Here is a 101,477-nt window from a genome sequence, read left to right on the forward strand (position 1 = left end):
CGCGAGTTCGGCGACGACGTCGTACTCTGCGTCAACAACCTGTCCAGGTTCCCCCAGCCGGTCGAGCTCGACCTGCGCCGGTGGGAGGGTGCCGAGCCGATCGAGCTGCTGGGAGGGGTGCGGTTTCCGAAGATCGGGGAGCTGCCGTACCTCCTCACTCTCGGCGGCCACGGGTTCTACTGGTTCCTGCTCCCGCCGCATTCGGGTGGGGAGGAGACCACGGGGTGAACCCGTCCGGCAAGGCCGGTCCGTCAGTGCGGTCAGCGCGGCACGGGCTCGCGGGGGTGTGCGTTCCCCGCGAGCCCTGCCACCTAGTGAACGAAAGGCGATGATGGTGAAAGCCACTCAGACCACCGGACTGCACGACTTCCTGGAACGGCAGCGGTGGTTCGCGGGCAAGGGCAGGGAGTTCTCGGTCGAGTCCGTCCACCCGCTGAGTTGGCTGTCCGAGCGCGGCGCCTGGCCCGCGGTTCGGGTGGTGCTGGTGTCCGTGCGGTACGCCGACGCCGACAACGCCGCACCCGACGTCTACCAGGTCCCGCTCAGCTACTACCCCGAGCCCGCCGACCACCTCGGCCACGCCGCCGTGTCGGAGTGGACCGAGGAGGAGCTCTCCTCCGACCCCGTCTGGGTGTACGACGCGCCGCACGACAAGGCGGCCACGTCGCTGCTCCTGGCCGGGCTGCTGGGCGAGGTGGCGCGCACCGACCTCGCGTTCCACCGCATCGGCGAGCTCGAGGTGTCCGCCGACGTCTCCTCGCTGGTGCTGACCGGTGAGCAGAGCAACACCTCGCTGGTCTACGGCGAGGACGTCCTGCTCAAGCTCTTCCGCCGCGTGCACCACGGCCGCAACGCCGACATCGAGGTGCACGAGGCGTTCGCCCGCAACGACTGCGACAACGTGGCCCGGCTGTTCGGCTGGATGGACGCGGAGTGGCCCGACGCCGACGGCAAGACCGGCCGCGGCGACCTCGGCATGTTCAGCGCGTTCTTCCGTACCGCCACCGACGGCTGGGAGCTCGCCATCGCCAGCGTGCGCGACCTCTACGCCGAGGCCGACCTGCACGCCGACGAGGTGGGCGGCGACTTCGCCGGTGAGTCGCACCGGCTGGGCGCCACCGTGGCACAGGTCCACTCCGACCTGGCCCGCTACCTCCCCACCGGCGAGTGGGGCCGGGAGGAGCTCGCGGCGCTGGCGGCGGCGATGCGGTCCCGGCTGGACGACGCGGTGGAGATCGCGCCGGCCCTGGCCGAGTACGCCGACCGGCTGCGCGGCGCCTACGACGACCTGGCCCGCACCAAGGCGCCGGTACCCGTCCAGCAGGTCCACGGCGACCTGCATCTCGGCCAGGTGATGCGTACGGTCGCCGGCTGGCGGGTCATCGACTTCGAGGGCGAGCCCAACCGTCCGTGGGAGGAACGCAACCTGCTGGACTCCCCCGTCCGCGACGTCGCCGGCATGCTGCGTTCGTTCGACTACGCCGCGCAGCACCTGCTCGCCGACCACGGCCAGTCCGCCGAGCACCAGTTGAGCTACCGCGCGGCGGAGTGGGCCGAGCGCAACCGGACCGCGTTCTGCGAGGGGTACGGAGAGGTCGCCGGCACCGACCCGCGCGACCACGCCGTGCTGTTGCGCGCGTACGAAACCGACAAGGCGGTGTACGAGGTCGTCTACGAGACGCGGAGCCGCCCGGACTGGGTGGGTATTCCGCTGTCGGCGATCCAGCGTCTCGCCGGCTGACCCCAGCCGGTTCGAGACTCGGGTCCCGGGTACGACCTGCACACGATCGGAACTCCCACCACGAAGCCAGACGAAGAAGGTGTCCCCCGGATGTCCGACCACCGCACCACTCCCGAACCGTCGAACGGTTCCGCGCCGAAGCGGTCGAAGGGCGTGAGCACCCGCAGCCGGTCCGGAGACGCGAAGCAGACCGGCGCGACCCAGCAGACCGGCGCGACCCAGCAGCCGAGCACCGGTCGGCCCGGCACCGGCCGGCCCGGCACCGGCGGCACACCCGAGCAGGGTGCGCCGAAGGGCGGCGGCCGGCCGAAGGTCGACCCGGCCGAGATCGACCGCCTGGTCGACGGCGACCACCACGCGCCGCACTCGATCCTCGGGCCGCACGTGCACGAGGGAGAGGTGACCCTGCGGGTGCTGCGCCCGATGGCCGAGCAGGTGTTCGCCCACGTCGGTGACCAGCGGGTGGAGCTGGAGCACGAGCACAACGGCGTGTGGGTGGGCACCCTGCCCGGCTCGGACGTGACCGACTACCGGCTCGAGGTCTTCTACCCGCACGGCGTGCGGGTCCCCGCCGACGACCCGTACCGCTTCCTGCCCACGCTGGGCGAGGTCGACCTGCACCTCATCGGCGAGGGCCGGCACGAGAACCTCTGGCAGGTCCTCGGCGCGCACGTGCACAACTACGAGACCCCGAGCGGGACGGTCACCGGCACCTCGTTCGCCGTGTGGGCGCCCAACGCCCGCGGCGTGCGGGTCGTGGGCGACTTCAACGGCTGGGACGGCCGTCCGCACCCGATGCGCTCACTGGGCAGCAGCGGCGTGTGGGAGCTGTTCATCCCCGACGTCGGCGACGGCACCGTCTACCGCTACGAGATCCTCGGCCGCGACGGTGTGCGCCGGCAGAAGTCCGACCCGATGGCCTTCCACACCGAGGTGCCGCCGGCGAACGCCTCGGTGGTGCACACCTCGCGGTACGCCTGGGGTGACGAGGAGTGGCTGGCCCGGCGCGCCGCGACCAAGCAGTACGCCGCGCCGATGAGCACCTACGAGGTGCACCTGGGGTCGTGGCGGCGTGGCCGCACCTACCGCGAGCTGGCCGACGAGCTGGTCGCCTACGTCGTGGAGATGGGCTTCACCCACGTCGAGCTGCTGCCGGTGATGGAGCACCCGTTCGGCGGGTCCTGGGGCTACCAGGTGTCGTCGTACTTCGCGCCGACCGCCCGGCTCGGCGACCCCGACGGCTTCCGCGCCCTGGTCGACGCGCTGCACCAGGCCGGCATCGGCGTGATCCTGGACTGGGTGCCGGCGCACTTCCCGAAGGACGACTGGGCGCTGGCCCGCTTCGACGGCACACCGCTCTACGAGCACGCCGACCCCCGCCGGGGCGAGCACCCCGACTGGGGCACGCTGATCTTCGACTTCGGCCGGCGGGAGGTGCGCAACTTCCTCGTGGCGAACGCGTTGTACTGGCTGGAGGAGTTCCACATCGACGGTCTGCGCGTAGACGCGGTCGCCTCGATGCTCTACCTCGACTACTCCCGCGAGGAGGGCCAGTGGACGCCGAACCAGTACGGCGGCCGGGAGAACCTCGAGGCGGTGAGCTTCCTGCAGGAGGTCAACTCCACCTGCTACCGCCGCGTCCCGGGCATCACCACGATCGCGGAGGAGTCCACCTCGTGGCCCGGGGTCACCCGGCCGGTGCACCTCGGCGGCCTGGGCTTCGGCTTCAAGTGGAACATGGGCTGGATGCACGACTCGCTGGACTACCTCTCCCGGGAGCCGATCTACCGCTCCTTCCACCACCACCAGATGACGTTCTCCCTGGTCTACTCCCACTCGGAGAACTTCGTCCTGCCGCTGTCGCACGACGAGGTGGTGCACGGCAAGGGCTCCCTGCTCAACAAGATGCCGGGTGACCGCTGGCAGCAGCTGGCGAACCTTCGGGCCTACCTCGCGTTCATGTGGGCACACCCGGGCAAGCAGTTGCTGTTCATGGGATGTGAGTTCGCCCAGCCGCAGGAGTGGGCGGAGTCGCGCGAGCTGGAGTGGGGCCTGCTGGACTCCCCCGAGCACCAGGGGATGCGGTCGCTGGTCCGCGACCTGAACGCGGTGTACGCGGACGCGCCGGAGCTGTACGCCACCGACCACCTGGCTGAGGCGTTCTCCTGGATCGACGCCAACGACGCGGGGAACAACGTGTTCAGCTTCCTGCGGTACGGCCCCGGGGGCAGCGTGCTGGCCTGCGTCGCCAACTTCTCCGGCGTACCCCACCACAACTACCGTCTCGGCCTGCCGGCCGCGGGCAGGTGGCGGGAGATCGTCAACACCGACGCACAGGTCTACACCGGCTCCGGTGTCGGCAACCTCGGCTCCGTCGAGGCGCTACCCGTCACCTGGCACGGGCAGCCCGCGTCGGCAACGCTGACGCTGCCCCCGCTCGGCACCCTGTGGCTGCGGTTCGACCCCGAGGACGGGCCGTCGCCGAAACGTCCGGCGAACAACTGGTGAACACCTGACCCCGGGCAATCCGGCCCGGACGGCAAACGAACCGGCCCCCGGCGGTGACTACCGCCGGGGGCCGGTGCTCGTTGTGCCGCGGGATCCACGCGACGTAGGTCTTGGGAGGACTACAGGACGCTCAGGTCAGCGGTGCGACGGCTTCTGCGCTGTCGCCGACGCCGAGCCGGAGGGGCGCTTGCCGGTCAGCAGATCTCGGCGCCGGGACGCGGCGCGTCGAGCCGGTCGGCAAGCCGACCGAGCCGAACGCCGGTGCCGCGAAGCGACCGGACTACCCAGCGGTGCTTCGGCGCGGCGACCGAGACCGAAGCCCGGGTCCGCTGAGCGAGCCGCTCGTTGTAGTCATCGGCGTAATTACCAATGGCAGGCCACATCTTGTTCTTGTCTCCAAAGCAGTTGCTTGCGGTTGGCCGAGATGAGGTGTCCCCCACGACCAGTCGTGTCGGGCTCGCAGGCGTCCTCGTTGACTCCCCCGATGGCGACCACCGACGTTGCTCAGCGCACGGTTGCCTGGTCACCACCTTGATGGTGACAGGGCAATGTGGCGCAGAGGTTTCCCCGATGCTTCGACTGGATGCACTCTCTTGCTGAATGCACCTCTCGACTCACATGTGCTCCAACGCCGGGGTCCGGCGGGGCATTCCCGAGCGGCTTCGATGTGGTCGTCGCCACACCTGCGGCCCGGTCTTGCGACCCAAGCTTAGTAGGTGGGCTCCGGCCGGTCCTTGGCCGCCCTCGGTGTTGCCCGACAAGGCTTCCACACCATCCGGACCGCGTCGAAGGATTTTCTCCCCGTCGCTGTCAACCTGGGCTTGCGCCCAGCCGTCGTGCCGCAACGGGGACGCACGTGCGGGCCACCCCGCCGACGATCCTTGGAAACGTGCACGCACCCCGGCGACCGGCCCGCCCGTACGCCGACGCGGCGCGGGGATGCCGACCATGCGTTCGGCATCCTCGGCCCGGCCCGGGCCTGGCGCGACGACGGCTCCGAGGTCGCCCACAGGCGGCCCGGTCCGCCGGGCCCTGCTGACCCTCCTGCTCGCCCGGGCCGGCGAGGTGGTCCCCGTCCCGGCTGACCGGCTGTCGACGACCTCTACGGCGAGGACCCTCCCGTACGTGCCGTGGAAGGGCCGGATCGCGGCCTCCGTCCGCCGGACGGCGAACGCGATCGTGCTGGCCGACTACGGTAATGCGCTGGCGGCAGTCGTCGGTCCGGGCGCGCGGTAGCCTGCCCAGCGTGACCTCCTCAGCACCACCGCCCGACGCCGACGAGCCCGCCGGGTCGCTCACCGACGGTCTGGTGACCCTGCGCCCCATCTCGGCCGCCGATCCGTACCACTTCACCGTCCTCAGTCAGGACCGGCAGGTCGGCCACGTCGAGCTCCGCGACCTCGGTGGCGGGGTGGGCGAGCTCACCTGGGCCATCGAGGAGTCACACCGACGGCAGGGGTACGCCACCCGCGCGGCCCGGCTGGTCACCATGCACGCCCTGCGAACCCTCGGCCTGCACCGGGTGCAGGCCGAGGTCCCGGCCCACGACCGGGCGTCGCTGCGGATCGCCGCCCGGGCCGGCCTGCGCCGGGAGGGTCTGCTGCGCGCGCACCGCACGGCGGAGGGCGAACGCCACGACGTCGTGGTGCTGGCCCGGCTGACCGGCGACCCCGAACCCGAGACCCAGGAAGGGTTCATCGGCCTCGTCAACTCCAGCTTGCCGCGGACCCGGCTGATCGCGCACGTGGTGGTCCGCGACCCCCAGCAGCGGGTCCTGCTCGCCCAGGTGACGTACAAGCCGGACTGGGAGCTGCCCGGCGGCGTGGTGGAGCCGTTCGAGTCACCGCGCGAGGGTGCTGCCCGGGAGACGTGGGAGGAGGTCGGCATCGAGCTTGCGATCGGAAAGCTGCTCAGCGTCGACTGGCTGCCGCCGTGGCGGGGTTGGGACGACGCGGTGGAGCTGCTCTTCGACGGCGGGGTGCACGAGCCGGACGCGCTGCTCTCGACGTTCACGCTGGCGCCGCACGAGATCAAGCAGGTGGAGTTCTGCACCCTCGACCAGGTGCGCGAGCGGTGCCTGCCCGGGACGTACCGCCGGCTGGCGGCCGTGCTGGGTGCGCCCGAGGGCGCGGTGCTCTATCTCGAACGCGGCGTCACTCCCGGCTCCCCCGACCCCCTGGTCTGAGGGAGCCGGCTGCTCTACCTCGTCTGCACCGACGCCAGCCCGCGGTCGACGCCGAGCAGGTGGACCTTTCCGTCACTCTTGCCCTTGGCGGGAACGTGGGCCACGACCTGCCACACCCAGGTCGTGCGTACAAGGGTCCGTCCGATCCGGTACCCCGTGTAGGCGGCCACCGGGTTCGCCCTGTCGAACTTCAGGGGGGCCGAACCCCGGGCCTGGTAGTTCTCGATCTCGTTCATGGTGAACAGCTCCAGCGCGCCGCCGTCGGCGGTGGCCAGTGCGCGGACGGACGTCACCTCGTACCGGTGGCGGTAGACGAACGCCGGGGACCGGCCCTTCTGAACGGCCGCCTGCTGCGCCCGCTGGGTCTGCGGATGGGGAGCGAACGCCCAGGCCTGCGGCGCCTTCGGGCCGTTGGTCAGCAACAGGGCGTAGGCACTCGCCGTCTTGTCCGCCGGCCGGACCAGGGTGCCGGCGTCGGCGGCGGGCAGCACGACCGGCGCACCGCCGCGTTCGGCAAGGGCGGGCAGGCGCGCGCCCTCGTCCAGCACCACCGACTGCGCGGCCTTCCACGCCGACCCGGCGGTCGGCCGGGTCATCATGTCGACCACCTTGCGGTCACCCTGGTCCGCTGCCTGGCCCGTTCCCTTGCCCGTTCCCTGGTCGGTCCCCTTGCCTGCACCCTTGCCGGTCGGCTGCCCGGCCGCCTGCCGGGTGGTGGAGACGGCGAGGAACCAGACGGGATACCCCGAGAACTTCGGAAGGTGAACCACAGTCCCGGACCTGCTCGGCGAGGTGAGCACGGACCTGCCCTCGGGATCGAACCCGTGGGCCACCCGCATGCCGCCCTGGCCGGACCGCAGCAGCGGCCCGGACTCCACCGACCTGAGCAGGTCGGCGTCGCGGGTGCGACGTGCCTTCGCCTCGAGCCGGTCGTACTTGCGTACGACCGACAGGGTGTCCTCGGCGCTGATCGGGGCCCAGGCGGGCGCGGCCCCGGTCTTCTCCTTCGGCATCGTGACGCAGCCGGACGCCGTGCCGGCGACCACGGTCACCAGCGCGGCCAGCGTGAGCACCGTCCGGCGTCGCCGGTTCGGCCGGCCCCTATCGGCGCGGGTCATCGACATCTCCGGTCTCGTGGCGGTCCCTGGCGTCCCTGCTGTCCCGGGTGTCATCGCTGTCCCGGGTGTCCGGCCGGCCGGGCCGGCCGTCGTGCAGGCGGTCCGGGCGGCTCGAGGCACCGGTGCCCGGTGAGGTCGGCGGCTGCGCGGGCCGGCGCGTGCCGGCGGGCCGCCAGGGAAGTGCCGGCGGGACCGGGCCGGAGGTGCTGCCGTTTCCGGTGGACTCCCACCCGGGCCGGGTACGCCGCGGGGCGGCTGCCGGACTCGACGGCGGACCGGTGGGTGCGCGACGACCCGGGTCGTCGCTCCCGCGTTCCCTGGCCAGCAATGTCTCGCCGGGTGGCGGCGGCTCGGCGCCGGCGCGCGGCTGCCCGTCGGGCGCCTGCGCGTCGGGCGGCTGCGCCGCGGGCGAGTCGAGCCAGCTCGGCCGCTCCTCGTCGGCGCGTTCGGCCGACGGCCCGGCGGCCCAGTACTCGTTCTCCTCCCAGGCCTCCCGGCCTTCCCACAGCAGTTCGTCGTCGTCCTCACGCTTCCGCCGGTGCAGGCGGACCCGCTCACGATCGCGGCCCTGGGCGCGCGGCCGACGGCCCCACACCAGCACGACCACGGCTACGAGCAGCAGCACCAGCCCGACGACGAACACCACGACCGCGGACCGGAACGCGCCGGGGAACTCCACGCCGGCGGTGACACGTACGTCCACGCCCGGCCGGCCGTCGGCGTTCATCACCACGACGTCGTACGGCCCGTCGGCCAGGCGCCACGACAAGGTGCGGGTACCGGACCCGGACTCCTCGGCGACCCACCAGCCGAGGCGGCCAGGGGGCACGCGGCGTCCGGCCGAACCGGCGACCCGGCTGGTGCGCAGGGTCGAGGGGAAGCCGAACTCGACCACCCGCGCGCTCGCCGATCCGGCAAGGTAACTGCCGACGTCGACATGGTTACCGACCCCGACGAACACCTGCTGCCCGCGACGCACCGGCTCGGCGGTGACCACCAGCCGGGCGTCGTAGTGGCGGATGAGGTCCGGCGCCGTGACGATCGCCACGCCCCGGGTGGTGAGGTGATGGGTGCCGGTTGTCAGCACGTCGCCGGGGCCGATCAGGGCGAACGCCGCGACCCCGCCCGCGACTGTGCCGAGAAGTCCCAGGAGTCCGGCAAGGACACCCGTCACCACCCGAGACACGCGCATGCTCACCCACCGACCCCCGCGAACTGTCGACACGCCCCTTGGAGGCAGGTCCCGAAGTGGCCGCCCCGCCGGCCGCGCGGACGAGCCGCTGACCGGACCGGCAGACCGCTTCGATGCACCCCCAGGCCCGATAGCCTAACCAAGCGCCGGCGCGTGCCGGCCGCACCGGCCGTTCGGCTGTGGACGAATCGCCCGCGGGGATCCCGAACCGCTCCTAGAAGAGAGCAGCGCTGAGCTGCCGGCGAGCCGTTCGTACGAGCTCGTCGTCGCCGCCGACCACCTCGAACAGCTCCAGCAGGTGCACCCGCAGAGTGTCGCGGTCGGCCCCCGCGGACCGGCGGACGGCGTCGATGAGCCGGTCGAACGCGGCTCGCGGGTCGCCGTCGGCCACGTCGACGTCGGCGGCAAGACACTGGGCCTGAACGTCGTCGGGGCGGGCGACGGCGTCGGAGCGCACGGCGGTCGGATCGAGGGTGCGCACCCGGCGGACGAGCTGGACCTGGGCGAGCCCGCTCTTCGCCTCCTCGTCGGCCGGCGCCTGGGCGAGGATCTTCTCGTACGCCGCGACCGCGCCGTCGAGGTCGTCCCGCGCCAGGGCCTCGTCGACCTCGGCGAACCTCGGGTCGGCGGCGTCCTCCTCGGGGGTCTCCTCGGGCACCTCGGTGCCGCCGACGGGCTGCGCGGTGCCGGTGACGCCCTGCCCGGCGGCGAGCCGGAGCAGCTCGTCGAGGAACTGGCGTACCTGCGACTCCGGCACCGCGCCCTGGAACAACGGCACCAGCTGACCGCCGACCACGGCCACCACCAGCGGGATGCTCTGGATGCCGGCCGCCTGGGAGAGGCGGGGGTTGGCGTCGACGTCGATCTTGGCGAGGACGAACTTCCCGGCGTACTCCGCCGCCAGCTTCTCCAGCACCGGGCTGAGCTGCTTGCACGGCTGGCACCACGTGGCCCAGAAGTCGATCACGACCGGCACGGTCGCGGACCGGTTGACGACCTCGGCCTGGAAGGTCGCCTCGGTGACGTCGATGACGAATCCGCCGCCCGTGCCGCCGGCGCCTCCCGGGGCACCCGCGGCACCGGTCGTGGAGCCGGGAGCGCCCGGCGCACCGGCCGGACCGGGGCGGCCGCCCGGTGCGCCGGTCGGCTGGTTGGCCCGGTTCGCGAGTCCGGACAGGTCGACAGCGCCGTAGCGGGAGAAGTTTCCGGTCATGGCTCCGATTGTCCCCGACCAGGGCCGCGCTGCCACACAGGCCCTCGGGGTGTCCGGCCAGTTCTGGTCGGACACCGGCGGCTCAAGCCTGCGCCCCGGCGGCGCGGGCCTCGGCGAGCAGGTCGTAGCTGCGCCGGAGCGCGGGGTACAGCTCGCGGTAGACGGCGTAGTAGCGCTGGTACGCCTCGTGCCGGCCGGGGTCGGGACGGTAACGCGTCACGCCGCTGCCATCGCCGGGTCCGCCGGGTCCGCCCGGTCCGCCGCCGCTTCCGTCCTCCGGGTCCGACCGTGCGGCGACCGCCCGGGCCAGGTCGGCGACCAGACCCACCCCGGCGGCGGCCACCAGCGCCACCCCGACCGGCGCGCCCCTGGTGTTCGGGGGCACCTCGACCGGGAGCCCGGTGACGTCGGCCTTGATCTGGGTCCAGGTGCGTCCTCGGGCGCCACCGCCGACGCTGCGCAGCACCTCCGGGCGCAGGCCGAGCCGGGCCAGCTCGTCCAGGTTGTGCGCCAGGCCGTACGCCGTACCTTCGAAGATCGCCCGGACCACCTCGGCCCGCCGGGTGGACATCGTCAACCCCACCAGCGCGCCGCGGGCGTCGGCGTTCCACACCGGGGACCGTTCACCGAGGAAGTACGGCAACAGCACCAGCCCGCCGCTGCCCACCGGCGCGGTGCCGGCCAACGTGTCCAGGGCCGCGAACACCGAGTCCGGGGAGTCCGTCGCCCCGACGAGCCCTGCGGACCCGGCCGCCGCGCGCACCTCGCGATCACCGAACTCGTCCCGGAACCAGCGCAGGATCCCGCCGGTGGCCACCATCGACCCGTAGACGAGGTGGTGGCCCGGCAGCGGGTACGGCAGCAGGCTCATCGTCCCCAGCGCGTCCCGGCGCAGCCGGCCCGCCTCGACCGCGGCGTTCACCACGGTCGACTGGCCGGTCATCTCGCACACGTCGCCGTGCCGGGCCAGGCCCGCCTCCAGCGCGGCGGCGGCGCCGTCGACCGCGCCGGCCACCACCGGCGTACCGGCGAGCAGCCCGGTCACCCGGCTCGCCTCCGCACCGACCCGGCCGACCACCGTGGTGGGGTGCACGGCCTCGGGCAGCCAGCCGCGCGGGACCCCCCACAGGTCGACCAGCGCGTCGGACCACCGGCCGGTGTCCAGGTCGGCGAGCAGGGTGAGGCCCTGGTGGCCGGTGTCGCAGGTGGGTACGCCGGTGAGCCGGTGGACGACGTACCCGTTGGCCATCACCACCGCCGCGCCGGCGCGGCGTACCTCCGGATGCTCGGCGAGCAGCCAGGCGAGCTTGGGCGCCGCGAAGTAGGCGTCCATCCGGTTGCCGGTGGCGGCCACGACGTCGCCGGCGGCAGCCGACCGGGCCCGGCACTCGGCACGGCCGCGCCGGTCCAGCCACAGCAACGCCGGGCCGACGGGCGCACCGGAACGGTCCAGTACGACGACGCTGGGCGCCTGGCTGCTCACCCCGACGCATTCCACGTCCGCGGCACCCAGACCGGTCGCCGCAGCGGAGGACCGAAGCGCCCGCGCGACACACCGTGCGGTCGCCGACCACCAGTCGTCGGGGTCCTGCTCGGCGCCGTGCGGCGGGACGTACCGGGTGGCGTACTCCTCCCCGGCCTCGGCCAGCACGCGGCCGCCGGCGTCGGCGACCACCGCCTTGACGCCGGTGGTGCCCACGTCCACACCGACGACGACACCGCTGCCACCGGCCATCGGCTGCCTCCTCGGTCCCCGGCTCCCCCGACGTTCCCCGCTCAGCATGCCGAGGGAGGTGGGCGTACGGGAGAGCGTGCCCGGCACCGGCCGCCGAGACAGGACGCGCGGGTGGCGTTCAGGCGCCCGGAGCACTCCGGCCGGTGAGGCCGGCCTCGTGTGCGAGCAGCCCCACCTGGGTGCGGTTCTCGCAGCCCAGCTTGTCCAGCATCCGCGAGACGTACCCCTTCACCGTCGCCTCCGACAGGTGCAGCCGGCGCCCGATGCCCGCATTGGACATGCCTTCGCCCAGGCAGGTCAGCACCTCGACCTCGCGCTCGGTCAGCCGGGCTACCAGGTCCTTGGCCCGGTCCCGGGCGGCGTGGGCGCCCGCGGACGCACCGACCAGGCGGCGGGCCGCGTCCGGGGACAGGACGGTGTGGCCGTCCGCGGCAACCCGGACCAGGCCCACCAGGTCCTCCGGCGGCGTGGACTTCACCAGGAAGCCCGAGGCGCCCGCGCGCAGCGCCCGCATCACGTAATGGTCGGCGTCGAAGGTGGTCAGCGCGACCACCGCGGGCCGCTCGGCGAGGGTGTTGATGCGTTCGATCGCGGCCAGCCCGTCGACGCCGGGCATCCTCAGGTCCATGAGTACGACGTCGGGCCGGTGGCGGATCACCGCCTCCACCGCGGCCGCGCCGTCGTGCGCCTCGTCCACCACCTCGATGTCGTCGGCCGCGCCCAGGATCGTCCGCAGGTGCGCGCACACCATGGGCTCGTCGTCGACCAGCAGGACCGAGATCATCGCACCGCCTCCGTGGTCTTCGGTGTAGTCGCCGGTGCGGTCGCAGTCTCCGGAGTGCGCTCCGGCTCGACGGCCGGTTCCGCCGTGGGTACGTACGCCGGCAACTCGGCGACCACCTCGAACCCGCCGTCGGGACCCGGCCGCGCGGACAGTGTTCCCCGGACCAGTTCGATGCGCTGCCGCAACCCGGCCAGGCCGCTGCCCGAACCGGACCGGGCCAGCGCGTGGTCGGGCGGGCCGGCCGCCGCGGTGTTGGCGACGCGTACGCGCACCCGGTCGGTGTCGTAGCGCACCTCCACCCGCACCGAGGCGCCGGGAGCGTGCTTGCGGACGTTCGTGAGCGCCTCCTGGACGACGCGGTACGCCGTACGCCCGACCACCGGCGAGGCCCGCCCTGGGTCGCCGACCTGGGTGAGCTCGGTCCGGATGCCCACCGACTCCGACTCGGCCACCAGGGTGGTGAGGTCGCCGACGGCCGGGCGCTCGGACTCCTCGGCCGTCCGCAGGATCCCCACCAGGTCGCGGAGCTCGTCCAGGGCCTGGCAGCCGGCCGCCCGCAGCTCCTCCGCCGACCGGCGGGTCTCCTCGTCCCGGGCGCGCACCCGCAGCGCACCGGCGGAAAGCACCATCAGCGACAGCCGGTGGGTCACCACGTCGTGCATCTCCGCGGCGATCCGGGCCCGCTCGTCGGCGCGGGCCTGCGCGGCCAGCAGGTACTTCTCGCGTTCGGCGCGCTCGGCGCGTTCGCGGAGCACGGACACCAGCCGGTGCCGGGCGCCGAAGTACAACGCGAGCAGCGGGCCGAGCGTGGTGCGCAGCACGGCGATGGTGATGACCGCCGCCGACGGGTCCCAGAAGCGGGCGGAGACGAGGGTGAGCAGGCCGACCAGCGCCCAGCCGGGCCGGCGCACCGCCGGGTAGGCCACCGGCAGGTAGGCGACCAGCACCGCCGCCATCGGCGCCCACACCGTCCACGGGCCGGGGCGCCCGCCGGTGGCGCCGGCGTACACGAGCACGGTCACCAGGACGGTGTACGCGGTCACCGCGCCGAGCACGGCCAGCGGCGCCCTGCGGCGCAGGACCAGGCCGGCGTCCACGAGCACCTGCAGCCCGAGCAGGCACCACGCCACCGTGCCCGGCTGCTGCGGCCACCACGTGCCGTGCGACAGCGTGAGCAGGGTGTCGCCCACCACGAACGCGAGCGCGAGCAGGATGTCCCGGCGCACCGGCGGCAACCACCGGGTCGCCACGGGCGCCAGCCACGCCGGCAGGGGCGAACGGCCACAGCCCGGGCCGGCGATCTCGCGTTCACTCACCCGGCAAACGGTAGGCGACCGCCGTCGCCGCGGGCCAGGTCCGCGAGGCAGGATCCGACGATGGTGGGTACGCCTGGCACGCGGGCACGACTTTCGTCGTAGTCGGGGCTCTCCGGGTTGGAATCCGCGCCGGGCGGGGAGGACGGCCACGTCGACCGGACGCGCCTGCGCGCCCGCCCGCGCCGATCCGGTCCGCCCGGGACCTACGGGACCGCGGCGCCGGCGACGGTCTGCCAGGCCTCCACCGCCTGCGCGTCCGTCGGCATGGTCGCGGCGTGCCGCTCGGCCTCCACGGCCATGGTGTACGCCGCGACCTCGGCGGCGCGTCGGTCCTCGTCCCAGCCGAGGACCGACGCCATCACCCTGGCCGCCTCCGGAGCGGCCGCCACGCCGCGGTCCGGGGTCTCCATGAAGACGCGGGTCCGGCGGGCGAGCGCGTCCATCAGGTGCAGCGCGCCCTCGCTGCGGGCGGCGTAGGCGATCTCGGCGGCGAGGTACTGCGACGCGCCGGGCAGCGGCCGGGCGAGCTCGGGCCGGTCGGTGAGCAGGTCGAGCACCTCCGGCGTGAGCGCGCCGTAGCGGCCGAGCAGATGCTCGACCTGTTCGGGTTCCAGCCCGGCCTCCCGGGCGAGCCGGTCCCGCTGGTGGCGTACCGCGACGTAGCCGGTGGCGCCGAGCAACGGAAGCCGGTCGGTGCTGGACGCCGGGATCGTCCGCCCCAGCGAACGACCTGCCGCGTCCACAGCGTCGCGGGCCATCAGCCGGTACGTCGTGTACTTCCCGCCGACCACGGTCACCAGGCCGGCCGGCTGCTCGACCACGGTGTGGTCGCGGCGCAGCGCCGCTGTCGTCGCACGGTCGGCCGACCCGTCCGAGCCGCCGCGGGTGCGCACCGGCACCCCCGCCAGCAGCGGCCGCAGCCCGGCGTAGACACCGACCACGTCGGCGTCGCCGAGGGGATGCTTCAGCCAGCGGTTGGCCTGGCCGAGGAGGTAGTCGACGTCCTCGCGGGAGGCCACCGGGTGTCCCCGGTCGTGGCCCCACGGGGTGTCGGTGGTGCCCATCAGCCAGTGGTCGAACCATTTGCGGATGATGAACACACTGTCGCTGGTCCGCGCGATCAGCCCGGTCCGCGACTCGATCCGGTCCGCCGGGACGACGAGGTGCACACCCTTCGCCGGGCGGACCGCGATGCTCGGCGACCCGCCCAGGGACTGCACCTCGTCCGCCCACACGCCGGCCGCGTTGACCACCACGCCGGCGAGTACGTCGACGTGGCCGCCGTCCTCGAGGTCGTGCAGGCGTACGCCGGTCACCCGCTGGCCGTCGCGCAGCATGCCGACGACCCGGGTCCGGGTGAGGACGGTGGCGCCGAGTCCCGCGGCGGTCCGCGCCAGCGTCATCGTGTGCCGGGCGTCGTCCACGCGTACGTCGTGGTACTGCACGGCCCCGGTGATGCCGTCAGGGCGCAGGCCCGGCATCTCGGCCAGGGCCGCCCGCCGGGTCAGGTGCCGGTGGCCGGGGACGCTGCGCGGGCCGGTGAGCCGGAACAGGTCGTACATCGCCACGCCGGCGCCGATGTAGGGCCGCTGCCGGCGTTTGGTGAACGGGAAGAGGAACGGCTCGGACTCGACCAGGTGCGGGCACAGCCGCTCGACCATCAGGTCGCGTTCCAGCAGCGCCTCGCGGACCAGCGCGAAGTTGAGCTGCTCGAGGTAGCGCAGGCCGCCGTGGAAGACCTTGCCCGACCGGGAGGACGTACCGCTGGCGAGGTCGTCGGCCTCGACCAGCAGTACCGACAGGCCCCGGGCGGTCGCGTCCAGCGCGACACCGGCGCCGGTCACCCCGCCACCGACCACCACCACGTCGAAGTCGCGGCCGGCGGCACCGGCCAGGTCACCGCGCCGGCGGTCGGCCGACAGCGCGGTGCGGTCGTTGACGTGCACGCTCACCGTCCGGCCCCGCCCTCGCCTCCGCTGCTGCTTCCGCCACCGGCGCCCGGCGGCGGCACCTGGCCGTAGCTGCCGAACTTCTCGATCACCCGGTCCAGCTCGTCCGCCGGCAGCTCGCGCGGGGAGGTGCCGAGCGCGGCGCCTGCCGTGGCCGCGCGCAGCCACACCTCGCACAGCCACTCGAGGTACTGGTTGAGCTGGTACGCCTTCGCCAGCGAGTCGCCGACGGTGACCGTGCCGTGGTTGGACATCAGGCAGCCCGTACGCCCCTTCAGAGCGCCGGTGACCGACGCGGCCAGCTCGGACGTGCCGTACGTCGCGTACGGCGCGACCCGGACCGGCCCGCCGAACAGCGCCGTCAGGTAGTGCACGACCGGAAGTTCGTCCACCAGCGTGGAGGCCACGGCGGCCGCGGTGGCGTGGGTGTGCACGACGGCGGTGTGGTCGGTGGTGTTGTAGACCGACAGGTGCAGCGGCATCTCGCTGGTCGGGTCCAGCTCGCCCTCGAGTTGCTCGCCCCGGAGGTCGGTGACGCAGATGAGCTCGGGGGTGAGGACGTCGTAGTCCAGGCCGCTCGGCGTGGCGGCCACCAGGTCACCGACGCGCACGCTCAGGTTTCCCGACGTACCCACTACGAGCCCTTCCGGGCGGAGCCGCTGGGCGAAGCGGACCAGCTCGGCGCGTTCGTTCGCCAACCTCATACCTGACGCTCCTTCCATTCGGTGCGCGCGCGGTCCACCGCCGCGCGGTAACGCTCGTACTCTTCCGCGTACCGCTTGGCGGGTCCCTCACCGGGGTTGACCACCGTGGTGTCGGCGGCCCGGTCGCGTGCCCACGCGTCAGTGTCCACCGGCAGGCCGGTGGCGGCGATCCCGGCCAGCACCGCGCCGTACGCGCCGACCTCCGGGCAGGCCGACACCCGGACCGGCCGGCCGAGCGCGTCGGCGAACAGCCGCAGCCACTCCCGGCTGCGGATCCCGCCGCCACACACCGCGACCTCGCCCGAAAGCCCGGCCGCCTCGAAGCAGTGCCGGGCCGCGAACGCGATGCCCTCGCAGACCGCGCGCACCACGTCCGCGGTGCTGGTCTGCACCGTCAGCCCGTCCAGCCGGGCGCGCGCACCGGACTCCACGAACGGCGCGCGCTCGCCCGCCGGGGAGAAGTACGGCAGGCAGCGCACACCGTGGGCACCCGGCTCGCCGGTGGCCAGCAGCGGGTCGACGTCGCCGTGCGTACGGCCGACCAGCTTCAGCGTCCAGTCCAGCGCGGCGGTGCCCACCATGGCCGGCATCGAACGCAGCCAGCGGTCCGGTCCGAGCGGGATGGTCAGCCCGGCCGGCTCCCCGCCGGGTCGCAGCTCGGCGACCGCGACCTGGCAGGCGAGGGTCGTACCGACGATCAGGTGGCCGTCCCCCGGTGTTGCGGCCAGGCCCGACCCGAGCGCGCACGCCGGCAGGTCGAACGGGCCGGCCGAGACCGGCGTCCCTTCCGGAAGCCCGGTGAGCGCGGCGCCCTCGCCGGTCAGCGTGCCGGTCGGCAGCGGCTCGGCGACCGGGGCGAGCAGGCCGGCCCTGTGGGTGAGGCCGCACCGGTCCAGCACGTCGGGTGCGTAGTCGCGGGTCACCGGGTCCAGGAACGGCAGCGAGGAGTCGGAGGTGTCGGTGGCGCGTACGCCGGTGAGCCGCTGCATCACCATGTCCTTGCAGTACGCCGCGGTGACCGACCGGTCGAGCACGTCCGGCTCGTGCCGGTCGAACCATGCCAGGACCGGTGCCGGGCAGCCGGGGAACATCGCCCCGCCGGTACGCCGGAACACCGCCTCGATGGTCCCGTCCGCGCGCCACCCGTCGGCGATCCCGGCGGCCCGGGCGTCCAGCCACGACACCGCGGGGCGGACCGCACGGCCCTCGCCGTCGAGCAGCCACACGCCGTCACCCTGGCCGGTCAGCGCGAGCAGGGCGGGGGGTTCGCCGGGCGCACTCTCGCCGTCCACCAGGGCGCGTACGACCTGACCGACCGCGGCAAGGACCTCATCCGTGTCCTGTTCGAACCAGCCCTCGCGGGGGTTCACCACCCGGGCGGGCGCGGACCGCAGCGCCCGCTGCTCGCCGGACGCGTCGAACAGCGCGGCCTTGATGACCGACGTACCGACGTCCACCCCGACGTACGTGGGCCCGCCCGCGGTGCCACCGTTCATGGCCGTCCTCCTCAGCGCCGGGCCGACCGGGCCGACGGGGCCGACCTACCCCCGCCACCCGGCCCGCCGCCCGATCCGCCGGGGCCGGACAGTACCTCCGGGTTGGCGCAGTGCGCGGGTGGTTCGCCGTCCAGCCAGCGGCGTACCTCCCCGGCGCAGATCGCCGCCGCGCGTTCGGCCACCTCCCGGCTGCACCCGGCGATGTGCGGGGCCATCACCAGCCGCGGCGTGCTGAACAACCGCGAGTCGGCCGGCAGCGGCTCGGCCGGGAACACGTCGATCCCGGCGGCCGCGAGGTGCCCGCGGTCGAGGGCGTCGCACAAGGCGTCGTAGTCGACCAGGCCCCCTCGTGCAGTGTTGATCAGGACCGAGCCGGCCGGCATCCGGGCCAGCTCCGCCTTCCCGATCAGGTGGTGGTTGTCCTCGGTCAGCCGGGCGTGCAGGCTCACCACCTGCGAGGCGGGGAGCAGGTCACCGAGGTCCTCGACGCGTTCGGCCTCCGCGCCGAACGCCTCCGCCGGTGCCATCGGGTCGTACGCCAGAACCCGCGCGCCGAACGCGGCCGCCAGCTTCGCCACCAGCTGGCCGATCGCGCCGTAGCCGACCAGGCCGACGGTGGCGTCGCGAAGCTCGAAACCGGCCGACTCGTAGCGGAAGTAGTGACCGGGCCAGGTGCGGGAGGCGAGCTCGGCGTGCCCGGCGGCGATGTTGCGGCAGGTGGACAGCATCAGGCCGAGGGTGAACTCCGCGGCCGCGTTGGCATTGCGGCCCGGTGCGTAACAGACGACGACGCCGGCGCGGGTGGCCGCTGCCAGGTTGACGTTGACAGGGCCGCCGCGGGAGACCACGACCAGCCGCAGGTCGGGTGCGTGCTCGAAGACCCGGCGGGTGAACGGCGCGAGATGGGTGACCGCGGCGTCCACACCGTCCAGCGCGGCGATCATCGTGTCCTCGTTGCCGGCGGCCTCGACGACCTCACCGACCTTGCCCCAGGGCCTGGTCGGCCAGCCGAGGTCGAGAGTACGCACGGACACCCGGTGGCGTGACCTCGCGGACCGCTCGAGCTCGGCGTCCAGCGCGCGCGTCAGCAGGTCGGTGCGTACGAACTCGTCACCCGCGGCGAGGATCCGCGCTCTGCTCATCTGACCCGGCCTCCTGTCGTCGTGTCGAACGTGTACGTCCGGTCGCGCTGGAACGCCAGGCCCACGGCCTGGCCGGGCACCTGCGCCGGACCCGGTCCAGTCTGGACGACGAGCCGCTGCCGCGTCGCGGCGAGTTCGACCGTCAGCAGGCCGTACTCGCAGAAATCCTCCACGACCACCACCTCACCGACGACATCGCCCTCGACGTGGACCACGGCGTCGCCCTCGGCGTTGTCCTCGATGGCGACGACCGCGACGTCCTGGGGGCGCACCCCGACGATCCGGTCGGGGCCGGCGAGCCCGGTGAGGAGGTTCATCGCCGGCTCCCCCACGAACTCCGCGACGAAGAGGTCCGCCGGGTCGTCGTACACCTCGTCCGGCGTACCGACCTGGCGGACCCGGCCACCCTCCATCACCACCACCCGGTCGGCGAGGCTGAGCGCCTCCTCCTGGTCGTGCGTCACCAGGACGGTCGTGTAGCCGAGTTCGCGCTGCAGGCGGCGCAGTTCGCGGCGGGTCAGGTCGCGTTGCGCGGCGTCGAGGTGGGACAGGGGTTCGTCCAGCAGCAGGACGTCCGGCTCGCGGGCGATGGCACGGGCCAGTGCGACCCGCTGCTTCTGGCCCGAGGACAGATTCACCGGCCGGGCGTCGAGGATGTCGCGCAGCCCGATGCGCTCGGCCAGGTCGTGCACGCGTTCCCGGCACGCCCGGGCGGACAGGCCACCTCGTGCGCGCAGGCCGAAGGCGATGTTGTCGGCCACGGACATCGGCGGGTAGAGCGCGTAGTTCTCGAACGCCACCCCGATGTTCCGTCGCTGCGGGCGCAGGCCGAGCACCGACCGGCCGCCCACCCGGATGTCGCCGCCGGTGACGTCCTCCAGGCCGGCGACCATCCGCAGCGTGGTCGACTTCCCGCACCCGGACGGGCCGAGCAGGCCGACGAGTTCGCCGCTGCGCACCTCCAGGTCGAAGTGGGCCACCGCCTCCACCGGCGGGCGGCCACGAGTGGCGAACACCTTGCGTACGCCGTCCAGCACCAGGTCGCTCATCCGGCCGCCTCGCTGACCTGTGCCGTCTCCACCCGCCGGCCGCTGTCGTCGGCGAGGAAGACGTGCACCCGTCGCGGGTCCACCGTCACCACCACCCTGTCGTCGGTGCCGAGCCCGGCGACCTGCGTACGCGGAACGACCAGCGCCAGCAGGTTCGCGCCCACGCGGACGGTGAGTTCGGCCTGCCGGCCGAGGTGTTCCAGGACGTACACCGTGCCCTCCAGCCGGGCGGTCCCCGACGATGCCGCGGGCTCGTCGCCGGCGCCGCGGTGCAGGGCCAGGTCGCGCGGACGGATCCCGATCCGCACGTGGGTGCCGGGTCGTACCCGCGGCCCCGGCAGCGGCAGGTCCAGCGCGCCGTCGTCGGCGAGGAACCGCGGCCCGGAGACGTCGGCGACCACCCCGGCCACGACATTGATGGCCGGGCGGCCGAACGACCTCGCCACCACGATGTCGGCCGGCCGTTCCCAGACCTCACGAGGCGTGCCCACCTGCCGGATCCGGCCGGCGTCGAGCACGCCCACCCGGTCCGCCAGCGACAGCGCCTCCACGTAGTCGTGGGTGACGTACAGCGTGGTCGTGCCGCGGTCGCGGCTGATCGCCTTCAGCTCCGCCCGCATGGTGGCACGCAGTTTGGCGTCCAGATGCGACAGAGGTTCGTCCAGCAGGTACGCCGCGGCCGGCCGGACCAGCACCCGGCCGAGGGCGACCCGCTGGCGCTGGCCGTTCGACAGTTGGGTGACCGAACGCTCCAGCAGCGGGCCGATTCCGAGCAGGTCGGCCACCTCTTCGACCCGTTGCCGGGCAGCGGTCTCGGGCAGTCGGTGGCGCGGCGAGCGCAACGGCGAGACCAGGTTGGTGAAGACGTCCTGCTGCGGATACAGCGCGTAACTCTCGAAGCACATGGCGAGGTTGCGGTGCGTCGGCTCCACGTCGGTCACGTCGGTGCCGCCGATGGCGACCGTGCCCGCGGTAGGCTCCTCCAGGCCGGCCACGACCTTCAGCGTGGTGGTCTTTCCGGCGCCGGACGGGCCGAGCAGACAGCAGAACTCCCCGTCGGCGACGTCCAGCGACATCTCGTCCAGCGCCCGCAGCCGGCCGTAGTCCTTGCGGATGCCCGCCAGCGCCAGCCCCGCCATCAGCCCTGCCCGCCCATCAGCTCTGCCATCAGCTCTTCACCGCGCCGACCGCCCATCAGCTCTTCACCGCGCCGAACGACAACCCACGCACGAGGTAGCGCTGGATGAACAACGCGAGCACCAGGGGCGGAAGCACCGCCATCACCGCGCCGGCGGCGACCAGGTTGAAGCGCACCTGGTTGCCACCCAGGAAGGCCAGCGAGCTCACCGTCACGGTCTGGGCGTGGCTGGAGGTCAACGTGAACGGGAAGATGAAGTTGTTCCAGGCGAAGATGAACGCCAGCAGGCAGACCGCCGCGACGCCGGGGCGTACCAGCGGCAGCACGATCCGTACGAACGCCTGCCGCCGGGAGTAGCCGTCCAGCAGCGCGGCCTGTTCCAGCTCCGGTGGCAGGTCGGTGAAGAACGACCGCAGGATCCACACCACGAGCGGCATCGTGACCAGCTGCAGCACCCAGATCATCCCGACGTAGCTGTCGTACAGGCCGAGCTGCTGGTAGAGCACACCCAGAGGAATGATCACGACCAGCTCCGGGGCGAACCGGAAGGACAGCAGGGTGAACAGCAGGCTCTCGCTGCCCCGGAAGCGGTAGCGCGCCGCCGCGTACGCCGCCGGGATCCCGATCACCAGTGAGACCAGGACGGCGCCGACCGAGCACACCAGGCTGGCGACGAAGAACCGCAGGTACGGCGAGTCGCCGGCACCGAGGCCGAGCACCGTGCGGTAGTTGGCGAGCGTGGGCGCGAACCGCAGGTACGTGGAGGTCTGGTCGGCGTTGGACTTCAGGCTCAGGGCGACGATGAAGACGACCGGCGCGAGGGAGAACGCGAAGTAGAGCAGCAGTGCGGCGTCGGCGAGGATCCCACCGGCCTTTCCGGGCCTGTCCATCGTCATCCCGCCCCGGAGCCTGCGACGGCACCCGCCGGTGCTCCCGCCGGCGCACCCGGCGCTGCGTCGGGCGTGCCCGCCGTCGGCCCGGCCGAGATCCCGGCCGCGCGGTTCTGCACCCGGCCGAGATATCGCACGAGTACGAACGAGATCGCGTACACGACCACCCACAGGATCAGCATGAACGTCATGCCGCGGCTGTAGCGGGCGTAGGTGATCGCCTCCAGGTACGCGTTGATCTGCAGCGTGGTGGTGGCGTCGCCCGGACCACCGGCGGTGAGCCCGTAGATGATGTCGAAGACCTTCAGGCAGTCCATGAAGCGGAAGATGACCGCGACCAGGACGTACGGCCACAGCATCGGCAACGTCAGCCGGCGAAATGTCAACCACCAGTTGGCACCGTCCACCGCCGCGGCCTCGAACGGCGAGTTCGGCAGCGATCGCAGGCCGGCCAGCGCGAGGATCGCCACGAACGGCGTGTACAGCCAGGCGTCCACGACCACCGACCAGAAGAACGCCGCGCCCGCGCCGTCGGTGCCGCGGTAGCCGTGCACCCCGACCGCGGCCAGGATCGGCCGGACCCAGCCCACCTCCGGGAGCAGGATCAGCTTCCACATGATGGCGGCGATGATCGGCGCCACCATCAACGGCACGATGAGCAGGCGTTCCAGCAACCGTCCCAGCAGAGTGGATCGCTGCAGCAGCAGCGCAACGCCCACGCCGAGCACCGTCTCCACCGTCGTGGCCGCGACCGCGAACGCGACCGTCACCCTGGCCGAGTGCCACAACGTGTCGCTGCCGAGGATGTCGGTGAAGTTGGCGAGTCCCACGAAGCTGGGTTCACGGTTGGCGTCGGAGAAGTTGTACACCGTGTACGCCACGCCGACGAAGAACGGATACAGGATCCCGACACACAACAGCACCGCCGGCGTGGCGAGCAGGTAGGGCCGCAGCCGGCGCCGCCACCTCGGGGTCACCGTCCCGCTGGGAACGGCGGCTGCACCGGTCGTGGCCATCAGCCGTTGACCCGGGGCTCGAGATCCTTGGCCAGCTTGTCCAGGGTCGCCTTCGCGTCGGCCCCGCCGTAGATCTCCTGCAGGGCGGCCGCCCAGGAGGTGGTGGCGTCGAAGAAGTTCCGCTGCGGGGTGAACTGGATCTTCGTCTGGTCGATGACGGCCTGGAACGTGTCCAGGAAGCCCGGCACCGCCTTCAACCGGTCCTTGTACGCGGAGTCGTCGGCGACCGACTTACGTACCGCGTCAATGTGCTGTTGCTTCGTGGCCGCCCACAGCAGGTGTTCCTTGGAGGTGGCCCACTGCAGGAACCACCAGGCGGCCGGCTTCTTCTTCGACGAGGAATTCATCGCCAGCGACCAGATCCACATGTTGGTGGCCAGCGAGCCGCCCTTGCCCTTCGGACCGGGATGCCAGGCCAGCTTGCCCGCCGCCGGGGTGTCGGTGTTCTGGAAGTACGACGCGGTGTCGGCGTCGAACAGCATCGCGGCCTTGCCCGCGCCGAGGTCGCTGGAGGCTTGGTACCACGTGTACGACGTCCATCCCGACGGCCCGGCGTCCCGCACCATCTTCGCCCACCGGCCGGTGAAGTCCACCGCATCGGGAGAGTTCATGGTGGGGACGAGCTTCTTGCCCTCGACCTTGAAGTCCTTCAGGCCTTCGCGGGAGTACATCGTCATGAAGCCGGGGTGGATCGTCGCCCACTCCCGCGACCCGCGTACGGCGATGCCGTACATCCCGTCGAATCCCGCACCGGGCGCCTTCGCCTTCAGCGTACGAGCGAGTTCGGTGAGGTCGTCGAAACTCTCCGCCGGCTTGAGTCCGAGCTTGGCGAAGACGTCGCTGCGATAGCAGACGGTGTTGGTCTCGAAACCCCACGGCAGCATCCACTGCTGCTTGCCGCCCAGCGGTGCGCCGTTGACGAAGTTCCACTGCCCGGCCTTGATCAGGTTGGGGAAGAAGTCGTCGGGTGCGAACTCCGCGTGGGTGGCGGAGGAGTTGTGGATCCAGGGGCCGAGGTCCTCGAGGTAGCCGGGCGGGCCGTACTGCCAGACCATGTAGGCGCCCAGCATGAAAGCGTCGTAGTTTCCCTGCCTGGACTTCAGTTCCAGGGTCACCTTGTCGAAGTAGTTGGACTCGGGGAACTCGTCGATGGCAAGTTTGATGCCGGTCTTGTCCTGGAACTCACCGCGGTGCGCCTTCAGCGCGTCGGTGTACGGATGCTTGTTCATCAGCAGCCGCAGGGTGGTTCCCTTGTGTTTCTTCCAGTCGAAGCCGCCGGAGACCTTCTTCGCCGCGGAGTCCTTGGCGCCGTTGTTCGCGGGCGAGCCGAAGCCACATCCGGCCAGGCCGGCCGAGCCGAGTGCACCCGCACCGACTCCCACTCCCGCGAGCCGGAGGATGTCACGGCGGGTCGGGCCGGCCGGTTCGGACGCACCTGAGCCGGATGGCGCGGACGGTGTGGACGGCTCAGACGGCGCAGCCGGCTCGGTCATGGCAGCCCCCAGTGCAGGTTCGGCACACGCCGAGATCACCTCGCGGCGTGATCGGGTCGCCTCACCTTGTGACCTCGGTGTCAGGCGGGTCAAGCCACACCGACCGCCTTCGGCCAGTTACCGGGTGCGACCGTCTCCGGCCAGTCGTGCCGGAAACGGGATTTGATCCGGCCCCGCCGGTGGTCACCAGGTGTCTGTACCGGCTGCCAGGGGTGGGTTCCAGGCGACCAGGCCCCAGCGCCCTGCCTGGTCGCGGCGGAGAACGGCGCCGCTGGCGTTGCGGATGACCGGCAGCGCGGTGCGGTAGGAACCCGGGTGGATGCCCAGCAGGTCACAGACCACGATGCGCAGCAAGGTCCCGTGGGCGACGACCAGCACCCGGTCACCGTGGGAGCCGTCCGCGAGATCGTTCAATGCGGCCCGGCCACGGGCGAGTGCTGCCGCCGGGGGTTCCCCGCCCGGCAGCGGATTGGCGTACGGATCGGCCTCGAACGCCTTCCGCTCCTGCGGAAATTGCTCCCTCATCTCGGCGGCGGACAACCCTTCGGCTGCACCGAAGTCGAGTTCGACCAACCGCTCGTCCAGCAGCTGTGTCAACCCAGCCTTGCGGGCGGCCGGCTCGGCGGTCTCTCTTGCCCGGCGAAGGGTCGAGGACGCCACCGCTGTGAGCCGCGCCGCCGCGGCCCACTCCCCCAGGTCGTCTGCCTGCGCCTGGCCACGCTCGGTCAGCGGCGCGTCCGTGCGGCCGACGTAGCGGTTCTCCGCGTGCATCGGCGTCTCACCGTGGCGTACGAAGAACACGGTGACCGGGCCAGGGTCGGAACTCGCGGGGCGATCTTGGGTCACGGACTCGACGATAGACGAGGGTGCGTCGGTCGAGGAGACGGGATGCGGGCGGCATGCGGGTCCGGGGCGTGTTGCTGGGCTGTTCCTGGACCTGTTCCTGGGCCTGTTGATGGACCCGGGTTCCTGGTGCCGGTCCTGACTGCCCGATCGGGGCGGCACCCTCTTCGCAACCCCCGTAGTCGGTTAGGCGACAGCCTGCCTTGTGCCAGGTTTTTGTCCACAGGTGGCGGATCGGCGTGTTTCAGGTTCCCATTGTGGACAACGGGTTATCTGTCGGTGGCAGCCGGTAGAGTTCGAACATGTATTCGACGACGCAGGGGCTTCCCGGCGCAGGCGGCAGTGGCGCCGCTGCCCGGTTGAGGGCTGCGGTCGCCATGTTCCGCGCCGGGCTCGACGAGGCCCTGTCCACCCCGACCGGCTGCCTGGAGGCCCGCGAGCTCGGTGAGCTGATCGGCGAACTGACCGTCGAGGAATCCCGGGCGGCGGCGCTGAAACTGTCCTTGGTTCGCCAGGCCGAGGCCTGCGACATCGCCAAGACCACCGGTGCGGCGACCACAGCGGCCTGGCTGCGCAACTCCCAGCGGATGGGGAAGAAGGACTCCTACGCCACCGTCGCGCTCGCTCGGGACCTGGACCGGACGGTGACCCTGACCGCGCGGGCTTTCGCTCGGGGTGAGTTGTCGTTCCGGCACGCGCAGGTGATCGCGGGGGCGATCAAGGACCTGCCGAAGTGGGTCAGCCTCGAACAGTGCGTGGAGGCCGAGGAGTTCCTGCTCGAGGAGTCGAAGCGGCGTAACCCCGACGACGTGCGCCTGCTGGGCCGGGCGTTGCTGCACTACCTGGCGCCGGAGGAATGCGAACGCCGGCTGGGCAAGGAACTCGACGATGCCGAACGCGCCGCAGAACGCTCCCGTTCCCTGAAGTACGTGCCGAACGGTGTTCCGGGGTCGGAGACGGTGGTGATCAAGCTGCCGGTGCTGGAGATGGAAGTCCTCCGCAAGCTGGTCGAAGCGCTGGTCGCCCGCGAGAACAACGGCTCTGGCCCCGACGACCGTCCGCTGGACCAGAAACGCGGCGACGCGTTCGTCGAACTCCTCACCCAGTGGGCGCAGCACCAGGCCTCACCCAACCGCGGCCGGGGACGCGACTGCGTCACCGTCCTGATCGATCTGCACAACCTGATGAACGGCGTCGGGTACGGCACCATCGACGACCTCAACCCCGTCCGCCCCATGCCGTGCGGCTGCCAGACCCCCGACGCCCAACGCCAAGCCCAACGAAAGACCAACCGCCAGGCCAAGGGCCAGCCCCAGGACGAGAACACCAAACGCACCAAGAGTTCTGAGCCGGGACAGCCCCGGTCGGGAGAGCCCGGGGCGGGCACGAGCCGCAGCGACACCGTAGAGGCCGAGCCCGCCAGCTCCACGCCCAGCACGCAGACCGACGACACCAATGGCTCCGGGGAGGCCGAGCCGAGCGACAACGCCGAGCCGAGCGACAGCGCCGGTGTGAGCACCAATGACACCGCGGAAGCCGCGTCGCAACCCGATGTTGACGCAGAGATCGTTGACCCGGATCCGACGGACGGCCCTGGCGAGACAGCCCCGCCGGCCGACCCCGGCAACCCGTACCCGGCGGCTGATCGGGGCGAGACGACAGACCTGCGCGAGACCAGCGGGGCAACCACCGCCGAAACCGACCCGGAAGCCGAAAGGGAAGCTGGAACGGGACCCGGGTCTGATCCGGAAACCGATACCGGACCCGAGGACTGGAGTCCCGGGACGCAGGACGACGCCGAGCCCGAATTCGAGCAGGGTGCGGCGGGGCCGGAGGCTGCCATCGACCCGCACGACGGCTGCAGCAAATGCGGCGGTGGCGGATCAGCTCGGATCTCCGGTCTCCGCGGGCAGCCGCTGTCCGTTGCCACGATTCGGCGGATGGCGTGCGACGCGAACATCATCCCCGTCGTCCTCGGCGGCAACGGCGAAGTCCTCGACGTCGGCATGGCCGACCGCTTCTTCACCGAAGCACAACGCCGCGCCCTCGCCGTCCGCGACGGCAGCCACTGCCACTTCCCCGAATGCCAAGTCCCCGAACGCCGCTGCATCGCCCACCACATGAACCCCTGGGACGACTTCGGGCCAACCGACCTCGACAACGGAGTCCTCCTGTGCAAAACCCACCACACCTTCGTCCACCACAAGGGCTGGATCGTGCGCATGGGCGCACACGGCCACCCCGAGTACATCCCGCCGGAATGGGTGGACCCGCAGCAGAGGGTGCAACGACCATGACAGCCGCACCGGGCATGCCGGACCGCCGCCCCGAAACTTCCGAGATCAGGACGCCGATCGTCCGGGACGGTCCGTACCATCCAGGCCATGGCTATCGCACGCTTTCCCAGCATCGTCATCGACTGCCCAGACCCGGACGCCCTCGCCACCTTCTACGGCAAGCTGCTGGACTGGAAGGTCGACATCTCCGCCGACTGGGCCGATGTTCGCGCCGACTACGGCCAATGCATCTCGTTCCAGCAGGTGGATCCCTACACTCCGCCGGTGTGGCCGGCCCAGGAGGTGCCCCAGCAGATGCATCTCGACGTGATCGTGGACGACCTCGACTCCGCCGAGACGGCCGTCCTCGCTCTCGGCGCCACCAAGCACGATCACCAGCCCGGCACGACCTTCCGGGTGTTCCTCGACCCGGCCGGACATCCGTTCTGCCTCTGCGTGAACTGAACCACCCTCACGCGTCACCCGGGGCGCTGCCCCTGTGCCAACATGCCTCCATGAGCGGTGACACCGACATCGAGGTGAGTGCGCTGGCGATCAACGTCACGGTCCCCGGAGCACTGCGCTGGACGGACACCCGGCGCGGTGAGGAGTTCACGCTGACCACCCTCAACGTTCGTCTCCTCCCCAGCGGGCACCTCGCCGCGAAGGCCTACGGCCGCCCCACCGCCGGCGGCCGGGGCAACTACGTGTCGTTCTCCGTCCCCGACCGGCCGGAGCTGGCGAAGCTGATCGCCGAGGCTGCCGACCGTGCCGGTTCGATGTGGGCCGCACACCAGGGCCTTCGCTGACCGGCCCTTCGAACTGCGACGAGTCAGGCGACGGGCCGTATCACTGGGCTGGTCGTCCCCCGGCACGCTCCCACTGCGCGTCGTCCCACTCGACGTACTCGAGCTGGACGTCGCCGGGCAGTCTGGCCGTCAGGTTTCTGCCGGTGGGGACCTGCTCCGGGCCGCACACGATCTGTGCTCCGGCTTCGTCAAGAAAGGCTTGACATCTGCCGCCCGACGACTGCGGCACGGGCCGGTCAGACCCAGCCTCGGGCGCTGAGTTCGTCCAGCCAGCGGCCGTACGCCTCACCGAACCGTTCGACCGCCGCGCGCCGGGGCGCATGACGCACGCGTTCGCTGACCATTGCGGCGGCCGCGCCGGCCAGCGAGCCGTGGGCCGGTGAGGCTGCCACGACCGCCATCCCGAACGCGCCGTCGGTCACTTCCGGCACCACGATCTCGCGGTCCAGGACGTCCGCGTGCAGCCTCGGCCAGTACGAGCTTCGCGCGCCGCCGCCGGTCAGGGTGACCACGGGGCCGACCGACGCACCCAGATGCTGTACGTGCTCCAGGCAGAGCCGCTCCACGAACGTCACGCCCTGCAGGTAGGCCGCGTAGCGCTCCGCCGGACCCGATGCGGCGCCGGTCAGGAATCCGGTCGCGTCAGGTCGGCTGATCGGGAAGCGTTCTCCCTTGCCCACGAGGGGATACGCCAGCGAGGCCGCCGGCTCGAACGCCTCCGCCGCCGCGTCCAGCGCCTCGAGGTCGGCGTCGGGGAACTCCCGCGCCAGCACGCCCGCGCCCGCACTGGACGCACCGCCAGGCCACCAGCCGCCGTCCGGACCGCGGTGGGAGTAGACCGCGCCGCTCGGGTCGTGCACCGGCTCGGTGGTCGTGCCCTTGAGGACCAGCGTGGTGCCCAGCACGAAGTTCCACGCACCCGGGGCCAGCGCGCCGGACGCGACCTGGGCCGCACACCCGTCGGTGAGGCCGGCGAGGATCGGCGTTCCCGCGGGGATGCCGGTGACGTCGGCCGCCCGGGCGCCCACCACGCCGATCGGTGTGCCGGGCGCGACCACCGGTGGGAGCCGTTTGGCGGACAACCCGTGCCGATCGAGCACGCCGTACGGCCAGTCGGTGCGCACCAGGTCCACGCCGCTCTTCAGGGCATGGCTCCAGTCGGTGGCAACCGCCGATCCGGCGAGACGTGCGGTCACCACGTCGACCTGGTGGGCCAGCCGCGCGGACTCCGGCACGTCGTACTCCGCCTGCAACCACAGCGCCTTCGCCAACCCCCACGACGCCTGCGGCCGCGCGCCCGCCGCCGCCCATCCCGGCGCCGGGTCCTCGGCCAGCCGGGCGGCCTGGTCCCCGGCCCGCCCGTCGTCGTACATCAGCGCGGGCGTCACCGGGCGGGCCGGGTCGCCCGGCACCTCCTCGACGAACAACACCGTCCCGGACGTACTGCACACCGCCAGGCCCTCCACCGGCCGACCGGTGACCTGCCCGGCCACTTCGCCCGCGGCGCGTACGAACGCCGACCACCACTCCTGCGGGTCCTGTTCGTGACGGCCGCCGTCGCGGACGCTGTGCAGCGGCGCGGTGGCCTTCGCCACCACCGAGCCGGTCGCCGTCGAGGCGATCACACGAACGCCCTGGGTGCCGAGGTCGACGCCGAACCACACCGGCTCGCGCGCAGTGCCACCACCGTGATCGGTCATGGCTCCATCACACCGACGCAGGCGTGGCCCGTCAAACCCGTCCGGTCCGTTCGCGGCCGGCCTTCCAGAAGCAGTCCGCCACCATTCTCGTCAGAACCTCGCCGGCTCGCGGTAGTCGCCCCACTCCTCCTTGAGTACGCCGCAGATCTCGCCCAGCGTCGCCTCTGCCCGGGCCGCGGCCAGGATCACCGGCACCATGTTCTGCTCGGTGCGGGCGACCTCGGCCAGCTTCCGCAGCGCGGCGTCAACCTCGGCTTGCGAACGGGACCGCCGCCGCTCACCCAGCGCGCGATTCTGCTCGGCCTCGACCTCGTGGCTCACCCGGAGAATCTTCACCGGACCGCTGACGGTACTCGTGTGCGCGTTGACCCCGACGATCTTCTTCTCACCGCGTTCCAGCGCCTGCTGGTACTCGAACGCCGCCTCGGCGATCTCCCCGGTGAAGTACCCGTCGTCGATGCCGCGCAGCAGCCCCGCGGTGATGGTGCCGTCGTCGCTCAGCTCCCTGATGCGGGCGAACACCTCCTCCGCCTCCGACTCCATCCGGTCGGTCAGCGCCTCGACGTACCACGAACCACCCAGCGGGTCGGCGACGTTGGCGACGCCGGTCTCCTCCAGCAGCACCTGCTGGGTACGCAGCGCCACCTCGGCGGACTGCTCCGACGGCAGGGCCAGCGTCTCGTCGAACGCGTTCGTGTGCAGGGAGTTCGTCCCGCCGAGCACGGCCGCGAGCGCCTCCACCGCGGTCCGGACGACGTTGTTGTACGGCTGCTGCGCGGTGAGCGAGACGCCGGCGGTCTGGGTGTGGAACCGCAGCCAGGCCGCCCGGTCGGTCTTCGCGCCGTACACCTCGCGCATCCACCGCGCCCAGATCCGCCGGGCGGCACGGAACTTCGCGATCTCCTCGAAGAAGTCCAGGTGGCTGTCGAAGAAGAACGACAGACCGGGTGCGAACACGTCGACGTCCAGCCCCCGCGACAGGCCCAGCTCCACGTAGGCGAACCCGTCCGCCAGCGTGTAGGCCAGCTCCTGCGCGGCGGTCGAGCCTGCCTCGCGGATGTGGTAGCCGGACACCGACAGCGGCTTGTACGCCGGGATCTCCTTGGAGCAGAACTCCATCAGGTCACCGATCAGCCGCAGGTGTGGTTGCGGCGCGAACAGCCACTCCTTCTGCGCGATGTACTCCTTGAAGATGTCGGTCTGCAGCGTGCCGTTGAGAGTGGAGATGTCCACGCCCTGGCGTTCGGCCGCGACGAGGTACATGCAGAAGATCGGGATGGCCGGGCCGGAGATCGTCATCGACGTGCTGACCTCGCCCAGCGGAATGCCCTGGAACAGCACGTCCATGTCGGCGGCGGAGTCGATCGCCACGCCGCAGTGGCCCACCTCGCCGAGCGACCGCGGGTCGTCGGAGTCGCGGCCCATCAGCGTCGGCATGTCGAACGCCACAGACAGCCCGCCACCCCCGGCCGCGAGGATCATGCGGTAGCGCTCGTTTGTCTGCTCGGCGTTGCCGAAGCCGGCGAACTGCCGGATCGTCCAGGTGCGACCGCGGTAGCCGGTGGGATACAGGCCGCGGGTGAAGGGGTACTCACCGGGCCAGCCGATCCGCTCGAACCGGGGGTCGTCCACGTCCGGCGGCGGCCCGTAGACCGGGTCCACCTCCGTTCCGGAGAGTGTCGTACGCCGTGCCCGGTCGTGCCGGTCGCGCGTTTCGCCGCTCTCGCCCGGCTTGGCCTCATCCGACCTGCCCCGCCCGGTCGCCGCGTCGTAACGCTGCTGCCAGCGGCGCCTGCCCGCCTCGATGTCTTCGGCCCGCATAGGTCCTCCCGACTGACGTGGCCGCCCTCGTGAGGCGCCACTGCCACGATAGTAGGATGTCCAACTATCCGCAGCCGGTAAGGGGTTCGGGCGGTTTCGCCCCTGCCGCTCAGACGGGGCCAGCGGCCCTGACGGAGCGGGGTGAACGGAGCAGGAGGCCGCCTCGGAGACGGCCTCAGAGGCTCAGGTAAGGAAGTCGCCGGCCTCGCGGCGTACCTGGGTGAGCAGTTCGTGCACCGTGGCCAAACTGTCGTCGTCGAGCGCGTCGAACCCGAACCTCATCCCCACCAGGTCCTTGGTGGTCTGCTTGACCACCTCGCGCCCCTCGTCGGTCACCTCGGCCAGTACCCCGCGCCCGTCCTCCGGGTGGGGAGTACGCCGGACCAACCCGTCACGCTCGAGCCGCCGGACGATCGAGGTCACCGAGGTGGGATGCACCTGGAGGCGTTCGCCCATCTTTCCCAGCGGCAGGGCGCCGGTACGGGTGAACGTCAACAGCACCAGCGCCTCGTACCTCGCGAAGGTCAGGTCGTAGCGCCGCAGGATCTCGTCCAGTCGTGAGAGCACGATCTGCTGGACCCGCATCAGCGAGGTGACCGCCCGCATCGGCTCGACAGCCGCGTCCGCGCCGAAGTGGTGTGCCCACTGACGTGCCGCCTCCTGGACGGGGTCGAACGGTAGGGGCCGCCTCTTCGCCATGCAAAGGAACGTAACAGGCGGCCCGCGCGGCCTCTGGAACCGGTCCGGACCTGAGCGGCCCGGCGGAGTCCTTCGGCGACGTCTGCCACCGGCGAGCCCGAACCCGTACGGCAGGGTCGGCCCAGAGGTCCGCCCACGAGTATGGCCAGGAGATCACGAGTATGGCCAGGAGATACGGCCCCGAGATCCTGCCCTGCGGTCTGGCGACGACGCTAGTCGGGGCGGGACGTGCTGGAGGTCCCGGCCTCGGCGGGATCGGTGCGCTCGTCGGAACGCACGCTCCCCCGGCGTTCGGGCCGGACATCCGGCCGGGCGTCGGCTCGCGGGCCGACATCGCGTCGGACCCCGTTGGGCACGTCGCGGCCCGCCTCAGGTCGCACATCAGGCCGGGCATCCGGCCCGGCGTCGGACAGGCGCGGATCGGTGCTGCCGGCGTGCACCCGTCGCGCCACCGCCTTCGCGGGAGGGACGACTCGCGGCCGGATCAACGCGACCGTCCACTCGACCGCCACCCAGGTCGGGCCGGCCAGCCGGCGCAGCCATCGGCGCACTTCGTTCCAGTGCAGGTCGGCCAGCAACGACACCTGCAGCACCGCGCCGCCGACCATCGTCCCGGCGATCAGGTCGCTGAACCAGTGCGTGTGCCGGTAGACCGAGATCACCGTCATCAGTACCTCGGCCGCCGCGACCAGTCCGATCAGCAGCCACCGCCGGAGCCTGCTGACGTTGCCGTACCGCACCAGCAGCGCCACGATCAGCCCGTAGACGAAGATCACGTTGGCGGTGTGGCCCGAGGGGAAGAGCACGTTGTCGCCGCTGAACAACGCCGGCCCGCCGGTACGCGGACTCTCCCGGCCGCTGGCGAGCTTGACGACGCCGATGGTGAAGTTCAACCCGAGGGTGGCGCCCACCGCGATGACCAGCGGGCGGATGCTGCGGATGCGTCGACTGAGGTAGTACGCCACGCCGAACAGCAACGGCAGACAGATGAGCCGCTGCCCGATCCGGTCGACCTTGTCGGCGTAGGAGTACTCGTACGGGCCCTTGAACTTCCAGATGTGGGCGACGACCTCGTCCAGCCGGAGCAGAGGCCCCCCGCGCGCAAGGTCGAGCAGGATGGCCACGACGCCGACGAGCAGCACGGCCGCCAGCACCGGAAAGCGCGGAACCGGGCGGACGACCTCGTCGCGGGACGGGGGTGTGGTGAGCTCGGCGTCCGGGGACTCCTCGCGACTCGGCTCGTCGCGGCGGGACTCACGGTGCGGCTCGGAGACTCGGCCATGCATCGACCAGCCGGCTCCTCTCGGTGCGGGTGGATATCGGCGGGAACCGGGGGTGGTGATGTGCCGATACCCAAGTGCCAGGTGGCACCCAGTCAGTCAACCTGACGATAGACGAGTGGTGACGGATGGTGGTTCCGCCGTGAGTGTTGACCACTGAGCGTTATCTCATCATTCATCCACCCGTCGCGATGACCTCGCGAGCATACCCATCTCGCCTGGGAGTTACCGGATCGGCGAGCGGGGCGCGATGCGCGAACACGGCGGGCGCACGAGCGGCCACGCCGGCGGAAGTTCAGCAGGTGCTGCGAGCCGGTGCGCCTGAAGACCGGATCCCGGAAGGGAGGCTCGGAAAGGCGGTCCGGAGAGGCAGGTCCCGAGGATGGGGACCGAAGGGAGCCGGCGCGGCGTTCGGTCGGCGGAACGCCGGCGCGGCCCTCAGCGCGGGAACCGGCGCGCGGTGGGCGGACCGGGGCGGCGCGGATGGTTGGCGCGGGGCCGGGCGCCAGCCGGTGCCTTGATGTTCGTCGAGCTCGAGCCGTCGCCCTCGTCCTCCTTGGCGGTCGCCCGCAGACCGGAACGCTGCAGCAGCCGTTGGATCGTGAGGTCGCGCTGGTCGGGTTTGCCGACGAACTTGATGTCGCGCAGTCCCTGCTCCTGCGCGGCGGACTCGAAGATGAAGTGCCCGTATCCGAGGATCCGGCCGACGAACGGCTTGTCCACGGTGATGTCGAGGATCCGCATGATGGGGGTGGTGGCGATCTTCTTGGTCAGCACCCCGCTCACCCGGAACACCCGCATGTTGGTGATGACGAATCTGTCCATGTGTTCGATCAGCGCACGTGAGCCCGCGTGAGCGAACAGCACGAGCGCGGCGATGAACGGCACCCATGCCGCGTTGACCGGGAGGTTGAGCATGGCCCCCAGCAACAGCAACGCACCGATGCACTCCAGCGCCGGAATGATGTAGACCACCCAGTGGTGGCGTACTTCATCGACGACCACCTCGCCCTCGTCGGCGAGAAGGTGCCGCACGATCTTTGGGTCAGCGAAGTTGAGCCTGACCCATCGAACGGGTCCGGTCACGCGAACACGGAACTGAAGAACTGGATGAGGGCCTGGAAGCCCTGTCCAATCAAGGCGCCCGCCCCGCGGACGGCGCCGGCAGCGTTCTCCGGCCTGGTCACCAGATAGAACGCGACAAAGGCGATCACAAGCCAGGTGACCACTTTCTTAGTACCGGCTGTCACGACCGTACTCCTCCCTCGTTGGGCTCCCCTGCGGCCCTCGCGTGTTGTAGCCCAGCATGAACTCTAAGTGGTTTCGACCGGAAGGCAAATGGGGCACGACACACTTGTCCACACCGCGGGCTCAGACGGCCAAAAGGTCTGACCAAACGGGCATCGCGGACGATGTTAGCGAGATCTCGCCGCTCTGGCACCCCTGTTGGCGTCATCCATCTGTGACGGCTGGTCACCGAGCATCTGGCCGACCAGTTCGTCGGCCGCGCGGTACGGGTCGAGTTCGCCGGCCGCCACCCGCGCGGCCACGGCGTCCAGGCGGTGGTCGCGGGGCAGCCGGTCCAGGCGCTGGCGCAGGTCGACCAGCGCCAGCGCCTCCACCTCCGCCCGGGCGCGGCGCATCCGGCGCCGGGCGAGTTCGCCGGTGTCCACGCTGTCCGCGTGGTGCCGGTCCACCGCCTCCACCACCGCGTCCACGCCCTTGCCCGTCGTCGCCACGCTCAGCACGATCGGCGGCCTCCAGGCACCGTCGGGCCACGAACCCAGCGCGAGCATGTTGCGCAGGTCGCGGCGAACGCGTTCGGCGCCCTCCCGGTCGGCCTTGTTGACCACGTAGACGTCGCCGACCTCCAGCAGTCCCGCCTTGGCCACCTGCACCGCGTCACCCATGCCGGGCGCGAGGAGGACGAGCGTGGTGTCGGCGAGCCCGGCCACCTCGACCTCGGACTGGCCCACCCCGACGGTCTCGACCAGGATCACCGCACAGCCGGCCGCGTCCAGAACGCGGACCGCCTGCGGTGTGGCCCAGGCCAGGCCGCCGAGGTGCCCTCGGGTGGCCATCGAACGGATGAACACCTCGGGGTCGGTGGCATGGTCCTGCATCCGCACCCGGTCCCCGAGCAGTGCTCCCCCGGAGAACGGCGACGTGGGATCGACGGCCAGTACGCCCACCCGCAGGCCCTGCCGACGGTAGGCGGCCACCAGGGCGGAGGTGCAGGTGGACTTGCCGACTCCGGGCGCGCCGGTGATGCCGACGATCCTGGCCTGGCCGGCGTACGGCGCGAGTGTGGCCGCCACCTCGCGCAGTGCGGGCGAGGCGTCTTCCACCAGGGAGATCAGCCGGCCGACCGCCCGCGGATCACCTGCCCGTGCAGCCTCGACGAGATCGGCGACCGAACGCCGGCGCCGGCCGGCCGCACGAGGCCCGGCCGTCCCGCCGGGCTCGGCGGCCGGAGCGGGCTCCGCCGCCGGAGCGGATTCGGTCACCGGGATCCGCCGCCGGCCCGGACGACAAGTGCGTCGCCCTGACCGCCGCCGCCACACAGGGCGGCCGCGCCGACACCGCCGCCACGGCGGTCCAGCTCCAGCGCGAGGTGCAGGACGAGCCGGGCACCCGACATGCCGAGCGGGTGGCCGAGCGCGATCGCCCCGCCGTGCACGTTGACGCGTTCCTCGTCGACGCCGAGCGCGCGCACCGAGTGCACGGCGACCGCGGCGAACGCCTCGTTGATCTCGATCAGGTCCAGGTCGGCGGGGGTGATCCCCTCCTTGGCGCAGGCCGAGCGGATCGCCGCGGCCGGCTGGGAGTGCAGCGAGGAGTCCGGCCCGGCGACGGTGCCGTGCGCACCGATCTCGGCGATCCAGCTCAGCCCGAGGCGCTCGGCCACCGCCTTGCTGGCGACGACGACCGCGCACGCGCCGTCGGAGATCGGGGAGGAGGAACCGGCCGTGATCGATCCGTCGGGGGTGAACGCCGGGGAGAGCCCGGCCAGCCGGTCGGCCGTGGTGTCCGACCGGATGCCCTCGTCGGCGGTGACCACCAGTGGCTCGCCCCGGCGCTGGGGCACCTCGATCGGGGCGATCTCCGCCTCGAAGATGCCGTCCTTCGCCGCGGCCGCGGCCCGCTGGTGGGAGCGCGCGGCGAAGACGTCCTGCTCCTCCCGCGTCAGTCCCAGCTCGGCGTTGCGCCGGTCGGTCAGGACGCCCATGGGCGCCTCCGTGTAGGCGTCCCACAGCCCGTCGTGCTCCATCGAGTCCAGGAGCTGGGCGTTGCCGTACTTCACTCCGGTGCGTGAGCGCGGGAGCACGTGGGGGGCGTTGGTCATCGACTCCATGCCGCCGGCCACCACGATGTCGAACTCGCCGAGCCGGATGAGCTGGTCGGCGAGCGCGATCGCGTCCAGCCCGGACAGGCACACCTTGTTGACCGTGATCGCGGGGACCGTCATCGGGATGCCGGCCTTCACCGCGGCCTGGCGGGCAGTCAACTGGCCCGCGCCGGCCTGCAGCACGTGCCCCATCACGACGTACTGCACCTGGTCCGGTGACACACCGGAGCGATCCAGTGCTGCCTTGATCGCGATCCCGCCGAGATCGACGGCGGAGAAGTCCCTGAGCGAGCCGAGCAGGCGCCCCATGGGGGTGCGCGCGCCGCTGACGATGACGGTTTCCACGCCCCCACCCTACGTGGGCGAAGTCGGCTCGTCCCGGATCGTCGGCGGGCCTGGGACCGCCCGGAGCGGCCATGGCGGAGGATGGGGCGCATGCCCGACGAGACCTCCGCTTCGCGGCCGGCTCCCCCGCCGGTCCCTCCCCTGTTCGGCTCGATCGACCACGTTGGTGTCGCCGTCCGTGACCTGGACGCAGCGATCTCGTGGTACGAGCAGACGTTCGGAATGCGGCTCGTACACATCGAGACCAACGAGGAACAAGGTGTACGCGAGGCGATGCTCGAGGTGGGCACGTCCGGCCCGCAGCTCCAGCTGATCGCTCCCCTGCGCGACGACTCGCCGGTGGGCCGTTTCCTCGCCTCTCGTGGCGAGGGCCTGCACCAGGTGGCCTACGCCGTGGACGACGTGGCGGAGGCCGCGGCGACGCTGCGGTCGCGCGGAGTGGAACTTCTGTACGACGAAGCGCGGAGGGGCACCGCGGGGACGCGGGTCAACTTCATCCACCCGAAGGCGGCCGGCGGCTTCCTCGTGGAACTCGTCCAGGCCCCACCGGACGGGACCGCCGGCGCACCGCAACCGGCCGCGGAACCGCCGCCCGGACGGGACCGGCGGGAGCAGGGCCGGCAGCAGGACCGGCAGCAGGACCAGGAGCCGGACCAGGAGCCGGAGCGGTAGACGACCCGGCGACCGGGCAGGAGTCCGTACCGGAGGGACCGGACTCCGTTACCGCGGCCGGACCGAATCCTTAACAGTTCCGCAGAAATCTGAGAATCCTGGCTACAGGCATCCACGGGGACACGGTCGCGTGCCAAGGTTGTGGAGGTGCCCTGCGCACGGCTGGACCGGGGTGCGGGCGAGGGTTCACCGGACGGGGCTGGAGCGGGCTGGACCGGGGCCTGACTCGAGTTGGACTTGAGCTGGACTTGAGTTGGACTTGAGTTGGACTTGAGCTGGACTTGAGTTGGACTTGAGCTGGACTGGGGCTTGGACGGGCCGAACGGAGGTCGTGGCGTGGATCGTGTCGTGCGTTTCGGCGGCCTGTCCCCGGTGGGTGACACCCTGGGTCACCAGCTAGGGTTCGTCGCCGCACCGACCGGCACCAGTCGGTGGTCCCGTCATGGCGGGGGTCTGCCGGGCCGGGCACCATAGGGGGAGTTCCACCGACGCTGTGAGGAGCGCAGATGTCTGAGCCGGACGAAGGCCTTTCCCTACTGGAGAATGGTCGCAAGGTCGGCACGTTCACCACCGTCCTCCTCGGTTACGACCGGCAGGAAGTCGACGAGGTGGTCGGACAGCTCGACTCCGCCCTCGACGAACGCGACCGGACCGTCGGTGAGCTCCAACGAGATCTCGCGCTGACCAGACGTGCCCTCGAGGACGCCGGTGAGCCCACCTGGGCCAAGCTCGGAAGGCGGGCACAGGAGATCCTGCGCCTGTCCGAGGAGCAGGCCCTCGACGTGGAGAACCGCGCCGACGACGCCGCTGCCGACATCCGGGCCGAGGCGCAGGCGGAGGCGCGGCGGCTCACCGACGACGCCGAGCGGGCGGCCATGGAGCTGCGCCGGCGGGTGGCGGACGAGACGGAGAAGATCCGCAACGCCTCCGAGGAGGAGGCCGAGCGCATCATCAAGGCCGCCCAGAAGCGGCGCGAGGAGATCCTCCGGCACGCCTCCGACAACGCCAACCGGCAGTTGCGTGACCTCGAGCACCAGCTCAAGACGCGCCGGCAGGGCGCCGAGCACGAGGTGGCGGCCATGCTCGCCACCGCCGAGCGCGAGGTCACCGAGCTGCGCGGCCGCGCCGACCAGGAGGTGACCGAGCTCCGGTCGACCGCCGACCGGGAAGTGAAGGAGCTGCGCACCACCGCTCGTCGGGAGGTCGCCGCCCTGCGGGCCACCGCCGAGCGCGAGGTGAACGAGCTGCGGACCACCGCCGAGCGGGAGGTCGCCCAGCTGCGCACCACCGCCGAGCGGGAGGTCGCCGAGCTGCGCACCACCGCCGAGCAGGAAGTGGCGGAGCTGCGGGCCACCGCCGAGCGGGACGTGACCGAGCTGCGCACCACCGCCGAGCAGGAGGTCGCGGAGTTCCGCGCGACCGCCGACCGGGAGGTGGCCGAGAAGCGCGCGACTGCCGAACGCGAGGTCGCCGAACGCCGCAACGCCGTCGCCGGAGTCCTGGAGCAGGCCCAGCGCGAGGCGGCTGCGGTGCACACCGCCGCGACCGCGGAGGCCCACCGCAACACCAGCCACGCCGAGCAGTTGCTGCGCGACGCCGAGAAGCGCGCGCAGGACAGCGACCAGCGCACCGAGGAACGCCTGCGCGCCGCCAACGACCGGGTGGCCCAGGTTCTCGCCCGTTCCCGCCGGGAGGCCGAGCAGATCCGTCGGGAGGCACGCGCGGAAGCCGAACGCATCGAGCGGGACGCGCGGTCGCGGGCACACGAGGAGACCACGGCGGCCCAACGCCAGATCGCCAACCTCCACCGTCAGCGGGACGAGCTGATCGAGAGCCTCACCCGGCTAAGGGACAACGTCCACGTGATCTCCGGCGCCAACGTCCCCGACCAGCAGCGGGCCGCGCAGGTCGGTGCCACCAGCGGCACGGCCGCGCAGGCGGGGTCACAGGACAGCAACCGGCCCGGCAACGGCGGCTCGTCCACCGAGTCCTGACGCTGCCGGGGGGCCGCGCCGACCGGGCGCGGCCGGACAGGTGCAAACCCGGGTCGGTCGTGAGAACCTGCACTGGCGTACGCCGGGCAGGACAAGCCCCCGGCATGGTCGGAGGCGACATGGGTGAGCAGAACGCGCCGGGCGGGTCACGGCCCGGAGCCGGCGACGCCGGCCAGGCGCCGGGATCGTCCGGGTCCTCGGGGCACGACCGCCCGAACGGCGGCTCCGCACCGAACGGCGGGGCGGCCGCTGGCTCCGAGGCGAGCCCCGGTGGTCCCACGGCGTCCGCGTCGACCGCCACGCTGCCCGCCGGCCCGGGTCCCGAAGCCGGCGCCGGCAAGCGGCCGGACATCGAGACCAGGCCCGGTTCACGTGATGGCGACCGGCACCATGGCGTGCCCGGGCCCGACGAATCGGCGGTGGACGAGGACGGCGACGGCCCGAGGTTCGGGCGGCCCGGACCGCGGATCAGCCGGCGTTCGCCGTTCTATCTCGGCTTCTTCGGCGCCCTCGGCGCACTGCTGGCCTGGCAGCTGTTCAACCTGCTGGCCTCGGCCAGCAGCGTCCTCGTGCTTCTCGTGGTGTCGCTGTATCTCGCCGTCGGGCTCAACCCCGCGGTCGAGTGGTTCGTCCGCCGGCGGATCAGCCGTGGCGTCGCGGTCGCCCTGGTGTTCCTCTGCCTGGTGGTGGTCTTCGCCCTGATCGGCCTGGCGATCATCCCGGTGGTGACCAAGCAGGTCACGTTGTTGATCAACCAGGTGCCCGACTGGTTCACCACGCTGCGCAACAACCCCAACCTCCAGTCGCTGGACGACCAGTACGAGGTCACCAAGAAGGTCCAGGACTACATCACCAGCGGCGGGCTGGCCGAGCGGCTGTTCGGCGGCGTGGTGGGTGCCAGCCGGATCGTGGCCAGCACGTTGTTCGGCGCGTTCACGATCCTGGTGCTGACGTTGTACTTCCTCGGCTCGCTGCCGACCACGAAGACCGCGCTCTACAAGCTGGTCCCCCGCTCCCGCCGGGACCGCGTGACCATGCTGGGCGACGAGATCCTCGCCCGGGTCGGCAGCTACGTCGGCGGGCAGTTGGCGGTGGCGGCGATCGCGGCGTCCGCGTCGTTCGTGTTCTTCCTGATCGTCGGGCTGAGCGAGTACGCCCTCGCGCTGGCGATCGTGGTGGCGATCCTCGGCCTGATCCCACTGATCGGTGGCGCCGTCTCGGCGGTGGTCGCCACCTCGATCGGGCTGCTCACCGACGTGAAGATCGGGATCGCCTGCATCATCTACTACGTCATCTACCAGCAGATCGAGAACTACCTGATCTACCCCCGGATCATGCAGCGTTCGGTGAAGGTGCCCGGCACGGTCATCGTCGTCGCGGCCCTGGCCGGCGGTTCGCTGCTGGGCATCGTCGGCGCCCTGCTCGCGGTGCCGACCGCGGCGGCGATCCTGCTACTCATCCGCGAGGTGCTGCATCCCCGGCTCGAGGAGGCGTAGCCGCGGTCAGTCGCGGTGCCGTACTGACAGAGGCCCCGTCGCGGCGCGCGTGCAACGAAAAGCTCCCCGGCAGCTCAGCGCTTGAAGCTGCCGGGGAGCTTCGTCGTCTCAGGCCCCACGTAAGGAAGTTCCCGACGGCGAGAACCTTCCTGCGCCGGGCACTTCCGCCGACGAGAAAGGTCCTGGCGCCGGAAAGCTTCCGGCGCCAGGACCTTTCCTACCTGGGCAACGTCTCTACGCAGAGAGCATCCCGGCGCAGGGCGTCGCCGCCGCGGTCAGGACTGCGCGAGGCGGGGGTCCGCCGTCGGCAGGCTCTCGCCGGAGTCGTACCACCCGGTCGGCCGGCGGGACACGAACGGCGTGATCCGCTCGGTGCCCGTCGGGGCCGCCCAGGTGACCGCGTTGGACAGCACCCGCTGGATGTCGGGGTGGTGGTAGACGGGGTACTCCTGGTCGCCGGGGCTGAAGTAGAAGACCCGGCCACGGCCGCGGCGGTACGCACATCCGCTGCGGAACACCTCACCACCGGTGAACGAGCTGATGAACACCAGCTCGTCCGGCTGCGGGATGTCGAAGTACTCGCCGTACATCTCCTGCGCCGGGATCAGGATGGGGTTCGGCACGCCCGCCGCGATCGGGTGGTCGGGCGCGACCGTCCAGACCATCTCCCGGTCGTTCTCGCTGCGCCAGTCCAGCGAGCAGGTGGTGCCCATCAGCTTGCGGAAGATCTTGGAGAAGTGGCCCGAGTGCAGGACCAGAATTCCCATGCCGCCGAGCACCGCCTCGTGCACCCGGTCGACGACCTCGTCGGAGACCTCGCCGTGAGCGGCGTGGCCCCACCAGGTCAGCACGTCGGTCTCGGCGAGGACCTCCTTGCTCAGCCCGTGCTCGGGCTCCTGCAGGGTGGCGGTGCGGACGACGACGTTCTCACCGAGGTGCTTGGCGATCCCGTTGGCGATCGCGCCGTGCATGCCGTCGGGGTAGATCTCCTTGACCGAGGCATCCCGCTGCTCGTGGACGTTCTCGCCCCAGACTGTCACCCGGATCGGGGACACGCTCATGTGGTAACTCCCTGGTTGCTCGGTTCGGAAAGCTCTGTACGGGCCGGGCGGCCCTGGTGGTGAGGGTGCGGGCGAACGGGAAGGACCCGCCGCTCAGGCCTCCACCACGGGGACCTCGCGGCCCTCCAGCGACGACAGGTAGCAGGCGTCGATGATGCGGGCCCGGGCCAGACCGTCACGGCCGGTGTGCGCCGACCAGTCTCCACCCCGGATGACTCCCACGAAGTCGCGGACCACCGCGCGGTGTCCCTCGCCGCGGACGACCCGCGGACGCACCTCGGCGGGCGCTCCGGCCACGTCGGTGTAGATACGGAGCGTGTCCTCCGACGCGTAGTTCTCCACGCCGATCTCGGCGCCGCCGTCGGTGCCGTACAGCGAGACGCCGAAGTCGTCGCCGGGCTTGCGGAACGTCGCCCAGCTGGTCTCCAGCTGCAGGACGCCGCCGCCCTCCAGCCGCAGGAACGCGGTGGCGAGGTCCTCCACCTCATACGCCGAACCCACCGTCTGCTTGGCGGCGTACTGCGAACCGCCCAGCCCGCGCGGGCCCAGCTCGGAGAACGTCGACGCGCTCGCGGACAGGACCCGCGGCTCACCGAGGAGGTACAGCGCCATGTCGAGCATGTGCACGCCGAGGTCGATGAGCGGTCCGCCACCGGCCATCTCGCGGTTGGTGAACCAGCTGCCCATGCCGGGGATGCCGTTGCGCCGCATCCAGTGAGCCTTGGCGTAGTAGACGCGGCCGAGCTGGCCGGCGTCGAGCTGCTGCTTGAGGATCGCGACGTCGCCGCGCTCGCGGTGGTTGAAGCAGATCTTGAGGACGCGGTTGGCCTTGGTGGCCGCGTCGACGATGGTCTGCGCCTCCTCACCGGACCGGGCCAGCGGCTTCTCGCACAGGACGTGCTTGCCGGCCTCGAGGGCGGCGACCGAGATCGGCGCGTGCAGGTGCGTGGGAGTGGCCACGCTCACCGCGTCGATGTCGTCACGCGCGATCAGGTCCTGCCAGCGCTCGTACAGATGGGGAATCGAGTGTTCCTTGCCGAGCTCGGCAAGGCGGTCGGCCTCGAGACCGGCGAGGGAGACGACCTCGACATCCGGCAGGGCGAGGTAGCCCTTGAGGGCTGCCTGCCCGGCGAAGCCGAGGCCGACGACGCCGACGCGGAGGGGACGGGAAGGATCGGGCTGCCCGGCGGCCGGAGGCTGCGCCGGATTCGAATTGGTGCTCATCGGGGCCCAGTTTATGGAGTGGACCTGTATCCCCCGAAGACACGTAGTCGGGGGCAGATTGGCCAAACCCGGCCAGCCTGCAGGCAGGGTCGAGGGTTGTGCTCCATGATCGGGTCCGACTGTGTCAGGACGGCGACGCGGCGGAGCCGTCGGCTCCGATCCGCCGCGTGTCCCCGATCCGCCAGGCGCTCGGCGCTCAGCCCTCCGACGGGGAGTTGCCGGGTACGGGAACGTCGGCGAACGCGGCCACGGTCCGGTCCGCGTAGGCACTGGCGTCGGCGTACTCCATCGGGCCCGCCCAGGTCGTCGGCAACGGTCCCACCTCGGGTGCCACCCGGGCGACGATCTCGTCCAGGATCCTCTCGGCGTCCCCGACCCACAGGTGCTTGCCGCCGTCGATGCCGACGACCTCCGCCTGCGGGATCGCCGCGAAACGCTCGCGGGCCTCCGCCGGGCGCAGGTAGTCGTCGAACTCCGGAACGAGAGCGGTCAGCGGCTTGCCGGACTCCGCCCACACCGCCAGGTGCTCGGGCCGGGAGAACCGCAGCGACGGCGAGAGCAGGATCGCGCCCTCCACCACGGGGTCGCAGCCGTGCATCAGCACCAGGTCCGAGCCGAACGACCAGCCCACCAGCCAGATCCGGGGCAGCTCGGCGAACTCGGCGTACTCCAGCGCGGCCGCCACGTCGAACCGCTCCGCGTCCCCGCCGTCGAACTCCCCCTCGCTCACGCCCTGGACGCTGCGGGTGCCGCGGGTGTTGAACCGGACGACCGCGAGCCCGGCCAGCGCGGGCAGCCGGTAGGCGGCCTTGCGGTAGATGTGACTGTCCATCATCCCGCCGTGGGTGGGCAGCGGGTGGACGCAGACCAGGGTCGCGACCGGCGCCCGGTCCAGCGGCTGGGAGACCTCACCGACCAGGGTCAGCCCGTCGGCGGTTTCCAGAGCAAGGGGGGTACGCCTGGCCGGGAGGACGCTGTTGGCCCGGATGGGCCGGGCGGCGCCCTCCGGCTGGTCGGCGCCCTGGTCGGCGGACTCGGCAGGGGTGTCGGCGGAACTGGTCACCCACCGATTGTCGCCTCCGGTCCCCCACCACCCATCCCCCGGGGCTCAGCGGCGCCGCCGCCGGTCACGGGCCCGCCAGCAGCCGTTGTGCCAGTGCCGGCGTTCGTCCAGACCGGTTCCGACGAACGACGAGGGATCCACCGGCCACGCCACCACGTGCGGGGTCGCGGGCGGGATCAACTGGTCGCAACCGGGACAGCGGTACGGCTTGGTGCTGGTCGATCCGGTGAGCTTGCGGACCACCCAGTCGCCGTCGGGCCACTCCTCCACCTGCTGGTGGCCGCCGAACAGCGGTCGCTGCGGAGGCTCGGGGCGGCGGGGGCGCGGGCGGCGTCGGGGCACGGGCCAATTGTCCCCTGCTCACCTGTGCCGCCGGCGCCGCCGGTCGCCTACCCTGGTCGCGTGCCGCGATACGAGTACCGCTGCCGCACCTGCGGCGACACGTTCGAGCGTGCCCTGCCGATGAGCGAGTCGGGTGCGCCCGCCCCCTGCCCCCACGGTCACGGGGACACGGTGAAGTTGCTGTCCACCGTCGCGCTCGGCGGCCGCGCCGGCACCGGTCCGGGCATGGCGGCCGCGCCGCCCGGCGCAGGCGGTTGCTGCGGCGGCGCCTGCGGTTGCCGCTGACCCGCCCGGGGTGTTGAGGGTGCAGGGCTAGTGCAGCCCGTACGCCCGGACCGAGGTCATCGTCAGCTCGTTGCCCTGGTCGTCCTCGGCCAGCGTCCGGATCGAGACGAAGCGGCCGGGCAGGTTCGGCTGGTTCACCCGCGCCGACCAGCGACCGGGTCCCGCCTGCGTCGTCGGCACCCGCGTCCAGGTGTGCCCGTCGTCGTACGACACCCACAGCAGCGTCCGGGTCACGGTCCTGGTCACGTCGGGGCTCGTCGTCACCAGGTTCAGCGTGAACGGCTGCCCGGCGCGCGCCCGCCCGTGCAGGTCGAACGTCCCGACCACGACCGTGTTCAGCAGCGGGATCGGCGCGGCGTAGCCCGCCGGCGCGGCCGAGGTGAACTGCCAGTGGCCGGTCACCGTCGTGGCGTACCTCAACCACGGCACGTGCTGGCCGGCGCGGAGGTCCAGCGTGTACGACGTGCGCGCCTTGGGCTGGACGCCGGCGTTCAGGGTGAACGGGTCGGTCGAGGTGGCCACCACCGCACCCGCGCGGCGGAGCGTACTGGTGGCGGTGATGCCGGTCGGGTCGTTGACGATGAGCGTCCCGTCGCGCAGGGACGGTGACAGCGCCGCCATCGAGAAGTTCATCACGCCGTCGCCCTGCCGGTACCCCTCCACCTGGGGCCGGAACGCCGCCGGGCTGAACGTGTGCCGGACCCGCTGGCCGGCCGCGTAGCGGAGCGGGTGGCGGACCTCGCTGTACCAGACCTGGGTGGGAGTGCTCCGGGCGTCGAAGTTGTCCGACCACGCCAGCGGCCTGCCGGCGTACTGCGGGGAGAACAGGTGCGTGCGCCGGGCCGGCAGCGGCACGTCGAAGTGCCACCCCAGCCCGATCATGGAGTCGCCGGGCAGTTCGGCCTCGCGGAACCACACGCCGTTGATGTTCAGTCCCGTTCCCGGAGCCGCGAACGCCGCGTCGTAACGGGTCAGGGCCGAGTCGTGCACCACGTACGCCGGGTTGGCCGGCACGCGGCCCTGCCGCCCGAGCAGCAGGTCGTAGGTGACCGAGCCGGCAGTCATGGAGCGGAACACGGTGAAGTCGTACGTCCTGCCGGTGACACTCGGGGTGGCCCGGGCGTAGAGCTGGTTGCGCACGTCACCCTGCAGGGTCAGCAGCGTGGTGAACGGGCCGCCGGCGACGGTTTCCACCAGGCCGAAGGTCGTCACCACGGTAGACGGAGAGGCCGCGTCGACCCGGGTGGTGATCAGGTGTGCCTGCCGCGCGTCCAGGGTCACGGTGGTGTTGGCACCGACACTGATCCGCGGGGCCGACAACAGCGTGTGGCTCGTCGGCGAGGAACCCTGGTCGGTGGACAGGATCCCGCTGAACGCGTAGGCGCCGGGCGTCAGCTGCGCCACCAGGCCGGCCGCGGATCCGGTCAGATCCGTCAGTTCGCCGGTGTCGAGGTTGGCGACCACGGTGGGCGATGGCTGCAACCGGCCGGGGTCGGTCACCAGCCTGCCCGCGCGGTCGATCACGCGGAGGGTAAGGGTGTACGCCGCCTCGTCCACCTGTGCGGCACCGAGCCCCGCGCCCCTCGCGGCGACCCCGTCGGCCCGCCCCGGCACGTCCAGCCAGACGTGGCTCGGCGTACCGGCGAGCCAACACCAGGTCCTCCCGGCCGCGGCCTTGGGTTCGGTGACGGCACGCCCTCTCAGACGGGGCACGGCTCTGCCGGGACGAAGCGCGCCCGGGATCCACGAGCGCACGGAGGCGGAGGCCTTCGAGTGGGCGAGGACCAGCGGCAGGTGGCCGGTCTTCTCGTCGTCGAGCCCTGAGCGCACCAGCCCGGCGACCTCGAACAACCGCGGGTCCAGCCGTCCGGCCGCCACCAGCGGCGCCGCGTCGGCCGGAACGACGTTCAGCTCGCGTCCGTGCCGGCGGATGCCGAACGTCATTCCGCGGCGGCCCGTCCCCGGAATCGGGGTGGCGGCGGAGACGCCGTCGCTTCTGGTGGTGACGCGCACCCGGTCGCCGGTGACCAGGGTCACCGTGGCGACCTTCGCCTGCTGGGCGCCTCGCCCTGCCTGGGCTCCTGGCGCCGACGCCGACGCACCGGACGTTCCCGGTGCGGCCGCTGTCGTGAAGGTCGAGAAGGCCGTAAGAGCGACTGTGGTCAGGGCAAGCAGAACCGTTCGCAGCCGACGCATCGATACACCCCCGTGTCAGCGCCACACCCGGCAAACGGTGCGGCGATGCCGAAAGCATTCCACCCGAGATGCGCGTTCGATGCGCCATCACGTACGCACATCCGGCAATCGGCGACAGTGGATGCCCTAGGGTGAGGCGTCGTGCGCCTCGTCATCGCCTCGTGCCAGGTCGACTACGTCGGCCGGCTCACCGCCCACCTGCCCCGCGCGAACCGCCTCATCCTGGTGAAGGCCGACGGTTCGGTGTCCATCCACAACGACGACCGGGCGTACAAGCCGCTCAACTGGATGAGTCCGCCGTGCAAGCTCGTCGAGCAGCCGGCCAGTGAGTGCGAGCCGGCCCGGTGGACGGTCACCGGCAAGGACGGCGGCCAGCTGGTGATCACCTTGGACGAGGTGCTGCACGACTCCAGCCACGAGCTCGGCGCCGACCCCGGACTGCGCAAGGACGGCGTGGAGGCGCACCTGCAGGAGCTTCTCGCCGACCATCCCGCCACGCTCGGGGAGGGTCTCACGCTCGTACGCCGGGAGTACCCCACCGCGATCGGTCCGGTCGACCTGCTCTGTCGCGACGCCGCCGGTGCGGCCATCGCGGTCGAGGTCAAGCGGCGCGGTGAGATCGACGGCGTCGAGCAGCTCACCCGTTACCTCGAACTCCTCAACCGCGACCCGCTGCTCGCGCCGGTGCGCGGGGTCTTCGCCGCGCAGGAGATCAAGCCGCAGGCCCGGGTCCTCGCGGGCGACCGGGGCATCGAGTGCGTGACGGTCGACTACGACGTGCTCCGCGGACTCGACGACCCGACCGCACGGCTGTTCTGACGGTAGCCACCCGGCGGTACGCCGAACCGCTCCCGGAACACCCGGCTGAAGTGGAACGCGCTGACGAACCCCGACGCCGCGGCCACGCTGCCGATCGGCAGGTCCGTCGCCTCCAGCAGCCGCGCCGCGTGCCGCATCCGGGCGTCCCGCAGTGCCCGCATCGGCGTACGCCCGGTCTGCGCGGAGAACAGATGCGCCAGCCGCGACGGCGACAACGCGACCCGTGCGGCCAACGACGCGACGGTGTGCGGCGCGGCCGGGTCAGCGGCCAGCAGCGCCTCGACCCGGCGTACCCGCGGATCGACGTTCTCCTCCGACCTCGGGCCGGCCGCGGGGCCGGTGCGCGCCGCGGCCACTGCCGCGGTCGTGAGCACCAGCACCTCCTCCACCCCGCCGAGGGCGAGTTCGCGGGCGGCCACTCCGGTCGCCGCGGCGGGTACGACGTCACGGCGGCGCGAGCTCACCGGGTCCGGCGGCGGGCCCTCGCCCGACCACCGGGCGTCCGCGTGCAGCCGCCGGAACGCCGCCTCCACCCGGCCGCGGACGAACTCCGGAACGCCCGCCACGCGGTAGAGCCGCTCGCCCACCTGGTACGGCGCCAGCCAGCCGTGCCAGCCCGCGCGGGCCGGGCAGTGCACCCACCAGAACGACCAGCCGGCCGCGCCCGGCGCCACCGCGTAGTCGTGCGCGAGTTCGGGTCCGAGCGCCACCAGCTCGCCGGGTTCGGCGGGGACGGTCACCCCGCCCTGCCGGAATCGCCCACCTCCGGCCAGGGTCCAGGCGAACAGCCAGCTCGGCGCGCCCCGCGCCCGGTGCACGGCGTAGCCGGCGCCGACGTCGAAGCGCGCGGCGACCACCAGCTCCGCCGGAGGTGCGGGCGTCCCCTCCCCGTCGCCGCTCCCGACGTCGCCACCCGGGTCACCGCCCGGGCTCTCACCTGTCGGCCCGGCAGCAGGATCAGGCAGGTCGGCAGCGGTCACGGGCATCCCCACCCGCCTGGTCGCGCCGTACCGTCAGGTGTCACAGGCAGTCGCATCAGGTACGACCGTACTCACGCACGCCCTGAGCCGAGGAGGCCCTCCACCATGACGGACGTCCGCACCAGCGCTCCCGCCGCGCCCGCGCGCGAGCGAGAAGGCGTCCCCGTCGCCGCCGCGGCCCGGCAGTTCGCCGAGGACGGTTTCACCATCATCCGGTCGCTGTTCTCGCCCGCGGAGATCGCCGAGATCCAGGACGAGTTCACCGCGCTGCACGCGCGCGGCCCGGTCCCCGGCCACTTCGAGCCGCGGCCGCAGGAGCCCGGCGGGCCGGTGGACGTGCTGCGGGAGTACCCCCGGGTGATGCACCCGCACAAGATCAGCGCGGTCGCCCGGCAGTACCTCCTCGACACCCGGCTGCGGATGATCCTCACCTACCTCCTCGACGAGGAACCGATCGCCGCGCAGAGCATGTTCTACTTCAAGCCGCCGGGCGCGCGCGGGCAGGCGCTGCACCAGGACAACTTCTACCTGCGCGTCGAGCCGGGAACCTGCGTGGCGGCGTGGGTCGCCTGCGACGTGATCGACCGGGACAACGGCGGGCTGGAGGTCGTACCCGGCACGCACAGGATGGACGTGTTCTGCCCCGAGGACGCCGACCCCGAGGTGTCGTTCACCAAGGAGTACGTCCCGCCGCCGCCCGGCCTCGCCCCCGTGCCGGTCGACCTGCAGCCGGGCGACGTGCTGTTCTTCAACGGCAGCCTGGTGCACGGCTCGGGACCGAACACCACCACCGACCGGTTCCGGCGTTCGTTCATCTGCCACTACGTCGGCCGGGACTCCTGCGAGCGGATCTCGCCGTGGTACGCCACGCTCACCATGGACGGCGACCCGGTGGAACTCCCGGAGAGTCTCGGCGGCGGTCCCTGCGGCACCGAGACCGACGCCACCGGCCCGCATTAGGGCGTGCCCAGGGTCTGTCCTTGGCCGCACCAGCCGCACTGACCGGCTCGTACCAAGGCACTTCGCAACCTGCTCCGGGTCCGGCATCATCGCTGACATGGTGACCGAGCCGGTGACAGAGCGTGCGACCGGTCCGTCCCCGGCCGCCGGCCCGGGCACCCGGGGACACCGGGTACTGGTGGTCGGCGCCGGAGTGGTGGGGCTGACCTGCGCGGTGGTGCTCGCCGAGGACGGGTTCGAGGTCAACGTCGTGGCGCGTGACCTGCCGCCGGAGACGACCTCCGCGGTCGCCGCCGCGCTGTGGTTGCCCTACCGCGCGCTTCCCGAGGACCGGGTGACGGAGTGGGCGGCCACGTCGTACGACAGGTTCGCCCGGATGGCGCGCGAGGACGAGTCGGCCGGCGTCGACCTGGTTCCCGGCGCCGAACTGGTCCGTACGCCGGACGGCGGCGCGCCCTGGTGGGCCGCGGCGGCGCCGGGCCTGCGCCCGCTGGCCGACCCGCCCGCCGGGTACGCCGGCGGCTGGGAGTTCGAGGCGCCCGTGGTGGACACCGGCAGCTATCTGCCCTGGCTGGTCGCCCGGCTGACCGCACTCGGCGGCACGCTCACCCGGCAGGCACTGCCCGCCCTCCCCGACAACGCCCCGATCCTGGTCAACTGCACCGGGCTGGCCGCCCGCGCCCTCGCCCGGGACCGCTCGGTGACTCCGGTCCGCGGTCAGATCGTCGTCCTGGACCAGGTAGGGGTCACCCGCTGGTGGGCCGACGACACCGAGCCCGAGCGCCCGCTGTACGTCGTACCCCGGCGGAGTTCGGTGGTCGTGGGCGGCACCGCCGAACCCGGCGACTGGGACACCCGGCCCCGTCCGGAGACCACCCGGGACCTGCTCGCGGCCGCCGCCCGGCTGGAGCCGGCGCTGGCCGGCGCGCGGGTGCTCCGCGAACGCGTCGGGCTGCGGCCGGCCCGCCCGAGCGTGCGGGTGGAGGCGCGGGCGAGCGACCCCGGCCGGCTGGTGGTGCACTGCTACGGCCACGGCGGCTCCGGCGTCACCGTTTCGTGGGGCTGCGCGGCCGAGGTCGCCGGACTGGTCCGCGCCCACGTCGGCTGACCGCTCCGCCTCACTACTCCGGGCGCAGCAGGACGTGGGTGTCCACCGGGCGGAACCCGATCCGGCCGTACATCCGGTGCCGGTGCGGCTCCGCGGTGAGCCACACCGCACGCGGCTGCAGGCCGAGGGCGTACCTCGCCGCGGCCGCCGAGATCGCCGAGCCGATCCCCCGGTCGCGCCACTCGGGCAGGACGCCGACCCCCGAGACGTACGCCGTACCGGCCAGTTCCCGGACCTGCGCACAGGCGACGGCCGCCCCGTCGACCCGGCCGACCAGCAGGTGGAAGGTGGGCGAGGCCAGCACACCGGGGGTCACCAGAGGGGCGAGCTCCACGCCGTAGACACCGAGGAACTCCTCCGCACTGTCCGGCGCGCCCACCGTGAGGCCGGCGACCGGGGCCGCCGCCGCGAGCCGGGCCACGCTGCCCAGGACCAGGGCCGGAAGCTCCAGCCACGGCCGGAACCCGCGCCGGATGAACTCCGGCTGGGCGGCGTACCTCGTCCGGGTGGTCACCACCCACTGCCCACGCGTCGCCGCGTGCGCGTCCAGCCACTCGGTCGCCTGGTCCAGCGCGGACGCCGACACCGGCCCCATGGCCTTCGCCTGGGTCGCCCACGGCTGGTCGATCGGGTGGCTCACGCACGGGATGCCGGCCACCACGGCACTGGCGCCGCTGTCGGCGGGCACGTCCGCCCGGGCCGCCTCCGCGCGGGCCAGCAGATCGGCGAGGTCGGTCATCGCCGGACCCGGGGTGATCGTATGAGTGCCACGCCTCACCCTAACGATCACGACCGCGGAGGTCCTCCCCGTTTACCGGTCGAGGTCAGCCGATCCGCTGGTCGACGTAACACCAGCGCCAGCCCTCGCCGCGCTCGAACGACCGGATCACCGGGTGCCCCGTCTGGTGGTAGTGCGCGGTCGCGTGCTGCCACTGGGAGGAGTCGCAGCAGCCGACGTGGCCGCAGGTCAGGCACAGCCGCAGATGCACCCAGTCGTCGGTGCCCTGCGCCAGGCAATCCTCGCAGCCCTGCGGCGTCTTCGGGGTCACGTCGCCGCTCGCCTGCGCCAGGTGCGTACAGGCCGGGCTGGTCATGAGTCGTCGTCCTCCTGTCGGCCGCGGGCCATCATCAGCTGTTCCAGGTCCAGCTCCCGCTCCACCTGGCGCAGCACCTCCTCCGGGATCCGCTTCTCGTCCCGGGCCTTGACGAAGACGCCGCGCTCGGCGTCCAGCATTCCCAGCCGCAGCCGGCGCATGGTCTCGGTGGGGGGTTCGCGGTCGGGGTCGCCGAGGCGTTCCCACACCTGGTTGGCGCGGATCTCGGCCGAGTCGCGCAGCCGGTCGACCACGTAGTCGGGGGCGTCGCCGCGGTCCTCGTCCAGCCTGGCGAGGGCCGCGCGCATGGCGTCCTGGCGTACTTCCGCCTCGGCCAGCAGGTCCTCGCGCGGGTCGTCCCGGCGGACACCGACCAGGCGGACCACCGCGGGCAACGTCAGCCCCTGCGCGACCAGCGTCACCAGAATGACCACGAAAGCGATGAACACCAGCAGTGCGCGTCCGGGGAACCGCAGCGGGAGGCTGAGCGCCGCCGCCAGCGTCACCACTCCGCGCATACCGGCCCAGGAGACCACCACGACGTCCGGCCACGGCGGATAGGCATGATGTGCCCGGTCCAGGCGCAGCATCGGAGGAAGGTACGCGCCGGGGAAAACCCACACGAACCTCCCGACCACGACGGTGGCGACCACGGCCACGGTCGCCGCGGTCACCTGTTGCCAACCCGACGACAGGGCCTCCACCACCGACCGCATCTGGAGCCCGACGAGGAGGAACAGCGTCCCTTCGAGCAGGAACTGCGTCACCTTCCACACCGCGTCGATCTGCACCCGTGCCGCCGGGTCGAACATGCGGTCTCGGCGGTGTCCGAGGTAGAGGCCGCAGGTCACCACCGCGACGATGCCGGAGGCGCCGATGTAGTTCGCGGGTACGAACGCCACGAACGGCGTGAGCAGCGAGATCGTGTTGTCCAGCAGCGCGTCCCGGGTGCGCTGGTGCAGCCATCGGGCGAGTACGGCGGTCAGCCCGCCGATCGCCAGCCCCCCGAACACCGACAGGCTGAGCTGGCCGACCGCGCCCGCCCACGTCACCGTCGTACCGAGGGCCGCCGACACCGCCACCCGCAGCGCCACCAGCGCGGTGGCGTCGTTGACCAGGCTCTCCCCCTCCAGGATCGTCACCACCTGGCGGGGAAGGCGCAGCCTGCGGGCGATCGCGGTGGCGGCCACCGCGTCCGGCGGCGCCACCACCGCACCCAGCGCGAACGCCGCCGCCAGCGGGATCGACGGGACGACGGCGTGCAGGACCACGCCGACGAGCGCGGCGATGAACAGCACGTGCCCGAACGCCAGCAGCACGATCGGGCTCAGATTGCTCCGGAACGCCGGGAGCGAGGTGCGGATCGCCGCGATGTAGAGCAGCAGCGGGAGGATGCCCTCGAGGATGAGGTCGGGCTCGAGGTGGATCTCGGGACCGATCGGGACGAAGGAGAGCGCCACGCCCGCGGCCACCAAAAGAATGGGGGCGAGCAGGCCGGTTCGCCGAGCCAGCCCGGAAACCAGCCCGACCACCGCCAGCAACAGAACTACGTCGAGCAGGCTCTCACGCACGTCACGAGACTAGCCCGGGTTACAAAACCAGCCCCGGCCGCCGCGACCTGCGCCTTCAGGGCTGGTCGTAGTCGTAGAAGCCTCGCCCGGACTTACGGCCCAGCTCACCGGCTTCGACCATCCGGGTCAGCAGCTCCGGCGGGAAGAACTTCGGGTCGGCCGTCTCGTCCCAGATGTTGCGGGTGGCGTGCCGCAGGACGTCCACGCCGGTCAGGTCGGTGGTGGCCAGCGGTCCCATCGCGTGCCCGAACCCCAGCTTGCAGGCGGTGTCGATGTCCTCGGCGGTCGCGACCCCGTCCTCTACCAGGCGCACCGCCTCCACCACCAGAGCGGAGATCAGCCGGGTGGTGACGAAGCCGGCGATGTCGCGGTTGACCACGACGCAGGTCTTGCCCACCGACTCGGCGAACTCCCGCGCGCGCTCCAGCGTCGCGTCGGAGGTGCGGTGGCCGCGTACCAGCTCACACAGGCCCATCATCGGCACCGGTGAGAAAAAGTGCGTGCCGACCACCGACTCCGGGCGGTTGGTGGCGGCGGCGATGCGGGTAATCGGGATCGCGGAGGTGTTGGTGGCCAGGACCGTGCCGTCAGGGCAGATCCGGTCCAGCTCGGCGAACACCTCCCGCTTGACGTCGAGGCGTTCGAACACCGCCTCCACCACGATGCCGGCCTTGGCGACCGCGGCCAGGTCGGTGGTCGTGGTGATCCGCTCGAGGATCGCCTCGACCCCTTCCTCGGGGAGCTTGCCCTTGCGGGCGAACGTCTCCAGCGACCGCCGGATGCCGGCCGTCCCGCGTTCGAGCGCCTCGTCGGCGACGTCGCGCAGGATGACCTGCCAACCGGCCGTGGCGGCCACCTGCGCAATCCCGGATCCCATCAATCCGGAACCGACGACCGCCACCGTGCGACTAATGAGTTCCGTCATGCAGGCACCTTACGAGAAGACGGCGGCCGACACGGTGAGCCGCTGCCGGCGCGAAGTCGCGGCGTACGACCACCAGGAGGGAGACGTGTGAGCGGTATGAAAGCAGACACCATGGAGGTGTCGGGCGGCACACCGCTGACCGGTGAGATTTCCGTACGCGGCGCCAAGAACCTCGTCCCCAAGGCGATGGTGGCGGCCGTGCTCGGCGACCAGCCGTCGACGCTGACCAACGTCCCCCGGATCAGCGACGTCACGATCGTCCGCGAGCTGTTGGAGCTGCACGGGGTGACCGTGCGCGACGGCGCCGACGGTCCGCACTCGCTGGTCCTCGACCCCTCCCGGGTCGAGCAGGCGACGATGGGCGACATCGAGGTGCACGCGGGATCGAGCCGGATTCCGATCCTGCTCTGCGGGCCGCTGCTGCACCGCATCGGGCACGCGTTCATCCCCGACCTGGGCGGGTGCCGGATCGGTGACCGGCCGATCAACTTCCACCTGGACGCGCTCCGGCAGTTCGGCGCGGTCGTGGACAAGCGGCCCGAGGGCCTGCAGATCACCGCGCCGGACGGCCTCACCGGCACCCAGCTCGAACTCCCCTACCCCAGCGTGGGCAGCACCGAGCAGGTGCTCCTCACCGCCGTCCGCGCCCAGGGGGTCACCGAGTTGCGCAACGCCGCCGTCGAGCCGGAGATCATCGATCTGATCTGCGTCCTGCAGAAGATGGGCGCGATCATCAACCTCGACACCGACCGGGTCATCCGCATCACCGGCGTACGCCGGCTCGGCGGCTACATCCACGAGGCGCTGCCGGACCGGATGGAGACCGCCTCGTGGGCCTGCGCGGCGCTGGCCACCGGCGGTGAGGTGTTCGTCCGCAACGCCCGCCAGGTCGACCTGATGACCTTCCTGAACGTCTACCGCCGGGCCGGCGGGGAGTTCATGGTCACCCACGAGGGCATCCGGTTCTGGCACCCGGGCGGCAAGCTCAACGCCGTCGCACTGGAGACCGACGTCCACCCCGGGTTCATGACCGACTGGCAGCAGCCGCTCGTGGTCGCGCTGACCCAGGCGACCGGGCTGTCGATCCTGCACGAGACGGTGTACGAGAACCGCCTGGGCTTCACCGAGGCGCTGGTCCGGCTGGGCGCGCAGATCCAGGCGTTCACCGACTGCCTGGGCGCCACGCCGTGCAGGTTCGGACGCCGCAACTACACCCACTCGGCGGTGATCTCCGGCCCCACGTCGCTGCGCGGGGCCGACCTCACCGTGCCCGACCTGCGGGGCGGCTTCTCGTACATGATCGCCGCGCTCACCGCGCAGGGCAGGTCGACGTTGCGCGGGATCGACATCTTCGCCCGGGGGTACGAGAACTTCCTGCCCAAGCTGGAGGGGCTCGGCGCCCAGGTGGAGGTCCACTGACCGGCACGCACCGGCCCGCGCCGCGGGCCGGTCAGCCGAGGTCGACGGTGTCCGGCTCGCGCAGCACCTCCGCGCCCAGGCCCTGCAGCACCTCCACCAGGCGGGGATAACCGCGGTCGAGGTGGTGTACGCCGGACACCAGCGTCTCCCCCTCCGCGACCAGCCCGGCCAGCAGCAGGCCCGCGCCCGCCCGGATGTCGGTCGCCTCCACGGGGGCGCCGGACAGCGCGGGACGTCCCCGGATCACCGCGTGGTGGCCGTCGGTGCGTACGTCCGCGCCCAGCCGGGCCAGCTCCTGGACGAACCGGAACCGCCCGTCGAAGAGGTTCTCGGTCACCATCGAGGTGCCCTCGCTGATCGCCGCCAGCGCCACCATCATCGCCTGCAGGTCGGTCGGGAACCCCGGGTACGGCAGCGTCACGACGTTGACCGCGCGCGGCCGCCCCTCCATCCCGACCGTGAAGCTCACCGGCCCGGTCCGCACCGACGCGCCGGCCCGGGTCAGCTTGTCCAGCACGATGTCCAGGTGGTCGGCCCGGGCGTCCCGGAGGGTGACTTCCCCGCCGGTCACGACGGCACCGATCGCCCAGGTGCCGGCCACCATCCGGTCCGGCACCACGGTGTGCTCGACCGCGGACAGGTCCGCCGGTCCTTCCACCTCCAGCGTGGAGGTGCCGATCCCGCCGATCTTCGCGCCCATCTTGGTGAGCATGTCGGCGATGTCGACGATCTCCGGCTCGCGGGCGGCGTTGTCGATCAACGTCGTACCGCGGGCCAGGGTGGCCGCCAGCAGGAGGTTCTCGGTGGCACCGACGCTCGGGAAGTCCAGCAGGATGGTCGCGCCGTGCAGCCCCGCCGGGGCCTCGGCCACCACGAAGCCGTGCTCCACACCGATCTGGGCACCCATGCGTTCCAGCCCGGACACGTGCATGCCCAGGCCGCGGGAGCCGATACTGTCACCGCCCGGCAACGCCACCTTCGCCCGGCCGGTGCGGGCCACCAGCGGGCCGAGCACCGTGATGGAGGCGCGGAGCCGGCGTACGAGGTCGTAGTCGGCCTCGTGGTGGATCGACTCGGGCACGTCGATGGTGAGCGTCCCGCTGTCGAACTTCGAGGTGTCGAGCTCACAGCCCATCCGTTTGAGCAGGGCACCCATGAACGTCACGTCCAGGATGTCGGGCACGTTGTGCAGGACCATACGACCCTGCGTGAGCAACGACGCCGCCATCAGTTTCAGCGCGCTGTTCTTGGCGCCGCTGACCGGCACCTCGCCCACGAGCCGGTTGCCACCGCGAATTCTCAGCCGTTCCACCCGTGCATGCTATGAGCCCGCGTCCTCACGCCGTGCGGCACACTCGTCGTTCGGGACGAGACCACCCGCCGAGGGTGAGGTGTCCCGGGACCCGCAGTCCTGACGGTCCTGCCAGTCCTGCCCCACGTAAAGGCCCTAGGCTGCGGACATGGTCAACCTCACTCGGATCTACACCCGCGCCGGAGACGGCGGGCGGACCCGGCTGGTCGACAACAGCCTGGTCACCAAGACCGACCGCCGGCTGGCGGCGTACGCCGACGTGGACGAGGCCAACGCGAGCATCGGCACCGCGCTCGCCCTCGGCGATCTGGCCGAGGACGTGGCGGCGGTCCTGGTGGAGGTGCAGAACGACCTCTTCGACCTGGGCGCCGACCTCGGCAACCCGGTCGACCCAGGCGCCGACCCCGGCGCGGCCCTGCGGATCACCCCGGAGTACGTCGAACGCCTCGAGGCGCACTGCGACGCCTTCAACGAGCGGATCGAGCCGCTGCGCTCCTTCGTGCTCCCCGGCGGGACACCCGGCGCCGCCCTGCTGCACACGGCCCGCACGGTGACCCGGCGGGCCGAACGCACCGCGTGGGCGGCCTGGGAGGAGCACGCGGACACGATGAACGCGGACACGATCAAGTACCTCAACCGGCTGTCGGACCTGCTGTTCATCCTGGCCCGGGTGGCCAATGCCGAGCGGGGAGACGTGCTGTGGCAGCCGGGCGGCGGGCGGGCCGACCAGGCGGGACGCTCCTAGCGCATCCGTCGGGGTCGGCCGGTCGACGGAAGCCTCAGAGCGGTGCGTGCCGGCGGCCCGGCGGGGCCGCCTCCAGCCACACCAGGAAGCCGGTCAGTGCGTCCTCGGCCATCGCCAGCTCGACCGTCCGGCCGGCCTGCTCACACTCGACCACCACGTGGCCGGCGTAGAGCCCGAGCGCCTCGTTGGCTGCCGGGTCGCGGCGGGCCTGCACGATCAGGTCGTTCCGGGAGAACGACCGACGGGGCCGCAAAGCGTAGGAGAAGACCGGAAACCACTCCACGGTGTCTCCGGCGTACCGGGCGACGCCGAGTGACCAGCCCTTGCCGTTGGCCTGCTTGTGCAACCTGAGGCTGGAGTCGAAAGTGCCGCCGCCGCGTTGCAGCAGGCGGCGGCGAAATGCCAGCCCGGCGAGACACAGGACGACGAGCACGAGGATCAGCCCGGCGAACTCGAGGATGATCTCGAGCATCATCTGCGCCCGCCGGGACAGTGGCGCCTTCGGGCAGGACGGCAGGCTGAAGGACGGCGGGCGGGCTCACGGGAGGGCGTGCGCGGCGCGGCCGCATGACCTGTCGCTGCTGCCACACCCACCCCCCGCCCAGCCGTCAGGAAGCCATCTCGACAGCGCGTACGCGGGCCTCGGCGCGGCGTACGTGTTCGAGAGCTTCCTGGTCGTTCTCGCCGGCCGATCGGGCCCGCTCGAGTTCCTGCCGCGCCGCCTCGAGATCGATCTCGTGGGACATCTCGGCGTATTCGGCAAGAATCGACACCCGGTCGTTCGCGACCGAGAGGAATCCGCCCTGGACCGCGGCGACGTAGATCTCCGACTCAGGCGTGCGTACCTCGACCACGCCGTCGACCAGGAGACCCAGGACCGGCGCGTGCCCGGGCAGGATCCCGATGTCACCTTCGGACGTACGGGCGATGACAGTCGTCGCCTCGCCCGACCAGACCGTGCGGTCCGGTGCGACCAGCTCGACGTGCAGGGGCTCTGCCACCGTGAATCCTCCTGGCCTGAATTCGGTCTCGCCTGAATTCGTTCTGGGGAGAATACCCGCTCCCGGGCATTCCACTTCCGGCTACCCCGCACCACCGAACCACTGCCCGACAAGAGCCGAGCATGTGCCGGATCGGTGCAGGTTCTGCCGACAGGGCCTCCCGGGCGGCCTGCGCCCGGGAGGCCCCGATCGTCACATCTGTACCGCGTACCGCGAGCCGGTCAGAGGCCCTTCTGGATCTCCGCCCACTTGCGCTCCACGTCGTCCAGCCCACCGACGGAGTAGAACGCCTGCTCACCCACGTGGTCGTACTCGCCGTCGCAGACCTTCTTGAAGGCCTCGATGGTCTCCTCCAGCGGGACGAACGATCCCTCGATGCCGGTGAACTGCGTGGCCGCGAAGGTGTTCTGGGACAGGAACCGCTGCAGCTTGCGCGCCCGGGCCACGGTGATCTTGTCTTCTTCGGGAAGCTCGTCGATACCGAGGATGGCGATGATGTCCTGAAGCTCGCGGTTGCGCTGCAGGATCTGCTTGACCCGGATGGCCGTGTCGTAGTGCTCCTGAGAGATGTAGCGCGGGTCCAGGATGCGCGACGTTGAGCTCAGCGGGTCGATGGCCGGGTAGATCGCCTGAGCGGCGAGGTCCCGGGAGAGCTCGGTGGTGGCGTCGAAGTGCGTGAACGCCGTCGCCGGAGCCGGGTCGGTGTAGTCGTCCGCCGGCACGTAGACCGCCTGCATCGAGGTGATCGAGTGCCCACGGGTGGAGGTGATCCGCTCCTGCAGCAGGCCCATCTCGTCGGCCAGCGTGGGCTGGTAACCCACCGCCGACGGCATCCGGCCGAGCAGGGTCGACACCTCCGCACCCGCCTGGGTGAAGCGGAAGATGTTGTCGATGAACAGCAGCACGTCCTGACGCTGCACGTCGCGGAAGTACTCCGCCATCGTCAGACCGGCCAGCGCGACCCGGAGCCGGGTGCCCGGCGGCTCGTCCATCTGGCCGTACACGAGCGCGGTGTCCTTGATGACGCCGCTCTCGTCGAACTCGAGGATGAGGTCGTTGCCCTCACGGGTGCGCTCGCCGACGCCCGCGAAGACGGAGGTGCCACCGAAGTTGCGGGCGACCCGGATGATCATCTCCTGGATGAGCACCGTCTTGCCCACACCCGCGCCACCGAACAGACCGATCTTTCCGCCCTGGACGTACGGCGTGAGCAGGTCGATCACCTTGATGCCGGTGACCAGCATCTCGGTCTTGCCCTCGAGCTGGTCGAACGGCGGGGCCTGCCGGTGGATCGGCCAGCGCTCGGTGATCTCGAGCGTCTCGCCCTCCTCGGCGTTCAGGCACTCACCGGCGACGTTCCAGACGTGTCCCTTGGCCACGTCGCCGACCGGCACCGTGATCGGGCCACCGGTGTCGCGCACGTCCTGGCCGCGCACCAGACCGTCGGTCGGCTGCAGCGAGATCGCCCGGACGATGTTCTCACCCAGGTGCTGCTGCACCTCGAACGTCAGGGTCTGGCGCTGGTCGCCGAGGGTGATCTCGGTCTTCAGCGCGTTGTAGATGTCGGGGATCGAGCCGGCGGGGAACTCGACGTCGACGACCGTGCCGATCACGCGTGCGACACGGCCGACGCCGGCAGCCGACTTCTCGGCGGTGTTCTCGCCAATCGTGGCAGTCATCTCTCTCACTCACTCCCAGCGCTTGACTCGGCGAGCGCGCTAGCGCCACCGACGATCTCGCTGATTTCTTGGGTGATCTCGGCCTGGCGGGCCTGGTTTGCTTCGCGGGTGAGCGTACGGATCAGCTCCTCCGCGTTGTCGGTGGCCGACTTCATCGCACGCTGGCGGGCCGCGAGCTCACTGGCCGCCGCCTGCAGCATGCAGTGGTAGATGCGGTTGTCGACGTAGCGCGGCAGCAACGCATCCAGCACCTCGGCGGCCGAGGGCTCGAACTCGTACAGCGGCAGCACATCCTCCTGCGCCGGGGGCTCCTCGCCCTCGACGACCTCCAGCGGCATCAGCCGGATGACCTCGGGCCGCTGCGTCATCATGCTGACGAACTGGGTGTAGACGATGTGGATCTCGTCCACGCCGCCCTCGTCGGAGCCGGCCAGGAACGCCTGGGTCAGCTCCTGGCCGACCGTGCGGGCGTCGTCGTAGCTCGGCCCGTCGGAGAAGCCCGTCCACTGCCCGGCGATCTCGCGGTTGCGGAAGCGGTAGAAGGCCACCGCCTTGCGACCACAGAGGTACGGAACGACTTCCTTGCCCTCGCCGCGCAGCAGCTCGGCGAGCCGCTCGCCCTCCCGCAGCACGCTGGAGGAGTACGCCCCGGCCAGGCCGCGGTCGCTGGAGATGACCAGCATGGCCGCCCGGCGCGGGTTCTCCCGCTCGGTGGTGATCGGGTGGTCGACGTGGGAGTACGTCGCCAGCGCGGAGACCGCGCGGGTGAGCTCCCGGGCGTACGGCGTGGCCGCCCGCGAGCGCTCCTGCGCACGGCGGATGCGGGACGCGGCGACCAGCTCCATCGCCCGGGTGCTCTTCTTGATCGTCGTCACCGCGCGGATGCGCTGACGATAGATGCGGATCTTGCCTGCCATGGCTCAGCCCCGCTTCTGCCGGACGATCTTCTCCTGCTCGACGCTCTCCTCGTCCAGCGCCTCCACCTCTTCCCGGCCCGGCTTGAGCAGCTGGCCGTCGGAGGTCTCGAAGGTCTGCTTGAAGTCGGTGACCGCCTCTTCCAGCGCGTTCACCGTGTCGTCGGTGAAGTTGAGCGTCTCGCGGATGGCGTTCAGGATGCCGGGCCGGTCCCGGCGCAGGAAGTCGAGGAACTCGCTCTCGAACCGGCGCACGTCCTCGACCGGAACGTCGTCGAGCTTCCCGGTGGTGCCTAGCCAGATCGAGACCACCTGCTCCTCGACCGGGTACGGCGAGGACTGCGGCTGCTTGAGCAGCTCGGTCAGCCGCTGGCCGCGCTCGAGCTGGCGACGGGAGGCGGCGTCGAGGTCGGAGGCGAACATCGCGAACGCCTGCATCTCGCGGTACTGCGCGAGGTCCAGCTTGAGCTGGCCCGCGACCGCCTTCATCGCCTTGGTCTGCGCGGACGTACCGACCCGGGACACCGACTGGCCGACGTCGACCGCCGGGCGCTGGTTGGCGTTGAACAGGTCGGACTGGAAGAAGATCTGTCCGTCGGTGATCGAGATGACGTTGGTCGGGATGTACGCCGAGATGTCGTTGGCCTTGGTCTCGATCACCGGGAAGCCGGTCATCGAGCCGGCACCGAGCTCGGCGGACAGCTTCGCGCAACGCTCCAGCAGCCGGCTGTGGAGGTAGAACACGTCACCGGGGTAGGCCTCGCGGCCCGGCGGGCGGCGCAGCAGCAGCGACATCGCGCGGTAGGCCTCGGCCTGCTTGGACAGGTCGTCGAACACGATCAGGACGTGCTTGCCGCCGTACATCCAGTGCTGGCCGATGGCCGAGCCGGTGTAGGGGGCGATGTACTTGAAGCCCGCGGGCTCGGAGGCGGGAGCCGCGACGATGGTGGTGTACTCCATGGCGCCGGCGTCCTCGAGCGTGCGCTTGACCTCCGCGATCGTGGTGCCCTTCTGGCCGACCGCGACGTAGATGCAGCGGACCTGCTTGGTCGGGTCGCCGCTCTGCCAGTTGGCCCTCTGGTTGATGATCGTGTCTACCGCGACCGTTGTCTTGCCGGTCTTGCGGTCACCGATCAGCAGCTCGCGCTGACCGCGACCGATCGGGATCATCGCGTCGATCGCCTTGATGCCGGTCTGCAGCGGCTCCTTCACCGGCTGGCGCGCCATCACGCCCGGAGCCTGCAGCTCCAGCGCGCGGTTGCCCTCCAGGCCGGTGATCTCGCCCAGGCCGTCGATCGGCTTGCCGAGCGCGTCGACCACGCGGCCGAGGTAGCCCTCGCCGACCGGCACCGACAGCACCTGGCCGGTACGGCGGACCGTCTGGCCCTCCTCGATCCCGGTGAACTCACCGAGGACGACCGCACCGATTTCGCGGACGTCGAGGTTCAACGCCATTCCGAGCGTGCCGTCCTCGAACTCCAGCAGCTCGTTGGCCATCGCGGACGGCAGGCCCTCGATGTGCGCGATGCCGTCACCGGCGTCGACGACCGTGCCGACCTCTTCGGCGGCCAGCTCGGCGGGCTGGTAGCTCGAGACGAAACGCTCCAACGCTTCCCGGATCTCCTCCGGGCGGATCGTCAGCTCCGACATCTTCGTGGTCCCTGCTCTCTCGGCAATCTCAGGTGTGTGCGGGGCGGTCAGCCGGCCAACCGGCGCCGCGCGTCATCCAGCCGACTGGCGATCGTGCCGTCGATGACCTCGGCGCCCAGCTCGACGCGCAAGCCGCCGAGAACCCCGGGGTCTACCAGGATGTTGAGGTGTACGTCGTGGCCGTACTGGCGACGCAGCGCGCCTGCCAGCCGATCCTGGTCGGCGGCGCTCAGCGGCGTCGCCGTACGGACGGTGGCCACCAGCCGCTCCCGCCACCCGGCGGCGAGTTTGGCGTAGGCGTCGAGCGCCTCGGTGAGCGAGCGCCCCCGCGGGGCCACCACCGCCTGCTCCACCAAGGGTACGGCCCCCTCGGGTGCCTTCCCCGCGAGCAGCTCCCGGACCAGGGTGGCCCGGTTCTCCGCCGGGATCCTCGGGTCGGTCAGCGCCAGCTGGAGGCCTTCCTCCCGCTCCAGGAGCCGGGCGAAGCGGAACAGGGCGTCCTCGAGGTCGTCGAGGCGTCCCTCCTCCTCCGAAGCCCGCACCAGCACCAGCGCACCGACCTCTTCCAAGGCGTCGATGAGCTGGCGCGTCCGCGGCCAGGAAAGGCGGACCGCGGCGGTCACGAGGTCCAGCGCCTGGGCGCCGATCCGTGCTCCCAGCAGGTTGCCGGCGAGCGCGGCCCGGTCGTCCGGGGTCCGGGTGGAGTCGGTGAGGGCCCGCCGCAACACCGGTTGGGCGTCCAGCAGCCGGACGACGGAGAACAGCTGCTGCCCGGCCTCGACGAGCTCCGCGGGCGTGCCGGTGACGCCCCGCACCCGCTGCCGCAGGGTCGCCACCGCCTCCCGCGAGGTGCCGTGGAAGTCCGTCATCGTGCCTCTCCGACAGGCTGCTGCTCCAGCTCGGCGATGAAGCGTTCGACGATGCGCCGCTGGCGGTCCTCGTCCTCGAGCGCCTCACCGACGATCCGGCTGGCGAGCTGGGTGGACAGGTCACCGATCTCGCTGCGCAGCTGCAGCAGCGCCTGCTGCCGCTCCGCCTCGAGCTGGGTGTGCGCCTGCGCGACGATCCGCTGGGCCTCGGCCTGGGCCTGCTCCCGCATCTCCGCCACGATCGCGGCGCCCTGCTCCTTGGCTTCCTCGCGAATGCGGGACGCCTCGTGCCGAGCCTCCGCCAGCTGCTGCTGGTACCGCTCGAGGGCAGCCTTGGCCTCGGCCTGCGTCTCCTCGGCCCGCTTGAGCCCACCCTCGATGGCCTCGGCGCGCTCGGCGAACGCCTTCTCGAACCTCGGCGCGACCCACGTACGGACGACGTAGAACAGGATGCCGAAGACGATCAGGCTCAGGATGATCTCGATCGGGTGCGGAATGAGCGGGTTTACCGTCTCCTCCGCGGCGAGGATCGATGTCATGGCTAGTGCCCCTTAGTGTGCGGTCAGCCCTGGAACACGAAGGCGAGTGCGATACCGATGATCGCGAGCGCCTCGGCCAGACCGAACCCCAGAATCGCGATCGTCTGCAGGCGCGCCTGCGCCTCGGGCTGGCGGGCGACACCGTTGATGTACGCCGCGAAGATCAGGCCGATGCCTACGCCGGGGCCGATGGCCGACAGGCCGTAGCCGATGATGGCGAGCGAGCCTCTCATGGGCCAGTCCTTTCCTTGGTTACTTCGGTCGTTCGTTGCGGATGGAACTCGGATTGAGCTGTGGAGCAGATCAGTGCTCTTCGGCGAGGGCGCCGGAGATGTAGTTGGCCGTCAGGAGCGTGAAGATGTAGGCCTGCAGCACCTGGACCAGGAGCTCGAGGAAGAAGAGCACGATGTCCAGGAGCAGCGACACCACGCCGACGGGCTTGAAGAACAACACGTCGGAGTGGAGCAGGAGGTACTCGCCGCCGACCGCGAACAGGATCAGCACGAGGTGGCCGGCGAACATGTTGGCGAAGAGCCGCAGCGACAGCGTGATCGGCCGGACGAGGATGTTGGAGATGAACTCCAGCGGGACCAGCAGGAACAACATGACCGGTGCGACCCCGGCGGGCACCGTCTGGTGCTTCAGGTAGCCGACGAAGCCCTTCTTCTTGATTCCCACCGCGTTGTAGACGACCCAGCTGACCAGCGCCAGCGGGTAGACGAAGCCGATGTGGGAGAAGGTCGGGAACTGCAGGAACGGGAAGATCCCGAACAGGTTGTTGACCAGGATGAAGAAGAACAGGGTCACGAGGTACGGGACGAACCTCATGAAGTCGTGCGAACCGATCACGTCGCGCGCGATCGAGTTGCGGACGAAGCCGTAGGCCATCTCGCCGCTGTACTGCAGCCGGTCCGGCACCATGGCCGCGCGGCGTGCCGACATGACGAAGAAGACACCCACGACCACCGCGGCCAGCACCAGCAACGTCATCGGCTTGGTGACGCCGGCGACATAGGGCGGCAGGTCGAAGACGCTCGGCCCTGGTGGCGTGAAGCCCCCGTCCGCAGCGAGGATCATCGCGCTCACACGCTCTCCTCTCGTACTGGTCGAGTGATGGTGGCGGGGGTCACTGGTCGTCCTTGGGCTCGTGGTGGCCGTACCGCTTGAAGACGAGGTACAGCGCGAGCGCAAAGCCGAGCAGAATTCCCACGGGCACCAGGAAGGACGTTCGGAAGTAGTGGTCGCCGAGCCAGCCGAGTCCGCCGTAGAGTCCCACTCCGGCCACGAGATAGCCGAAGGCACTCCAGGGATCCTGCCCGCGGTGCGGGGGCGGCTCGTTCTGCCTCATCGCGCACCGAACGGTAGCAGTCGGGGCGGCTGTTGGCCCCGGCGGGGTAAAGGGACGGTAATGACGCGCGGCACGTGGCCGGGGCCCACCGGCGCGCCCTCCCGGCGGTCACGACGCACCGCCGGAGGTGCCGGTACCGCTGGTGCTGGAGGCGCTGGTGCTGGAGGCGCTGGTGCTGGAGGCGCTGGGCCGGTCGTCGAAGTCGTAGATCGGCTGCCGCATGCGGACGAACGCCCGCAACTCACCCGCCAGCCAGGTGGCCACGCAGGCCAGCACGGCGAGCGCGGTGGCGGTGCGGTTGAGCACGTCGTCGATCCCGTCGACCGTGCCGAGAATGGCCAGCAGTCCGCCGAAGATCACCACGCGGACGAAGTAGCTGCCCACCGCGACCAGGAGGACCACCTCGGGATACATCGTGCGTACCGCCCGCATCGCGAGGAGTCCGACGCCGGAGAAGACCAGGACCACGGCCGCGCCGACGAAGGCACCGACCAGCCCGCGACTTCCGGCGACCACCGTGCTCACCGCGACGGTGAGCACCGCGACCACCAGGGTCGGGAGCAGCGCACCGCGCAGCAGGGGGGTCACTCTGTCGGTCGTCACGACGGCGGCCGTCCTCGGGAGAAGTCCATCAAGGTTTGTGAAACTTAGCACAAGGTCCGGGCAAAACTCGAATTCTCGCCCACCGACCGTGGGTCGCACCCCGGCCGGATCCGGCCCTCGGGGCCCTTCGCCGGGGGTCCCCGCCGGGACTCACCCGGCTCGCAGCGGATGTGGCAGCTTACGACGCCGGGGCAGGACGGCCGTACACAGGATGGCCACCACGACCACCACACCCACCACGGCGGCGGTGACCCAGCTGGTCCACAACCCGACCGCGACCATTCCGAACGACATCACGCCGGCCCACAGGTACATCACCAGCACCGCGCCCGGGTGGGAGTGCCCGAGCTCCAGGTGCAGCCGGTGGTGCAGGTGCTTCTTGTCCGCGTCGAAGGGTGACCGTCCCGCGCGGGTACGCCGGATCACCGCCAGCAGCAGGTCGATGAACGGTAGCGCCATCACCGCGATCGGCAGGACCAACGGCAGCAGCGCCGGCAGCAGGCTCTGCCGTACGTTCGTGGCCGCGGTGACGCTCGGGTCCAGCCAGCCGGTCAGGCTGATCGTCGAGGCGGCCAGCATCAGGCCCAGCAGGTAGGCGCCGGAGTCGCCGAGGAACACCCGCGCCGGGAAGAAGTTGTGCGGCAGGAAGCCCAGGCACGCACCGGCCACCACCACGGTGACCAGCGTCGCCGTGGTCGCGCGGTTGAGGGACAGCCCCACCGTCAGGCCGTAGGAGTACGTGAAGAACGCGGCGGCGCCGACGCACACCACCCCCGCGGCCAGGCCGTCCAGCCCGTCCACGAAGTTGACGGCGTTCGCCATCGCCACGATCACCACCGCGGACACGATCGCGCTCTGCGCCGGGGACAGCGACAACGTGGTGCCGTCGGGCAGCGGCAGCCAGTTCAGCTGGATGCCGGACACCACCAGAATCCCCGCGGCGACGACCTGGCCGGCGAGTTTGGTGATCGGGTCCAGGTCGACCACGTCGTCGACCGCGCCGACCACGGCGATCACGAACCCGGCGAGCAGGAGGGCCCAGACGTCCCCGCGCAACTCGGGCAACAGGCCCAGGAACGGCAGATGGGTGGAGACCACGAACGCCGCCAGCACCCCGCCGAGCACCGCGAGCCCGCCCAGCCGCGGGATCGGGACCGAGTTGATGTCGCGGTCCCGGATCTCCCGGACGGCCCCGATCCGCGCCGCGAACCGCCGGGCGAGCCCACCGAGGAGGTAGGTCGTACCGGCGGCGACGAGAAGGACCAGCAGGTATTCGCGCACGCGGCCGCCCTACGAGCCGGCCAGTGCGGTGACCGACACCCCGACGGCCTCGGCGATGATCGCGCCGACGTGTTCGTACACCTCCACCGACTGCCCGATGGGGTCGGGGATGTCGTCGTCGTCCAGCCGCGCGGGCCGCACGGTGCCCCGCGCCCGGGCGGCGGCCGCGACCAGCGCCCGCGCCCGCTCGACCGGCTCGGCGGGCAGCTCCGGCGGCGCGGCCACCGTGGTCCGGTCCGCTGCGTGGTCGGTCAGGGCGGCGGCGAGCCGGGCGAACTCGGTGATCGTGAACGTACGCCGCAACGCGCCCGGATCCAGCGTCACGACGTCGCTGCGGTGGGCGCGGGTGGCGGCCAGCACCAGGTCGGCACCGCCCACGTGGGACTCGGTGAGCTCGGCGGAGACGAACCCGGTGGGGTCGGCGGCGTAGGCCTTGACCTGGGCCGCCGCCTCTGTGGTCATCTGCCGGCCGTCCATCGTGCCGGTCCCCGCGCTGTACACGGTGAAGCGGTCCGCGTCCGGTCCCAGCCTGGCCGCGAGGGCGGCCCTGGTCATGCGTTCGGCCATCGGCGACCGGCACATGTTGCCGGTGCAGACGTAGAGGATCGCGAACGTGTCGCTCATCGGGCGAGGTCCTCGATCTCGGGGACCACCGCGCGCAGCCGGGCCAGGGAGATCGCTCCGGCCCGCAGGATGCGCGGCGTGCCGCCGGTCAGGTCGACGATGGTGGACGCCACCGAGCCCGGGGTCGGGCCGCCGTCGAGGTAGACCGACACGTCGTCACCGAGCTGCTCCTCGGCGTCGTCACAGGTGGTCGCGGCGGGAACCCCGGACTTGTTGGCGCTGCTCACCGCGAGAGGCCCGGTCTTCTCCAGCAACGCCAGCGAGATCTCCTCGTCGGGCATGCGGACCGCGACCGTCTCGCCGGTCTCGCCGATGTTCCACACCAGGCTGGGCTGCTGGCGGCAGATGATGGTGAGGGCGCCCGGCCAGAACTGCTTGACCAGCGCCCGGCCGGCGTCGGGGATGTCGGTGGCGATGCCGTCGAGGGTGGCGACCGAGCCAACCAGCACCGGCGGCGGCATCGAGTGGCCGCGGCCCTTGGCGGCCAGCAGGGCGTCGACCGCCGCCGGCACGAACGCGTCGGCGGCGATGCCGTAGACGGTGTCGGTGGGCAGCACCACGAGGTCGCCGGCCGCGATCGCGGAGGCGGCGATTTCCAACCCGATCGTGCGTTCGTCCCGATCCGCGCAGGAATAGCGTTCGCTCACAGTCGCTCATCGTGCCATGCCGAGGTGAGAACCGACCGGGCAGCCGCCGGGGCGTCGGGACACCGCCGGTCACCTTCAGCGAGCGACCCGCCACGCGGTGACGAATCGGTGCCGCCCGGCCAGGTCCAGGTGGTCGCGTACGCGGTCCCATCGGCCCGTCCCGGCGAACACCGCGGGCGCGGTCTCCCCCTGCACGTCGGCGTGTTCGACGACGGCCACCCCGCCGGGCCGCAGCAGCCGCGCGGCCGTCCGCTCGACCATCCGGATGGCGTCCAGGCCGTCCGGCCCGGACCACAGCGCCAGCGCCGGATCGTGGTCGCGCACCTCGCGCTCGACCGACTCGTAGGCCTCCAGCGGGATGTACGGCGGGTTGGCGATCACCAGGTCGACCGTGCCGTCGAGGTCGGGGAACGCCGTCGCCGCGTCGCCGCGGACCAGCGTGACGTCGGTGCCGGCGAGGTTGCGCTCGGCCCAGGCGTGCGCGTCCGGGTCCAGCTCGACGGCGTACACGCGCGCACCGGGCACCTCCCCCGCGATCGACCCGGCGATCGCGCCGGACCCCGTGCACAGGTCGACCACCAGCGGTGCTTCGCCGAGGCCACGAGCGAGGCCGGCCAGGGCGCCGATCGCCCAGTCGACCACCACCTCGGTCTCCGGCCGCGGCACGAAGACGCCCGGCCCGACCAGGAGCTCCAGGTGGCGGAACGGCGCGGTGCCGGTGAGGTGCTGCAGGGGTTCGCGGCCCGCGCGGCGGGCGACGAGCTCGGCGTACCGGCGTTCCTGGTCCGGGCCGAGCTCGATCGAGGACCACGCCAGCCGCGACCTCGGCACCCCCAGCAGATGGGCGAGCAGCGCCTCCGCGTCGTGCCGCGGCGAGGCGACCCCGGCCTCGGCGAGGCGGCGGGCCGCGGGTTCCAGAACCTTCCGGACGGGAGTCATCGGCGTTCGGTCAACGGATCGTCGGCTGGCGCGGGCTCAGCCGGCCTGGCTCTCCAGCGCGCCGAGGCGCTCGCGCTGGTCGGCTTCGAGCAGCGCCGCGATCACCCCGTCGAGTTCGCCGTCGAGCACGTGGTCGAGGTTGTAGGCGGTGTAGCCGACCCGGTGGTCGGTGATGCGGTTCTGGGGGAAGTTGTACGTACGGACCCGCTCGGACCGGTCGACGGTGCGCACCTGGCTGCGGCGGGCCGCGGCGGCCTCCTGGTCGGCGGCCTCCTGGGCCACGGCCAGCAGCCGGGACCGCAGGATGCGCAGGGCCTGCTCCTTGTTCTGCAGCTGGCTCTTCTCGTTCTGGCAGGAGACCACGATCCCGGTGGGCACGTGGGTGATGCGTACGGCGGAGTCGGTGGTGTTGACGCTCTGCCCGCCGGGTCCGGACGAACGGAACACGTCGACGCGCAGGTCCTTGTCCTCGATCTCCACGTCGACGTCCTCGGCCTCGGGCAGCACCAGGACCCCCGCGGCGGAGGTGTGGATGCGCCCCTGCGACTCTGTGACGGGCACCCGTTGCACGCGATGGACGCCACCCTCGAACTTCAGCCGGGCGTACGGCGTCTCCCCCGGCTCGGCGCCGTTGCGTCCCTTCACTGCGAGGGTGAGGTTCTTGACGCCGCCGAGGTCGGACTCGGCCACGTCGAGCGTCTCGGTCTTCCAGCCGTGGCGTTCGGCGTAGCGGAGGTACATCCGCACCAGGTCGCCGGCGAACAGCGCGGACTCCGCGCCGCCTTCACCGGCCTTGATCTCCAGCAGGACGTTCTTGTCCTCGTGCGGGTCCCGGGGCAGCAACAGCAGCCGCAGGCGCTCGGCCGCCGCCTCCTCCTCACCGGCCAGGCGGTCGGCCTCCTCGGCGAAGCCGGGGTCCTCCGCCGCGAGCTCCCGGGCGGCCGCCGCGTCCTCCACGAGGTCCCGCCAGGCGGTGTGCGCGGCCACGACCCGGCCCAGCTCGGCGTACCGCCGGCCGACCTTGCGCGCGCTCGCCTGGTCGGCGTGGATCGCGGGGTCGGCGAGGCGGCGCTCGAGGTCGGCGTGCTCGGCGAGCAGCGACTCGACGGATTCGAACACGGAGGCCTCCTCAGTGGCGGTACGGGCGGTACGGGCGGTACGGGCGGTACGGGCGGTACGGGCGGAGCGGCAGGTGTGCGGGCAGACGAATCAAGGCGGCGGCGTACGGTGCGGCAGGCCGCGCGGACGCAAACAGCGCCGGCCACGCGGACCCGGAAAGGTCCGCCGGCCGGCGCTGAACGCTCGCTACTTGCTCTTCTTGCCCTGGGCCTGCGCGTAACGCTTCTCGAACCGGGCCACCCGGCCACCGGTGTCGAGCAGCTTCTGCTTGCCGGTGTAGAAGGGGTGGCAGTTGGAGCACACGTCGGTGTGGATGCTGCCGGAGGTCGACGTGCTGCGCGTGGTGAACTCGTTGCCACACGTGCAGGTCACGGACGTCTCGCGGTACTGGGGGTGGATGTCAGGCTTCACGGCTTTCCTCCGCTCTCGGGGCGCCGGGTCGTCACACCTTGGGGCGGGACGTGAACCGGGGCCAGCGAATCAGTGTGCCATCTGGGCGCCACGACTGCTCAACCGGCCCGGCCCCGTCCGCATTCCCGAGGGAGCTGCGGGCGGAGCCGGGGTCGAACTTCGGTCCGAGGCTCGCGGGCCCGGTCGGATCAGTCGTCGTCGCGGCGGTCGCGGGACGAGGACGGCGCCGTCGGCATCGTCTTGTTGATCTGCATCAGGAACTCGACGTTGCTCCGGGTCTGCCGCAGCTTCTCCAGGACGAGTTCGAGTGCCTGCTGCCCGTCGAGCCCGGACAGGACCCTGCGGAGCTTCCAGACGATGCCGAGCTCCTCCTTGCCCATGAGGAGCTCCTCGCGCCGGGTGCCGGACGCCACCACGTCGATCGCCGGGAAGATGCGCTTCTCGGAGAACTCCCGCCGCAGCCGCAGCTCCATGTTGCCGGTGCCCTTGAACTCCTCGAAGATCACTTCGTCCATCTTCGAGCCGGTCTCGATCAGGGCGGTCGCCAGGATCGTCAGCGAGCCGCCGTTCTCGATGTTGCGGGCCGCGCCGAAGAACCGCTTGGGCGGGTACAGCGCGCTGGAGTCCACACCACCGGACAGGATCCGCCCGCTGGCCGGGGCCGCGATGTTGTACGCCCGGCCCAGGCGGGTGATCGAGTCCAGCAGGACCACCACGTCGTGGCCGAGCTCGACCAGGCGCTTGGCCCGCTCGATCGCGAGCTCGGCGACCGTGGTGTGGTCGTCGGCCGGGCGGTCGAAGGTCGAGGCGATGACCTCACCCTTGACCGTCCGCTGCATGTCGGTGACTTCCTCGGGGCGCTCGTCGACGAGCACGACCATGAGGTGGGCCTCGGGGTTGTTCTGCGTGATCGCGTTGGCGATCGCCTGCAGGATCAGCGTCTTTCCGGCCTTCGGCGGAGAGACGATCAGACCGCGCTGCCCCTTGCCGATCGGCGTGACCAGATCCATGATCCGCGTCGTGGGGTTGTTGGCGTCGACCTCGAGCCGCAACCGCTCCTGCGGGTACAGCGGCGTGAGCTTGTTGAACTCCGCCCGCTGCTTGGACAGCTCCGGGTCCGCGCCGTTCACGGTGTCCACCCGGATCAGCGGGTTGAACTTCTCCCGCCGCTCGCCCTCGCGGGGCTGGCGGATGGCGCCGATGATGGCGTCGCCCTTGCGCAGGCCGAACTTCTTGACCATGGCCAGGGAGACGTAGACGTCGTTCGGGCCGGGCAGGAAGCCGCTGGTGCGGACGAACGCGTAGTTGTCGAGAACGTCCAGTATTCCCGCCACCGGGATGAGTACGTCGTCCTCGGACAGCTGCGGCTCCGAGTCGAAGCGGTCCCGGCCGCCACGGCGGCCACCGTCACGGTCGCGGCCACCGCTGTCGCGGCCACCGCCGCCACCGTCGCGGTCGCGGAACCGGTCGCGGGAGCGACGCCTGCGACGCCGGCCGCCGCCGTCCTCGTCGTCATCGTTGCTGCTGCTGTTGCGGTTGCCCCGGCCGCCGTCGCGGTTGGGGTCGCGGCTGTCTCGGTCCCGGTTGTCCCGGTTGCCGTCGCGGCCGTCACGGTCCCGGTTGTCGCGGGACTCGCGGCTGTCGCGGTTGCCACGACCGCCTTCCCGGTCGCCCTCGCGGTTGTCGCGGGACTCGCGGTTGTCCCGGTTGGAGTCACGGTTGGAGTCACGGCCGTCGCGGCCGGTCTCCTGACCGGCGTCGCGGCCGGACTCGCGTCCGCCGTCGCGCCGGTTGTCCCGGCCGCCGTCGCGGTCGGTCTCCCGCTCGTCGCGTACCCGCTCGGAGGTCGCGTCCGTGGCCTGCTCCTCGCTCGCCGCCACCTGGGTGCGGGCCCGGCGCCGCTGACCGTTGCCGTTGGCGGTGGGGTCGGTCTGGGACTCGGTCCCGGCCGCGGTGGCGTCACCGGCCGGCGCGTCCCCGCCGGCGATGTCGATCTGGGTCTGCTCACCGCGCCCTCGGGCGCGGGCCGCTCTCTTCGCCGCGGGACGCGCGGCGGACTCGTCCGAAACGGCAGGTGTCGGAGTGCCGCCGGCCTGCGCCGCCTTGATGGCGTCGATCAGCTGCGACTTCCGCATCCGCGCGGTCCCGGTGATACCGAGGCCCTGCGCGACCTGCTGCAGTTCGGCGAGCACCATCCCCGACAGGCCACTCGCGCGACGCCGCGTCCGGGTCGATCCGTCCTCCTGGGACGGCTGACCGGAGACAACGGAGTCGGGAGCCTGCGAGGTGGTGAGATCAGTGGTATCGGTCACGTGAGGTCCTTCCCACGCGTGATGTCGGCCGTGGTGATCGCGTGCCAACCTGTCGATTGCCGGCGAATGCCGGGTCCTCCCTGGTGGAGTTCGCGCGCTGTGCGCACGAGGTGGATCTTCTCGACGAGTCCGGGTCCGCCGGCTGTGCCTTTGTCCGCACAAACAGTGCACAAAACCACAGAGGGGACGCCACAGAAACTGTTGACAGCGAAGAAACGCTTCCCGGATTCGTGGCGAGATGGCGCCAAGCCGAAACATGGGCTCGGGCTCGTCACGGAGCCTAACAGAATCTCTGGGTTCTGGCTGCTCCCCCCTGTGAACATCCCTCCCGGCGTTCTCATTCCCCCGTCTGCGCCGAGGTCACCCGCGCGCCCGCCCGGTCCACCGGGAGCACGTGCACGGCCCAGCCGCCGGGCGCGGCGGCGCGCACCTCGTCCTCCCCGCCGGGCCGGGTGAAGGCGAGCACCGTCGGCCCGGCGCCGGAGATCACCGCCGGATGGCCGCGTTCTCGCAGGTCAGCGACCAGTTGGGCGGACTCGGGCATGGCCGGGGCCCGGTAGTTCTGGTGCAACCGATCCTCGGTCGCGGTCAGCAGCAGGGCCAGGTCGACCTCACCGCCGGGCGATCCCCCAGGGGCGTCCGCGGCGTCGCCCGCGTCCGGGGAGCGGCCGGCCGCACCCGGGGTTCCGGTGAGCGCGGCCACGAGGAGCGCGGCCCGGCCGGCGTTGGCGGCGGCGTCCGCGTGCGGGACGACGTCGGGCAACAGGCCGCGTGCGGTCCTGGTCGACAGCTCGGTGCGGGGTACGAACACCACTGGCTGCACACGCGCGGGATCGAGGCGTACTGCCCGTCCGGCCGCCTGGCCGACCGAGCCGAGACCTCTCCGTATGTTCGAATCCGTCATCCACGCGATCGTCAAGCCGCCACGCAGGCAGGCGGCGACATTATCTGGGTGACCTTCGAGTTCGGTCGCCAGCGCCAGCGCCTCGGCGTCGTCCATCGCGGAGTTGCCGGACTCGGCCAGCGCCCGGCCGGCCAGCACGCCCGCCACGATCGCTGCCGCCGAGGACCCGAGCCCCCGTCCGTGCGGAACGTGGTTGGTGCACGACAGGGTGAGTCCGGGCGGTTGGCCGCCGAGCCGGTCGAGGGTCGCCCGCAGGGCTCGTACGACCAGATGGGTCTCGTCGGTGGGAACCTCTCCAGCACCCTCGCCGCGGACGGTGACCGCGAGCCCACCGGGTGCCACCCCGACCTCCACCTCGTCGTACAGGCCGAGCGCGAGACCCAGCGCGTCGAAGCCCGGACCGAGGTTGGCGCTGGTCGCGGGCACCCGGACGCGGACCCGCCCGGGCACGAACGTCGGCGCGCTCATCTGCGCCTCTCCTCCCATCGGACCGCCCGCCCGGCTTCCCGCCCGGCTTCCTGCTCGGCTTCCCACCCCGGCTTCTCACCGGGCACCCAGCCTGGCACCCAGCCGGGCATCCGCCCGGTCAGCGCAGCTCCAGCGCCCGCGCGGTGGCCTCGGGGTCCGGGGGGACGACGAGCTTGACCAGGTCCCCGGCCGCCGCCAGCGCGGTGTCGACATCCTTCAGGCCGTGCCCGGTCACCGTGATCACGATCCGTTGTCCCGGGTCGACCAGCCCGTCCGCGTGGGCGCGCAGCAGGCCCGCCACTCCGACCGCGGAGGCCGGCTCGACGAAAACACCCTCGCGGGCGGCCAGCTTGGCCTGCGCGGCGAGGATCTCCTCGTCGGGTACGGCGTCGATCCGGCCGCCGGACTCGTCCCGGGCGGCAACCGCCTGGGTCCAGCGGGCGGGGTGGCCGACCCGGATCGCGGTGGCGACGGTCTCGGGGTCCTCGACCGGCTCACCGGCGACGATCGGTGCGGCGCCGGCCGCCTGGAATCCCCACATCCGCGGGCACCGGGTGGCGTGCCCGGCCGCGGCGTACTCCTGGTAACCCGCCCAGTAGGCGGTGACGTTCCCGGCGTTACCCACCGGCAGAAGGTGCAGGTCGGGCGCGTCGCCGAGGAGGTCGACCACCTCGAACGCCGCGGTCTTCTGTCCGGCCAGCCGGTAGTTGTCCTCGTTGGCGGAGTTGACCAGAACGACGGGGTACTCCTCGGCGAGGCCGCGGGCGAGCCGCAGGCAGTCGTCGAAGTTGCCGCGCACCTGCAGCAGACGGGCGCCGTGCACGATGGCCTGGGCCAGCTTGCCGTGCGCGATCCGGCCCTCCGGCACCAGCACGACCGGCTGCAGGCCGGCCCGCGAGGCGTACGCCGCGGCCGAGGCGCTGGTGTTGCCGGTGGAGGCGCAGACCACCATCTTCACCCCGGCCTCGGCGGCCTTGGAGACGGCGACCGTCATGCCGCGGTCCTTGAAGGAGCCGGTGGGGTTGTCACCCTCGACCTTGATCCACACCTCGCAGCCGGTGACCTCGGCCAGCCACGCCGAGGGGACCAGCGGCGTGCCCCCTTCGCCGAGGGTGACCACCGGCGTGTCCGGACCCACCGGAAGCCAGGAGCGGTACTCCTCGATGACACCTCGCCAGGGCCGAGGCACCGTAACCACCACGCCTTCTCGTTCGATGACCTGCTGTTGGGGAGTGGTTCGTCCCGGACCGCGCTGTTCGGGAGCGTTGCTGCCGTCCCGGCTCACCTGTCGCCGAGGCCCTCCACCCGCATGACGCTGGTCACGTCACGCACGCTGTCCAGGTCCTCGAGTTCCTCGACCGTAGCGGTGAGGGCACGGTCGGGCGCCTGGTGGGTGACGACCACGAGTTGCGCGTCGGCGCCGCGGCCTTCCTGGCGTACGGTCTGGATCGACACCCCGTGGCGGGAGAACGCGTTCGCCACGCTGGCCAGCACGCCCGCGCGGTCGTGCACGTCGAGGGAGATGTGGTAGCGCGTCGGGGTCTCCCCCATCGGGTGCACCTCGAGCTGGGCGTACGTCGAGGCGGCCGCGCCGCGCACCCCCTGCACGCGGTTGCGGGCGACGGTCACCAGGTCGCCGAGCACCGCGCTGGCGGTCGGCGCGCCGCCGGCACCCGCGCCGTAGAACATCAGCTGCCCGGCCGCCGCGCTCTCCACGAACACCGCGTTGTACGCACCGCGCACGCTGGCCAGCGGGTGCTCGCGCGGAATCATCGCGGGGTGTACGCGCACCCCCACGCCGGTGCCGTCCTTCGCGAGCTCGGCGATGGCCAGCAGCTTGACCACGCAGTTCATCGCCCGCGCGCTCTCCACGTCGACCGAGCTGACCTGGGTGATGCCCTCGCGGTGGACGTCGGAGGCCAGCACCCGGGTGTGGAACGCGAGGCCGGCGAGGATCGCGGCCTTGGCCGCCGCGTCGAAGCCCTCCACGTCCGCGGTCGGGTCGGCCTCGGCGTAGCCGAGCTCCTGGGCCTCCTCCAGCGCCTCGGCGAAGCTGGTGCCCTCGGTGTCCATCCGGTCCAGAACGAAGTTGGTGGTGCCGTTGACGATGCCGAGCACCCGGCGTACGCGGTCGCCGGCGAGGGACTCCCGCAACGGACGGATCAGCGGGATGGCCCCGCCCACGGACGCCTCGTAGTAGAGGTCGGCGCCGCGCTTCTCCGCGGCGGCGAACAACGTCGCGCCGTCCTCGGCGAGCAGGGCCTTGTTGGCGGTGACCACGGACGCGCCGTTGTCCAGGGCGGCGAGGATCAGCGAACGCGCCGGCTCGATGCCGCCGATCACCTCGACCACGAGGTCGATGTCGGTACGCCGCACCAGGGCGTGCGCGTCGGTGGTGAACAGGGCCGGGTCGACCGGGACGTCACGGTGCCGGCCACCTCTGCGGACGGCGATCCCGGCCAGCTCCAGCGGCGCGCCGACCCGGGCGGCGAAGTCGGCCTGGTGCTCGACGAGCAGGCGGACGACCTCGCTGCCGACCACGCCGCATCCCAGCAGGGCGACCTTCAGGGGCCGGTCCGGCAACGGCTGCTCCGCGGACTGCTCCACCATCTGTTTTCGGCCCCTCGTCTCCCTTGTCGGCGTTCTGCCCGTCCAGTGTCGAAGACGCCGCAGATCCTTGCGCGCGGCGTCCAGGATTCGAGACGCCGTCTCAGCGAACGGTCACCATACGTCCAGCCGCATGAGATCCTCCTCGGTCTCCCGCCGGACGATCACCCGGGCCGCCCCGGCACGCACCGCGACCACCGGCGGGCGCGGCACGTGGTTGTAGGTGCTGGCCAGCGAGCGGCAGTAGGCGCCGGTCGCCGGCACGGCCACCAGGTCGCCCGGCCGGACGTCGCCGGGCAGGAACTCGTCCTTGACCACGATGTCGCCGGACTCGCAGTGCTTGCCGACCACCCGGCTCAGGGCGGGCGGCGCCGACGAACGCCGGGAGGCCAGCGTGCAGGAGAAGTCGGCGTCGTACAACGCGGTGCGTATGTTGTCGCTCATCCCGCCGTCGACCGCGACGTAGGTGCGCACCGCGCCGGCGTCGAGCTCGACCCGCTTCACCGTGCCGACCTCGTAGAGCGTGAGGACGGCAGGGCCGGCGATCGCGCGGCCCGGCTCCACTGACAACCGCGGCTTGACGACGCCGTAGCCGTGGCACTCGTGCTCGACGATCGCGGCGAGCTCGTTGGCCAGCTGGGCAGGCGACTCCGGGTCGTCCTGGGTGGTGTAGGCGATGCCGAAACCTCCACCCAGGCAGAGTTCGGGCAGGTCGACGCCGTGCCGGTCGCGTACCTGCGCGTGCAGCCCGACCACCCGGCGGGCGGCGATCTCGAACCCCCCGCTGTCGAAGATCTGCGAGCCGATGTGGGAGTGCAGGCCGCGCAGTTCCAGGGACGGCTCGGCCAGCACCCGGTCGACGGCCGCGGCGGCGTCGCCACCGGCCAGGGAGAAGCCGAACTTCTGGTCCTCGTGCGCGGTCGCGATGTATTCGTGGGTGTGCGCCTCGACGCCCACCGTCACCCGGACCAGCACCGGTGCGGTGACCCCGCGGTCGGCGGCCAGCTTCGCCAGCCGGCTGATCTCCTCGTGGGAGTCGACCACGATCCGGGCCACGCCGGCGTCCAGCGCGCGGGTGAGCTCGGACTCGGACTTGTTGTTGCCGTGGAAGGCGATCCGGTCCGCCGGGAAGCCCGACCGCAGCGCCACCGCCAGTTCACCGCCGGTGCACACGTCCAGGCGCAGGCCCTCCTGGGCGACCCAGCGGGCGACCTCGGCACACAGGAACGCCTTGCCGGCGTAGTAGACGTCCCATCCGGCGAACCCGTCGCGGAAGTCCCGGCAGCGCGCGCGGAAGTCGTCCTCGTCCACGACGTAGGCCGGGGTGCCGTACTCCTCCGCCAGTTTCGTGACCTCGACACCCGCGACGGACAGGACACCATTGGCGCCCTTCGTCACGTTGGCGGGCCACAGGGAGGGGGTCAGCGCGTTGGGGTCCTCCGGCGCCACCAGCCAGGCCGGGCCACGGTGGCCGGCGCCGGCGTGCAGGGCACCGGCTTCGTGGGCTCTACTCACGCAGACCATCCTGACGGCTGCGCCCGCACCGGGTGCGACCGGGGCCAGGGCGGGCCCGGGTCAGCTCGTCCGTCCCTGTGCCGGTGGGCTCGTCCTGCGCAGCAGCGCGGCGTTCTTCTCCAGGCTCACGCGGTCCGCGTGGTAGCCGGGGCGTGCTGCCAGCCAGCGTTCGAGCACCTCCTGCTCGTCCGGACGGATCAGGTCGTCCAGTACGACCACGGCCTCCGGGGTCAGCCTGTCCACCAGCAGCGGGAACGCGGGGAAGCGCGCGTGCCGTCCCAACTCACCGGGTGGCCCGTCGACGAACAGCAACCCGATGCCGTCCAGGTGGTCCCACGCCCGGCGGGAGTACCACTGGTAGGTCGTACCGTCGAGCTCGACCGGCTCCAGCGGGGCGTACCGCACCTCGACGTACTCCGCGAGGTCGTGGCGCAGCACCGTCGCCCACGCCGACTCCACGAACGGCTCGTGGTGCTCGAGCGACACCACGCGGCCCTTGATCTCGAACCGGCGCAACAGCATGCCCAGCCACAGCGTCGACGTGCCGCTGCCGCACTCGACGATCAGGCCCGGCTCCTCGCGTTCGACCAGGGTGGCCAGCAGGAGCAGGAGGTCAGGGGAGGACGCCCAGCCGCGCGTCGGCGGCATCGGCCGGTCGACGCCGCCCAGCGCGTACAGGTTGTGCAGGGCCTCGAGTTGCCGGAACGTGAGCAGCAGGTCGACGGCCACGCCCTTGCGGGTACGGGTGATGATGTCGGCCGCCGTCGCCCGGAACTTCGCGTCGAACTCCTCCCGGTGCGGCAGCGCGTCCAGGGTCGTGCGCAGCGCGTCGAGGTCGGTGGCGAGCGAGGGGCCGAGGTCGGCGAGTCCCTCGACGTGCTCGTCGACGCGGGCGACGCGCTGCTCGGACCGGACCGCGTGGCTCTCGAGGATCGCCGTCTGCCGGTCGAGCAGCACTCGCTGCCGGTCGAGCCGGGCCAGCACGGTGCGGTGCTGGCGGTGGGCCTGCACGAGACCGGCGACGAGCGGGCCGAGCGCGACCAGGACGACGGTGGTGCCGGCCGAGGCCCGGGCGAGCACGGAGTAGGCAGCGGCCGCGGCCGACCAGCCGGCCAGTGCGAGGAGGACCCAGGCCCGGGTGGGCGTCATCGGGAGGTCCGGCGCAGACGGCGGCGCAGGCCACCCCGCGCCTGCCAGTAGCGCAGGGTGAGAGCGCCCAGCCTGGACGACCGCAGCCGCCGGTGCTGTCGGTCGAGCGCCTCGAACCGGCGCTGGAGTTCGGCGTGGTCGCGTTCCAGCCGGGACCGGGCGGAGTGCTCGGCGGCGAGGTCGGCGCTCAGTCTGGCCAGGTGCCGCAGCAGGGCGGCCTCGCTGTCGGCGCGGTCGGCGAGCGCGGCTTGCTGGTCGGCGCGCCGGCTCCGCTCGGCGAGGTCGAGGGTCTGGATCATCGTCGCCAGCCGGCCGGGGACGTCCGCGGGCTCGGCGGCTTTCTCGGTGTCCTCGGTGTCCTCGGTGTCCTCGGTGTCTTCGGTGTCTTCGGTCTTGTCGGCCTCGGCACGGTCGCGGGGCAGGCCGGCGTCCTTACGAAGCAGTGCGCACGGGCGGTCGGCGAACAGCGCGAGACCCACCCAGCGCATGCCGAGTTCGGCGAGCGGAGGCGGTGCCGAGGCGTCGCGGCGGTCGGTGGGCACGACCACCAGGTGACCTCCCGGCCGCAGGCACCGGACGGCGGGTGCGAGCACCTCGGTGGTCCGCCCCGCTCCGACAGCGGGGCCGTCGATCACAACCGCGTCGAAGGACTCGTGGTCGACCGCGTCGAGGTCGCCGGGACCGGCGACCGTCGCCCGCTCGAACGGAATACCGAGCCCCGGGGTCGTCGAACCGGTCGTCACGAGCAGCAGCCGTCCGGCGGTCCACTGCCGGGCCGCGATATCGGCGAGATCAATTGATTCCGGATCCGCGAATTCGGGATCTTCGAAGACCAGGTCCCTCGAGTCGGGCGCGGAATGTGGCACCGTCGTCCTCCTGCCACCAATTGACGCGACCACCGCGCCGTAGATCAGGCTCGCATCCGGTGGAATGCGGGCAGTGGATTCATCCACACGTTGATATCGTACGCGCGCTACGTCACAACGCCTGGCAGGCTTGCGGAGTGGGGGTTCCCGCCCCGGCAGGCACCGCAGAGTGTGGTCGAGAACTGCGCGGCGGTCAATTACCCGCGCCGTCCACGAACGAAAAGGGAAACACGTGGTGAACAACAGGGCGACGGACCGAGAAGAAAGCCCGACGAATCCGGGTGACCGGCCGTGGGTCGCGCATTCCGGCACTCGCCCGGTCGACGAGTCGGTGGTCGCCGAATGGACCCGTGCTTTCCAGGCCGCGCGCCCGACCGCCGGGCCGACCGGACGGTCTGCCGGGCGGTTGGCGTCCGGTGCGGACCGGCTCTCCCCCGGCCTGACCGTGGTGGTGCGGGCCGGCGCGGGCGAGGACGTCGCCGGATGCCTGGGCGCGCTGGCCGGGCAGCAGGGCCCGGTGGAAGGGGACCGCCGGGAGGTGCTCGTGGTGGTCGACGGGCCGGCCTCGCTCGACGTCTCCGAGGCGGTGCGCGGGCTCGCCGCCGACGGGCAGGTGGCGGCCGCGCGACTCATCGACTCCGCCCGGGCCGGCACGGTGTCGGCCCGTGACGCCGGACTGGCCGCCGCCCGCACGGACTTCACCTGTTTCCTGGACGCCGCCGACCGCCCGGCGCCGGACTTCTGCGCCGCCCTGCTCACCGCCGCCGGCCCGAACGTCGTGGTCGTCCCGGCGGAGCGGGCGGATGCGGAGGCGCGGTTGCCCACCTCCGTCGCGGGCACCCTCGTGCCGACCGGCGTCGCCCGCCGGGCGGCCGCACGCGCCCACGATGCCGAGGCCGGCCCCAGCACCGACACCGGCGACGGCACCGGGCTCGCCGCTCACGCGGACACGTTGTTCCTCGCCACGCTGGTCGCGGCGTTTGACTGTCAACTCCGTCTTGCTCTGGTCACTGGACCATGCCCCGGCACCAGCACGGGCACCGCCACTGACGTCATCGACGTCACCGGCGTTGCCGCCCGGATGGAGCTCCTGCGCCGCCTGGACGTGCTCGCCCGGGGCGCGGCCCCCGAGGCCCTCGCGCTGGTCCGTGCCCGCGTGGACAACGAGGTCGACCGGCTCAATGCCCACCTGCGGGTCCATCCCGACGAGCACGCCGAGGTGGTGGCCGCCCTGGACCGCCACGCGTTCGACTACTTCCCGTACCACCGGCTCAACCGCGGACGTGCCCGTGCGCTCGCCGTCGCCTACTGCTTCGCGCCCTACAACGACACCAGCGCGGTGGTGATGGCCAAGCGGGTGCGCGAGCGTGGAGACATCGTGGACGCGGTGTTCAACGCGATGGACGGCAACCGCGAGCAGGACCCGAGCATCCGGCGGATCAGCGGACCGTACGTCGAGAACGAGATCGCCACGGACACACCGACGTACTTCTCCCACTGGGGCGCGATCGAGGCCTACTGCACTGCCGGCCTGGAACGCGTCGTCGAACTCGAGCGCGAGAAGGGCCCGTACGAACGCGTCTACAGCCGGGCGATGTGGCCCGCCTCGCACTTCCTCGCGGCGGCGTACAAGCTGCACAACCCGGCGGCGACGTGGACCGCGGAGTTCTCCGACCCGGCGGCCCGCGACGTGCAGGGGCAGCCGCGGATCTCCCCGCTCGGCGACAGCGAACTGCTCACCCGGGCGGCCGAACGGATCCGGCAGCTCGGGCTGCCGGTGCTGGAGTCGGACAACGTGCTGGACTGGTGTGAGTACCTCGCGTACGCCCTGGCCGACCGGCTGGTCTTCACCAACCCCAACCAGCTCGACTACATGCTGAGCTACACGCCCGTGCCGCAGATCGTTGCCACCGTCCGGGAGAAGGCCGTCATCTCCGCACATCCCACCCTCCCCCCGGCCTTCTACGCCATGGCCGGCCAGACGTACGCCCTGGAGCCCGGCATCGCACACGTCGGCTACTTCGGCAACTTCTACGCGACCCGCGGCCTGGGCGACGTGCTCACGGCCCTGGCCGGTCTGGACCCGGCGACCCGCGAGCGGATCCGCCTGCACGTCTTCACCGGCAAGGCCGACGCACTGCGCGCCCACGTCACGGAGCTGGGGATCACTGAACTGGTACGCATCAACCCGTACGTGCGCTACCTCGCGTTCCTCAACCTGGCCTCGAAGTTCGACTGTCTCGTTGTCAACGACGCCTTGACGTCGGACACGCACGCCAGGAACCCTTACCTGCCGTCGAAGTGGAGCGACTACGCCGGCAGTGGACGGCCGGTGTGGGGTCTGGTCGAGGAGTGCAGCCCGATGAGCACCAGGCCGCTGGACCACCTGTCACCCGTGGGGGACGTGAGCGCCGCCCAGGACGTGCTGCGCAAGCTCGCCGCGGCCGCGAGCGAGTCCCGCGTGCCGAGTGCACCGCCGCCCGGGAATCGCGACGACCTGAGCGGCCGGACGGCCTGAGAGCCAGACGCCTGATGGCTCAGGCGCCTGATGGGTCGGACGCCTGACAGGCAGATCCGGCTACTCCGGCAGTCCGCGGGCTTCGGATTCGGGGCCGAGCAGAACCACGCGGAACGCAGGCTCCACCACCCGCCAGTCGAAGTGCTCCACGACGTGACGCCGTGCGGCGTCCCCGGCCTCCGCGCGGCGCACGGGGTCGGCGTGGGCAGAAATCCGCTCGGCCGCCTCCTCCGGGCTGCGGACCACCCACTCGGCCGGGAAGATCCCACCCGCGCCCGCGTAGTCGGCGTACATCGGCCAGTCGCGCACGACCGGCACCGCGCCGGAGGCGGCCCCCTCGGTCGGCCCCACCGGGAAGCCCTCCCGGCGGCTCGCGCTGAGCACGAACCCCGCGTCGCGCAGCACGTCGGGGAGTTCGGTGGTGTAGCCGACGTAGACCAGGCCGTCGCGTACGTCATCGGCGGCCGCGCGCTCGCGGAACTCGTCCTGGTAGCGCAGCGCACCGGCGTGCTGGTGCCGCGAGAAGTCGCGGCCGATCAGCAGCAGCCGCCACGTGGGGTCCGACGCCCGCAGGCGTGCGAGCACCTCCAGCGCCCACAGGGGATCCTTCACCCGCTGCGCCCAGCCGACCATGGCCAGGGTGCGCTCGGCGCCGGCCCGCTTGGGCAGGCCGAAGCGTTCCAGCCGCATCTCGTTGGGCACCACGTGCCGGCCGGGTACCTGGGTGAGTTCGGGCACCGCGCGTTCGACGAGTTCGCGGACGTGCTGCCCGACGAAGATCACCTCCGACACCTGGGACCAGTCGACCATGTGCGGCTGGGGCGAGATCGCTTCCAGGCTGTGGAAACGGACCACCAGCCGGGTCGTCCGCGGCGCGTGGATGGTGACCCACTGGGCGGCGTTGTCGCACCAGTCGACGAAGATCGTGTCCGCCCACTCCAGCAGGTCCGCGTCCGGCTGGGCAGGTGCCGGGACCGGACGGCCCACGGCGTCGCGCAACCGGTCCAGGACGAGGGCGCCCCGCTGGTAGCGCCGGCGTACTCCCGGCTCGCGGAGGTTCAGCACCCGCACCTCGAGGTCGGGTTCTTCGGCCAGCGCGCCGATGATGCCCTGGGTGAAGTGCGGATAGTCGCCGGGTACGACGAGCACGCGGGACGGCGCGGGCGTCCCGGGCAGTCTCGGCGGCGGACCGGCGAGGGTGGTCGCCGGGGCGAGGGAGGCTGGGAGCTCCGAACGCTCCGCGGACTCGGAGGACTCGAACGGCCCCGATACCTCCGTGAGCTCCGCCGACGCGGGATCGCTCCCGCCACGCAGCACCCAGGCCATCGACCCCGACGGCGCCCGCAGCGCCCGGAAGGTCAGGGACTCCCGCAGCGGCGCGAGGAAGCCCTCCGGGTCGGCGAGCAGCGGGCTGGCCAGCACGTCCGCATGCAGCTCCCGGTGCAGGACCGCGTCCGTCGCCTGGACCGCCATCCGGCCGGCCGCCTCCAGGTCGCCCGCGCGCAGCGCCTCGTCGGCGAACCCCAGCAGTTCCCGGACCGCCTCGGCGAGTTCGCGCGCGGGATACTCGCCCGCGGCGACCTGGTTGGCGGCCAGCTCCACCCGCAGCGCGGCCCTGTCCACCGGCGGCAGGTCCAGGCCCTGCGCGGCCCGGGCCACCACCTCCGCCTCCTCGAACGCGTGGCCTCGCCGCAGCGCCTGCACGACGCTCACCGCCTCGCCGGCGAGGTCGCGCAGGTGTGGTTCGGTCGGGTCCGCGACCACCCGCTTCCAGGCCAGGACGACCTCCTCTGCGGTGGTGCGGGCCAGACCCTGCCGGAGCAGCCGGCGCAGGGGGACGGTGGTGGAGAGCTGGGCGAGCACGCCCTCCAGGGCCGGGTCGGTGGCGGTCAGGCGTACGGCGTCCCGGTTGTGGCCGGCCGCGAGCTCGGCAGAGCGTTCGGCGCCCTGGTCGGCCGCGAGGATCAGGTCGGCCACGCGTGCCCGCCGGCGGATCCACGGGTCGTAGCGCACCATCAGCCAGCCGCGGCGTTCGTCGTCGGTGACCCGGACCCCGCCGCGGACGACGAGGTTCCGGGCGACCACCTTGGCCCAGCGCCGGGAGAACCGCGCCGGGGCGACACCGCCGCGCCGGCCGCTGAGGTTCATCCGGACCAGCCGGACCTCGGCGACTTCTCCGCCGAGCTGTTCCTCCACCTCCGCGGCGGCGCCCGACGCCGGGACGGCGAGCGCGACCCGGATGGTCAGCCCGGCGGAGCGGAGCCGATCCACGAGTCCCAGCAGGCGGGGTACGTCGGTCAACGAGACGACGATGAGCAGGACCTCTGTCATGGAACGTCCACAATCCCCCGGATGTCGTTCGTACTCCGGCTCTCGGCACGCGTCGCAGGAACGTGCTCCGTCGGCTGCAGACTATCGACGGAGCGCGGCCGGGGTCCGGATTCGCGGCCGACCGGGGAGCGCGCCGTCGCGGCATCCCGCAGGTCGGTTCACAAGCGGTTGGTGGGAGGTTCGGGCTGGGTTCGCGCGGTGTTCAGCCAAGCGGGGCGGGGTGCGACGGGCACGAACCGGCGGAAGCAGGCGGACGGGGCCTCAGAGCCGCTCCGGAGCGCACAGGCCATAACGGCGCAACGCGCTCGCCAATGCGATCCGGGCCGCCTCCACCAGGACGATCCGGGTGCCGTGGGCCGGTGTGGCCGGTTCGTCGCCGCGCGGCAGGACCGCGACCGAAACCTCGAATTCCTCAACCCAGGAAAGGATCTCGGTGAGGTACGCCTGAAAGGCGCGAGCGTTCTCCCGGGCCACGACCCGTGGAAGCTCGGCCAGGGCACACACCAGAGGGCGAACCGAAGTCTCCGCGAGGACCGCGGCGTGGAGCCGATCGGGATCGTACGGAACGTCCAGCGCCGACCCGGCCCGGAGCAGTCCGGCCAGCCGGGCGTGGGCGAACTGCGCCCGATGGCCGAGTTCACCGTCCGGCGGCGCGAAGATCACCGGATGTTCGCCGTACGCCGGACCGGCGGCGAGGACCTCGCGGACCGTCTCGGCCAGGGCCGCGTCGGTGACGACGACGTTCACGAACCCGCCGGCGGCCTCGGCGCGAGCCACCTCCGGGCAGTTGGCGAGTCCGTCGGCGACCAACTGGGCCACCTGGTCCGGCGTACTGCCGGCGGCTCCGGGCAGTCGCAACGCGACCGGACTGGCGTAGTCTCCGCGCGCGTTCCGGAACGGACGCTCGACCCGGATCTGGCCGGGGATCGAGGTTGTCGACGGGAGACGTCCCGACCGCACGAGGAGGTCGAGAACGCGGCCGATCTGGTCGGCCAACCGGTCCGGAAGCACCGCGCCAGCGTAGCCACCGACAGACCCTGCTAATCTGTCTCCGCCCCGAGCCCCCGTAGCTCAGGGGATAGAGCAACGGCCTCCGGAGCCGTGTGCGTAGGTTCGAATCCTACCGGGGGCGCACTCGCACCACCTGCGACGATCTGTCGCTGGCAGCCTTCTGACCTGGGATGACGCCCCTGCGCACCCGTCGGCGCATGTCTCACTGACTCCGGCTGTGTCTCGCTATCTCGCAGCGTTCGCGAAAGAGAGGCGCAAGGGTCTCCTCGGCTCGCGCAGCACCGACTGGAGTCGGTCATACGGAGGCAGGATGGAGTCGACCGGCGCCGGGGCGACCATCCCTGACTTCCCTCGCCTAGCCTCAAGCACGTTGGATCGATCCGGTGTCCGCCGAGGTCGAGGACGAAGCCGCCGAGGCGGCAGAGCATGAGCATGGGGACCCCGGATCGCAGTCGACTCCCCCGCCCTGGATCAGTCGCATCCAGGGCCCCCGGCCCAGCCCTTAGGTTAGCCGAGAAGTCAAACACGCGTTCGATTTCTAACTCACTTCCAGCCGTCTCGTCTTCCGGCGTTGGACTGGGGTGCTGCCGTTAAGCTCAACCGCACGCCCGCGCCGACCCTTGGCCACCCCAGAACCTCCCACCGGCCGGCTTGCTCCAACGGAGGCCCTGTTGGCAGGCGTCTGCGGTGCGGCCAGCCGTCGCCCGGCCCGGAGGGCTCCTACGCGGCGGGTGGCTGGAGGGTCAGTTGCTGTTGGTGGAAGTCGAAGTGCTGGGTGCCGAAGTGGTAGACGTCGAGCAGGCTCATCTTGTCTGCAAAGAACGGGTCCCAGCCGAGGGGGAAGTGCATGCCCCGCGCCAGGGCGTCGTCAGTCTCCTGGTCGAGGTTGCGGTGTAGTGCTGCCACCGTTTTGTCGAACTTTCTGGTCAGTCGGGCACCGCGGAACACGAGCGCGCCGCCGCAGGAGCCGAGGTAGTTCACGGCGTGGAACGGTCTCGTGGTGGCGTTGAGCATGCGGGCAAACCGCCGACTGAAACCGTCCGGCAGTCGTCCGAGTGTTCGCACCAGCGGTAGCAGTCTGTGGACGATCATGTATCCGAACAGCATGTGGAACAGCAACTGCTGGTTTGTCCACCGGGTGCCATCGGAGGCGCGGTCGAGGGCGGCAGGGGATGCCTGCGACACCAGCGCCTGGAAGGTCGCCCGGGCCTGCTCCATCTCCGCATGTATCGACTGCCGGTCCATCCGCGGCTCCCGCACCCTCAGGTTGAAACCCCCGCCGGCTGCAGGGCTGGCCTCAGTCTGCGCCGGCGGGCCGGGGTGTCAAGCGTCCCCAGTTCAGGCGGCGGTGACCGGGGCGAGGATGCCGGCGAGGCCGGTCAGTGCGTCGCTCACCACTCGGTAGTAGGTGAAGTTGCCGACCCGTCGTTCGGGGACGACCAGGCCCGCCGCGGCGAGCTTGCGCAGGTGGTGGGTGATGGTCGGCTGGGTCAGCCCGAGCGGTTCGGTGAGGTCGCAGGTGCATGCCTGCATGCCCGGGCTGGCCAGCATCAGGGACAGCAGCCGTAGCCGGGTCGGATCCGCGATCGCCTTGAGCCGTACGGCGAGTTCCTCGGCCTGCTCGGCGGTCAGCGGCGCAGCGGTGAGGGGAGCGCAGCAGGCGGCCGCGGTTGGCACGGGCTGGATCACGGGCAGCGGCTTCGGCATGTCACCCATAGTGCCACGAGATAGGCAGCCATCTATCAGCTCACCGGTGGGCGGCGAACGGACTCACGGGTCACCGAAGAAGTTGAGATAGACGCTTGTCAATGTGCTTTGCATAGACCAGTATCTATGTCGCGGCCCGGGACGGCCCGGCCGAGGCGAAGGAGAAGGCTCATGCACCCGATCATGGTGGAAGCCGTGGCGCAGGCACACCGGGATGATCTGCTCCGCGCGGCCGAGGCTCGGCGCAGGACTTCGCGCGTGGAGCGCCGGGCCCACTTCGGAGCCGGACTTTCCGGGCTTACCCGCACCGCCGGCGGTCTCTTGCAGGGCTCAGCGCCGCAGCGACGGCCCACGACGGCGACCCGGAAGTCGCCCACTCCCTGCTGCGCCTGACGACGAACGCCATATCGATCCCACTGATCCGACCAGGAGCATCAATGTCCCGTCTTCAGCTGGCCCTCAATGTCGCCGACATCGACGCGGCCGTGGAGTTCTACTCCACACTGTTCGACACCGAGCCCGCCAAGCGCCGTCCTGGGTACGCCAACTTCGCGGTCGACAACCCGCCGCTGAAGCTGGTGCTGTTCGAGAACCCCGAAGCCACCGGCACCCTCAACCACCTCGGAGTCGAACGGGAGTCGATGGAAGAGGTCGAGGCGCAGGCCAACCGGCTCGAGGCCGCGGGCCTGACCCTGGACACCGAAGGCGACGTCGTTTGCTGTTACGCCCGGCAGGACAAGCACTGGGTCACCGGCCCGGACGGGCAGCGCTGGGAAAACTACGTCGTTCTCGCCGACGCCGGAGCGGAGCTGGAAGGCAAGTCGACGGCCGACGTCGCGGTCGGCGACCAGGCCTCCGCGGCGACTGAACCAGTCAAGACCGGTGACGGCGGCTGCTGTGGCGGCTCCGGCAACACCTCCACTACTGAAGGCCAGCCGGCCGTTGTGCCGGACGGCGGCGCTGGAGCGTGCTGCACCGGCTAGCAACTCTGTTCCGCTTCCCGTCGATCGCCTGGCCGCAACGGGCCCGCCTCCAGTGAGGTGTGCCCGTTTGGCGTGTGCGTATGCGTGCCTGAGGCGCCACAAGGCGGAGAGGTCAGCAGGGCCGCTTGCGGGTCTGCGCGGCGTCGGCGTCGGCTGCGAGCTGGGCGACCTCGCCGGCCAGGGCGTGCAGCACCTCCGGGCGCAGCCGGTAGTAGGTGAACCGGCCGCATGGTTCGGCCTCGACCAGACCTGCCTCCCGGAGCAGCCGCAGGGCATTGCTGATGGTGGTCTGGCCGGCGCCGGTCTCCTCGACCAGGTGGCAGGTGCACAGCTGCTCCTGCGTCAGCAGTTCGACGATGCGGCGGCGGAGCGGATCGGCGAGCACCTTGAACAGGGAGCCGGCCGAGGCATCAGCGATCGGTGATGTCATCATCGGTTGATATGTTATCGGCCGCTGTCCCACCGGCAAGGCACTGAGGAGAACTGTTGAGCCCGCAGACCTCCGCTCTGGTCGACGCGCGGTCGACGGAGGCAGCACCTCATGCAGTGGTGGGCGGGCTCTCGCGCCTGGACCGGCTCCTCCCCCTCTGGATCGGTCTCGCGATGGTGGCCGGGCTGCTGCTGGGGAGATGGGTGCCCGGGATCGCCGGCGTCCTGGACGCCATCAAGGTCAGTTCGGTGTCCCTGCCCATCGCCCTCGGCCTGCTGGTGATGATGTATCCGATCCTGGCGAAGGTCCGCTACGGCGAGATGGGCCACGTCGTCCGCGACCGCCGCACCATGGTCTTGTCGTTGGTGCTGAACTGGCTGGTCGGCCCGGCGCTGATGTTCACCCTGGCCTGGACGTTCCTTCCCGAACTGCCCGGATACCGCACCGGCCTGATCGTCGTCGGGCTCGCCCGCTGCATCGCCATGGTGATCATCTGGAACGACCTGGCGTGCGGGGATCGCGAGGCGGCCGCCGTACTGGTGGCGGTCAACTCCGTCTTCCAGGTCCTGGCATTCGGGCTGCTCGGCTGGTTCTACCTGAACCTGCTACCGGGGCGGCTCGGCCTGGACACCACCGGCATCGACGTCTCTCCCACCCAGATTGCCGCCGGTGTCGTCGTCTTCCTCGGCATTCCGCTGCTGGCCGGCTACCTCACGCGCCGGCTGGGTGAGCGCCGACGAGGACGCGAGTGGTACGAGTCGCGGTTGCTGCCCCGGCTCGGGCCGTGGGCGCTGTACGGACTGCTGTTCACCATCGTCATCCTGTTCGCGCTCCAGGGCCGGGCAATCACCTCCGAGCCCCTGGACGTCGCCCGCATCGCCGTCCCTCTCCTGATGTACTTCGCGCTCATGTGGGGCGGATCGATGCTGCTCTCCCGCACAGTCGGCCTGGGGTACGGCCGCTCGGCCACGGTCGCGTTCACCGCCGCGGGCAACAACTTCGAACTCGCCATCGCGGTCGCGATCGCGGTATTCGGCGTCACCAGCGGCCAGGCCCTCGCCGGGGTCGTCGGACCGCTCATCGAGGTCCCCGTCCTGGTCGGCCTGGTCTACGTGAGCCTGTGGGCACGCCGCTTCTTCCACGACCAGGCGCCGAACAATGAGCTGGCAAGTTCCCGTTGACACTGGCGGGGAGTGGTCCCGGACGCATGCCGCGTATTCGCTTGTCGAAGGAGTCCGCATGAACGAACGCCCTCAGATCGTCTTCGCGTGCGTACGCAACGGCGGCCGGTCCGTGGCCGCCCGCGTCCTCACCGAGCACTACGCGGGTGACCGTGTCGTCGCGGTGTCCGCCGGCACGCAACCCGGTGAGCACATCCATCCCGAGGTCGCGGCGGTCCTGGAGCAACTCGGGCTTGACACCTCCGGAGAACACCCCAAGCTGCTCACCCGCGAGACGGTCCTCGCCAGCGACGTGGCCGTCACCCTCGGATGTGGCGAGCAGTGCCCGTACGTGCCCGGCGTCAGATATGTCGACTGGCCCGTCGACGACCCCGGCGGTCAGGACGAGGCCTCGGTTCGCCGCGTCGTCGCCGACCTCGACACCCGCGTCCGCGCCCTGCTCCTCGAACTCGTTCCGGACATCACGCTACCGCCCTCCGTTCTCGGTCTGGCCTGACCGAGAACGGAGGAAGGAAAGCGGCCGGACCCGCTCAGCTGACAGGGGGGCCGAACCACGTCGGCAGCCGGCCGAGCAGATCCTGCTGGTCGTCGCCGACCCATGCCACGTGGCCGTCCGGGCGCAGCAGAACGGCGGGCACGTCGACCTCCTCGCTGACGTCGACAACGTGGTCCACCCGATCCGCCCAGCCCGCCACCGACAGCCGGCCGGTCTGGTCGAGCAGCAGCCCCCGGCCACTGCGCATCAGCTCGTAGAGACGGCCGTGCTTCAGCTCCACGTCCCGCAGCCTGCGGCCGAGCAGTTCGTGCCCCTCGCCGAAGTCGTACCGGATTCCGACCGCGGTGATCTTCTCGATCAGGAAGCGGTTCACCTCCTCGAACTCCATCAGCTGCGCCATCAGCCGGCGCAGTGCCTGCGAGCCCGGCTCACCGGAGGTCAGCTCCGACTGCGCCCGGGTGGTGTCCAGTACGTCGGCGGCCACCGGACGCCGTTCGGTGGCGTAGCTGTCCAGCAGATCCGCGGGCGCCCAGCCGTCGATCTCGGCGGCGAGCTTCCAGCCCAGGTTGAACGCGTCCTGAATACCGAGGTTGAGCCCCTGCCCTCCCAGCGGCGGGTGTACGTGCGCCGCGTCGCCGGCCAGGAACACCCGGCCGACGCGGTAGCGCTCGGCCAGCCGGGTGGCGTCGTTGAAGCGGGACAGCCAGCGCGGCGAGTGCACCCCGAAGTCGGTGCCGGCGTACACCCGCAGTCGCTGCCTGATCTCCTCCAGGGTGGGCGGAACCAGTCGGTCCCCGGCCACCTCGGCGGCGGGAACCACGGCACGGTAGGCCCCGCCGCCGATCGGCCCGACACCGAACCCGTGATGCGTCTTGCGGACCTCGGCCACCACCGAGGTCACCTCCTCCAGCGGCGCCGTGACCTCCAGCTCGCCCAGCAGCCACTCGTGTCCGGCGGGCTCGCCGGGGAAGCCGACACCGAGCAGCCCACGGACCCGGCTGCGCCCGCCGTCACACCCGACGAGAAAGCCCGATCGCAGCTGTGTACCGTCGGCGAGTTCGGCCGTCACACCGTGGTCGTCCTGGCTCAGCCCGACGAGCTCGGTGCCCCACCGGATCTCGGCGCCGACCTCGGCCGCGTGCTCGGCCAGGATCCGGTCGGTGATGGTCTGCCGGATACCGAGAATGTAGGCGTGAGCGGAGTCCATTCGATCCGGCCACGGCTGGTGGATACCGGCGAAGTAGCCGCCGAGTTGGTACTTCTTGCCGTACGTGAGAAATCGTTCCAGCAGCCCGCGCTGGTCCATCACCTCGATGCTGCGCACGTGCAGGCCGAGTGCCCGGTCGATGCGGGTCGGCGTCTCCTCCTTCTCCAGTACGACAACGCGTACGCCGCGCAGCCGTAGTTCGGCCGCCAGCATCATGCCGGTCGGTCCACCGCCGGCAATGATCACGTCGATCATGAATCCCCCCACCTGGTTCTGGCTTCGGCGGGAGATTCTGCAGCATGACGTGGGTCTTGCGGCAAGCCCCCAGGTGCGCTATATCTTGATAGTGGCAAGGAGATGACGCTCCTTGCCCTTTCTTTTTGTCGGCCGAGACCGACCGCCTTTCGCCGCCTCTGTCAACCGGCCCTTGTCACCGAGCGGGCTCCTCACCTCCTGCGGGACTCACCGGGCGAGAGGGCACCGGCAAGCAGGCGGGCCGCGTCGGAGAGCACCCGCTGGTCGGCCTCGACACCCTTCGTCTCCCTGGTGGACGGGACGGAGAGGAGGAGGATCGTGCCCTTCGGCGTCCACACGATGCCGATGTCGTTCACGGTGCCGTTGAAGGCGGTCGCGGACGGCGTTCGAGGCGTTGCGTTCGCCCTCGGGCGCCGCGGGTGTCGATGCGGGCCCTCGTCGTTCGTGTGGAGGGTGAGGCGCCGGCGCGAAACCTGACCAGAGCCGGCCGAGGTCGAAGGAGACGTGGCATGGGCAAGGTCATCGCGGTCGAACACCTGACCCTCGACGGCGTGATGCAGGCACCGGGTGACGCGGACGAGGACCGGAGGGACGGCTTCGCCCACGGTGGCTGGGCGGCCCGGCGGCAGGACCCGATGATGCAGAAGGTGATCGGGGCGCGGATGGGGAACGCCTGGTCGCTGCTGACCGGGCGCCGGACATACGACCAGTTCGCGGCGTACTGGCCCGCTCAGGAACGCAACCCGATGGCCGAGGCTCTCACCAGTGTGCGGAAGTACGTCGTGTCGAGCACGCTGACCGATCCGCTCCCCTGGCAGAACTCCGTTCTGCTGAAGGGAGATCCGGTCGACGCGGTGACCCGGCTGCGGGCGGAGACGGCCGACAATCTCGTGGTGTTCGGTGCGGGGGAACTCCTCCGGTCACTGCTGCCGCACGCTCTGGTGGACGAACTCGTCCTGATGGTGCACCCGCTGGTGCTGGGCTCGGGCCGGCGGCTGTTCGCCGGAACCGGTGCGGACGCGTACGACTTCAGCCTGGTCGAGTCGGCCACGACCGGCACCGGAGTGTTCGTCGGCGTCTACCGACCGGCAGGACGCTGACTCGTCAGCGTGGGGAGGTCGCGGAGGCCGCGACGAAGTCCCGGAACCGTCGCGCGGGTGCGGACAGCGCCCGGTCCGTACGCCAGGTCAGGCCGATGGTGCGCCGGGCGGACTCGGCGGCGATGGCGATGCCCACGGTGCCGGACTGCCCGGCGAAGGGTTCGGGAACGATCGCCACCCCAAGCCCGGCCGCGACCAGTCCCTCGATGGTGGCGAGGTCCTGGCTCACGAACGAGATCGCCGGTGACACGCCCGCGTCGCCGAGCAGTGTGTCCACCAGAGCGCGGAAGCCGAAGCCGACCGGGGTCGTGACGAGGTCCTCGCCCGCCAGCTCCCGCAACGCGATCCGCTTCCGGCGGCGAAGCCGGTGGCCCGGTGGCACCACGAGCACCAACCGCTCCTCCTGCAACGGGCGCCAGCCGAAGTCGCCGGCCGGCCGCGGGGACAGGATGGCCAGGTCGACCGCACCGACGTCCAGGTCGCGGACGATCTCGTGCGCCGGCTCCTGGCTGAGCATGACCCGCACACCGGGCGCGTGTTCGTGGAAGGAACGCAGCACCCGCGGGACCAGCGACGAGGCGATGGAATCCAGGAACGCCAGCCGCACCACCCCGGTGTCCGGGTCCAGCACACCGGCGAGGTCGGCCAGCAGTTGGCCGTACCTCGCGGTGAGGTCGCGCGCGGCATCGAGGACGAGCTGACCGGTAGGGGTGGGATGCACTCCGTCCGGCGCACGCTCGAACACCCGGGTGCCGAGTTCGGCCTCCATCCGGGCCAGGGCACGCGACAGCGTGGGCTGGCTGGTGTTCAGGGCCGCGGCGGTGTCGGTGACGTGCTGGTGGTCGGCCAGGGCGACGAGCCAGGCGAGATCGCGAAGCTGCACGGCGTCATCATACGTCTCACGTATGGGATGTCGACGTTTCCGGCATTGGACGTATGTCCCTCGGCGGCGCACAGTCGGACGTATGACCGCTGTCGTGGAGGCACCCACCGAGCACGGCCACCGGCCGGGGACCGCGGGGTACCGGCGCGTCGTCGGCGCGTTGTTCGCCGCCGGGTTGGCGACCTTCGCGCTCATCTACAGCACGCAGGCGATCCTCCCCGAACTCGCCACGCGGTTCGACGTGTCGACCGCGGCCAGCACTCTCACCGTGTCGCTGACGACCGCGGGACTGGGCGTCATGCTGCTGGTCGCCGGTCCACTGTCCGACGTCGTGGGGCGTACCCGGCTGATCCATCTGTCTTTGACCGCCTCCGCCGTGGTGGCGGCGGCCGGTGCGCTGGCACCGAGCTGGCCGGCGCTGCTGGCGTCCAGGCTCGCCGAGGGCGCCGTTCTCGCCGGCCTCCCCGCGGTCGCCACCGCCTACCTGCGGGAGGAACTGCACCCGTCCACCCATGCCAGAGCGGCCGGCCTGTACGTCGGCGGTACGGCGCTCGGCGGCATGGCCGGCCGGCTGCTCACCTCGTCGGTGGCCGAGTTCGCCGGTTGGCGGTGGGCGCTGGCGTCGACCGCCTGCCTCGGCCTGGTCTGCGCACTCGCCGTACGATCCCTGCTTCCGCCGTCCCGCCACTTCGTTCCCCGTCAGACCGGCCTGCGCGCGCTGGCCCGGACGAGCCTGCGCGCGGTGACCGATCCCGGTCTGCTCGCGCTGTACGGCGTGGGCGGCTGCTCGATGGGCGCGCTGGTCGCGGTGTTCAACACGATGGGCTTCCGGCTCACCGGCGGGCCGTTCGGGCTCGGACTCGGTGCTGCCGGCCTGGTGTTCCTCGTTTACCCGGTCGGGTCGGTCAGCTCCACGGCGTTCGGGCGACTGGCCGACACGTACGGACGCCGCACCGTCCTGCCCCTGGCCTGCCTCCTGGCCGTGGCCGGCGCACTGCTCACGCTGTCGTCGTCGCTGGCGCTGCTGATCTTCGGACTGGCGGTGTTCACCGGGGGGTTCTTCGCCGTCCACGGCGTCGCCAGCGGGTGGGTTCCGGCGCGGGCGCACGCCGGCGGTGTGTCCACCGGCCAGGCCGCGTCGCTCTATCTCTTCACGTACTATCTCGGCTCGTCGGTGTTCGGCTCCTTCGCCGGTCGCGCCTGGACCGGCGCCGGATGGCCGGGCGTTGTCACGCTGGCCACGGTGCTGCTGGCCGCCACCGGTGCGCTCACGCTGCTGTTGCGGAAAACGCCCGCGCTGGTGAGCGGAGCCCGCTGAGCGAATCGCCCTGTCAGCGTGACAGTTTCGCTATGCCCAGAAGGGCTTCCGGCTTACGGCCGGGGTGCCGGAACACGTAGCCGTCCCGTTTGCGGTCCTCCCGGCCCTCGTACTGGTGCACCACCTCGCGAAGCTGTGCGGCGTCGTAGACCAGCAACAGGTCGAGCCGGACCGGCGCGCCGTGCACGGCGATGGACGAGTGGTAGAAGCCCCAGCTCATCGCCTCGAACAACCGCATCCGCGGGGTGACCTTGCGCCGGAACGCGAAGAAGTCGATGTGCTTGTTCTGCAGGTTGTCGTAGCGGTCGCCCACCCGGGCGGGGTCGTAGCGGTCGGTCCCGAGACGCCGGACGATATCGACCAGTTCGCCGACGGTCCGTCCGGGATGGTGCTGCGCACCGATCCCGCGTACGACGACCGTGCGGCCGAGGAAGTGTCTGCGCAACTCCGCGTCCACGACGTGGCCGACGCCTCGGTGGTCGGGCTCGGTGTCAACCCGGTATTGCGGTACGTCGATGTCGAGGACCACGGCGGTCCGCGGCGTCGGACCCCACTGCCCAGGGCTGGGAACGTCGTGATCGGCCACGTCACTCACCGGACAAGGATGCCCGAAGCTCCCTCGGTGGAGGGAGTGGTTTCCTCCGCGCGGGCAGGGCGACCACCGCGGCCCGGATGGGATGGTCGGCTCATGAGCACTTACGTGGCCGTTGGTTCAAAAGAGTCCAGCCGGTCCTCCCGGCTGCGTGCCGCCTGGCGCGCGGCCCACGAGCCCGTTCCCGGCGTACCTCGGTGGGTCCTGATCGCCGCGTACGCCGTGCCGTTCACCGTTCTACCGTCGAGCCTGTGGCGCATCGCCGCAGTCACGTTCCACCTGCCCATCGTCACCGACCCTCCGCGGGGAGGGCAGCCCCTGGGCATGCCGGACGAGGTGTACGTCGTCGTGTTGTCGGCGGTGTCCGAACTGCTGGCGTTCACCGCCGTCGGGCTGGTCGCCCGCTGGGGAGAGGTCTTCCCCTGGTGGGTGCCCGGGCTCCGGGGCCGGCGGGTGCCGACCGCGGCCGCGGTCGTTCCGGCCGCGCTGGGCGCCACGGTGCTCACCGTGTTGTGGACCAAGGTGTTCGCCGGCCTGCACGCCTCGCTGGGGCACCCGGCCCCGCCCGGTGACCCGATCGCCGAGCACGGCTGGCGGCTCGTCGTCTTCGTGGGCAGCTACGCCCCGCTGTTGCTGTGGGGTCCCCTGCTGGCGGCCGTCACCGTGGCGTACTGGCGGCGGCGTACCCGGAACAACCAAAGAGGCCAGTAAACGAGGTGACCAGCCGAGCCACCTGATTCGGGCCGGTCCGATAGGTTTGGCCGGATGGTCGACGGTCACACGGTGTGGGTGCAGGTTCTGCTGGTTCTGGTGGCGTTCGCTCTGTCCTCGCTCATCGGGCTCGAACGCCAGATCCGGCAGAAGTCGGCCGGCCTGCGCACCCACGCACTGGTCGGCATGGGATCGGCGTTGTTCATGGTAGTCAGCAAGTGGGGCTTCGCCGACGTGCTCGGCCCGCACGTCTCGCTGGACCCCTCCCGGATCGCCGCCCAGATCGTGTCCGGCATCGGGTTCATCGGTGGCGGGCTGATCTTCGTCCGACGCGACGCCGTACGCGGGCTGACCACGGCCTCGGTGGTCTGGGTGACCGCGGCGGTGGGTGCGGCCGCCGGCTCCGGCATGGTGGTCGTGGCCGTCGCGGCGACGGCGGCGCATTTCGCGGTCATCATCGGTTTCACCGCGCTCGGTGGCCGGCTGCCCGGTGCCCGCGGCGCCGTTCAGCTCCGCATCGTCTACGCCAACGGCAGCGGTGCGTTCCGGCGTGCGCTGGTCGCCTGTACCAGCAGGGGTTTCGAGGTCGGCCAGGTGACGATCGAACGCGGCGACCTGCTGGCCGAGCCGGCCGACGAGGGCCGCGGCAACGGCCACCTTCGGGAAACCCCGGCCGACCGCGACGGCGGAAACGACCCGAGCGCCCGGACCGGCGACGTGGTGGTGGCGCTGCAGCTCTACGGCAGCGCGCCGGTGGCCGACCTCGCCGCACAGCTCACCGAGGTGACCGGCGTGCGATCGGTGCTGGTCGGTACGGGCGCCGAGGAGGAGTGACCGCCGGTCCTCGCGCTCTTCAAGGGCGCGGGGTCAGACGAACTGCTCGTCGACGAAACACCAGCGCCAGTCCTCACCCGGTTCGTACGACGCGACGATCGGGTGGTCGGCCTCACCTGCATGCTCGCGAGCGTGCCGCAGCGGCGAGGAGTCGCAGCAGCCGACGTGGCCGCAGGTCAGGCACAGCCGCAGGTGCACCCACGGCGACCCCAGCCGCAGGCACTCCTCGCATCCGGTGGGAGTACGGGGCTCGACCGGGCGGATCTGTTCCAGGTGGGGGTCCACGGTCACCGGCATGTCACTTCTTCCGTTCAGGGGTGGAGATCCGGGCCGCCTCAGGCGGCTTGGGGTTGGGTGGCGGGGGTGGGGTTTTGGTAGGTGACGGTGATTTCGTTGTTGTGGGCGTCGATGGTGATCACGGCTCCGTTGTGGACGTCGCCGGCGAGGAGGGTGCGGCCGATGCGGGTTTCGACTTCTCGGGAGATGAATCGGCGTAGGGGGCGGGCGCCGTAGATGGGGTCGAAGCCTTCCAGGGCGATCAGCCGGCGTGCTTGTTCGGTGATGTGCAGCTTGATCTGCCGGTCGGTCAGCCGTTGGCGTAGTTCGTCGAACATCAGGTCCACGATGCGTTCGATCTCGGTCTGGGTGAGTGGTTTGAACAGCACGATCTCGTCGACCCGGTTGAGGAATTCCGGCCGGAACCGTGACCGCAGGTCGGCCATCACCCGTGCCCGGGCGTCGGGGGTGATTTCCCCGCCGGCGGTCGCTCCTTCGAGGAGGTATTCCGACCCGACGTTGGAGGTCATGATGATGACGGTGTTACGGAAGTCGACGGTGCGGCCCTGGGCGTCGGTGAGGCGGCCGTCGTCGAGGACCTGCAGCAGCAGGTTGAACACGTCGGTGTGGGCCTTCTCGATCTCGTCGAACAGCACCACCGAGTACGGCTTGCGGCGGACCGCCTCGGTGAGCTGGCCGCCTTCCTCATAGCCGACGTAGCCGGGCGGGGCACCGACCAGCCGGGAGACGGTGTGGCGTTCTTGGTACTCGCTCATGTCGATACGGACCATGTTGTCCTCGGTGTCGAACAGGGCCTGCGCGAGTGTCTTGGCCAGTTCGGTCTTGCCGACACCGGTGGGGCCGAGGAAGATGAACGACCCGATCGGGCGGCGCGGGTCCTTGATGCCGGACCGGGCACGGATCACCGCGTCCGCGACCAGCTGGACCGCCTCGTCCTGCCCGATCACCCGTTCGTGCAGCACCTGGTCCAGGTGCAGCAGCTTCTCCCGTTCACCTTCTTGCAGCCGGCTCACCGGGATACCGGTCCACCGCGACACGATCGAGGCGATCTCCTCCTCGGTGACCACCTCCCGCAGCAGCCGCCGCTCACCGAGCCTCTCATTCAGCTGCTCCTCTTCGGC

Annotated in this window: 95 protein-coding genes and 1 tRNA gene (1 of these 96 running past the window's edge); 26 read left to right on the forward strand and 70 right to left on the reverse strand. The window is 71.5% G+C overall.

What is annotated here, in order from left to right:
- The 5 genes from treS to ABZV93_RS23005 all read left to right on the forward strand — a co-directional run.
- On the forward strand, window positions 1-228 hold the end of the coding sequence (gene treS / locus ABZV93_RS22985) for a maltose alpha-D-glucosyltransferase (protein ID WP_354939462.1). It extends 1,476 nt beyond the left edge of the window; only the last 228 of its 1,704 coding nucleotides appear in the window; its start codon lies off the left edge, out of view; the stop codon is at window positions 226-228.
- 103 nt (window positions 229-331) lie between these two features.
- Entirely contained in the window at window positions 332-1,741 is a 1,410-nt protein-coding gene (locus tag ABZV93_RS22990) for an aminoglycoside phosphotransferase (protein ID WP_354939464.1), read from the forward strand.
- Between the two features lie 90 nt (window positions 1,742-1,831).
- Window positions 1,832-4,249, forward strand: coding sequence for a 1,4-alpha-glucan branching protein GlgB (gene glgB / locus ABZV93_RS22995; protein WP_354939466.1), 2,418 nt, complete (start codon window positions 1,832-1,834; stop codon window positions 4,247-4,249).
- Window positions 4,250-5,197: 948 nt separating this feature from the next.
- The gene (locus tag ABZV93_RS23000) at window positions 5,198-5,485 is read left to right on the forward strand and encodes a hypothetical protein (protein ID WP_354939468.1); all 288 of its coding nucleotides are present in this window, start codon (window positions 5,198-5,200) and stop codon (window positions 5,483-5,485) included.
- 10 nt (window positions 5,486-5,495) lie between these two features.
- On the forward strand, window positions 5,496-6,434 hold the full coding sequence (locus ABZV93_RS23005) for a GNAT family N-acetyltransferase (RefSeq protein WP_354939470.1): 939 nt from the start codon (window positions 5,496-5,498) through the stop codon (window positions 6,432-6,434).
- A 14-nt stretch (window positions 6,435-6,448) separates the two neighbouring features.
- On the opposite strand, the gene ABZV93_RS23010 is transcribed toward ABZV93_RS23005, so the two are convergent.
- The 16 genes from ABZV93_RS23010 to ABZV93_RS23085 all read right to left on the reverse strand — a co-directional run bounded on the left by ABZV93_RS23010 (window position 6,449) and on the right by ABZV93_RS23085 (window position 25,515).
- Window positions 6,449-7,552 (reverse strand): hypothetical protein, encoded by a 1,104-nt coding sequence (locus ABZV93_RS23010; RefSeq protein ID WP_354939472.1) that lies wholly within the window; start codon window positions 7,550-7,552, stop codon window positions 6,449-6,451.
- Window positions 7,536-8,744: a hypothetical protein gene (locus tag ABZV93_RS23015; RefSeq protein ID WP_354939474.1), complete on the reverse strand. Its 1,209-nt coding sequence runs from the start codon at window positions 8,742-8,744 to the stop codon at window positions 7,536-7,538. Before ABZV93_RS23015 ends, ABZV93_RS23010 begins: the two co-directional genes overlap by 17 nt.
- A gap of 214 nt (window positions 8,745-8,958) precedes the next feature.
- The gene (locus ABZV93_RS23020; RefSeq protein WP_354939475.1) at window positions 8,959-9,957 is read right to left on the reverse strand and encodes a tetratricopeptide repeat protein; all 999 of its coding nucleotides are present in this window, start codon (window positions 9,955-9,957) and stop codon (window positions 8,959-8,961) included.
- 82 nt (window positions 9,958-10,039) lie between these two features.
- The gene (locus ABZV93_RS23025; protein WP_354939477.1) at window positions 10,040-11,692 is read right to left on the reverse strand and encodes an FGGY family carbohydrate kinase; all 1,653 of its coding nucleotides are present in this window, start codon (window positions 11,690-11,692) and stop codon (window positions 10,040-10,042) included.
- A gap of 118 nt (window positions 11,693-11,810) precedes the next feature.
- Window positions 11,811-12,476, reverse strand: coding sequence for a response regulator transcription factor (locus ABZV93_RS23030; protein WP_354939479.1), 666 nt, complete (start codon window positions 12,474-12,476; stop codon window positions 11,811-11,813).
- Window positions 12,473-13,792 carry a histidine kinase gene (locus tag ABZV93_RS23035; protein ID WP_354939481.1) on the reverse strand — a complete coding sequence of 440 codons (1,320 nt, stop codon included), beginning with the start codon at window positions 13,790-13,792 and terminating at the stop codon, window positions 12,473-12,475. The genes ABZV93_RS23030 and ABZV93_RS23035 overlap by 4 nt, the downstream gene beginning before the upstream one ends.
- A 203-nt stretch (window positions 13,793-13,995) precedes the next feature.
- Window positions 13,996-15,744: a glycerol-3-phosphate dehydrogenase/oxidase gene (locus ABZV93_RS23040; RefSeq protein WP_354939483.1), complete on the reverse strand. Its 1,749-nt coding sequence runs from the start codon at window positions 15,742-15,744 to the stop codon at window positions 13,996-13,998.
- Window positions 15,741-16,445, reverse strand: a complete 705-nt coding sequence (locus tag ABZV93_RS23045) for a class II aldolase/adducin family protein (RefSeq protein ID WP_354939485.1) — start codon at window positions 16,443-16,445, stop codon at window positions 15,741-15,743. The genes ABZV93_RS23040 and ABZV93_RS23045 overlap by 4 nt, the downstream gene beginning before the upstream one ends.
- On the reverse strand, window positions 16,442-17,941 hold the full coding sequence (locus tag ABZV93_RS23050) for an FGGY-family carbohydrate kinase (RefSeq protein ID WP_354939487.1): 1,500 nt from the start codon (window positions 17,939-17,941) through the stop codon (window positions 16,442-16,444). The genes ABZV93_RS23045 and ABZV93_RS23050 overlap by 4 nt, the downstream gene beginning before the upstream one ends.
- 11 nt (window positions 17,942-17,952) lie before the next feature.
- Window positions 17,953-19,083, reverse strand: a complete 1,131-nt coding sequence (locus ABZV93_RS23055) for a 2-hydroxyacid dehydrogenase (protein ID WP_354939489.1) — start codon at window positions 19,081-19,083, stop codon at window positions 17,953-17,955.
- Window positions 19,080-20,132 (reverse strand): ABC transporter ATP-binding protein, encoded by a 1,053-nt coding sequence (locus ABZV93_RS23060; protein WP_354939491.1) that lies wholly within the window; start codon window positions 20,130-20,132, stop codon window positions 19,080-19,082. Before ABZV93_RS23060 ends, ABZV93_RS23055 begins: the two co-directional genes overlap by 4 nt.
- On the reverse strand, window positions 20,129-21,271 hold the full coding sequence (locus tag ABZV93_RS23065; RefSeq protein WP_354939493.1) for an ABC transporter ATP-binding protein: 1,143 nt from the start codon (window positions 21,269-21,271) through the stop codon (window positions 20,129-20,131). The genes ABZV93_RS23060 and ABZV93_RS23065 overlap by 4 nt, the downstream gene beginning before the upstream one ends.
- 55 nt (window positions 21,272-21,326) lie before the next feature.
- Window positions 21,327-22,166, reverse strand: coding sequence for a carbohydrate ABC transporter permease (locus ABZV93_RS23070; protein ID WP_354939495.1), 840 nt, complete (start codon window positions 22,164-22,166; stop codon window positions 21,327-21,329).
- Window positions 22,163-23,176: a sugar ABC transporter permease gene (locus tag ABZV93_RS23075; RefSeq protein ID WP_354939497.1), complete on the reverse strand. Its 1,014-nt coding sequence runs from the start codon at window positions 23,174-23,176 to the stop codon at window positions 22,163-22,165. Before ABZV93_RS23075 ends, ABZV93_RS23070 begins: the two co-directional genes overlap by 4 nt.
- Window positions 23,176-24,669: an extracellular solute-binding protein gene (locus ABZV93_RS23080; RefSeq protein WP_354939499.1), complete on the reverse strand. Its 1,494-nt coding sequence runs from the start codon at window positions 24,667-24,669 to the stop codon at window positions 23,176-23,178. Before ABZV93_RS23080 ends, ABZV93_RS23075 begins: the two co-directional genes overlap by 1 nt.
- Window positions 24,670-24,852: 183 nt before the next feature.
- Window positions 24,853-25,515: a histidine phosphatase family protein gene (locus tag ABZV93_RS23085; protein ID WP_354939501.1), complete on the reverse strand. Its 663-nt coding sequence runs from the start codon at window positions 25,513-25,515 to the stop codon at window positions 24,853-24,855.
- Window positions 25,516-25,814: 299 nt separating this feature from the next.
- Here ABZV93_RS23085 and ABZV93_RS23090 point away from each other — a divergent pair, with 299 nt between their 5' ends.
- From ABZV93_RS23090 to ABZV93_RS23100, 3 genes are all read left to right on the forward strand, one after another.
- Window positions 25,815-27,809 carry a DUF222 domain-containing protein gene (locus ABZV93_RS23090; RefSeq protein WP_354939503.1) on the forward strand — a complete coding sequence of 665 codons (1,995 nt, stop codon included), beginning with the start codon at window positions 25,815-25,817 and terminating at the stop codon, window positions 27,807-27,809.
- An 87-nt stretch (window positions 27,810-27,896) separates the two neighbouring features.
- A complete protein-coding gene (locus tag ABZV93_RS23095) occupies window positions 27,897-28,253 on the forward strand; it encodes a VOC family protein (protein WP_354939505.1) in 357 nt (118 codons plus the stop codon).
- A 50-nt stretch (window positions 28,254-28,303) separates the two neighbouring features.
- Complete coding sequence (locus tag ABZV93_RS23100) at window positions 28,304-28,597, forward strand: hypothetical protein (protein ID WP_354939507.1); 294 nt, start codon at window positions 28,304-28,306, stop codon at window positions 28,595-28,597.
- A gap of 236 nt (window positions 28,598-28,833) precedes the next feature.
- Here the strand turns inward: ABZV93_RS23100 and ABZV93_RS23105 are convergent, their stop codons facing one another.
- The 8 genes from ABZV93_RS23105 to ABZV93_RS23140 all read right to left on the reverse strand — a co-directional run bounded on the left by ABZV93_RS23105 (window position 28,834) and on the right by ABZV93_RS23140 (window position 37,791).
- Entirely contained in the window at window positions 28,834-30,297 is a 1,464-nt protein-coding gene (locus tag ABZV93_RS23105) for an FGGY family carbohydrate kinase (protein WP_354939509.1), read from the reverse strand.
- A gap of 90 nt (window positions 30,298-30,387) precedes the next feature.
- On the reverse strand, window positions 30,388-32,118 hold the full coding sequence (locus ABZV93_RS23110; protein ID WP_354939511.1) for a methylmalonyl-CoA mutase family protein: 1,731 nt from the start codon (window positions 32,116-32,118) through the stop codon (window positions 30,388-30,390).
- Window positions 32,119-32,301: 183 nt separating this feature from the next.
- Window positions 32,302-32,817: a MarR family transcriptional regulator gene (locus ABZV93_RS23115; protein ID WP_354939513.1), complete on the reverse strand. Its 516-nt coding sequence runs from the start codon at window positions 32,815-32,817 to the stop codon at window positions 32,302-32,304.
- Window positions 32,818-33,029: 212 nt separating this feature from the next.
- Entirely contained in the window at window positions 33,030-34,103 is a 1,074-nt protein-coding gene (locus tag ABZV93_RS23120) for a phosphatase PAP2 family protein (RefSeq protein ID WP_354939515.1), read from the reverse strand.
- A 432-nt stretch (window positions 34,104-34,535) separates the two neighbouring features.
- Window positions 34,536-35,183, reverse strand: coding sequence for a PH domain-containing protein (locus ABZV93_RS23125; RefSeq protein WP_354939517.1), 648 nt, complete (start codon window positions 35,181-35,183; stop codon window positions 34,536-34,538).
- On the reverse strand, window positions 35,180-35,347 hold the full coding sequence (locus ABZV93_RS23130; protein ID WP_354939519.1) for a hypothetical protein: 168 nt from the start codon (window positions 35,345-35,347) through the stop codon (window positions 35,180-35,182). Before ABZV93_RS23130 ends, ABZV93_RS23125 begins: the two co-directional genes overlap by 4 nt.
- Before the next feature lie 165 nt (window positions 35,348-35,512).
- Complete coding sequence (gene meaB / locus ABZV93_RS23135) at window positions 35,513-36,604, reverse strand: methylmalonyl Co-A mutase-associated GTPase MeaB (protein WP_354939521.1); 1,092 nt, start codon at window positions 36,602-36,604, stop codon at window positions 35,513-35,515.
- On the reverse strand, window positions 36,601-37,791 hold the full coding sequence (locus ABZV93_RS23140) for an acetyl-CoA C-acetyltransferase (protein WP_354939523.1): 1,191 nt from the start codon (window positions 37,789-37,791) through the stop codon (window positions 36,601-36,603). The genes meaB and ABZV93_RS23140 overlap by 4 nt, the downstream gene beginning before the upstream one ends.
- Before the next feature lie 90 nt (window positions 37,792-37,881).
- Between ABZV93_RS23140 and mce the strand changes: the two genes are divergently transcribed.
- The 3 genes from mce to ABZV93_RS23155 all read left to right on the forward strand — a co-directional run bounded on the left by mce (window position 37,882) and on the right by ABZV93_RS23155 (window position 41,953).
- Window positions 37,882-38,463 (forward strand): methylmalonyl-CoA epimerase, encoded by a 582-nt coding sequence (gene mce, locus ABZV93_RS23145; protein ID WP_354939525.1) that lies wholly within the window; start codon window positions 37,882-37,884, stop codon window positions 38,461-38,463.
- Window positions 38,464-38,969: 506 nt separating this feature from the next.
- Window positions 38,970-40,457 (forward strand): DivIVA domain-containing protein, encoded by a 1,488-nt coding sequence (locus tag ABZV93_RS23150; RefSeq protein ID WP_354939526.1) that lies wholly within the window; start codon window positions 38,970-38,972, stop codon window positions 40,455-40,457.
- A gap of 119 nt (window positions 40,458-40,576) precedes the next feature.
- The gene (locus ABZV93_RS23155) at window positions 40,577-41,953 is read left to right on the forward strand and encodes an AI-2E family transporter (protein WP_354939528.1); all 1,377 of its coding nucleotides are present in this window, start codon (window positions 40,577-40,579) and stop codon (window positions 41,951-41,953) included.
- A 275-nt stretch (window positions 41,954-42,228) separates the two neighbouring features.
- On the opposite strand, the gene ABZV93_RS23160 is transcribed toward ABZV93_RS23155, so the two are convergent.
- The 4 genes from ABZV93_RS23160 to ABZV93_RS23175 form a co-directional block, all read right to left on the reverse strand.
- Window positions 42,229-43,014, reverse strand: a complete 786-nt coding sequence (locus ABZV93_RS23160; RefSeq protein ID WP_354939530.1) for a ThuA domain-containing protein — start codon at window positions 43,012-43,014, stop codon at window positions 42,229-42,231.
- A 93-nt stretch (window positions 43,015-43,107) separates the two neighbouring features.
- Window positions 43,108-44,238, reverse strand: a complete 1,131-nt coding sequence (locus tag ABZV93_RS23165; RefSeq protein WP_354939532.1) for a Gfo/Idh/MocA family oxidoreductase — start codon at window positions 44,236-44,238, stop codon at window positions 43,108-43,110.
- Between the two features lie 196 nt (window positions 44,239-44,434).
- Window positions 44,435-45,301, reverse strand: coding sequence for an alpha/beta hydrolase (locus tag ABZV93_RS23170; protein WP_354939534.1), 867 nt, complete (start codon window positions 45,299-45,301; stop codon window positions 44,435-44,437).
- A 45-nt stretch (window positions 45,302-45,346) separates the two neighbouring features.
- Window positions 45,347-45,643 carry a hypothetical protein gene (locus ABZV93_RS23175; RefSeq protein ID WP_354939536.1) on the reverse strand — a complete coding sequence of 99 codons (297 nt, stop codon included), beginning with the start codon at window positions 45,641-45,643 and terminating at the stop codon, window positions 45,347-45,349.
- 60 nt (window positions 45,644-45,703) lie between these two features.
- On the opposite strand from ABZV93_RS23175, the gene ABZV93_RS23180 reads away from it, so the two are divergent.
- The gene (locus ABZV93_RS23180; RefSeq protein ID WP_354939538.1) at window positions 45,704-45,928 is read left to right on the forward strand and encodes a zinc ribbon domain-containing protein; all 225 of its coding nucleotides are present in this window, start codon (window positions 45,704-45,706) and stop codon (window positions 45,926-45,928) included.
- 27 nt (window positions 45,929-45,955) lie between these two features.
- On the opposite strand, the gene ABZV93_RS23185 is transcribed toward ABZV93_RS23180, so the two are convergent.
- The gene (locus ABZV93_RS23185; protein WP_354939540.1) at window positions 45,956-47,965 is read right to left on the reverse strand and encodes a hypothetical protein; all 2,010 of its coding nucleotides are present in this window, start codon (window positions 47,963-47,965) and stop codon (window positions 45,956-45,958) included.
- Window positions 47,966-48,265: 300 nt separating this feature from the next.
- On the opposite strand from ABZV93_RS23185, the gene nucS reads away from it, so the two are divergent.
- Window positions 48,266-48,943: an endonuclease NucS gene (gene nucS, locus ABZV93_RS23190; protein ID WP_354939542.1), complete on the forward strand. Its 678-nt coding sequence runs from the start codon at window positions 48,266-48,268 to the stop codon at window positions 48,941-48,943.
- Here nucS and ABZV93_RS23195 read toward each other — a convergent pair.
- The gene (locus ABZV93_RS23195) at window positions 48,895-49,923 is read right to left on the reverse strand and encodes a helix-turn-helix domain-containing protein (RefSeq protein ID WP_354939544.1); all 1,029 of its coding nucleotides are present in this window, start codon (window positions 49,921-49,923) and stop codon (window positions 48,895-48,897) included. The two genes, nucS and ABZV93_RS23195, sit on opposite strands and share 49 nt — an antisense overlap.
- Before the next feature lie 105 nt (window positions 49,924-50,028).
- Between ABZV93_RS23195 and ABZV93_RS23200 the strand changes: the two genes are divergently transcribed.
- On the forward strand, window positions 50,029-50,883 hold the full coding sequence (locus tag ABZV93_RS23200; RefSeq protein ID WP_354939545.1) for a phytanoyl-CoA dioxygenase family protein: 855 nt from the start codon (window positions 50,029-50,031) through the stop codon (window positions 50,881-50,883).
- Window positions 50,884-50,980: 97 nt separating this feature from the next.
- Complete coding sequence (locus ABZV93_RS23205; RefSeq protein WP_354939547.1) at window positions 50,981-51,991, forward strand: FAD-dependent oxidoreductase; 1,011 nt, start codon at window positions 50,981-50,983, stop codon at window positions 51,989-51,991.
- A 13-nt stretch (window positions 51,992-52,004) separates the two neighbouring features.
- Here ABZV93_RS23205 and ABZV93_RS23210 read toward each other — a convergent pair whose 3' ends face one another.
- The 4 genes from ABZV93_RS23210 to ABZV93_RS23225 form a co-directional block, all read right to left on the reverse strand.
- Window positions 52,005-52,730 carry a GNAT family N-acetyltransferase gene (locus tag ABZV93_RS23210; RefSeq protein WP_354939549.1) on the reverse strand — a complete coding sequence of 242 codons (726 nt, stop codon included), beginning with the start codon at window positions 52,728-52,730 and terminating at the stop codon, window positions 52,005-52,007.
- Between the two features lie 85 nt (window positions 52,731-52,815).
- The gene (locus tag ABZV93_RS23215; protein WP_354939551.1) at window positions 52,816-53,085 is read right to left on the reverse strand and encodes a UBP-type zinc finger domain-containing protein; all 270 of its coding nucleotides are present in this window, start codon (window positions 53,083-53,085) and stop codon (window positions 52,816-52,818) included.
- On the reverse strand, window positions 53,082-54,656 hold the full coding sequence (locus ABZV93_RS23220) for a Na+/H+ antiporter (protein ID WP_354939553.1): 1,575 nt from the start codon (window positions 54,654-54,656) through the stop codon (window positions 53,082-53,084). Before ABZV93_RS23220 ends, ABZV93_RS23215 begins: the two co-directional genes overlap by 4 nt.
- 55 nt (window positions 54,657-54,711) lie before the next feature.
- Complete coding sequence (locus tag ABZV93_RS23225) at window positions 54,712-55,581, reverse strand: 3-hydroxyacyl-CoA dehydrogenase family protein (RefSeq protein WP_354939555.1); 870 nt, start codon at window positions 55,579-55,581, stop codon at window positions 54,712-54,714.
- 96 nt (window positions 55,582-55,677) lie between these two features.
- On the opposite strand from ABZV93_RS23225, the gene murA (ABZV93_RS23230) reads away from it, so the two are divergent.
- The gene (gene murA / locus ABZV93_RS23230) at window positions 55,678-57,000 is read left to right on the forward strand and encodes a UDP-N-acetylglucosamine 1-carboxyvinyltransferase (protein ID WP_354939557.1); all 1,323 of its coding nucleotides are present in this window, start codon (window positions 55,678-55,680) and stop codon (window positions 56,998-57,000) included.
- A gap of 31 nt (window positions 57,001-57,031) precedes the next feature.
- Here the strand turns inward: murA (ABZV93_RS23230) and murA (ABZV93_RS23235) are convergent, their stop codons facing one another.
- Window positions 57,032-58,312, reverse strand: coding sequence for a UDP-N-acetylglucosamine 1-carboxyvinyltransferase (gene murA, locus ABZV93_RS23235; protein WP_354939559.1), 1,281 nt, complete (start codon window positions 58,310-58,312; stop codon window positions 57,032-57,034).
- Window positions 58,313-58,460: 148 nt separating this feature from the next.
- On the opposite strand from murA (ABZV93_RS23235), the gene ABZV93_RS23240 reads away from it, so the two are divergent.
- On the forward strand, window positions 58,461-59,057 hold the full coding sequence (locus ABZV93_RS23240) for a cob(I)yrinic acid a,c-diamide adenosyltransferase (RefSeq protein ID WP_354939561.1): 597 nt from the start codon (window positions 58,461-58,463) through the stop codon (window positions 59,055-59,057).
- A gap of 34 nt (window positions 59,058-59,091) precedes the next feature.
- On the opposite strand, the gene ABZV93_RS23245 is transcribed toward ABZV93_RS23240, so the two are convergent.
- The 24 genes from ABZV93_RS23245 to ABZV93_RS23360 all read right to left on the reverse strand — a co-directional run bounded on the left by ABZV93_RS23245 (window position 59,092) and on the right by ABZV93_RS23360 (window position 82,502).
- Window positions 59,092-59,529: a DUF2550 domain-containing protein gene (locus ABZV93_RS23245; protein ID WP_354939563.1), complete on the reverse strand. Its 438-nt coding sequence runs from the start codon at window positions 59,527-59,529 to the stop codon at window positions 59,092-59,094.
- A gap of 136 nt (window positions 59,530-59,665) precedes the next feature.
- Complete coding sequence (locus tag ABZV93_RS23250) at window positions 59,666-60,058, reverse strand: F0F1 ATP synthase subunit epsilon (protein ID WP_354939565.1); 393 nt, start codon at window positions 60,056-60,058, stop codon at window positions 59,666-59,668.
- A gap of 221 nt (window positions 60,059-60,279) precedes the next feature.
- Entirely contained in the window at window positions 60,280-61,737 is a 1,458-nt protein-coding gene (gene atpD, locus ABZV93_RS23255) for a F0F1 ATP synthase subunit beta (protein ID WP_354939567.1), read from the reverse strand.
- Window positions 61,738-61,742: 5 nt separating this feature from the next.
- Entirely contained in the window at window positions 61,743-62,654 is a 912-nt protein-coding gene (locus ABZV93_RS23260; RefSeq protein WP_354939569.1) for a F0F1 ATP synthase subunit gamma, read from the reverse strand.
- A 3-nt stretch (window positions 62,655-62,657) separates the two neighbouring features.
- On the reverse strand, window positions 62,658-64,301 hold the full coding sequence (atpA, locus tag ABZV93_RS23265) for a F0F1 ATP synthase subunit alpha (RefSeq protein ID WP_354939571.1): 1,644 nt from the start codon (window positions 64,299-64,301) through the stop codon (window positions 62,658-62,660).
- A gap of 47 nt (window positions 64,302-64,348) precedes the next feature.
- Window positions 64,349-65,170 (reverse strand): F0F1 ATP synthase subunit delta, encoded by an 822-nt coding sequence (locus ABZV93_RS23270; protein WP_354939573.1) that lies wholly within the window; start codon window positions 65,168-65,170, stop codon window positions 64,349-64,351.
- Window positions 65,167-65,709, reverse strand: coding sequence for a F0F1 ATP synthase subunit B (locus ABZV93_RS23275; protein WP_354939575.1), 543 nt, complete (start codon window positions 65,707-65,709; stop codon window positions 65,167-65,169). The genes ABZV93_RS23270 and ABZV93_RS23275 overlap by 4 nt, the downstream gene beginning before the upstream one ends.
- Before the next feature lie 23 nt (window positions 65,710-65,732).
- Complete coding sequence (gene atpE, locus ABZV93_RS23280; protein ID WP_092656466.1) at window positions 65,733-65,942, reverse strand: ATP synthase F0 subunit C; 210 nt, start codon at window positions 65,940-65,942, stop codon at window positions 65,733-65,735.
- Window positions 65,943-66,012: 70 nt separating this feature from the next.
- Entirely contained in the window at window positions 66,013-66,786 is a 774-nt protein-coding gene (atpB, locus tag ABZV93_RS23285; protein WP_354939647.1) for a F0F1 ATP synthase subunit A, read from the reverse strand.
- A gap of 49 nt (window positions 66,787-66,835) precedes the next feature.
- Window positions 66,836-67,057 (reverse strand): hypothetical protein, encoded by a 222-nt coding sequence (locus tag ABZV93_RS23290; protein WP_354939577.1) that lies wholly within the window; start codon window positions 67,055-67,057, stop codon window positions 66,836-66,838.
- A gap of 108 nt (window positions 67,058-67,165) precedes the next feature.
- Window positions 67,166-67,660: a hypothetical protein gene (locus ABZV93_RS23295; protein ID WP_354939579.1), complete on the reverse strand. Its 495-nt coding sequence runs from the start codon at window positions 67,658-67,660 to the stop codon at window positions 67,166-67,168.
- Between the two features lie 150 nt (window positions 67,661-67,810).
- A complete protein-coding gene (locus ABZV93_RS23300; RefSeq protein ID WP_354939581.1) occupies window positions 67,811-68,941 on the reverse strand; it encodes an MraY family glycosyltransferase in 1,131 nt (376 codons plus the stop codon).
- Window positions 68,942-68,950: 9 nt separating this feature from the next.
- Window positions 68,951-69,565, reverse strand: coding sequence for a hypothetical protein (locus ABZV93_RS23305; protein ID WP_354939582.1), 615 nt, complete (start codon window positions 69,563-69,565; stop codon window positions 68,951-68,953).
- Window positions 69,562-70,212, reverse strand: coding sequence for an L-threonylcarbamoyladenylate synthase (locus ABZV93_RS23310; protein WP_354939584.1), 651 nt, complete (start codon window positions 70,210-70,212; stop codon window positions 69,562-69,564). The genes ABZV93_RS23305 and ABZV93_RS23310 overlap by 4 nt, the downstream gene beginning before the upstream one ends.
- A gap of 75 nt (window positions 70,213-70,287) precedes the next feature.
- The gene (gene prmC, locus ABZV93_RS23315) at window positions 70,288-71,151 is read right to left on the reverse strand and encodes a peptide chain release factor N(5)-glutamine methyltransferase (protein WP_354939586.1); all 864 of its coding nucleotides are present in this window, start codon (window positions 71,149-71,151) and stop codon (window positions 70,288-70,290) included.
- A gap of 36 nt (window positions 71,152-71,187) precedes the next feature.
- Window positions 71,188-72,270 (reverse strand): peptide chain release factor 1, encoded by a 1,083-nt coding sequence (gene prfA, locus ABZV93_RS23320; protein WP_354939588.1) that lies wholly within the window; start codon window positions 72,268-72,270, stop codon window positions 71,188-71,190.
- Window positions 72,271-72,456: 186 nt separating this feature from the next.
- On the reverse strand, window positions 72,457-72,681 hold the full coding sequence (rpmE, locus tag ABZV93_RS23325) for a 50S ribosomal protein L31 (RefSeq protein WP_354939590.1): 225 nt from the start codon (window positions 72,679-72,681) through the stop codon (window positions 72,457-72,459).
- Between the two features lie 188 nt (window positions 72,682-72,869).
- The gene (gene rho, locus ABZV93_RS23330; protein WP_354939592.1) at window positions 72,870-74,993 is read right to left on the reverse strand and encodes a transcription termination factor Rho; all 2,124 of its coding nucleotides are present in this window, start codon (window positions 74,991-74,993) and stop codon (window positions 72,870-72,872) included.
- A gap of 337 nt (window positions 74,994-75,330) precedes the next feature.
- Window positions 75,331-76,365 carry a homoserine kinase gene (gene thrB / locus ABZV93_RS23335; RefSeq protein WP_354939594.1) on the reverse strand — a complete coding sequence of 345 codons (1,035 nt, stop codon included), beginning with the start codon at window positions 76,363-76,365 and terminating at the stop codon, window positions 75,331-75,333.
- 118 nt (window positions 76,366-76,483) lie between these two features.
- Window positions 76,484-77,563, reverse strand: a complete 1,080-nt coding sequence (thrC, locus tag ABZV93_RS23340; RefSeq protein ID WP_354939649.1) for a threonine synthase — start codon at window positions 77,561-77,563, stop codon at window positions 76,484-76,486.
- A gap of 83 nt (window positions 77,564-77,646) precedes the next feature.
- Window positions 77,647-78,975, reverse strand: coding sequence for a homoserine dehydrogenase (locus ABZV93_RS23345; protein ID WP_354939596.1), 1,329 nt, complete (start codon window positions 78,973-78,975; stop codon window positions 77,647-77,649).
- 111 nt (window positions 78,976-79,086) lie between these two features.
- Window positions 79,087-80,487, reverse strand: coding sequence for a diaminopimelate decarboxylase (gene lysA, locus ABZV93_RS23350; RefSeq protein ID WP_354939598.1), 1,401 nt, complete (start codon window positions 80,485-80,487; stop codon window positions 79,087-79,089).
- Window positions 80,488-80,547: 60 nt separating this feature from the next.
- Entirely contained in the window at window positions 80,548-81,636 is a 1,089-nt protein-coding gene (locus ABZV93_RS23355) for a class I SAM-dependent methyltransferase (RefSeq protein WP_354939600.1), read from the reverse strand.
- Complete coding sequence (locus ABZV93_RS23360; RefSeq protein ID WP_354939602.1) at window positions 81,633-82,502, reverse strand: hypothetical protein; 870 nt, start codon at window positions 82,500-82,502, stop codon at window positions 81,633-81,635. The genes ABZV93_RS23355 and ABZV93_RS23360 overlap by 4 nt, the downstream gene beginning before the upstream one ends.
- A 235-nt stretch (window positions 82,503-82,737) precedes the next feature.
- On the opposite strand from ABZV93_RS23360, the gene ABZV93_RS23365 reads away from it, so the two are divergent.
- Window positions 82,738-85,020: a glycosyltransferase gene (locus ABZV93_RS23365; RefSeq protein ID WP_354939604.1), complete on the forward strand. Its 2,283-nt coding sequence runs from the start codon at window positions 82,738-82,740 to the stop codon at window positions 85,018-85,020.
- Window positions 85,021-85,080: 60 nt separating this feature from the next.
- On the opposite strand, the gene ABZV93_RS23370 is transcribed toward ABZV93_RS23365, so the two are convergent.
- Both ABZV93_RS23370 and ABZV93_RS23375 read right to left on the reverse strand, forming a co-directional pair.
- Window positions 85,081-87,351: a glycosyltransferase gene (locus ABZV93_RS23370; protein WP_354939605.1), complete on the reverse strand. Its 2,271-nt coding sequence runs from the start codon at window positions 87,349-87,351 to the stop codon at window positions 85,081-85,083.
- A 261-nt stretch (window positions 87,352-87,612) separates the two neighbouring features.
- Window positions 87,613-88,362, reverse strand: a complete 750-nt coding sequence (locus tag ABZV93_RS23375; RefSeq protein WP_354939607.1) for a hypothetical protein — start codon at window positions 88,360-88,362, stop codon at window positions 87,613-87,615.
- A 49-nt stretch (window positions 88,363-88,411) separates the two neighbouring features.
- Between ABZV93_RS23375 and ABZV93_RS23380 the strand changes: the two genes are divergently transcribed.
- Window positions 88,412-88,483, forward strand: a tRNA-Arg gene (locus ABZV93_RS23380).
- A 599-nt stretch (window positions 88,484-89,082) separates the two neighbouring features.
- Here the strand turns inward: ABZV93_RS23380 and ABZV93_RS23385 are convergent.
- A complete protein-coding gene (locus tag ABZV93_RS23385; RefSeq protein WP_354939609.1) occupies window positions 89,083-89,607 on the reverse strand; it encodes a DinB family protein in 525 nt (174 codons plus the stop codon).
- Window positions 89,608-89,700: 93 nt separating this feature from the next.
- A complete protein-coding gene (locus ABZV93_RS23390; protein ID WP_354939611.1) occupies window positions 89,701-90,069 on the reverse strand; it encodes a metalloregulator ArsR/SmtB family transcription factor in 369 nt (122 codons plus the stop codon).
- 437 nt (window positions 90,070-90,506) lie between these two features.
- Between ABZV93_RS23390 and ABZV93_RS23395 the strand changes: the two genes are divergently transcribed.
- Entirely contained in the window at window positions 90,507-91,052 is a 546-nt protein-coding gene (locus ABZV93_RS23395) for an ArsI/CadI family heavy metal resistance metalloenzyme (RefSeq protein ID WP_354939613.1), read from the forward strand.
- A gap of 112 nt (window positions 91,053-91,164) precedes the next feature.
- Here the strand turns inward: ABZV93_RS23395 and ABZV93_RS23400 are convergent, their stop codons facing one another.
- Window positions 91,165-91,485, reverse strand: coding sequence for a metalloregulator ArsR/SmtB family transcription factor (locus ABZV93_RS23400; RefSeq protein WP_354939615.1), 321 nt, complete (start codon window positions 91,483-91,485; stop codon window positions 91,165-91,167).
- A 74-nt stretch (window positions 91,486-91,559) separates the two neighbouring features.
- Between ABZV93_RS23400 and arsB the strand changes: the two genes are divergently transcribed.
- Together arsB and ABZV93_RS23410 are read left to right on the forward strand one after the other, a co-directional pair.
- A complete protein-coding gene (gene arsB / locus ABZV93_RS23405; RefSeq protein ID WP_354939651.1) occupies window positions 91,560-92,663 on the forward strand; it encodes an ACR3 family arsenite efflux transporter in 1,104 nt (367 codons plus the stop codon).
- Between the two features lie 58 nt (window positions 92,664-92,721).
- Window positions 92,722-93,159, forward strand: a complete 438-nt coding sequence (locus ABZV93_RS23410) for a heat-shock protein HtpX (RefSeq protein ID WP_354939617.1) — start codon at window positions 92,722-92,724, stop codon at window positions 93,157-93,159.
- Window positions 93,160-93,193: 34 nt separating this feature from the next.
- Here ABZV93_RS23410 and rox read toward each other — a convergent pair whose 3' ends face one another.
- Together rox and ABZV93_RS23420 are read right to left on the reverse strand one after the other, a co-directional pair.
- Complete coding sequence (gene rox, locus ABZV93_RS23415; RefSeq protein WP_354939619.1) at window positions 93,194-94,621, reverse strand: rifampin monooxygenase; 1,428 nt, start codon at window positions 94,619-94,621, stop codon at window positions 93,194-93,196.
- Window positions 94,622-94,812: 191 nt separating this feature from the next.
- Window positions 94,813-94,977, reverse strand: a complete 165-nt coding sequence (locus ABZV93_RS23420; RefSeq protein WP_354939620.1) for a hypothetical protein — start codon at window positions 94,975-94,977, stop codon at window positions 94,813-94,815.
- Window positions 94,978-95,130: 153 nt separating this feature from the next.
- On the opposite strand from ABZV93_RS23420, the gene ABZV93_RS23425 reads away from it, so the two are divergent.
- On the forward strand, window positions 95,131-95,721 hold the full coding sequence (locus ABZV93_RS23425; RefSeq protein ID WP_354939622.1) for a dihydrofolate reductase family protein: 591 nt from the start codon (window positions 95,131-95,133) through the stop codon (window positions 95,719-95,721).
- A 4-nt stretch (window positions 95,722-95,725) separates the two neighbouring features.
- Here ABZV93_RS23425 and ABZV93_RS23430 read toward each other — a convergent pair whose 3' ends face one another.
- Window positions 95,726-96,604, reverse strand: coding sequence for a LysR family transcriptional regulator (locus tag ABZV93_RS23430; RefSeq protein WP_354939623.1), 879 nt, complete (start codon window positions 96,602-96,604; stop codon window positions 95,726-95,728).
- Between the two features lie 82 nt (window positions 96,605-96,686).
- Here ABZV93_RS23430 and ABZV93_RS23435 point away from each other — a divergent pair, with 82 nt between their 5' ends.
- A complete protein-coding gene (locus ABZV93_RS23435) occupies window positions 96,687-97,922 on the forward strand; it encodes an MFS transporter (protein ID WP_354939625.1) in 1,236 nt (411 codons plus the stop codon).
- Between the two features lie 13 nt (window positions 97,923-97,935).
- Here ABZV93_RS23435 and ABZV93_RS23440 read toward each other — a convergent pair whose 3' ends face one another.
- Complete coding sequence (locus tag ABZV93_RS23440; protein WP_354939627.1) at window positions 97,936-98,517, reverse strand: hypothetical protein; 582 nt, start codon at window positions 98,515-98,517, stop codon at window positions 97,936-97,938.
- Window positions 98,518-98,610: 93 nt separating this feature from the next.
- On the opposite strand from ABZV93_RS23440, the gene ABZV93_RS23445 reads away from it, so the two are divergent.
- Together ABZV93_RS23445 and ABZV93_RS23450 are read left to right on the forward strand one after the other, a co-directional pair.
- Window positions 98,611-99,225: a hypothetical protein gene (locus tag ABZV93_RS23445; RefSeq protein WP_354939629.1), complete on the forward strand. Its 615-nt coding sequence runs from the start codon at window positions 98,611-98,613 to the stop codon at window positions 99,223-99,225.
- A 54-nt stretch (window positions 99,226-99,279) separates the two neighbouring features.
- A complete protein-coding gene (locus ABZV93_RS23450) occupies window positions 99,280-100,059 on the forward strand; it encodes an MgtC/SapB family protein (RefSeq protein WP_354939631.1) in 780 nt (259 codons plus the stop codon).
- Window positions 100,060-100,092: 33 nt separating this feature from the next.
- Here ABZV93_RS23450 and ABZV93_RS23455 read toward each other — a convergent pair whose 3' ends face one another.
- Both ABZV93_RS23455 and ABZV93_RS23460 read right to left on the reverse strand, forming a co-directional pair.
- Window positions 100,093-100,356 (reverse strand): UBP-type zinc finger domain-containing protein, encoded by a 264-nt coding sequence (locus ABZV93_RS23455; protein WP_354939633.1) that lies wholly within the window; start codon window positions 100,354-100,356, stop codon window positions 100,093-100,095.
- Window positions 100,357-100,394: 38 nt separating this feature from the next.
- Window positions 100,395-101,477, reverse strand: a 1,083-nt coding sequence (locus ABZV93_RS23460) for an AAA family ATPase (RefSeq protein WP_354939635.1), incomplete at its 5' end; no start/stop codon positions are given.

The sequence above is a fragment of the Actinopolymorpha sp. NPDC004070 genome (assembly GCF_040610475.1).
Taxonomy (GTDB): Bacteria; Actinomycetota; Actinomycetes; order Propionibacteriales; family Actinopolymorphaceae; genus Actinopolymorpha.

What these genes read in the sequence shown, in the direction of transcription:
- ABZV93_RS23090 (WP_354939503.1), top strand. Translation starts at nt 25,815, where the DNA reads ATGTATTCGACGACGCAGGGGCTTCCCGGCGCAGGCGGCAGTGGCGCC.
- ABZV93_RS23450 (WP_354939631.1), top strand. Translation starts at nt 99,280, where the DNA reads ATGGTCGACGGTCACACGGTGTGGGTGCAGGTTCTGCTGGTTCTGGTG.
- murA (WP_354939557.1), top strand. Translation starts at nt 55,678, where the DNA reads ATGAAAGCAGACACCATGGAGGTGTCGGGCGGCACACCGCTGACCGGT.
- ABZV93_RS23055 (WP_354939489.1), bottom strand. Translation starts at nt 19,083, where the DNA reads ATGAGCAGAGCGCGGATCCTCGCCGCGGGTGACGAGTTCGTACGCACC.
- ABZV93_RS23210 (WP_354939549.1), bottom strand. Translation starts at nt 52,730, where the DNA reads ATGACCGACCTCGCCGATCTGCTGGCCCGCGCGGAGGCGGCCCGGGCG.
- ABZV93_RS23395 (WP_354939613.1), top strand. Translation starts at nt 90,507, where the DNA reads ATGTCCCGTCTTCAGCTGGCCCTCAATGTCGCCGACATCGACGCGGCC.
- atpE (WP_092656466.1), bottom strand. Translation starts at nt 65,942, where the DNA reads ATGAGAGGCTCGCTCGCCATCATCGGCTACGGCCTGTCGGCCATCGGC.
- ABZV93_RS23045 (WP_354939485.1), bottom strand. Translation starts at nt 16,445, where the DNA reads ATGAGGTTGGCGAACGAACGCGCCGAGCTGGTCCGCTTCGCCCAGCGG.
- ABZV93_RS23240 (WP_354939561.1), top strand. Translation starts at nt 58,461, where the DNA reads ATGGTCAACCTCACTCGGATCTACACCCGCGCCGGAGACGGCGGGCGG.
- ABZV93_RS23020 (WP_354939475.1), bottom strand. Translation starts at nt 9,957, where the DNA reads ATGACCGGAAACTTCTCCCGCTACGGCGCTGTCGACCTGTCCGGACTC.
- ABZV93_RS22990 (WP_354939464.1), top strand. Translation starts at nt 332, where the DNA reads ATGGTGAAAGCCACTCAGACCACCGGACTGCACGACTTCCTGGAACGG.
- ABZV93_RS23060 (WP_354939491.1), bottom strand. Translation starts at nt 20,132, where the DNA reads ATGAGCGACCTGGTGCTGGACGGCGTACGCAAGGTGTTCGCCACTCGT.
- ABZV93_RS23400 (WP_354939615.1), bottom strand. Translation starts at nt 91,485, where the DNA reads ATGATGACATCACCGATCGCTGATGCCTCGGCCGGCTCCCTGTTCAAG.
- ABZV93_RS23015 (WP_354939474.1), bottom strand. Translation starts at nt 8,744, where the DNA reads ATGCGCGTGTCTCGGGTGGTGACGGGTGTCCTTGCCGGACTCCTGGGA.
- prmC (WP_354939586.1), bottom strand. Translation starts at nt 71,151, where the DNA reads ATGACTCCCGTCCGGAAGGTTCTGGAACCCGCGGCCCGCCGCCTCGCC.
- ABZV93_RS23305 (WP_354939582.1), bottom strand. Translation starts at nt 69,565, where the DNA reads ATGAGCGACACGTTCGCGATCCTCTACGTCTGCACCGGCAACATGTGC.
- ABZV93_RS23030 (WP_354939479.1), bottom strand. Translation starts at nt 12,476, where the DNA reads ATGATCTCGGTCCTGCTGGTCGACGACGAGCCCATGGTGTGCGCGCAC.
- thrB (WP_354939594.1), bottom strand. Translation starts at nt 76,365, where the DNA reads ATGAGCGCGCCGACGTTCGTGCCCGGGCGGGTCCGCGTCCGGGTGCCC.
- ABZV93_RS23110 (WP_354939511.1), bottom strand. Translation starts at nt 32,118, where the DNA reads ATGCGGGCCGAAGACATCGAGGCGGGCAGGCGCCGCTGGCAGCAGCGT.
- rox (WP_354939619.1), bottom strand. Translation starts at nt 94,621, where the DNA reads ATGATCGACGTGATCATTGCCGGCGGTGGACCGACCGGCATGATGCTG.
- ABZV93_RS23065 (WP_354939493.1), bottom strand. Translation starts at nt 21,271, where the DNA reads ATGGCGGGGCTGGCGCTGGCGGGCATCCGCAAGGACTACGGCCGGCTG.
- ABZV93_RS23105 (WP_354939509.1), bottom strand. Translation starts at nt 30,297, where the DNA reads ATGACCGATCACGGTGGTGGCACTGCGCGCGAGCCGGTGTGGTTCGGC.
- ABZV93_RS23120 (WP_354939515.1), bottom strand. Translation starts at nt 34,103, where the DNA reads ATGCATGGCCGAGTCTCCGAGCCGCACCGTGAGTCCCGCCGCGACGAG.
- atpA (WP_354939571.1), bottom strand. Translation starts at nt 64,301, where the DNA reads ATGTCGGAGCTGACGATCCGCCCGGAGGAGATCCGGGAAGCGTTGGAG.
- ABZV93_RS23425 (WP_354939622.1), top strand. Translation starts at nt 95,131, where the DNA reads ATGGGCAAGGTCATCGCGGTCGAACACCTGACCCTCGACGGCGTGATG.
- ABZV93_RS23225 (WP_354939555.1), bottom strand. Translation starts at nt 55,581, where the DNA reads ATGACGGAACTCATTAGTCGCACGGTGGCGGTCGTCGGTTCCGGATTG.
- ABZV93_RS23010 (WP_354939472.1), bottom strand. Translation starts at nt 7,552, where the DNA reads ATGACCCGCGCCGATAGGGGCCGGCCGAACCGGCGACGCCGGACGGTG.
- ABZV93_RS23370 (WP_354939605.1), bottom strand. Translation starts at nt 87,351, where the DNA reads ATGACAGAGGTCCTGCTCATCGTCGTCTCGTTGACCGACGTACCCCGC.
- ABZV93_RS23260 (WP_354939569.1), bottom strand. Translation starts at nt 62,654, where the DNA reads ATGGCAGGCAAGATCCGCATCTATCGTCAGCGCATCCGCGCGGTGACG.
- ABZV93_RS23080 (WP_354939499.1), bottom strand. Translation starts at nt 24,669, where the DNA reads ATGACCGAGCCGGCTGCGCCGTCTGAGCCGTCCACACCGTCCGCGCCA.
- glgB (WP_354939466.1), top strand. Translation starts at nt 1,832, where the DNA reads ATGTCCGACCACCGCACCACTCCCGAACCGTCGAACGGTTCCGCGCCG.
- ABZV93_RS23100 (WP_354939507.1), top strand. Translation starts at nt 28,304, where the DNA reads ATGAGCGGTGACACCGACATCGAGGTGAGTGCGCTGGCGATCAACGTC.
- ABZV93_RS23025 (WP_354939477.1), bottom strand. Translation starts at nt 11,692, where the DNA reads ATGGCCGGTGGCAGCGGTGTCGTCGTCGGTGTGGACGTGGGCACCACC.
- ABZV93_RS23165 (WP_354939532.1), bottom strand. Translation starts at nt 44,238, where the DNA reads ATGAGCACCAATTCGAATCCGGCGCAGCCTCCGGCCGCCGGGCAGCCC.
- ABZV93_RS23115 (WP_354939513.1), bottom strand. Translation starts at nt 32,817, where the DNA reads ATGGCGAAGAGGCGGCCCCTACCGTTCGACCCCGTCCAGGAGGCGGCA.
- ABZV93_RS23275 (WP_354939575.1), bottom strand. Translation starts at nt 65,709, where the DNA reads ATGACATCGATCCTCGCCGCGGAGGAGACGGTAAACCCGCTCATTCCG.
- atpD (WP_354939567.1), bottom strand. Translation starts at nt 61,737, where the DNA reads ATGACTGCCACGATTGGCGAGAACACCGCCGAGAAGTCGGCTGCCGGC.
- ABZV93_RS23070 (WP_354939495.1), bottom strand. Translation starts at nt 22,166, where the DNA reads ATGACGATGGACAGGCCCGGAAAGGCCGGTGGGATCCTCGCCGACGCC.
- ABZV93_RS23160 (WP_354939530.1), bottom strand. Translation starts at nt 43,014, where the DNA reads ATGAGCGTGTCCCCGATCCGGGTGACAGTCTGGGGCGAGAACGTCCAC.
- atpB (WP_354939647.1), bottom strand. Translation starts at nt 66,786, where the DNA reads ATGATCCTCGCTGCGGACGGGGGCTTCACGCCACCAGGGCCGAGCGTC.
- ABZV93_RS23000 (WP_354939468.1), top strand. Translation starts at nt 5,198, where the DNA reads ATGCGTTCGGCATCCTCGGCCCGGCCCGGGCCTGGCGCGACGACGGCT.
- mce (WP_354939525.1), top strand. Translation starts at nt 37,882, where the DNA reads ATGCCCGACGAGACCTCCGCTTCGCGGCCGGCTCCCCCGCCGGTCCCT.
- ABZV93_RS23455 (WP_354939633.1), bottom strand. Translation starts at nt 100,356, where the DNA reads ATGCCGGTGACCGTGGACCCCCACCTGGAACAGATCCGCCCGGTCGAG.
- ABZV93_RS23345 (WP_354939596.1), bottom strand. Translation starts at nt 78,975, where the DNA reads ATGGTGGAGCAGTCCGCGGAGCAGCCGTTGCCGGACCGGCCCCTGAAG.
- ABZV93_RS23355 (WP_354939600.1), bottom strand. Translation starts at nt 81,636, where the DNA reads ATGACGCCCACCCGGGCCTGGGTCCTCCTCGCACTGGCCGGCTGGTCG.
- ABZV93_RS23445 (WP_354939629.1), top strand. Translation starts at nt 98,611, where the DNA reads ATGAGCACTTACGTGGCCGTTGGTTCAAAAGAGTCCAGCCGGTCCTCC.
- ABZV93_RS23245 (WP_354939563.1), bottom strand. Translation starts at nt 59,529, where the DNA reads ATGCTCGAGATCATCCTCGAGTTCGCCGGGCTGATCCTCGTGCTCGTC.
- ABZV93_RS23200 (WP_354939545.1), top strand. Translation starts at nt 50,029, where the DNA reads ATGACGGACGTCCGCACCAGCGCTCCCGCCGCGCCCGCGCGCGAGCGA.
- ABZV93_RS23435 (WP_354939625.1), top strand. Translation starts at nt 96,687, where the DNA reads ATGACCGCTGTCGTGGAGGCACCCACCGAGCACGGCCACCGGCCGGGG.
- ABZV93_RS23385 (WP_354939609.1), bottom strand. Translation starts at nt 89,607, where the DNA reads ATGGACCGGCAGTCGATACATGCGGAGATGGAGCAGGCCCGGGCGACC.
- ABZV93_RS23095 (WP_354939505.1), top strand. Translation starts at nt 27,897, where the DNA reads ATGGCTATCGCACGCTTTCCCAGCATCGTCATCGACTGCCCAGACCCG.
- ABZV93_RS23410 (WP_354939617.1), top strand. Translation starts at nt 92,722, where the DNA reads ATGAACGAACGCCCTCAGATCGTCTTCGCGTGCGTACGCAACGGCGGC.
- ABZV93_RS23150 (WP_354939526.1), top strand. Translation starts at nt 38,970, where the DNA reads ATGTCTGAGCCGGACGAAGGCCTTTCCCTACTGGAGAATGGTCGCAAG.
- ABZV93_RS23205 (WP_354939547.1), top strand. Translation starts at nt 50,981, where the DNA reads ATGGTGACCGAGCCGGTGACAGAGCGTGCGACCGGTCCGTCCCCGGCC.
- ABZV93_RS23075 (WP_354939497.1), bottom strand. Translation starts at nt 23,176, where the DNA reads ATGGCCACGACCGGTGCAGCCGCCGTTCCCAGCGGGACGGTGACCCCG.
- ABZV93_RS23215 (WP_354939551.1), bottom strand. Translation starts at nt 53,085, where the DNA reads ATGACCAGCCCGGCCTGTACGCACCTGGCGCAGGCGAGCGGCGACGTG.
- ABZV93_RS23270 (WP_354939573.1), bottom strand. Translation starts at nt 65,170, where the DNA reads ATGACGGACTTCCACGGCACCTCGCGGGAGGCGGTGGCGACCCTGCGG.
- ABZV93_RS23290 (WP_354939577.1), bottom strand. Translation starts at nt 67,057, where the DNA reads ATGAGGCAGAACGAGCCGCCCCCGCACCGCGGGCAGGATCCCTGGAGT.
- ABZV93_RS23050 (WP_354939487.1), bottom strand. Translation starts at nt 17,941, where the DNA reads ATGAACGGTGGCACCGCGGGCGGGCCCACGTACGTCGGGGTGGACGTC.
- ABZV93_RS23390 (WP_354939611.1), bottom strand. Translation starts at nt 90,069, where the DNA reads ATGCCGAAGCCGCTGCCCGTGATCCAGCCCGTGCCAACCGCGGCCGCC.
- ABZV93_RS23155 (WP_354939528.1), top strand. Translation starts at nt 40,577, where the DNA reads ATGGGTGAGCAGAACGCGCCGGGCGGGTCACGGCCCGGAGCCGGCGAC.